Source organism: Streptomyces sp. NBC_00289, assembly GCF_041435115.1.
Classification (GTDB): domain Bacteria; phylum Actinomycetota; class Actinomycetes; order Streptomycetales; family Streptomycetaceae; genus Streptomyces.
The window spans coordinates 4024863-4138041 of record NZ_CP108046.1 but is presented as its reverse complement, the minus strand read 5'-3'; the positions used below and the strand labels follow the sequence as shown (position 1 = coordinate 4138041).

Annotated in this window: 105 protein-coding genes and 1 pseudogene; 64 read left to right on the top strand and 42 right to left on the bottom strand. The window is 70.5% G+C overall.

Annotation, left to right across the window (positions count from 1 at the left end):
* Window positions 1-34 precede the first annotated feature (34 nt).
* A complete protein-coding gene (locus OG985_RS18720) occupies window positions 35-244 on the bottom strand; it encodes an acyl-CoA carboxylase epsilon subunit (protein WP_371669493.1) in 210 nt (69 codons plus the stop codon).
* Window positions 245-269: 25 nt separating this feature from the next.
* Window positions 270-1871: an acyl-CoA carboxylase subunit beta gene (locus OG985_RS18715; protein ID WP_371669492.1), complete on the bottom strand. Its 1602-nt coding sequence runs from the start codon at window positions 1869-1871 to the stop codon at window positions 270-272.
* 110 nt (window positions 1872-1981) lie between these two features.
* Between OG985_RS18715 and OG985_RS18710 the strand changes: the two genes are divergently transcribed.
* Window positions 1982-2848: a biotin--[acetyl-CoA-carboxylase] ligase gene (locus tag OG985_RS18710; RefSeq protein ID WP_371669491.1), complete on the top strand. Its 867-nt coding sequence runs from the start codon at window positions 1982-1984 to the stop codon at window positions 2846-2848.
* Between the two features lie 272 nt (window positions 2849-3120).
* The gene (locus OG985_RS18705) at window positions 3121-4281 is read left to right on the top strand and encodes an adenylate/guanylate cyclase domain-containing protein (RefSeq protein WP_371669490.1); all 1161 of its coding nucleotides are present in this window, start codon (window positions 3121-3123) and stop codon (window positions 4279-4281) included.
* 483 nt (window positions 4282-4764) lie between these two features.
* Here the strand turns inward: OG985_RS18705 and OG985_RS18700 are convergent, their stop codons facing one another.
* Window positions 4765-5448, bottom strand: a complete 684-nt coding sequence (locus OG985_RS18700) for a hypothetical protein (RefSeq protein ID WP_371669489.1) — start codon at window positions 5446-5448, stop codon at window positions 4765-4767.
* 229 nt (window positions 5449-5677) lie between these two features.
* On the opposite strand from OG985_RS18700, the gene OG985_RS18695 reads away from it, so the two are divergent.
* The 3 genes from OG985_RS18695 (at window position 5678) to hutH (ending at window position 9799) form a co-directional block, all read left to right on the top strand.
* A complete protein-coding gene (locus OG985_RS18695; RefSeq protein WP_371669488.1) occupies window positions 5678-6478 on the top strand; it encodes an enoyl-CoA hydratase/isomerase family protein in 801 nt (266 codons plus the stop codon).
* 280 nt (window positions 6479-6758) lie between these two features.
* Complete coding sequence (locus OG985_RS18690; protein ID WP_371669487.1) at window positions 6759-7904, top strand: diguanylate cyclase domain-containing protein; 1146 nt, start codon at window positions 6759-6761, stop codon at window positions 7902-7904.
* 356 nt (window positions 7905-8260) lie between these two features.
* Window positions 8261-9799 carry a histidine ammonia-lyase gene (gene hutH, locus OG985_RS18685; protein ID WP_371674423.1) on the top strand — a complete coding sequence of 513 codons (1539 nt, stop codon included), beginning with the start codon at window positions 8261-8263 and terminating at the stop codon, window positions 9797-9799.
* 42 nt (window positions 9800-9841) lie between these two features.
* Here the strand turns inward: hutH and OG985_RS18680 are convergent, their stop codons facing one another.
* Window positions 9842-10642 (bottom strand): hypothetical protein, encoded by an 801-nt coding sequence (locus OG985_RS18680; protein WP_371669486.1) that lies wholly within the window; start codon window positions 10640-10642, stop codon window positions 9842-9844.
* A 41-nt stretch (window positions 10643-10683) separates the two neighbouring features.
* Window positions 10684-11010 carry a hypothetical protein gene (locus tag OG985_RS18675; RefSeq protein WP_371669485.1) on the bottom strand — a complete coding sequence of 109 codons (327 nt, stop codon included), beginning with the start codon at window positions 11008-11010 and terminating at the stop codon, window positions 10684-10686.
* 109 nt (window positions 11011-11119) lie between these two features.
* Here OG985_RS18675 and OG985_RS18670 point away from each other — a divergent pair, with 109 nt between their 5' ends.
* The 6 genes from OG985_RS18670 to OG985_RS18645 all read left to right on the top strand — a co-directional run bounded on the left by OG985_RS18670 (window position 11120) and on the right by OG985_RS18645 (window position 19769).
* Window positions 11120-11476 carry a hypothetical protein gene (locus OG985_RS18670; RefSeq protein ID WP_371669484.1) on the top strand — a complete coding sequence of 119 codons (357 nt, stop codon included), beginning with the start codon at window positions 11120-11122 and terminating at the stop codon, window positions 11474-11476.
* Between the two features lie 220 nt (window positions 11477-11696).
* On the top strand, window positions 11697-12947 hold the full coding sequence (locus OG985_RS18665) for an Ig-like domain-containing protein (protein ID WP_371669483.1): 1251 nt from the start codon (window positions 11697-11699) through the stop codon (window positions 12945-12947).
* Window positions 12948-13108: 161 nt separating this feature from the next.
* Window positions 13109-14581, top strand: a complete 1473-nt coding sequence (locus OG985_RS18660; protein ID WP_371669482.1) for an ABC transporter permease — start codon at window positions 13109-13111, stop codon at window positions 14579-14581.
* Window positions 14582-14661: 80 nt separating this feature from the next.
* On the top strand, window positions 14662-15348 hold the full coding sequence (locus tag OG985_RS18655; RefSeq protein WP_371669481.1) for an ABC transporter ATP-binding protein: 687 nt from the start codon (window positions 14662-14664) through the stop codon (window positions 15346-15348).
* Window positions 15349-15606: 258 nt separating this feature from the next.
* Window positions 15607-18915: a S8 family serine peptidase gene (locus OG985_RS18650; RefSeq protein WP_371669480.1), complete on the top strand. Its 3309-nt coding sequence runs from the start codon at window positions 15607-15609 to the stop codon at window positions 18913-18915.
* Between the two features lie 83 nt (window positions 18916-18998).
* Complete coding sequence (locus OG985_RS18645) at window positions 18999-19769, top strand: group II truncated hemoglobin (protein ID WP_371669479.1); 771 nt, start codon at window positions 18999-19001, stop codon at window positions 19767-19769.
* A gap of 48 nt (window positions 19770-19817) precedes the next feature.
* Here OG985_RS18645 and OG985_RS18640 read toward each other — a convergent pair whose 3' ends face one another.
* Window positions 19818-20744, bottom strand: coding sequence for a helix-turn-helix domain-containing protein (locus tag OG985_RS18640; protein WP_371669478.1), 927 nt, complete (start codon window positions 20742-20744; stop codon window positions 19818-19820).
* Window positions 20745-20922: 178 nt separating this feature from the next.
* Here OG985_RS18640 and OG985_RS18635 point away from each other — a divergent pair, with 178 nt between their 5' ends.
* Window positions 20923-21963 carry an NAD(P)-dependent alcohol dehydrogenase gene (locus OG985_RS18635; protein WP_371669477.1) on the top strand — a complete coding sequence of 347 codons (1041 nt, stop codon included), beginning with the start codon at window positions 20923-20925 and terminating at the stop codon, window positions 21961-21963.
* 162 nt (window positions 21964-22125) lie between these two features.
* Here OG985_RS18635 and OG985_RS18630 read toward each other — a convergent pair whose 3' ends face one another.
* On the bottom strand, window positions 22126-22896 hold the full coding sequence (locus tag OG985_RS18630; protein WP_371669476.1) for a Type 1 glutamine amidotransferase-like domain-containing protein: 771 nt from the start codon (window positions 22894-22896) through the stop codon (window positions 22126-22128).
* 129 nt (window positions 22897-23025) lie between these two features.
* Between OG985_RS18630 and OG985_RS18625 the strand changes: the two genes are divergently transcribed.
* Window positions 23026-23802, top strand: a complete 777-nt coding sequence (locus OG985_RS18625; protein ID WP_371669475.1) for an SDR family oxidoreductase — start codon at window positions 23026-23028, stop codon at window positions 23800-23802.
* Between the two features lie 67 nt (window positions 23803-23869).
* Here OG985_RS18625 and OG985_RS18620 read toward each other — a convergent pair whose 3' ends face one another.
* Together OG985_RS18620 and OG985_RS18615 are read right to left on the bottom strand one after the other, a co-directional pair.
* A complete protein-coding gene (locus tag OG985_RS18620) occupies window positions 23870-25027 on the bottom strand; it encodes a serine hydrolase domain-containing protein (protein WP_371669474.1) in 1158 nt (385 codons plus the stop codon).
* Window positions 25028-25119: 92 nt separating this feature from the next.
* Window positions 25120-25953: an alpha/beta fold hydrolase gene (locus tag OG985_RS18615; protein ID WP_371669473.1), complete on the bottom strand. Its 834-nt coding sequence runs from the start codon at window positions 25951-25953 to the stop codon at window positions 25120-25122.
* A gap of 728 nt (window positions 25954-26681) precedes the next feature.
* On the opposite strand from OG985_RS18615, the gene OG985_RS18610 reads away from it, so the two are divergent.
* From OG985_RS18610 to msrA, 4 genes are all read left to right on the top strand, one after another.
* Window positions 26682-27233, top strand: coding sequence for a DUF3455 domain-containing protein (locus OG985_RS18610; protein WP_371669472.1), 552 nt, complete (start codon window positions 26682-26684; stop codon window positions 27231-27233).
* Window positions 27234-27480: 247 nt separating this feature from the next.
* Window positions 27481-28173, top strand: a complete 693-nt coding sequence (locus OG985_RS18605; protein ID WP_371669471.1) for a hypothetical protein — start codon at window positions 27481-27483, stop codon at window positions 28171-28173.
* A gap of 180 nt (window positions 28174-28353) precedes the next feature.
* A complete protein-coding gene (locus OG985_RS18600) occupies window positions 28354-29310 on the top strand; it encodes a YihY/virulence factor BrkB family protein (protein ID WP_371669470.1) in 957 nt (318 codons plus the stop codon).
* 218 nt (window positions 29311-29528) lie between these two features.
* Window positions 29529-30041, top strand: coding sequence for a peptide-methionine (S)-S-oxide reductase MsrA (gene msrA, locus OG985_RS18595; protein ID WP_371669469.1), 513 nt, complete (start codon window positions 29529-29531; stop codon window positions 30039-30041).
* A 136-nt stretch (window positions 30042-30177) separates the two neighbouring features.
* Here the strand turns inward: msrA and OG985_RS18590 are convergent.
* From OG985_RS18590 to OG985_RS18575, 4 genes and pseudogenes are all read right to left on the bottom strand, one after another.
* Window positions 30178-30531 (bottom strand): annotated as a pseudogene (locus OG985_RS18590) (DUF4291 family protein); the annotation flags it as partial.
* Between the two features lie 22 nt (window positions 30532-30553).
* Window positions 30554-31837, bottom strand: coding sequence for an ATP-binding protein (locus tag OG985_RS18585; RefSeq protein WP_371669468.1), 1284 nt, complete (start codon window positions 31835-31837; stop codon window positions 30554-30556).
* A gap of 163 nt (window positions 31838-32000) precedes the next feature.
* Window positions 32001-32285 carry a hypothetical protein gene (locus tag OG985_RS18580; RefSeq protein ID WP_371669467.1) on the bottom strand — a complete coding sequence of 95 codons (285 nt, stop codon included), beginning with the start codon at window positions 32283-32285 and terminating at the stop codon, window positions 32001-32003.
* Between the two features lie 280 nt (window positions 32286-32565).
* Window positions 32566-33222: a hypothetical protein gene (locus OG985_RS18575; protein WP_371674422.1), complete on the bottom strand. Its 657-nt coding sequence runs from the start codon at window positions 33220-33222 to the stop codon at window positions 32566-32568.
* Window positions 33223-33595: 373 nt separating this feature from the next.
* Between OG985_RS18575 and OG985_RS18570 the strand changes: the two genes are divergently transcribed.
* Window positions 33596-35656 carry a restriction endonuclease gene (locus OG985_RS18570; RefSeq protein ID WP_371669466.1) on the top strand — a complete coding sequence of 687 codons (2061 nt, stop codon included), beginning with the start codon at window positions 33596-33598 and terminating at the stop codon, window positions 35654-35656.
* 12 nt (window positions 35657-35668) lie between these two features.
* Here OG985_RS18570 and OG985_RS18565 read toward each other — a convergent pair whose 3' ends face one another.
* From OG985_RS18565 to OG985_RS18550, 4 genes are all read right to left on the bottom strand, one after another.
* Complete coding sequence (locus OG985_RS18565; RefSeq protein WP_371669465.1) at window positions 35669-35860, bottom strand: DUF4291 family protein; 192 nt, start codon at window positions 35858-35860, stop codon at window positions 35669-35671.
* Window positions 35861-36011: 151 nt separating this feature from the next.
* Window positions 36012-37115 (bottom strand): AI-2E family transporter, encoded by a 1104-nt coding sequence (locus OG985_RS18560; protein WP_371674421.1) that lies wholly within the window; start codon window positions 37113-37115, stop codon window positions 36012-36014.
* 181 nt (window positions 37116-37296) lie between these two features.
* Complete coding sequence (locus OG985_RS18555) at window positions 37297-38769, bottom strand: M48 family metalloprotease (protein WP_371669464.1); 1473 nt, start codon at window positions 38767-38769, stop codon at window positions 37297-37299.
* 418 nt (window positions 38770-39187) lie between these two features.
* Entirely contained in the window at window positions 39188-40306 is a 1119-nt protein-coding gene (locus OG985_RS18550; RefSeq protein WP_371669463.1) for a hypothetical protein, read from the bottom strand.
* A gap of 165 nt (window positions 40307-40471) precedes the next feature.
* Here OG985_RS18550 and OG985_RS18545 point away from each other — a divergent pair, with 165 nt between their 5' ends.
* Window positions 40472-41629 (top strand): cystathionine gamma-synthase, encoded by a 1158-nt coding sequence (locus OG985_RS18545; RefSeq protein WP_371669462.1) that lies wholly within the window; start codon window positions 40472-40474, stop codon window positions 41627-41629.
* Window positions 41630-41714: 85 nt separating this feature from the next.
* Here the strand turns inward: OG985_RS18545 and OG985_RS18540 are convergent, their stop codons facing one another.
* The 3 genes from OG985_RS18540 to OG985_RS18530 all read right to left on the bottom strand — a co-directional run bounded on the left by OG985_RS18540 (window position 41715) and on the right by OG985_RS18530 (window position 43229).
* The gene (locus OG985_RS18540) at window positions 41715-41963 is read right to left on the bottom strand and encodes a hypothetical protein (RefSeq protein WP_371669461.1); all 249 of its coding nucleotides are present in this window, start codon (window positions 41961-41963) and stop codon (window positions 41715-41717) included.
* Window positions 41960-42463, bottom strand: coding sequence for a sigma factor-like helix-turn-helix DNA-binding protein (locus tag OG985_RS18535; protein ID WP_371669460.1), 504 nt, complete (start codon window positions 42461-42463; stop codon window positions 41960-41962). Before OG985_RS18535 ends, OG985_RS18540 begins: the two co-directional genes overlap by 4 nt.
* A 259-nt stretch (window positions 42464-42722) precedes the next feature.
* Entirely contained in the window at window positions 42723-43229 is a 507-nt protein-coding gene (locus OG985_RS18530) for a MarR family winged helix-turn-helix transcriptional regulator (RefSeq protein WP_371674420.1), read from the bottom strand.
* 163 nt (window positions 43230-43392) lie between these two features.
* Here OG985_RS18530 and ilvA point away from each other — a divergent pair, with 163 nt between their 5' ends.
* The 3 genes from ilvA (at window position 43393) to OG985_RS18515 (ending at window position 46744) form a co-directional block, all read left to right on the top strand.
* Window positions 43393-44622 (top strand): threonine ammonia-lyase, encoded by a 1230-nt coding sequence (gene ilvA, locus OG985_RS18525; protein ID WP_371669459.1) that lies wholly within the window; start codon window positions 43393-43395, stop codon window positions 44620-44622.
* A 257-nt stretch (window positions 44623-44879) separates the two neighbouring features.
* Window positions 44880-45890: an ATP-binding cassette domain-containing protein gene (locus tag OG985_RS18520; protein WP_371669458.1), complete on the top strand. Its 1011-nt coding sequence runs from the start codon at window positions 44880-44882 to the stop codon at window positions 45888-45890.
* Window positions 45887-46744 carry an ABC transporter permease gene (locus tag OG985_RS18515; RefSeq protein WP_371669457.1) on the top strand — a complete coding sequence of 286 codons (858 nt, stop codon included), beginning with the start codon at window positions 45887-45889 and terminating at the stop codon, window positions 46742-46744. Before OG985_RS18520 ends, OG985_RS18515 begins: the two co-directional genes overlap by 4 nt.
* A gap of 57 nt (window positions 46745-46801) precedes the next feature.
* On the opposite strand, the gene greA is transcribed toward OG985_RS18515, so the two are convergent.
* Both greA and OG985_RS18505 read right to left on the bottom strand, forming a co-directional pair.
* Window positions 46802-47302, bottom strand: coding sequence for a transcription elongation factor GreA (gene greA / locus OG985_RS18510; protein WP_371669456.1), 501 nt, complete (start codon window positions 47300-47302; stop codon window positions 46802-46804).
* Window positions 47303-47470: 168 nt separating this feature from the next.
* Window positions 47471-47869 (bottom strand): DUF4307 domain-containing protein, encoded by a 399-nt coding sequence (locus tag OG985_RS18505; protein WP_371669455.1) that lies wholly within the window; start codon window positions 47867-47869, stop codon window positions 47471-47473.
* Window positions 47870-48035: 166 nt separating this feature from the next.
* On the opposite strand from OG985_RS18505, the gene mca reads away from it, so the two are divergent.
* Window positions 48036-48896: a mycothiol conjugate amidase Mca gene (mca, locus tag OG985_RS18500; RefSeq protein WP_371674419.1), complete on the top strand. Its 861-nt coding sequence runs from the start codon at window positions 48036-48038 to the stop codon at window positions 48894-48896.
* Complete coding sequence (locus OG985_RS18495) at window positions 48889-49164, top strand: hypothetical protein (RefSeq protein WP_371669454.1); 276 nt, start codon at window positions 48889-48891, stop codon at window positions 49162-49164. The genes mca and OG985_RS18495 overlap by 8 nt, the downstream gene beginning before the upstream one ends.
* Before the next feature lie 39 nt (window positions 49165-49203).
* Here the strand turns inward: OG985_RS18495 and OG985_RS18490 are convergent, their stop codons facing one another.
* Entirely contained in the window at window positions 49204-52404 is a 3201-nt protein-coding gene (locus OG985_RS18490; RefSeq protein WP_371669453.1) for a tetratricopeptide repeat protein, read from the bottom strand.
* A gap of 169 nt (window positions 52405-52573) precedes the next feature.
* Between OG985_RS18490 and OG985_RS18485 the strand changes: the two genes are divergently transcribed.
* From OG985_RS18485 to OG985_RS18465, 5 genes are all read left to right on the top strand, one after another.
* A complete protein-coding gene (locus OG985_RS18485) occupies window positions 52574-54607 on the top strand; it encodes a thioredoxin domain-containing protein (RefSeq protein ID WP_371669452.1) in 2034 nt (677 codons plus the stop codon).
* Window positions 54608-54818: 211 nt separating this feature from the next.
* Window positions 54819-56096, top strand: a complete 1278-nt coding sequence (locus tag OG985_RS18480; protein WP_371669451.1) for a glycosyltransferase — start codon at window positions 54819-54821, stop codon at window positions 56094-56096.
* Window positions 56093-57745, top strand: coding sequence for an ArnT family glycosyltransferase (locus tag OG985_RS18475; protein WP_371669450.1), 1653 nt, complete (start codon window positions 56093-56095; stop codon window positions 57743-57745). The genes OG985_RS18480 and OG985_RS18475 overlap by 4 nt, the downstream gene beginning before the upstream one ends.
* A complete protein-coding gene (locus OG985_RS18470; RefSeq protein ID WP_371669449.1) occupies window positions 57742-58950 on the top strand; it encodes a glycosyltransferase in 1209 nt (402 codons plus the stop codon). The genes OG985_RS18475 and OG985_RS18470 overlap by 4 nt, the downstream gene beginning before the upstream one ends.
* 23 nt (window positions 58951-58973) lie before the next feature.
* Window positions 58974-61358, top strand: coding sequence for a galactose oxidase-like domain-containing protein (locus OG985_RS18465; protein WP_371674418.1), 2385 nt, complete (start codon window positions 58974-58976; stop codon window positions 61356-61358).
* Here OG985_RS18465 and OG985_RS18460 read toward each other — a convergent pair.
* The 4 genes from OG985_RS18460 to OG985_RS18445 all read right to left on the bottom strand — a co-directional run bounded on the left by OG985_RS18460 (window position 61355) and on the right by OG985_RS18445 (window position 65160).
* Entirely contained in the window at window positions 61355-62086 is a 732-nt protein-coding gene (locus OG985_RS18460; RefSeq protein ID WP_371669448.1) for a Mut7-C RNAse domain-containing protein, read from the bottom strand. The two genes, OG985_RS18465 and OG985_RS18460, sit on opposite strands and share 4 nt — an antisense overlap.
* Window positions 62087-62119: 33 nt before the next feature.
* The gene (locus tag OG985_RS18455; RefSeq protein WP_371669447.1) at window positions 62120-62749 is read right to left on the bottom strand and encodes a TetR/AcrR family transcriptional regulator; all 630 of its coding nucleotides are present in this window, start codon (window positions 62747-62749) and stop codon (window positions 62120-62122) included.
* A 4-nt stretch (window positions 62750-62753) separates the two neighbouring features.
* A complete protein-coding gene (locus OG985_RS18450) occupies window positions 62754-64334 on the bottom strand; it encodes an MFS transporter (protein ID WP_371669446.1) in 1581 nt (526 codons plus the stop codon).
* 112 nt (window positions 64335-64446) lie between these two features.
* On the bottom strand, window positions 64447-65160 hold the full coding sequence (locus OG985_RS18445) for a hemolysin III family protein (RefSeq protein WP_371669445.1): 714 nt from the start codon (window positions 65158-65160) through the stop codon (window positions 64447-64449).
* A gap of 341 nt (window positions 65161-65501) precedes the next feature.
* Between OG985_RS18445 and OG985_RS18440 the strand changes: the two genes are divergently transcribed.
* Window positions 65502-67325: a phosphoenolpyruvate carboxykinase (GTP) gene (locus tag OG985_RS18440; RefSeq protein WP_371669444.1), complete on the top strand. Its 1824-nt coding sequence runs from the start codon at window positions 65502-65504 to the stop codon at window positions 67323-67325.
* Between the two features lie 533 nt (window positions 67326-67858).
* On the opposite strand, the gene OG985_RS18435 is transcribed toward OG985_RS18440, so the two are convergent.
* From OG985_RS18435 to OG985_RS18410, 6 genes are all read right to left on the bottom strand, one after another.
* Window positions 67859-68461, bottom strand: coding sequence for a hypothetical protein (locus OG985_RS18435; RefSeq protein WP_371669443.1), 603 nt, complete (start codon window positions 68459-68461; stop codon window positions 67859-67861).
* Window positions 68448-69989, bottom strand: coding sequence for a substrate-binding domain-containing protein (locus tag OG985_RS18430; RefSeq protein ID WP_371669442.1), 1542 nt, complete (start codon window positions 69987-69989; stop codon window positions 68448-68450). The genes OG985_RS18435 and OG985_RS18430 overlap by 14 nt, the downstream gene beginning before the upstream one ends.
* Entirely contained in the window at window positions 69986-71164 is a 1179-nt protein-coding gene (locus OG985_RS18425; RefSeq protein ID WP_371669441.1) for a toxic anion resistance protein, read from the bottom strand. Before OG985_RS18425 ends, OG985_RS18430 begins: the two co-directional genes overlap by 4 nt.
* Window positions 71161-72255, bottom strand: a complete 1095-nt coding sequence (locus OG985_RS18420; RefSeq protein WP_371669440.1) for a substrate-binding domain-containing protein — start codon at window positions 72253-72255, stop codon at window positions 71161-71163. Before OG985_RS18420 ends, OG985_RS18425 begins: the two co-directional genes overlap by 4 nt.
* A 314-nt stretch (window positions 72256-72569) precedes the next feature.
* The gene (locus OG985_RS18415) at window positions 72570-72992 is read right to left on the bottom strand and encodes a hypothetical protein (RefSeq protein WP_371669439.1); all 423 of its coding nucleotides are present in this window, start codon (window positions 72990-72992) and stop codon (window positions 72570-72572) included.
* Window positions 72993-73092: 100 nt separating this feature from the next.
* Window positions 73093-74304: a pyridoxal phosphate-dependent aminotransferase gene (locus OG985_RS18410; RefSeq protein WP_371669438.1), complete on the bottom strand. Its 1212-nt coding sequence runs from the start codon at window positions 74302-74304 to the stop codon at window positions 73093-73095.
* A gap of 126 nt (window positions 74305-74430) precedes the next feature.
* Between OG985_RS18410 and OG985_RS18405 the strand changes: the two genes are divergently transcribed.
* Both OG985_RS18405 and OG985_RS18400 read left to right on the top strand, forming a co-directional pair.
* Window positions 74431-75168, top strand: a complete 738-nt coding sequence (locus OG985_RS18405) for a hypothetical protein (protein ID WP_371669437.1) — start codon at window positions 74431-74433, stop codon at window positions 75166-75168.
* Between the two features lie 151 nt (window positions 75169-75319).
* Window positions 75320-76186 carry a serine protease gene (locus OG985_RS18400; protein WP_371669436.1) on the top strand — a complete coding sequence of 289 codons (867 nt, stop codon included), beginning with the start codon at window positions 75320-75322 and terminating at the stop codon, window positions 76184-76186.
* 3 nt (window positions 76187-76189) lie between these two features.
* Here the strand turns inward: OG985_RS18400 and OG985_RS18395 are convergent, their stop codons facing one another.
* Complete coding sequence (locus OG985_RS18395; protein ID WP_371669435.1) at window positions 76190-77812, bottom strand: amidohydrolase family protein; 1623 nt, start codon at window positions 77810-77812, stop codon at window positions 76190-76192.
* 10 nt (window positions 77813-77822) lie between these two features.
* A complete protein-coding gene (locus OG985_RS18390; protein WP_371669434.1) occupies window positions 77823-79100 on the bottom strand; it encodes an amino acid deaminase in 1278 nt (425 codons plus the stop codon).
* 137 nt (window positions 79101-79237) lie between these two features.
* Between OG985_RS18390 and OG985_RS18385 the strand changes: the two genes are divergently transcribed.
* From OG985_RS18385 to OG985_RS18365, 5 genes are all read left to right on the top strand, one after another.
* A complete protein-coding gene (locus OG985_RS18385; protein WP_371669433.1) occupies window positions 79238-80281 on the top strand; it encodes a sugar kinase in 1044 nt (347 codons plus the stop codon).
* The gene (locus tag OG985_RS18380; RefSeq protein WP_371669432.1) at window positions 80278-81081 is read left to right on the top strand and encodes an IclR family transcriptional regulator; all 804 of its coding nucleotides are present in this window, start codon (window positions 80278-80280) and stop codon (window positions 81079-81081) included. The genes OG985_RS18385 and OG985_RS18380 overlap by 4 nt, the downstream gene beginning before the upstream one ends.
* Window positions 81078-81488 carry a RidA family protein gene (locus OG985_RS18375; protein ID WP_371669431.1) on the top strand — a complete coding sequence of 137 codons (411 nt, stop codon included), beginning with the start codon at window positions 81078-81080 and terminating at the stop codon, window positions 81486-81488. Before OG985_RS18380 ends, OG985_RS18375 begins: the two co-directional genes overlap by 4 nt.
* 169 nt (window positions 81489-81657) lie before the next feature.
* Entirely contained in the window at window positions 81658-83136 is a 1479-nt protein-coding gene (locus tag OG985_RS18370; protein WP_371669430.1) for a GntP family permease, read from the top strand.
* Between the two features lie 65 nt (window positions 83137-83201).
* On the top strand, window positions 83202-83768 hold the full coding sequence (locus OG985_RS18365; protein WP_371669429.1) for a hypothetical protein: 567 nt from the start codon (window positions 83202-83204) through the stop codon (window positions 83766-83768).
* Between the two features lie 181 nt (window positions 83769-83949).
* Here the strand turns inward: OG985_RS18365 and OG985_RS18360 are convergent, their stop codons facing one another.
* The gene (locus tag OG985_RS18360) at window positions 83950-85308 is read right to left on the bottom strand and encodes a M14 family metallopeptidase (RefSeq protein ID WP_371669428.1); all 1359 of its coding nucleotides are present in this window, start codon (window positions 85306-85308) and stop codon (window positions 83950-83952) included.
* A 303-nt stretch (window positions 85309-85611) separates the two neighbouring features.
* Between OG985_RS18360 and OG985_RS18355 the strand changes: the two genes are divergently transcribed.
* Window positions 85612-86943 (top strand): Nramp family divalent metal transporter, encoded by a 1332-nt coding sequence (locus OG985_RS18355; RefSeq protein WP_371669427.1) that lies wholly within the window; start codon window positions 85612-85614, stop codon window positions 86941-86943.
* A 57-nt stretch (window positions 86944-87000) separates the two neighbouring features.
* Here the strand turns inward: OG985_RS18355 and OG985_RS18350 are convergent, their stop codons facing one another.
* From OG985_RS18350 to OG985_RS18335, 4 genes are all read right to left on the bottom strand, one after another.
* A complete protein-coding gene (locus tag OG985_RS18350) occupies window positions 87001-88242 on the bottom strand; it encodes a hypothetical protein (RefSeq protein ID WP_371669426.1) in 1242 nt (413 codons plus the stop codon).
* Between the two features lie 80 nt (window positions 88243-88322).
* Window positions 88323-88832 carry a SigE family RNA polymerase sigma factor gene (locus OG985_RS18345; RefSeq protein WP_371669425.1) on the bottom strand — a complete coding sequence of 170 codons (510 nt, stop codon included), beginning with the start codon at window positions 88830-88832 and terminating at the stop codon, window positions 88323-88325.
* Between the two features lie 67 nt (window positions 88833-88899).
* Window positions 88900-89091 carry a hypothetical protein gene (locus OG985_RS18340; protein ID WP_371669424.1) on the bottom strand — a complete coding sequence of 64 codons (192 nt, stop codon included), beginning with the start codon at window positions 89089-89091 and terminating at the stop codon, window positions 88900-88902.
* A gap of 10 nt (window positions 89092-89101) precedes the next feature.
* Complete coding sequence (locus OG985_RS18335) at window positions 89102-89953, bottom strand: helix-turn-helix domain-containing protein (protein WP_371669423.1); 852 nt, start codon at window positions 89951-89953, stop codon at window positions 89102-89104.
* A gap of 272 nt (window positions 89954-90225) precedes the next feature.
* On the opposite strand from OG985_RS18335, the gene OG985_RS18330 reads away from it, so the two are divergent.
* The 11 genes from OG985_RS18330 (at window position 90226) to OG985_RS18280 (ending at window position 98471) form a co-directional block, all read left to right on the top strand.
* Window positions 90226-90714, top strand: a complete 489-nt coding sequence (locus OG985_RS18330) for an ATP-binding protein (RefSeq protein ID WP_371669422.1) — start codon at window positions 90226-90228, stop codon at window positions 90712-90714.
* Window positions 90715-90840: 126 nt separating this feature from the next.
* Window positions 90841-91152 (top strand): hypothetical protein, encoded by a 312-nt coding sequence (locus OG985_RS18325; protein WP_371669421.1) that lies wholly within the window; start codon window positions 90841-90843, stop codon window positions 91150-91152.
* 7 nt (window positions 91153-91159) lie between these two features.
* On the top strand, window positions 91160-95602 hold the full coding sequence (locus OG985_RS18320) for a DUF6531 domain-containing protein (protein WP_371669420.1): 4443 nt from the start codon (window positions 91160-91162) through the stop codon (window positions 95600-95602).
* Window positions 95590-96060 carry a hypothetical protein gene (locus OG985_RS18315; protein ID WP_371669419.1) on the top strand — a complete coding sequence of 157 codons (471 nt, stop codon included), beginning with the start codon at window positions 95590-95592 and terminating at the stop codon, window positions 96058-96060. The genes OG985_RS18320 and OG985_RS18315 overlap by 13 nt, the downstream gene beginning before the upstream one ends.
* Before the next feature lie 37 nt (window positions 96061-96097).
* The gene (locus tag OG985_RS18310; protein ID WP_371669418.1) at window positions 96098-96541 is read left to right on the top strand and encodes a hypothetical protein; all 444 of its coding nucleotides are present in this window, start codon (window positions 96098-96100) and stop codon (window positions 96539-96541) included.
* Between the two features lie 88 nt (window positions 96542-96629).
* Window positions 96630-96833: a hypothetical protein gene (locus OG985_RS18305; RefSeq protein ID WP_371669417.1), complete on the top strand. Its 204-nt coding sequence runs from the start codon at window positions 96630-96632 to the stop codon at window positions 96831-96833.
* Window positions 96830-97327, top strand: coding sequence for an Imm50 family immunity protein (locus OG985_RS18300; protein ID WP_371669416.1), 498 nt, complete (start codon window positions 96830-96832; stop codon window positions 97325-97327). The genes OG985_RS18305 and OG985_RS18300 overlap by 4 nt, the downstream gene beginning before the upstream one ends.
* The gene (locus OG985_RS18295) at window positions 97317-97724 is read left to right on the top strand and encodes an Imm50 family immunity protein (protein WP_371669415.1); all 408 of its coding nucleotides are present in this window, start codon (window positions 97317-97319) and stop codon (window positions 97722-97724) included. Before OG985_RS18300 ends, OG985_RS18295 begins: the two co-directional genes overlap by 11 nt.
* Before the next feature lie 112 nt (window positions 97725-97836).
* Entirely contained in the window at window positions 97837-98034 is a 198-nt protein-coding gene (locus tag OG985_RS18290; protein ID WP_371669414.1) for a hypothetical protein, read from the top strand.
* Window positions 98035-98118: 84 nt separating this feature from the next.
* Entirely contained in the window at window positions 98119-98277 is a 159-nt protein-coding gene (locus tag OG985_RS18285) for a hypothetical protein (RefSeq protein ID WP_371669413.1), read from the top strand.
* Between the two features lie 65 nt (window positions 98278-98342).
* Window positions 98343-98471: a hypothetical protein gene (locus tag OG985_RS18280; protein ID WP_371669412.1), complete on the top strand. Its 129-nt coding sequence runs from the start codon at window positions 98343-98345 to the stop codon at window positions 98469-98471.
* A gap of 130 nt (window positions 98472-98601) precedes the next feature.
* Here the strand turns inward: OG985_RS18280 and OG985_RS18275 are convergent, their stop codons facing one another.
* Window positions 98602-100263 carry a chitinase gene (locus OG985_RS18275; RefSeq protein ID WP_371674417.1) on the bottom strand — a complete coding sequence of 554 codons (1662 nt, stop codon included), beginning with the start codon at window positions 100261-100263 and terminating at the stop codon, window positions 98602-98604.
* Window positions 100264-100620: 357 nt separating this feature from the next.
* On the opposite strand from OG985_RS18275, the gene OG985_RS18270 reads away from it, so the two are divergent.
* From OG985_RS18270 to OG985_RS18200, 15 genes are all read left to right on the top strand, one after another.
* A complete protein-coding gene (locus tag OG985_RS18270; RefSeq protein WP_371674416.1) occupies window positions 100621-101574 on the top strand; it encodes a hypothetical protein in 954 nt (317 codons plus the stop codon).
* A gap of 67 nt (window positions 101575-101641) precedes the next feature.
* A complete protein-coding gene (gene cpaB / locus OG985_RS18265; protein ID WP_371669411.1) occupies window positions 101642-102349 on the top strand; it encodes a Flp pilus assembly protein CpaB in 708 nt (235 codons plus the stop codon).
* Window positions 102350-102358: 9 nt separating this feature from the next.
* Window positions 102359-103612 carry a CpaE family protein gene (locus tag OG985_RS18260; protein ID WP_371669410.1) on the top strand — a complete coding sequence of 418 codons (1254 nt, stop codon included), beginning with the start codon at window positions 102359-102361 and terminating at the stop codon, window positions 103610-103612.
* A gap of 2 nt (window positions 103613-103614) precedes the next feature.
* Complete coding sequence (locus tag OG985_RS18255; protein ID WP_371669409.1) at window positions 103615-103995, top strand: TadE/TadG family type IV pilus assembly protein; 381 nt, start codon at window positions 103615-103617, stop codon at window positions 103993-103995.
* Between the two features lie 38 nt (window positions 103996-104033).
* Entirely contained in the window at window positions 104034-104228 is a 195-nt protein-coding gene (locus OG985_RS18250) for a hypothetical protein (protein ID WP_371674721.1), read from the top strand.
* Window positions 104216-104512: a TadE/TadG family type IV pilus assembly protein gene (locus tag OG985_RS18245; protein ID WP_371674414.1), complete on the top strand. Its 297-nt coding sequence runs from the start codon at window positions 104216-104218 to the stop codon at window positions 104510-104512. The genes OG985_RS18250 and OG985_RS18245 overlap by 13 nt, the downstream gene beginning before the upstream one ends.
* A gap of 10 nt (window positions 104513-104522) precedes the next feature.
* Window positions 104523-105860, top strand: a complete 1338-nt coding sequence (locus tag OG985_RS18240) for a CpaF family protein (protein ID WP_371669408.1) — start codon at window positions 104523-104525, stop codon at window positions 105858-105860.
* Between the two features lie 10 nt (window positions 105861-105870).
* The gene (locus OG985_RS18235; protein ID WP_371669407.1) at window positions 105871-106818 is read left to right on the top strand and encodes a type II secretion system F family protein; all 948 of its coding nucleotides are present in this window, start codon (window positions 105871-105873) and stop codon (window positions 106816-106818) included.
* Window positions 106819-106840: 22 nt separating this feature from the next.
* On the top strand, window positions 106841-107728 hold the full coding sequence (locus OG985_RS18230; protein ID WP_371669406.1) for a DUF5936 domain-containing protein: 888 nt from the start codon (window positions 106841-106843) through the stop codon (window positions 107726-107728).
* Window positions 107729-107856: 128 nt separating this feature from the next.
* Window positions 107857-109413, top strand: a complete 1557-nt coding sequence (locus OG985_RS18225; RefSeq protein WP_371674413.1) for a sensor histidine kinase — start codon at window positions 107857-107859, stop codon at window positions 109411-109413.
* A 59-nt stretch (window positions 109414-109472) separates the two neighbouring features.
* A complete protein-coding gene (locus OG985_RS18220) occupies window positions 109473-110393 on the top strand; it encodes a response regulator (protein WP_371669405.1) in 921 nt (306 codons plus the stop codon).
* Between the two features lie 111 nt (window positions 110394-110504).
* Window positions 110505-110699, top strand: coding sequence for a Flp family type IVb pilin (locus OG985_RS18215; RefSeq protein WP_371669404.1), 195 nt, complete (start codon window positions 110505-110507; stop codon window positions 110697-110699).
* Window positions 110696-111295 (top strand): pilus assembly protein TadG-related protein, encoded by a 600-nt coding sequence (locus tag OG985_RS18210; RefSeq protein ID WP_371674412.1) that lies wholly within the window; start codon window positions 110696-110698, stop codon window positions 111293-111295. Before OG985_RS18215 ends, OG985_RS18210 begins: the two co-directional genes overlap by 4 nt.
* Window positions 111296-111329: 34 nt before the next feature.
* The gene (locus OG985_RS18205; protein WP_371669403.1) at window positions 111330-111926 is read left to right on the top strand and encodes a hypothetical protein; all 597 of its coding nucleotides are present in this window, start codon (window positions 111330-111332) and stop codon (window positions 111924-111926) included.
* Window positions 111927-111934: 8 nt separating this feature from the next.
* Window positions 111935-112582 (top strand): OmpA family protein, encoded by a 648-nt coding sequence (locus tag OG985_RS18200; protein WP_371669402.1) that lies wholly within the window; start codon window positions 111935-111937, stop codon window positions 112580-112582.
* 21 nt (window positions 112583-112603) lie between these two features.
* On the opposite strand, the gene OG985_RS18195 is transcribed toward OG985_RS18200, so the two are convergent.
* Window positions 112604-112966 carry a DUF192 domain-containing protein gene (locus OG985_RS18195; RefSeq protein WP_371669401.1) on the bottom strand — a complete coding sequence of 121 codons (363 nt, stop codon included), beginning with the start codon at window positions 112964-112966 and terminating at the stop codon, window positions 112604-112606.
* Window positions 112967-113179 lie beyond the last annotated feature (213 nt).

Sequence of the window (113179 nt, the reverse complement as noted above, 5' to 3'; positions counted from 1 at the left end):
TGACGGCCGAGGTCCTGCGGGCCGGTCAGCCGGCTCAGCCGGGCCAGTAGGTGCGTGACCACGCCGTCCGGCCCGGCTGGGGCAGACGGTGGGCCGCGATGCGGGACGGGTCCGACCACGCGTCACGCGGGGCGGCCACGCCCGCCGGGGTGGCCGCGGCCACCGCGGCGCGGGCACGGACCACCGCCAGGGCGGCGGCCAGCTCCTCCGGGGTGGGGTTGCCCCGGACGACCTTGATCGTCATAACGGCTCCTCGGTGTCGGACCGGCCTACAGGGGGATGTTGCCGTGCTTCTTCGGCGGCAGGGACCCCCGCTTGGTACGGAGTTGCCGCAGACCGCGGACGACGTGACGGCGGGTGTCCGACGGCATGATCACGCCGTCGATGTAGCCGCGCTCGGCCGCGATGTAGGGGTTGAGGAGGGCGTCCTCGTACTCCCGGATCAACCGCGCCCGCGTCGCCTCCAGCTCCCCGGCGGCCTCCGCCTCGGCGATGGTCCTGCGGTGCAGGATGTTGACCGCGCCCTGGGCGCCCATGACGGCGATCTGGGCGGTCGGCCAGGCCAGGTTGAGGTCGGCGCCCAGGTGCTTGGAGCCCATGACGTCGTACGCCCCGCCGAAGGCCTTCCGGGTGATCACCGTGATCAGCGGGACCGTCGCCTCCGCGTAGGCGTAGATCAGCTTGGCACCGCGGCGGATGATGCCGGTGTGCTCCTGGTCGACGCCCGGCAGGAAGCCCGGCACGTCGACGAAGGTGAGGACGGGGACGTTGAAGGCGTCGCAGGTGCGCACGAAGCGCGCGGCCTTCTCGCTCGCGTCGATGTCGAGGCAGCCCGCGAACTGCATCGGCTGGTTGGCGACGATGCCCACCGGACGCCCCTCGACCCGGCCGAAGCCGGTCAGGATGTTCGGCGCGAACAGCGCCTGCGTCTCGAAGAACTCGGCGTCGTCCAGCACGTGTTCGATCACCGTGTGCATGTCGTACGGCTGGTTCGCGCTGTCCGGGACGATCGTGTCCAGCTCGCGGTCCTCGTCGCTGACGGCGAGGTCCGCCTCCTCCGGGTAGACCGGGGGCTCGCTGAGGTTGTTGGACGGCAGGTACGACAGCAACTGCTTGACGTACTCGATGGCGTCCTTCTCGTCCCCGGCCATGTGATGGGCCACGCCGGAGGCGGAGTTGTGGGTGCGGGCGCCGCCCAGTTCCTCGAAGCCGACATCCTCGCCGGTGACCGTCTTGATGACGTCCGGACCGGTGATGAACATGTGCGAGGTCTGGTCGACCATGACGGTGAAGTCGGTGATGGCGGGGGAGTAGACCGCGCCGCCCGCGCACGGCCCGACCACCAGGCTGATCTGCGGGATCACACCCGAGGCATGGGTGTTGCGGCGGAAGATCTCACCGTAGGCACCGAGGGAGGCGACCCCCTCCTGGATGCGGGCGCCGCCGGAGTCGTTGATGCCGATGACCGGACAGCCGGTCTTCAGGGCGAAGTCCATCACCTTGACGATCTTCTGGCCGTAGACCTCGCCGAGGGCGCCGCCGAAGACGGTGAAGTCCTGGGAGAACACGGCGACGGGGCGGCCGTCGACGGTCCCGTAGCCGGTGACGACACCGTCTCCGTAGGGCCGGTTGCTCTCGAGCCCGAAGTTGGTCGAGCGATGGCGGGTGAACTCGTCGAGTTCGACGAAGGAGTCCTCGTCGAGGAGGAGGTCGACCCGCTCCCGGGCCGTCAGTTTGCCCTTGGCGTGCTGCTTCTCGACGGCGCGTTCCGAGCCGGCGTGCGTCGCTTCCTGGATACGCCGCTGCAGGTCCGCCAACTTGCCGGCGGTCGTGTGGATGTCGGTCTGTTGCAGCTCTTCCGGCTCGGACATCGGGATACGGCTCCCTGCCTGCTCAAAAGGGGGGACGGTTACTCATCCGTACAGTAGTGGCGGGCCCACCGATCGGCAGTGCGGCGTTTACCACACCTAGGGTGGCTTGCATGACGCCGCCAGATGCAGCAGACGCGAACGACAGCCGCTGGTCCGATCTCGACCGCCCGCCCCTCAACGTCGCCGCCCTGCGCCGGGCGCTGCTGCGGGAGGGCGGCCTGTGGTCGGGCGTGGAGCTGGTGCAGCGCACCGGCTCCACCAACTCCGACCTGGTGGCGCGGGCCGAGGCGGGCAAGGCCGCCGAGGGCGCGATCCTGGTCGCCGAGGAGCAGACGGCCGGGCGCGGCCGCCTGGACCGCCAGTGGACGGCACCCGCCCGCTCCGGCCTCTTCTTCAGCGTGCTGCTCAACCCGAGCGAGGTCCCGGTGGCCCGCTGGGGCTGGCTGCCGCTGCTCACCGGGGTGGCGGTCGCCACGGGGCTGTCCCGGGCGGCGGGCGTCGACACGGCACTCAAATGGCCCAACGACCTGCTGGTCAACGTCGGCGGCGAGGAGCGCAAGACCGGCGGCATCCTCGCGGAGCGGGCCGGGGACGACGGGGTGGTCGTCGGGGTCGGCATCAACGTCAGCCTCCGCGCGGACGAGTTGCCCGTACCGCAGGCCGGGTCGCTGGCGCTGGCGGAGGCGGTGAGCACGGACCGAGATCCCCTGCTGCGCGGGGTGCTGCGGTCGCTGGAGGAGTGGTACGGACGCTGGCGGTCGGCCGGGGGCGACCCGGCGGTCAGCGGGCTCCAGGAGACGTACGCGGCGGGATGCGCGACGCTGGGTCGGGTGGTCCGGGCCGAGCTGCCCGGGGAGCGGTCGCTCGTCGGGGAGGCGGTGGCGGTCGACGGGGACGGAAGACTCGTGATCGCCACGAAGGAAGGGGTACAGGAGCCGGTGGGAGCGGGCGACATCGTCCACCTGAGGGCAGTCTGAGGGCGGTCGGCGGTCGGCAGTCGGTGGGTTGGCCGAGGGTCGGTTGAGGGTGGCCCGGAAACCGGCTCAGGGCGTCCTGACCGGCGTTCCGGGACCGGTCCGACCGGACTTCGGTCGGCGGACTCGCGGACTCGCGGACACCGGGACCGTACGGCGTCCGCGCCCGCGGGAGGCCTGTACGGGCCGTACGTGAGGGAGTGAGCTGGCGCACACCTGCCGTAGAGTTGAGGCCGGTCGATACCTGACCGTGACAGATCGGAAGGGCAGCAGGCGTGACCGTCGACGACACGGGCTCCGGCACGGACGGGGACGGCCGGATGGACCCTCCCCCGCTCTCGCCTTCCCCCGACCAGGAGGACCCCCTCGCCGCCGACTCCGGCGAGGACCCGCTCGCCCTGCGCCTCGAACAGCTGATCCTCGGTGCCGAGCGGCGCTACACGCCCTTCCAGGCGGCCCGCAGCGCCGGCGTCTCGATGGAGCTGGCCTCCCGGTTCTGGCGGGCCATGGGCTTCGCCGACATCGGGCAGGCCAAGGCGCTCACCGAGGCGGACGTGCTGGCCCTGCGGCGGCTCGCCGGTCTCGTCGAGGCGGGGCTGCTCAGCGAGGCGATGGCCGTGCAGGTGGCGCGGTCCACCGGGCAGACCACCGCCCGGCTGGCCGAGTGGCAGATGGACTCCTTCCTCGAGGGTCTGACCGAGCCGCCCGAGCCGGGGATGACGCGCACCGAGGTGACGTACCCGATCGTCGAGCTGCTCCTGCCCGAGCTGGAGGAGTTCCTCGTCTACGTCTGGCGGCGCCAGCTCGCCGCCTCGGCGGGCCGGGTCATCCAGACCGCCGACGACGAGGAGATGGTGGACCGGCGCCTCGCCGTGGGGTTCGCGGACCTCGTCGGGTTCACCCGGCTGACCCGGCGGATGGAGGAGGAGGAGCTCGGCGAACTCGTCGAGGCCTTCGAGACGACCTGCGCCGACCTCGTGGCCGCCAACGGCGGACGGCTCATCAAGACGCTCGGCGACGAGGTGCTGTACGCCGCCGACGACCCGGGCGTGGCCGCGGAGATCGCGCTGCGACTCATCGAGACGATGGCGAACGACGAGACCATGCCCGAGCTCCGCGTCGGCATCGCGTTCGGCACGGTCACCACCCGAATGGGCGATGTCTTCGGTACGACGGTGAACCTGGCCTCACGGTTGACGTCGATAGCTCCACGCGACGCGGTCCTCGTCGACAGCGCCTTCGCGGAGGACCTGATCCGCAACGGGGAGGCGCCGGCCTCCGAGGCGGAGGCGGCCGAGGCCGCGGCCGCCGCGGAGAAGGAGGGGGAGGATCCCCCCACGTACCGCTTCGCGCTCCAGCCGATGTGGCAGCGCCCGGTCCGCGGCCTCGGCGTGATCGAGCCCTGGCTGCTCACCCGCCGCAGCGGAACACCGTAGAACCAACCTGCCGGACCGCCCGGCGTCGCGTGGAGGCAGCCGCTCTCGCCTCGGGGCAGGCGCTCTCGCCTCGCGGCGGCCACCCTTGCCTCGGGGCAGGCGCTCTCGCCTCGCGGCAGTCACCCTCGCCTCGCGGCAGGCGCTCGGTCGCGGTGGGTGGTGGGGACGCGCATGGCGTCGTGGAAGCTGGCCGGCACATTCCGCCTCGTGGCGCGGCAGCCGCTTCGCCTTGCGGCGCGACACGCTTCGCCTCGCGGCGCGGCAGCCGCTTCGCCTTGCGGCTCGGCACCGGCCCGCCTTGCGACGCGACAGCCGCCGTGTGCCGGTGGGCCGCGCCCGGCTTCGTAGAGGCTGTCCGACATTCCGTCTCGCACGGCGCGGCAGCCGTCCCGCCCGTTGCGCAGCAGCCGCTCAGTTTCGGTGGGTGGTGAGTGGGGACGAGCGCGGCGTCGTAGACGCTGCCCCGCCCCCCGGCAGGCCGGCTCAGTTCCCTGGGGTGGTGAGCTCGTCCACGCACAGGCCGATGATCGGTACGCACAGGCCGGGGGCGCCCGGAGCCGGGGGAGCTGTGGTCCGGCTCGGCGCGGGCGCGGGCGCCGGTGGCCGGGTGGGGCGACCGGCGGGGGCCGTCGCCGTGGGCGGGCGGGGTGTCGCCGTGGGTGCGGGGGCGTAGGTCGTGTCCGGGATCGTCGTGCTGTCGGGCGCCGGGGTCGCCACGGCGGCATCGGCGGGCGCGGACGTGAACGGGGAGGCGGGCGCGCCCGGGGCGGGCAGCAGGCTCGCGTCCGGGGTGGGCGACGGGCCCAGCCCGCCCATCGCCGAGGTCGACGACGGGCTCATCTCGGGCACCTTCCTGATGGTGGCGGCCGCGTTCGTCGACCGGCCCGCGTCGGAGTCGGTGCCCTGGTCGGCGCTGGGTTCGGCCTCCGCGGCGTCGATACCGCCGACGCCCGAGTCCGGAGTCAGCCGTACGAGACTCAGCACACCCGCGGCCAACGCCAGACCCCCGGCGGCCAGCAGCACCTTGCGGGGGCGTGGCCTGCGGTGCCGGCCGCGGACGCGCGGGGCGAAGAGACGGAGCGGCTCGACGGTGATGGCGGCCTTGGTGGCGCCGTCCGCCGCTTCCGCGTCGGTATGCCCTTCCGCCCTGACAGTCGTGTACGTCATCACGATTCCTCCCCGATGCCCTCGGCCCCCGCGCGCCGCGGCGGAGCGCACGTTATGCGCTCCTGTGGGCGTTCGGGAGGGAGTTGGGCGAGATGTCACTCGAAGGAGGTGTCGGTACCGGGCCGGGAACCGGGCGGGTGGTGCCCGGCTTTTCCCTGGCCTTTCCCCGGTCGGCGCAGGCTGCGATGATCGGGGCAGCGTTGTTAACCCGCGTTAACCGGAGGGTGTCATGGGCGAGGAGCGGTTCGGGGAGTTCGTGCTGGTGCGGCGGCACGGGGACGGGCATGTCGCGGAGCTGGCCCTCGACCGGCCCAAGGCGATGAACGCCGTGTCGACGGACATGGCCCGCTCCCTAGCCGCGGCCTGCACCGCGCTGGGCGGGGACCGCGAGGTACGGGTGGTCGTGCTGACCTCGACGCACGAGCGGGCCTTCTGCGTCGGTGCCGACCTCAAGGAGCGCAACTCCTTCAGTGACGCCGATCTGGTGCGACAGCGGCCGGTGACCCGGGGGGCGTACACCGGGGTGCTGGAGCTGCCGGTGCCGGCGATCGCCGCCGTGCACGGCTTCGCGCTCGGCGGCGGCTTCGAGCTGGCGCTGGCCTGCGACCTGATCGTGGCCGACCGGACTGCCGTGGTGGGGCTGCCGGAGGTGTCCGTCGGGGTGATTCCCGGCGGTGGGGGCACGCAACTGTTGCCCCGGCGGGTGGGGGCCGCGCGGGCGGCCGAGCTGATCTTCACGGCCCGGCGGGTGGAGGCCGCGGAGGCGCGGGAGTGGGGGCTGGTGGACCAGCTGGTGGAGGAGGGGCAGGACCGCGCGGAGGCGCTCGCGCTGGCCTCCCGGATCGCGGCGAACTCACCCGTCGGGCTGCGGGCGGCGAAGCAGGCGCTGCGGCTCGGTCACGGCCTCGACCTGCGGGCCGGCCTGGAGGTCGAGGACGCGTCCTGGCGGTCGGTGGCCTTCTCGGGGGACCGGGCGGAGGGCGTGGCGGCCTTCAACGAGAAGCGGAAGCCGGACTGGCCGGGGGAGTGAGCCGGGCCGCGGCACGGCGCGGCGCCGCGTGCAGGGCTGCCGCGCACCGTACGGCTGGGCCGCCGCCCGCCGGGCCGCCGTCCGCCGGGCTACCGCGGGCCGCGCCCGCAACGCATTGCTGCGCCGCCGCGCACCGCACCGCCAAGCCCGCCGCGCACCGCGTCACTTCCGGCCACCCCCGCCGCGCGGCCCACGTGCGTGGGTAAACACCACCCGGGGCCCAACACCTGTTCGGCACATCAATGTCCCCATTCGCCCGGAACCTCCCTAGCCTGGGGTGATGGGTGAGGACGAGCGGCTCGTGGCTGTGGTCGCGCTTGCGCAGGGCATGGCGGCGGCCCACGGTTCACGGGATGCGTGGCGGGCCGCCGCGTCCGGTGCGTGCCGTGCCCTGGGCGGGTCCTTCGCCGCCCTGTCGGTGTGGGAGCGCGAGCTCGGCCGGCTGCGGGTCCTCGTCAACGTCGGGGAGCGTGCCCCGGGGGAGGAGGAGTTCCCCGAGGGGGAGGCCTACCCGGTGCACCAGTTCCCGGAGATCACCGAGTTCCTGCACGAGCGCTGGGCCGGGGGCGGGGAGCCCAACGCCTGGGTCGAGACCGCCGAGGGCCCGGCGGCGGGCCGCCGTCCCGGTTACGTCCATCAGCGCGTCGCCGCGCTGCGCCGCCGGGGTCGCGGCTGCTGTGTCGTCGCGCCGATCGTGCTGAACGGGCGGGCCTGGGGCGAGCTGTACGTCGCCCGTCCGACCGGCGCGCCCCTCTTCGGGCGGGCCGACGCCGACTTCGCCACCGTTCTGGCCGCCGTCGTCGCCGCCGGTATCGCCCAGGCCGAGCGGCTGGAGGAGGTCAGGCGGCTGGCGTTCACCGACGCGCTGACGGGTCTGGCCAATCGCCGGGCCGTCGACGGGCGGCTCGACGAGGCGATCGAACGACATCGGCGGGAGGATGTGGTCGTCAGTCTCGTCGTGTGCGACCTCAACGGGCTCAAGCGGGTCAACGACACCCGTGGCCACGCCGTCGGCGACCGGCTCCTGGAGCGGTTCGGGTCGGTGCTGTCGCTGTGCGGGGCCATGCTGCCGGGCACGCTCGCGGCCCGTCTCGGCGGCGACGAGTTCTGTCTGCTGGCGGTCGGGCCGACCGCCGACGACGTGGTGAAGGCGGCCGACGAACTCTGCCGGCGCGCGGCCGACCTGGAGCAGGGCGACGGCGTCGCCTGCGGGGTCGCCTCCACGGAGGACCCGATCGGGCCCGTCCGCTCGGCCCGCAGGCTGTTCCGGCTGGCCGACGCGGCCCAGTACCAGGCCAAGGCCGAACGGGCGAGCAGGCCGGTCGTCGCCGGCCGCCAGGGCCCCGACGACCCGGTCGTACGGCTGGCCGACGAGCCTTCCGGTGAGGCGAGCGCGGAGCGCCGCCGGTTCAGGGGCCGGCACTGACCTCCGTCCCTCGCCGCAGGCGTCGAGCGAACGACCCGGTCGTACGGCTGGCCGACGAGCCTTCCGGTGAGGCGAGCGCGGAGCGCCGCCGGTTCAGGGGCCGGCACTGACCTCCGTCCCTTGCCGCGAGCGCCGAGCGAACGACCCGGTCGTACGGGCTGGCCGACGAGCCTTCCGGTGAGGCGAGCGCGGGGCGTCGCCGGTTCAGGGGCCGGCACGGACCTTCCTCCCCTCGCGCCGCGGCCGGCACTCCCCTCGCGCCGCAGCCGGCACTCCCGTCGCCCTTCGGTAAGGGGCGAACCCGGCCCCCACTGGTGACATCTTCGAATTCACTGCGTACGCTCCTGAATATGGATATGCACACTGTGGTGGTGGGGACGTCCGGCGTGACCGCGTCCGACGTGCTCGCCGTGGCGCGCGGCGGCGCCCGGGTCGAACTCTCCGAGGAGGCGGTCGCGGCCCTCGCCGCGGCCCGCGGGATCGTGGACCGGCTGGCGGCCAGGCCCGAACCCGTCTACGGCGTGAGCACCGGCTTCGGCGCCCTGGCGACCCGGCACATCAGCCAGGAACTGCGCGCCCAGCTGCAGCGCAACATCGTCCGCTCGCACGCCGCCGGGATGGGACCGCGGGTCGAGCGCGAGGTCGTACGGGCCCTGATGTTCCTGCGGCTGAAGACCGTCTGCTCGGGCCGCACCGGCGTCCGGCCGGAGGTCGCGCAGACCATGGCCGACGTCCTGAACGCCGGTATCACCCCGGTCGTCCACGAGTACGGCTCCCTCGGCTGCTCCGGCGACCTGGCCCCGCTCTCCCACTGCGCCCTCACGCTCATGGGCGAGGGCGACGCCGAGGGCCCGGACGGGCAGGTCCGCCCCGCCGGTGAACTCCTCGCCGCGCACGGCATCACCCCGGTCGAGCTGCGCGAGAAGGAGGGGCTCGCCCTTCTCAACGGCACCGACGGCATGCTCGGCATGCTCGTCATGGCCCTCGCCGACCTGGACACCCTCTACAAGTCGGCGGACATCACCGCTGCGCTCAGCCTCGAGGCCCTCCTCGGCACCGACAAGGTGCTCGCCCCGGAGCTGCACGCCATCCGCCCGCACCCCGGGCAGGGCGACAGCGCCGCCAACATGCTTGCGGTACTGAAGGGTTCGGAGCTCACCGGCCACCACCAGGACGGCGCACCCCGGGTCCAGGACGCCTACTCCGTGCGCTGCGCCCCGCAGGTCGCCGGCGCCGGACGGGACACGCTGGCCCACGCCCGCCTGGTCGCCGAACGCGAGCTGGCCTCCGCGGTGGACAACCCGGTGGTCCTGCCGGACGGACGCGTGGAGTCCAACGGCAACTTCCACGGCGCCCCGGTGGCCTACGTCCTCGACTTCCTCGCCATCGCCGCCGCCGACCTCGCGTCCATCGCCGAGCGCCGCACGGACCGGCTGCTCGACAAGAACCGCAGCCACGGTCTCCCGCCGTTCCTCGCGGACGACGCCGGTGTCGACTCCGGGCTCATGATCGCCCAGTACACGCAGGCCGCTCTGGTCAGCGAGCTCAAGCGGCTCGCTGTACCGGCGTCCGCGGACTCCATCCCGTCCTCCGCGATGCAGGAGGACCACGTCTCCATGGGCTGGTCGGCCGCGCGCAAGCTGCGCACCGCCGTCGGCAACCTGGCGCGGGTGCTCGCGATCGAGCTGTACGCCGCCACGCGCGCCGTGGAGTTGCGCGAGGGGCTCACCCCGGCGCCGGCCTCGCGGGCGGTCGTCGAGGCCGTCCGCAAGGCGGGGGTCCAGGGTCCCGGACCGGACCGCTTCCTCGCACCCGACCTCGCCGCGGCGGACGTCTTCGTGCGTGACGGGCTGCTGGTCGCGGCGGCGGAGACGGTCACCGGACCGCTGCGATAGGGCAGATGGGGGCCCTGTCGTCCGACAGGGCCCCACGGGCGGTTACTTGAGCTTGGCGGCCTGGGCGTCGATGACGGCGGCCGGTATGTCGTAGGCCTTGGCGGACATCATCGCGCCGAGGTTCATCGTGTAGTACGACGCGATGGTGTTGCCGTGCCGCACGACCTCGCCGTGCACCGGAGCGGTGTCGCCGTCCTCCATGTCGCCGGTCGCGACGAAGGCGACCGACTCGTCACCCGTGCCGGAGGCCTTTTCCGTGGCGACCTTGGTGAACTTCTGCTTCTCACCGTCGGCCGTGGCCGTGAAGCCACCCGCGCACGCGGTGACGGCCTCGGAGACGGCCTTCATCGTCTTCTCGGCGCCGTCGCCCTCGTACGAGGACAGGCCGACCATGGTGACGTTCAGGCTGAACGAGTCGGTGAGGGCGTCCTCGACGTCCTCACCGGACAGGTCCTCCACCGACTTCGAGGCGCCGGCGGAGGGCTTCGGCTCCTGGGTGGCGGTCTGGTTGGTCTCCGCCGCCGCGTCACCCGGGGCGAGGCCGCTGAACACGTAGAGAAGCGGCAGGCACTTCTCGTTGTCCGCCTTGATGGCGGCCTTGGACGACGGGGCCCCCTCGACCGCCGCGACCTGGTACCCGTCGACATCGCCCTTGGCGATGATCAGCTTCTTCAACTCGGCGGCGCCCAGCGCCTTCGCGGCGGTGGTCGACTTCCCCGAGTCGGAGTCCTTGGCGTCGCCGTCCGCGCCGTCCGAGTCTCCACCGCAACCTGTGATGAGGGCGAGCGACAGGACGCTCACGGCCGCCGCGGCGCCCACGCGAACCCTCGATGATCTCTTCATGGTCGGACTATGAGGTGCAAGTCAAGGAATCGTCAAGCAACTTAAAAACCAAGGCGTTCCCGACGTACCGAGTACACGACGAACCCGGCGCCGAGCGTCAGGAACAGGGTGCCGCCGACGACGTACGGTGTGGTGTCGAAGCTGCCGGTGTCGGCCAGTCGCGCCCCGCCCACCGCCTCGCCGCCGCTGGTGGAAGCGACCCGGGCCTGGGTCGTGGCCTGCGGTGTGACCTGCGTCGACGGGGTCGCCGAAGGTGCCGTTCTCGCCGGTTGGTCCCCGGTCGCGTTCGCGGACGGGACGAACCACAGGGCACCCAGGAGGGTTGCCGCGGCGGTGGCGGTCAGCAGTGGTCGGCGAGCGGATGACACGGAATATCGATCCCCTTGTGGTGCTGGCGAATTGGCCGTGTGGGGCGATGTTAGTGAAAGGCGCGGGTCACGGGAAAGTCACGGGAGGAATGGGCCTTACGCTCCGGGCATGAGCACTCCAGAGACATCACGTTTTGTACGGCTTCGCGTGGAACTCGTCGTCGAGGTCGACGACGAGGGCGCGCTGACCAAGGGCGCGCTGCGCCGTATCGCGGAAGACACCGATATGCCGGCCGATGAGCGGGTACACGCCGAAAGTGCTGTGACGGAAGACACCGCCGAGGCCCTGGCCTATCTCGTGGACCCGTTCGACCTGGTCAGCGAGGTGCCGGGGATCGAACTCGCGCAGGCCTCCTGGAGCAGCGAGCGGATCGACTACGACCCGGATTCGCCGGACTGGGATCTCGACGAGGATGATGTCGAGGAGGATGAGGAGGACGAGCCCGACGACGGTCGGGCCGGCTGAAGCGGTCTGGGATTTTCGTGACCCCGGGCGGCAACCGTCGGCCGGGGTTTCGTCGTCTCAGGGGGCGCACGGACCGGTATCCGCACCACCTGCCCCGGCGGACGTGGTGTGCCCCACACATCAGGGGAATGTGGAACGGGACGAACCGGTCGTAGCGTTGAAGTCTTGTTAACGGGGACTCGGGCTTTTTGGGGATTCGGCAACGATGGAGAAGCGTGTGATGACGGACAGTAAGCGGCGCAGGGGCCTGACGGTCGCGTCCGCACTGCTCGGGGGTGTCCTGGTGCTCTCGGCGTGTTCCAGTGGCGGCGACGCCTCCGGAAGCGACGGCGGTAACGACACCTCGCAGGCCAAGGCCGACGAGGCGGCCGCCAAGAAGGCGTCGGTGGCCGACATCAGGATCACGCCGAAGGACGGCTCGACCAACGCCTCCATCAACAACTCGGCGGCCGTCACCGTGAGCAAAGGCACGCTCACCAAGGTGGCGATGACGACCGCGGACGGCACCGCCGTCGCGGGCGAGATATCCGCGGACAAGACGAGCTGGAAGCCCAGCACCCAGCTGGAGCGCTCGACCACCTACAAGGTGACCGCGACCGCGAAGGACAGCGACGGCCGCGCCGCCCACGAGAACGGCTCGTTCACCACGGTCTCCCCGAACAACAGCTTCATCGGCAACTTCTCGCCGGAGGACGGCTCCACCGTCGGCGTCGGTTATCCCGTGTCGATCAACTTCGACAAGGCGATCACCAACAAGGCGGCCGTCCAGAAGGGCGTCACCGTCACCTCCAGCAGCGGCCAGGAGGTCGTCTGCCACTGGTTCAGCACTAACCGCATGGACTGCCGGCCCGACGACTACTGGCAGGAGAACTCGACCGTCACGCTGAAGCTCGCGCTCGACGGTGTCGAGGGCGCCTCCGGTGTCTACGGCGTGCAGCAGAAGACGGTCACCTTCAAGGTCGGCCGCAACCAGGTCTCCTACGTCGACGCGAAGACCAAGCAGATGAAGGTCACGCAGAACGGCAAGACCGTCAAGACCATCCCGATCTCCGCCGGTTCGCCGGACAACACGACCTACGAAGGTCAGATGGTGATGTCGGAGAAGTTCAAGGAGACGCGCATGAACGGCGCGACCGTGGGCTTCACCGACGACGACGGCAAGGGCGAGTACGACATCAAGGACGTGCCGCACGCCATCCGCCTGACCAACTCCGGCACCTTCGTGCACGGAAACTACTGGGGAGCCAAGTCCATCTTCGGCAGTGTGAACACCAGCCACGGCTGTGTGGGCCTGTCGGACACCAAGGGTGCCAACGACCCGAACACGGCCGCTTCCTGGTTCTACAACCACTCGATCCTCGGTGACGTGGTGGTCGTCAAGAACACCGGTGACAAGACGGTCGCCCCGGACAACGGCCTCAACGGCTGGAACATGGACTGGGCGCAGTGGAAGGCCGGTTCGGCCGTCTGACGTCCGATCCGAATACGGCCGGTCTGATCCGGTTTGATTTAGGTACCACCGATGCCGCCCTCAGGGGCGGCATCGGTGTTTCCGGGGTTCCCCACAGCCTTCTCATCGTTCTCTTATCTCGGGCTTATCGAAGCATCACGGTACGTCCTTAGCTTTCGGCCATGTTCTTCACCTACCTGAGGCGCGAACTGCGCCGCCGTAGAAAAGCGGCCCTCGTCGTCGCCTCCGGACTCGCGCTGGGTATCGCGCTGGTCATCGTGGTCAGCTCCGTGTCGTCCGGCATGGGCAAGGCCCAGGACAAGGTCCTCCAGTCGCTGTACGGCCTGGGCACCGACATGACGGTCACCAAGGCCGCCCAGCCCCAGGCGAGCAGCTCCGACCGCCCGCGCTTCCAGTTCGACGCGCAGGACAGCGGTTCCGACAAGGAGCAGAGCACCGACCGCGTCATGGTGCAGGGCTTTCAGACGCTGTCCACCTCGACCGTCACCAAGGTCGGCACGCAGTCCGGCGTCTCGGACGCGGTCGGCGGACTGAGCCTCCAGGTCCTCAAGGTCAGCGGCGAGTTCACCCGCGGCCAGTTCCAGCAGAACGGCAACGGCAACAGCGGCGGCCAGCAGGGCGCTCCCGGCGCGGGCGGCGGCACCGGCCAGCCACAGGGCGAAGTACGGGGCGGCGGCGCCAACTTCGACGTCAACAGCTACTCGGTCTTCGGCACCGACGTCACCCAGCTGGCCCTCGGCCCGCTGACCTCGTCGAAGATCACCAGCGGCCGTACGTTCACGGCCGAGGAGACCGACGCCAAGGTCGCCGTCGTCGACTCGGCGTACGCCAAGGAGAAGAAGCTCAAGGTCGGCGGCACCGTCACGGTCAAGAGCGTCAAGTACAAGGTCATCGGGGTCGCGACCGCCGACAGCGGTGACTCGGCCGCCAACGTCTACATCCCGCTCAAGCAGGCGCAGACGCTCAGCGACTCGAAGAACAAGGTCACCACGATCTACGTCAAGGCGGCCGACTCGCAGAAGATCGACGCCGTCAAGTCCACCATCCAGAAGAACATCTCGGGTACGACGGTCACCACCTCCGCCGACCTCGCGGACACCGTCTCCGGCTCCCTGTCCACCGCCTCCAGCCTCGCCACCAACGTCGGCAAGTGGCTGTCCATCGCCGTGCTCGTGGCCGCCTTCCTGGTCGCCGGTCTGCTCACCTCCTCGGCGGTCTCCCGCCGGGTGCGCGAGTTCGGCACCCTCAAGGCGCTGGGCTGGAAGTCGGGCCGGGTCACCCGCCAGGTCGTCGGAGAGGCGATCGTCAACGGTCTGGTCGGCGGCGCCCTCGGTATCGCGCTCGGCCTGGCGGGCGCCTATGTCGTCACCGCCATCAGCCCCACCCTGCAGGCCCAGTTGGGCAGCGGCACGGGCGGCGGCACAGGCGGCCCCGGCGGTGGCGGCGGCTTCGGCGGCCCGGGCCGGCAGGCCGCGGCCAAGACGCTCGACGTCGCGCTCACCGCACCCGTCAGCGTCGGCACCATCGGCGTCGCGGTCGGCCTCGCGGTGGCCGGCGGCCTGATCGCCGGTGCCTTCGGCGGCTGGCGCGCCTCCCGCCTGCGTCCCGCGGACGCCCTGCGCCGCGTCGAGTAGCAGCGGCCCCCGCCCGGCCAGGGGCCCGCCGCGACCTGACGACGGGCCCCGACCCCCTTACGTATCCCAGGAGTTGGACCATGTACGAACTCAGAGGCGTCACCAAGCGCTATGCGCGGGGCAAGGAGACCGTCGACGCGCTCGCCGGTGTCGACCTGACCATCGCGGACGGCGACCGGCTCGTCATCCAGGGCCCCACCGGCGGGGGCAAGTCCACGCTGCTCCAGATGCTCGGCGGGCTCGACCGGCCGACCGCGGGCGAGGTCGTCCTCGACGGCACCGACCTCGCCAGACTGTCCGAGGCCAAGCTCACCAGGGTGCGCAGCGAGAACATCGGCTTCGTCTTCCAGAGCTTCAACCTGATCCCGACACTCACCGCGCAGGAGAACGTCGAGACCGCCCTCGTGCCGCTCGGTGTGAAGGGCAAGGAGCGGCGCGAACGGGCCGCGGAGGCGCTGAGGTCGGTCGGCCTCGGCGAGCGGCTCGGGCATCTGCCGGGCGAGATGTCCGGCGGTCAGCAGCAGCGCGTCGCCATCGCGCGAGCCCTGGTGAAGCAGCCGAAGGTGCTGCTGTGCGACGAGCCCACCGGAAACCTCGACGAGTCGATGCGCGACGAGATCATGGACGTACTCGAGCGTATGTGGAAGGAGTTCGGGCTCACTTTCATCATGGTCACCCACGATTCGGCGATCGCGAGGAAAGCCCCGCGTCTGGCGACGATCCGCAAGGGAAAGATCACGGTGAAGGAGAACGCGGCGAACGCCTGACCGTGAACGCGTAACGCCGAGAACGCCGAGAACGCCGAGAACGCGGCGCACGCGCGACGGCGAACGCGTAACACCGAGAACACGACGAACTCGTAACAAGGTGCCATTGTCAGGCACTTGTCTATTGAGCTCCGTGATCACCCCCCGGCATACTTCGTGTTCCGGGGGGTGCACGCTCATGCGTGCGAGAGCTCCCCCGGCCGGGTGAAAGGGGATATTCGCCCGGTACTTCCACGAGGGGGAGTTTTGCGCAGACAAGTGAAAAAGGCATGCGCGGCCACGATCGCCACGGCGGCAGCCGTGGCTCTGGCGGCGGGCATGACCAGCCCGGCGTCGGCGAAGGCCGAGCAGGCGAGTGCTCCGAAGGCTCAGCTCACATCGAAGCACCGCCTCACCCTGATCACCGGTGACCGCGTCGTGCTCGACAACAAGGGCCGGGTCGTCGGCCTGGAGCCCGCCAAGGGGCGCGAGCACATACCCGTCCAGCTCCGCAAGGCCGACGGCCACACCTATGTGCTGCCGGTCGACGTGGCCCGCCTGGTCGCCAACGGCAAGCTCGACCAGCGTCTCTTCGACGTCACCGAGCTCAACAAGGCCACCACCCGCAAGTCCCAGAAGCAGGGCCTGAAGGTCATCGTCGGCTACAGCGGCTCCGCCTCGGCCACCAAGGCCGACGTGCGGGACGCGGGCAAGCTCCGCACGAACCTCAAGTCCCTGAACGCCGACGCCGTCCAGACGCCGAAGCAGGACGCTCCCGAACTGTGGGACGCGGTCACCAACGGCGACAAGACGGCCTCCGGCATCGCGCACGTGTGGCTCGACGGCGTCCGCAGGGCCAGCCTCGACAAGTCCGTGCCGCAGATCGGCGCCCCCACCGCGTGGGCGGCCGGCTACGACGGCAAGGGCGTCAAGATCGCCGTCCTGGACACCGGCGTCGACGCGACCCACCCGGACCTCAAGGACCAGGTGATCGCGGCCAAGAACTTCTCCACCTCCGCGGACGCGACCGACAAGTTCGGCCACGGCACGCACGTCGCCTCGATCGCCGCCGGTACGGGCGCGAAGTCGGGCGGCAAGTTCAAGGGCGTGGCCCCGGGCGCGAAGCTGCTCAACGGCAAGGTGCTGAGCGACGACGGTTTCGGTGACGACTCGCAGATCCTCGCGGGCATGGAGTGGGCGGCCGAGCAGGGCGCCGACGTCGTCAACCTGAGCCTCGGCGGCGGCGACACCCCGGAGATCGACCCGCTGGAAGCCGAGGTCAACAAGCTCTCGGAGACCAAGGGCATCCTGTTCGCCATCGCCGCCGGCAACGACGGCGACTTCGGTGAGCAGACCGTCGGCTCCCCGGGCAGCGCGGCCGCGGCCCTGACCGTCGGCGCGGTCGACGACAAGGACAAGCTGGCCTCCTTCTCCAGCCGTGGCCCCGGCCTCGACGGGCAGATCAAGCCCGACGTGACCGCGCCCGGCGTGGACATCACCGCGGCGGCGGCCCCGGGCAGCCTCATCGACGAGGAGGTCGGTGAGAACCCGGCCGGCTACCTGACGATCTCCGGAACGTCGATGGCGACCCCGCACGTGGCGGGCGCGGCGGCGATCCTCAAGCAGGAGCACCCGGACTGGACGTACGCCGAGCTGAAGGGCGCGCTGACCGGATCCACGAAGGGCGGCAAGTACACGCCGTTCGAGCAGGGTTCGGGTCGCATCCAGGTCGACAAGGCCATCAAGCAGACGGTGATCGCCGACCCCTCGTCGGTGAGCTTCGGTCTCCAGCAGTGGCCGCACACCGACGACAAGCCGGTCGCCAAGCAGCTGACGTACCGCAACCTCGGTACCACGGACGTGACGCTGAAGCTGGCGGCGACCGCCACCAACCCGAAGGGGGAGGCCGCTCCGGCCGGCTTCTTCAAGCTCGGCGCCACCACGGTGACCGTCCCGGCGGGCGGCAAGGCCTCCGTCGACCTGACGGTCAACACCAAGCTGGGCGGCACGACCGACGGCGCGTACTCCGCGTACGTGACCGCGACGGGCGGCGGCCAGACGGTCCGCACGGCGGCCGCGGTGCAGCGCGAGGTCGAGTCGTACGACGTCACGCTGAAGTTCCTCGACCGTGACGGCAACCCGGCCAAGAACTACAACGCCACCCTGGCCGGCGTCTCCGGCCTGGGCAAGGAGAAGTTCTACTCCCCGTACGACGCGGACGGCACCGTCACCACCCGTGTCCCGCGCGGCGGCTACATCCTCGACGGCGCGCTGTTCGTGGACCCGGAGGACTTCAGCAAGGGCGCCGACTGGCTCGCCCGTCCGAAGCTGAGCGTCACCAAGAACACGACGATCACGCTGGACGCGCGCATCGCGAAGCCGGTCGACATCACCGTGCCGGACGCGGCCGCCAAGTCGGAGTTCGCGTCGCCGATGTACTCGATCGACACGCCGAACTTCGGTTTCAGCTTCGGCTGGTGGCTGGACTCGTACACCAACTTCCGCAGCGCGCACCTCGGCCCGCAGGTCACCGACGGCTCGCTGAGCCAGCAGTGGGACGGCCACTGGAGCAGTGGTGCCGACAAGGAGTACGACACCACGCTCGGTGCCAAGGTCAAGCAGCTCGCCACCGGCTACACCAAGCACTACAAGGCGAGCGAGCTGGCCAAGGTGAAGGTCGCCATGGGCGCCGCGGCGAGCGGCAAGAAGGGCATCGTGCAGGCGACGGGCTGGATGCCCGGAAGCTCCGGCGCGTCCTCCATGGGCGTCCCGCAGACCCTGCCCGGCATCCGGACGCTGTACCTGTCCACGGCCGGCGGCGTGAAGTGGGAACTGGACTTCGAGCAGTCCGGGGGTGTCGACGAGGAGGGCTTCCCGCTCTCCGAGGCGTACTACACGCTCGGCGGCGCGCAGACCTTCAAGGCCGGCCAGAGCTACTCGAAGACCTTCAACACGGCCGTGTTCGGACCGCACCTCAACTCCGACTACGGCCTCTACCGCGACGGCAACAGCATCTCCGGTCTCATCCCGCTGTTCGCCGACGGCAAGACCCACGCGGGCTCCTCGCTCTTCACCTCGGTCACCTCGACCCTCTACCGCAACGGCACCAAGGTCGGCTCCAACGACGACCCGCTGTTCGGTGAGAAGGCGTTCAAGGTTCCGTCCGGTGACGCCGAGTACAAGCTGACGACGTCGGTCAAGCGCAGCGTCAAGGTCGCGGCGGCCTCCACCCGCATCGACACGAGCTTCACCTTCCACTCGAAGAAGACCGCGGACCTGGCGAAGCTGCCCGCGTCCACGGCCCGTTTCGCGGCGACCACCGGCCTGGACAGCAAGGTCGAGGCCGGCAGGACGGTCAAGATCCCGGTGATCGTCGAGGGCTCGGCCAAGGGCAGCAACCTCAAGTCGCTCGCGGTGTACGTCTCCTACGACTACGGCCAGACCTGGAAGAAGGTCGACGTCAAGGACGGCAACATCAAGGTGAAGAACCCGGCGAAGGGGAAGGCCATCTCCTTCCACGCCAAGATCGCCGACAAGAAGGGCAACAAGTCGACGGTCTCGATCTACAACGCGTACTACGGGAAGTAGTCCGTACGGCGCTCGCTAGGCCGTGAGCGAAAGGCCCACCGGAGGTACAGCCTCCGGTGGGCCCTTCGTGTTTCTGTGGGCCCATGACCACACAGACCGTCGAGTACATCCGCTACCGCATCCCGGAAGACCGCTCGGCGGAGTTCCTCGCCGCCTACACCCGCGCCGCCGCGCAGCTCGCCGCGGCGCCGGAATGCCTCGACTACGAACTGGCGCGCAGCGAGGAGGACTTCGAGCACTTCATCCTGCGCATCACCTGGACGTCGAGCGAGGCCCACCTCAAGGGATTCCGCGAGTCGGAGCTGTTCGCCGACTTCCTCGCCGAGATCCGCCCCTACATCGGCAACATCGAGGAGATGCGCCACTACAAGCCGACGGCGGTGCGGGGCACGGGCTCGGCCGTCCCGACCCTCTACGCCTGGGCGGGCGGCGCCGAGGCCTTCGCCCGGCTGACCTCCGTCTTCTACGACAAGGTCCTCCGGGACGACCTGCTGGCCCCGCTGTTCGAGGGCCTGGCCGCCGAACACGCCTCCCATGTCGCGCTCTGGCTGAGCGAGGTCTTCGGCGGCCCGCCCGCCTACTCCGAGACCCAGGGCGGGCACGGCCACATGGTCGCCAAGCACTTCGGCAAGGACATCACCGAGGCGCAGCGCCGCCGTTGGGTCAACCTCGTCCAGGACGCGGCGGACGAGGCGGGCCTGCCGGCCGACGCCGAGTTCCGCTCTGCCTTCCTGGCGTACGTGGAGTGGGGCACCCGGCTCGCGGTCCACTTCTCCGGCCCGGACGCGACCCCGCCGGCGGAACAGCCGGTGCCGAAGTGGACATGGGGGGCCATGCCGCCGTACCAGGGCTGAGGCGGGTCCGGCGGAGGCCGGCCCGGGCGTCACGGCCGCACGGCGCCCTCACGCCGACGGCGCCGGCCTCCCCGTCCCCGACCGGGTGGCGTCCGCTCCCCAGCTCGCCAGCAGGCGCAGGGCGTCCGCCGAGGGGGAAGCGGGCTCAGCGTGGTAGATCACCACGCTCTGCTCACTGTCGTCGGAGAGCCGCAGCGACTCGAACCGCAGGGCCAGTTCACCCACCAGCGGATGGTGCAGCAGCTTGACGCCGTGGTTCTTCTCCTTGACGTCGTGGGTGGCCCACAGCCGCCGGAACTCCTCGCTCTTCACGGAGAGCTCGCCCACCAGCGCGGACAGCCGCGGATCGTCCGGACGACAGCCCGCGTCCATCCGCAGCGCGCACACGATGTCGATCGCCTTCTGCTCCCAGTCCACGAACAGCTCGCGGTAGTCGGGCCGCAGGAACACCAGCCGCGCCCAGTTCCGTTCCGCCTGCGGCAGCTCCGACCAGTCGCCGAAGACCGCGGCCGCCATCCGGTTCCACGCCAGGATCTCCGTGCGCTGCCCCACGACGTACGCCGGAACGCCGTCCATCGTGTCCAGCAGCTGCCCCAGCGACGTCCGCACCTGCTGGGGCCGCGCCGAGGACTTCTTCCGGTGCTGCTTCGGCTTCGCCAGATGCGTGAGGTGCGCGTGCTCGGCGTCGCTCAGCCGGAGAGCGCGGGCGATCGAGTCCAGCACCTCCGCTGACACGTTGCGCCCGTTGCCCTGCTCCAGCCGCGTGTAGTACGCCACCGACACCCCGGCGAGCTGCGCGAGCTCCTCGCGGCGCAGCCCCGGTACCCGGCGGTGCCGTCCGAAGCCCCGCAGTCCCACGTCCTCGGGCTTCAGGCGGGCGCGCCGGGTGCGCAGGAACTCGCTGAGCTCGGCACGCCGGTCCAGGGCCCCGCCGGTCCCCGCGGGCTCGGGCAGGGGCTGGGGCTGTTCGTCCATTCGTCCAGTATTGCCGGTCGTACGCCCACCAGCCTGACCCCGCCAGTGGTAGGCACAGCGAACGTAGGCATGAGCGTGGCCTGGGTGAGCTCCGGTTCTTCGGGCAGGCTGGTCACCGTGCCCGGACAGAAGACAGAAGGCAGCCGGGCGCGGACCCCCCTCTGAGGAGAACCCCGGCATGACCACCGTCGCCGCTTACGCAGCTCCCGCCGCCAAGGCCCCGCTGGAGCGCACCACCATCGAGCGCCGTCCGGTCGGTGAGTTCGACGTCCTGATCGACGTCAAGTTCGCCGGCATCTGCCACTCCGACATCCACCAGGCCCGGGAGGGCTGGGGCGAGGCGATCTTCCCGATGGTCCCCGGCCACGAGATCGCCGGCATAGTCTCCGAGGTCGGCTCCGGTGTCACCAGGTTCCGGGTCGGCGACCGGGTGGGCGTCGGCTGCCTGGTCGACTCCTGCCGTGAGTGCGACAACTGCAAGGCGGGCCTCGAGCAGTACTGCACCGGTGGCAGCGTCGGCACGTACAACGCCGTCGGCAAGGACGGCGAGCCCACCTACGGCGGCTACTCCGAGAAGATCGTCGTCGACGAGAACTACACCCTCCGCATCCCGGAGGGCCTGAAGCTGGACGAGGCCGCGCCGCTGCTGTGCGCCGGGATCACCACGTACTCCCCGCTGAAGCACTGGAACGCCGGCCCCGGCAAGAAGGTCGCCATCCTCGGCATGGGCGGCCTCGGCCACATGGGCGTCAAGATCGCCCACGCGCTGGGCGCCGAGGTCACCGTGCTCTCGCAGTCGCTGCGCAAGAAGGAGGACGGCCTCAAGCTGGGCGCCGACCACTACTACGCCACCAGCGACCCGGAGACCTTCACGGAGCTGCGCGGCACCTTCGACCTGATCCTGTCGACCGTCTCCGCCCCGCTGAACCTCGACCAGTTCCTGTCCCTCCTCAGGACCGACGGCGCCTTCGTGAACGTCGGCGCGCCGGAGGAGCCCGTCGCGCTCAACCTCTTCTCGGTGATCGGCGGCCGCAAGACCCTCGCCGGCTCCGGCATCGGCGGCATCCAGGAGACCCAGGACATGCTGGACTTCTGCGCCGAGCACGGCTTCGGCGCCGAGATCGAGCTGATCAGCGCCTCCGAGATCAACGAGGCCTACGAGCGGGTGCTCGCCAGCGACGTGCGCTACCGCTTCGTGATCGACACGGCGACGATCTGACGGTCCCCTCCCCGAAGCCCGGCCCCGGCAGCGTGTCCGCTGCCGGGGCTCTGGTCTGCGAAGCGGCGGGGCGGCCCGGCCACGCCGAAAGGTGCACCGGCCCGTTGCCGTTGCCGCTGGTGAGGGTTCCGTACACGGGCCTCGGGTCGCTTGTCGCGGCCGTCAGCGAACCGTGAAGGACTCGCCGGCCCGGAAGGACCGTACGAGCACCCCGCCGTCCGCGCCGGGCGCGGGCCGTACGGAGTGCGCGCGCCCGTGCCCGAACACCCGGGCGAGCCCCCCGTCGGCATCCACGTCCAGCACGGTGTTCTCGTCGATGGCGACACCGTGGGGGAGGGCGTCCCGGGCCACCGCGGTGATCAGCCGGGGCAGGGTCCCCCACTGCGCGGCGTGCACGTCCACGGCGAAGGGCACGAGTCCGAGACCGGCCCGTACCTCGACCTCCTCCAGATCCTCGGCGGCGTCCTCCGGGCACACCGCGACACCGTCGGAGAGCCACCCCCCGACCAGGGCCCGTTCGGCGGCGACGGCCGCTCCGGCCGAGAAACCGGCGTACGGGATGCCCCGCGCGGCGAGCAGACGCGGCAGCCCGCCGCGAAGCGCCTCCTGGTAGGCGGGCGTGAGCCCACCGCAGACCAGGACGCCGTCGACGTCGTACGACACGGCCTCGACGTCGTACGACACGGCCTCGACGTCGACCTGCTCGCCGAGCTCCTTGCCGAGAGGCACGAGCAGCGGTACGGCCGCGCAGTCGGCGTCGACGACCCGCAGCACGGCCTCGTACCGGGCGAACTGCTCGGCCCCGTCGCCCTCGTCGACGACAACGCAGCCGATGCGGGGCGCGTCCCCGGCGGCCCGCAGGAAGGGGCCGTAGACCGCCGCGGCGGCCGCGGGATCCCACCCACCGCCGATCAGAAACGTACGGCTGCTCATCGATTCCCCGATTCACTCGTGTCCGTCTGTCACATCACTGCGCCGCGCGGGGTCATACCGGCGAAGGCACACGACGGCAGACGCTACGGAGGGCACACCCCCGGGCGCCACGAGTTTTGGAGTCCAGCCATGACGACACCGACACCCACCCCGATCCTGGTCACCGGCGGCACGGGCACGCTCGGCGGTCACGTGGTGCCGCTGCTGCGCGCGGCGGGCCACGAGGTACGCGTTCTCAGCCGGCAGGCCCGTCCCGCCGCGGACGGCGTCGAGTACGTCACCGGCGACCTGCTGAAGGACGAAGGCATCGAGGCCGCGGTGCGCGGAGCGGAGACGATCCTGCACCTGGCGGGCGGCCCCAAGGGCGACGACGAGGCGGCCCGCACACTGGTACGGGCGGCCCGGGCGGCCGGAGTCCGTCACCTCGTGCACATCTCGGTCGTCGGAGCGGACCGCGTACCGCTGGCCTGGCTGCGCTCCAAGCTGGCGGCGGAACGCGCTATCGCCGACTCGGGCATCGGGTGGACCACGCTGCGGGCGGCCCAGTTCCACGACCTCACGCTGACCATGGTCGAGAAGATGACCCGGCTCCCGCTCCTCCCGGTCCCCGGGGGCCTCCGCCTCCAGCCGGTCGACTCACGCGAAGTGGCGCACCGACTGGTGGAGTTGACACTCGGCGAACCGTCCGGCCTGGTTCCCGACCTGACGGGCCCCAAGCTGTACGACATCGCCGCGCTGGCCCGCCCCTACCTCGACCTCCACGGCAGGCGCCGCCGCCCGGCCCTGCCGGTCCGCATCCCCGGCAAGGCGGGCAAGGCCTACCGGGCGGGCGCGAACCTGACGCTGGAGGGAGCGGACACGGCGAAGCGGACCTGGGAGGAGTTCCTGGCGGAGCGGGTGCGGTGAAGCCGGGCGGCGCGAGCATGGCCGGCCGTAGGCTTGCGGCCGGCCAGGCTCGCGGTCACGCGGCCCCTCAGCCCCGCAGACCCGTGAGTCCGTCGTAGGCGGCCATCACGAGTTCCATTCCCCTGGTGTCGTCCGCGGGTTCGCGCATCTGGTTCGTCACGTACGCCACCGCCATACGGCTGTCGGGTTCGACCATGACCAGGGAGCCGCCCCAACCGCCCCAGCCGTAGGTGCTGCCGAACAGCCCGTAGCCCAGGCCCCACCGGACAGACATGCCCAGCTCGCGGTCCTCGCCCCGGAACTGCTCCTCCCACGCCCGGTCGACGCCCGCTCGCGACAGCAGCCTCACCCCGCGTGCCGCTCCGCCGCAGGCCATCACCGACTGCACGAGGGCGACCGAGCGCGCGTTGCCGAATCCGCTCGCGGCGGGAATCTGGGCCCGACGCCAGGCGGGGGTGTTTCCGTCACGGACTCTGATGGGGGTGGAGGTGCGGGTGCCCGTGCTCGTGCCTGGGTCCGCGCCGGTGGGTGCCGGTGCGCCGCTGCCTGGCGTGCCGGGCGCGCTCGCGCTGTAGTCCTCGGTCCGGGACGGGGGCGGGACCGTGGGTGCCACCCGGGGGTCGTGCTCGGCGGCCAGCCCGATGTGGAAGTCGGCGCCCAGCGGGCCGGCCACCTCGTCGGCGAAGAACTCCCCCACGCTCCGGCCGGTGATCCGGCGCAGGACCTCGCCCACCAGGAACCCCTGGGTGAGCGAGTGGTACCCGGCCGCGCTGCCCGGCTCCCATCGCGGAACCTGAGCGGCCAGCCGTGCCGTGACGGACGGCCAGTCGCAGAGGTCCTCGACCGATGTGGGCGCGTCGAACTCGGGCAGCCCCGAGGTGTGCGCGAGCAGATGGCGTACCAGCACGCCTTCCTTGCCCGCCGTGGCGAACTCGGGCCAGTACCGGGCGACCGGTGCGGCGAGGTCGAGCTCCCCGCGGTCGGCCAGAACGAGCGCGCACAACGCCGTCATGGTCTTCGTGACGGACCAGACGTTGACGATCGTGTCCCGCTGCCACGCGACCGTGCGGTCCGCGTCGGCGAACCCGCCCCAGACGTCCACCACCGGCTCGCCGTCCACGAGGACCGCGACGGAACCGCCCACGTCTCCCTCGTCCAGCAACGCGGCCAGCGCACGCGGCACGGCGGAGAACAGATCATCGTATGAGCCCTGGATGTCGGCCATGGGTGGCATTCAGCCCGCCATGACGTCCGGGGGCAACCGAATTTCCGGGCCCGGCGCGGAAAGCGGCCATGGAGCGGCCGACTGCGCAGGGGCTATCCCCTGACGAAGTCCAGCAGGGCCGGATTGACGACCTCCGGATGCGTCCAGGCGATGTTGTGCGGACCTCCTCGTACGGTGACGAAGGTGAGGTCCTTGATCAGCTCGGGCAGCCGCGCGGCGGTGTTCTCGTAGGGCAGGATGCGGTCGGCGTCCCCGTGGATGAGGAGTGTCGGCACGTCGATCTTGGGGAGGTCTTCGCGGAAGTCGGTCAGCCAGGTGTCCACGCACGCGTAGGCGGCGTGCGCCGAGGCCGCGACGGCCGTGTTGAAGCTGTTGTTCCACGCCTGGTCGCTGATGCGGGTGCCGCGGTAGGTGTCGACGTTGTAGAAGTTGTCGAGGAAGTCCTTGAAGTACGCCGGCCGGTCCTTGACCACGGCTTCCTTGATGCCGTCGAAGACGGACCGGTCGACGCCCTCCGGGTTGTCGTCGGTCTTGAGCAGGAACGGCGGGATCGCCCCCATGAGGACCGCCTTGCTGACCCGCCCCGATCCGTAGGTGCCCAGGTACCGGGTCACCTCGCCGGTGCCCATGGAGAACCCGCACAGGATCACGTCGGGCACGGCGAGCCGGTCGAGGAGCGCGTTGAGGTCGGCGGCGAACGTGTCGTAGTCGTAACCGACCGTCGGCTGGCTCGAGTTGCCGAAGCCCCGGCGGTCGTAGGTGATGACCCGGAAACCGGCGTTCAGCAGGTCACGCTCCTGCTTCTCCCAGGAGTGACCGTTCAGCGGGTATCCGTGGATCAGCACGACGGGCTGCCCACTGCCGTGGTCCTCGTAGTAGATGTCGATCGGTGTGCCGTTCTCCTGGCCCACGTTCACCATGGCCATGGTCCACCTCGCCTCTCGTTCGCTTGCGCCCCACGACTTCGCCGCTTCCGGTCGACGGCCGCACCGCCCACCGGAAGAAGCACATTCATCCATGAATGCACCGAATGGGTGATCCCGCTACTGGGACGTCCAGGATGCCGAGGGCCCCGGCCCCCGAGCGCCCTCGCCGCCGAGCCGCTCCTGAACGCGACCGAGGAAGCGCCCTCGGGCCACCCCGGCGCCTGGCGCGGCGCGTCCCGACGGTCCGTCGAACGCGCCACCCCGGCGCCTGGCGCGGCGCGTCCCGACGGTCCGTCGAACGCCTCACGTGCGCCCCGGTGTGCCCGTTCGCTTGCCCCGTAGGCCCTCGCCAAGCCGAAACCGTCCGGCGATACTCCCTGCTCATGAGGCGCGGTGATCCCCACCGGGAAATCCGGGCCGAACCGGGGCCCGGGCGGCATCGCGGTGTGCGCTCGCCCCGGCGGCCGGACTGCCATCGCGTCGACGACTCCGCCACGGCGGGAGTGCCCCAGGTGATCCCACAAGGACGCCGCGACTGTCACCCGGTCCATCACGACCGGGGAACGGTACGCAGCCGTGCACCCTCACGCCACGGCGCGGGCCGAGTACTCATGATCACTCACCAGGACCGGAAGCACGACGGACCCCGCTGTCCCGGCACCGGGACAGCCACGGTGTCCGCGTCGTCCTCCGCGACCTGATTCGGAAACGTTCTGGAGACACACCCGATGAAGCTCGCCAAGCGTCTCATCCTCACCACGGCAGCCTTCGCCGCCGTAGCAGCCGGCACGCTCTCGAGCGCGTCGGTCGGCCTGGCCGCGTCCTCGCAGCCGGCCGGCGCAGGCGTCGACGCTCCCGCCGCCCTGAAGGTCCCCGACGGCAACCGGCTCACCGGCGTCTTCTCCGCCGCGGGCGTCCAGACCTACACCTGCACCGACGGTGCCTGGAAGCTGCTGGAGCCCGCCGCCACCCTCTGGGCCAAGAAGGACCGTTCCCACCGCCCCGTCGCCCTTCACTCCCGCGGCCCCGTCTGGGTGTCCACGAGAGACGGCAGCGCGGTCAACGCCACCGCCGTCGCCAACTCCCCGAAGGCCGGCACCATCCCCGAGCTCCTCCTGCAGGCCACCGCCACTCGCGGCACCGGGATCTTCGCCGACGTCTCCTACATCCAGCGTCTGAACACCCACGGCGGCGTCGCCCCCACCACCGCGTGCACGGGCACCGACCAGGTCAGCGTCCCCTACTCCGCCACCTACGCCTTCTACAAGCCGGCCAAGTAGTCCGGCAGAGAGCAAGGGCAGAGTCCTCTGGAGTCGCCGGAAACGCCAGAGGGCCCTGCCTCCGGTCCGAAAACCGGTCCCGGCTCACCGATCCGACGGTCTACTCTGCCGGTCAGTGCTGTGAGCCGGGCGGAGGGCTCAGGCGGAGAATCCTTGAGCCGGCGGGAGACAGCGCCCGCTCAGCGATCAATCGGGTGGGGAATCAGTGGATCGTGGAACACGGGTCGGCGCTTCGGTTGCCATGCTCATGACCTTCTTGTCGCTCGTCGCCTGCGGATCGGGGCAGGGCTCCCAAGACGGCGGGGCGTCGGACGAAGGCAAGGCGGCCCACGTCCAGGGCAAGCCGTTGAGCAAGGCGGACCTGGAGCAGGCGGCGATCACGGGCACGGATCTCGACGACTACGAAGTCGAGCGCCAACTGGCCACGTCCCCTGCGTCGACCAGGACGGCGGAACCCGCCGACTGCACGCCGGTCGCTCAGGCGCTCGGCGGAAGCAGCGGCTTCGCGGCCGTCGCACGCACCGGTCGCCTGGTGTCCCCCAAGCGGCACGGCCACGGAGTATCCATGATCCTGTCGTCGTACCGGGCCCAGGACGCCGCGCTGGTGATCCAGGCGTTCCGCACGGCCGCCAAGCGCTGCGAGACCTTCAAGGACGTCCGGGCGGAGTTCCGTTACGACGAGGCCGCACTGCAGCCCGACCCCGGCTACGGCGACGAATCCGTGTCCCTACGGCTCACACAGCTCGCGGCGGACACCGAGAACGAGGAGCCCGTCCGGGTTCCCTACACGGTGATGGCCGTCCGGCGAGGGGCGACGGTCGCCATGTTCACCGAGTTCGAGTCACCTCGGGCGTCAGGGGGCAAGGCCGCGGCTGTCGTACCGGAAGTGATCGTCAAGACGCAGCTGAACAAGCTCGGCGGGCCGACGGCTTCGAAGTGACCGGACCGCGTGATCGGACCGCGTGATCGGACCGTGTGATCGGATCGCGGGGGAGGTGACGACGGTTCGAGCGCCGAGCCGACGCCACGCACCACGGCGCCCTCGCCCCGCCGGCCGACATGCGTGTCGCTCCTGTCCGTCCATGCCGTCCGTTAGGCTCGCCGAGCCACACCGATTCCGATGTGCACGGAGGACAGGACGGCAGGGATCCCACGCGAGCGGCTGGTCAGAACGCTGACGTTCTGGCTGCGTCCCGCCTTTGCCCTGCGAGTCATCAACCGTTTCCAGAAGATCGTGGGTTTCGACCGCTCGATGGCCCTGGCCTCCAGCGCTCTTACCGCACTGGTCCCGCTCGCGATCCTCAGCGGCGCCGTTCTCAGCAACCTCGTCCACTACGACGCCGCGGAACGCATCATCAAGCGTTACGGCCTCACCGGAGCAGGCGCCGAGGCGGTCGACTCGCTCTTCTCCCCGGCCGCGAACGCGAGCGCCGGCGTGGGTGCCTTCGGGTTCGTGTTCCTGACGATCTCGGGCCTGAGCTTCGCACGAGCCTCGCAGAGACTCTTCGAACAGACCTGGGAACTCAAGCCCCTCAGCGTGCGCAACACGCGCAACGGCCTGTACTGGATCCTCACCCTCGTCGGCTACGCCCTGCTCACCGGCTGGCTCTCCGCGGTCTTCAGCGGAGGCGCGCTGCTTCTGGCCGCCGTGGCGTGCGAGGTGCCGTTGACCGCCGCATTCCTCGTCTGGAGCGGCTGGATCCTGTCAGCGAAGCGGATCACCTGGTCTGACCTGGTCCCCTTCGGCGTCATCACGGCCCTTCTGACGGCGGCCTGTTCCGTGGGCGCAAGCATCTATCTGCCACGCCTCTTCAACTCCTCCGTCTCCCGCTACGGCGTCGTCGGTGCGGTCTTCGCCCTGCTCTCGGCACTCTTCGCGACCATGCTCGTCGTCGTCGCATCGGCGGCCCTGGGCCGAGAGGTGGGCGACGAGCTCAGCCGCATCCGCCAGGGCCGGCGCCCTTCCGACAACGAGGTCCGGCAACAGTGGGACAGCGTGGTCGAGCAGACCCGATCCCGTTGGCACACCGCACGGAAACAGGTCTCCCGTCGACGGCGCGGCGACCCGGACCACTGACCCGGAGACTGCTCGTCGTCGGTGTCGGGGAGCGTGTGGCCGGTGGCCGGTGGCCGGTGGCCGGTGACCGGTGGCCGGTGACCGGTGATCGCAAGGCCGGTCGGACGGGCACGGAATCGCTCGGAACCCTCGCGCGTTGAGGGGAGTGGGCAGGGGATGCCGGTGATGTACGACCCGAGTAGCCCGACTGACCGAGCTGACAGAAATGGAGGGCTGCGATGACTGCGCAGACGCAGAGGGCCGTGCTGGCGGGCGGATGCTTCTGGGGGATGGAGGACCTGATCCGCCGACTCCCGGGCGTGACGGCGACCCGGGTCGGATACACGGGCGGTGATGTGCCGAACGCGACGTACCGTAACCACGGCACGCACGCGGAGGCCATCGAGATCCTCTTCGACCCGGCGAAGACCGACTTCCGCGCGATCCTGGAGTTCTTCTTCCAGATCCACGACCCGAGCACCAAGAACCGCCAGGGCAACGACATCGGTCTCAGCTACCGCTCGGCGATCTACTACGTGGATGACGAGCAGAAGCGGATCGCCGAGGACACGATCGCGGATGTGGACGCCTCCGGACTGTGGCCGGGCAAGGTCGTCACCGAGGTGGAGCCGGTCGGCCCCTTCTGGGAGGCCGAACCCGAGCACCAGGACTACCTGCAGCGTTACCCGGACGGCTACACCTGCCACTTCCCGCGCCCGGGATGGCGGCTGCCGACCCGCGCGGAAAGCTGACCGCGAGGCGGCCCGGCGGAAGGCGGAGACGGACTGGTGCACCCGCTCCCCAGCCGGGCCGCGCTGCTCCTGCGTCCCCTCCTGCGTGCCGGAGGGGCCCTACTCCCTCATCGTTCGATGAAGCGGGTATCCGGCCATGCGGTGATCGGCTTGGCAGCAGCCGGGTGGCGGAGTCCAGGTCGCCACCGCTGACGAGGGCGTGGATCTCGTGGGCGAGCGGGGTCACGTCGCGGAGGGCGACCGTCCACTCGTCCGCGTAACGTCGTACGGCCTCACCGCAGAGCCCCAGCTGCAAGGACCGGTACGGCAGGTGCTGGAGGTGCAGATCCCGCTCGGGATCCCACTGCACGCGAGCGGGCGCGGGCTTCAGCTGGCGCTGCCAGGTGGTTCGGTCGGGGTGCACCCCGCGAACGTGGCTCGACGGGCACGCGTGGCGCAGCGCCCACTCGAAGCCGTCACGGCTGATCTCGACAGCGAGGACGGTCTCCTTGGACTGAACGCCGGCACCGGTCTCACAGTCGACTGTACTTCTCGATGTCCTCGGTGAACTCCTTGATCGCCTGTGCTGTGAGCGTCGGCCGGGTGTCGGCGATGGCGGTCATGAAGTCATCGGTGGTGGCCGGTCGGTCCTTACGCTGTGCGACCTCGCGCTCGAACGCCGCCTGCGCGCCCTTGCGGGCAGCGAATTCGATGTCGGCCGGGGTGAACAACTCGCTGGCCTCGACCAGCTGCATGAGGTCCACCGAGTCACCGGCGGCCCTGAGATAGCGGGCCCAGATCGCCGCGCGGGCGGCCGGGTCGGGTGGGCCGACGGGAATGACGTAGTCGAACCGGCCCGGCCTCAGGAAAGCCGGGTCGAGAGAGCGCACGGAGTTGGTGGCACAGGCCAGCAGCCGTGCGTCGTGTTCGCGGAAGACAGGGATCAGTTTGAGCAACTCGTTGGTCACCCCATGTCCCGGATCGACTGCTTTCCCGGACCGGACCCCCGCGATCTCCTCGACCTCGTCGATGAAGAGCAGCACCGAGTCGAGTTCCGCCAGGTCCGCGAAGACCTCCCGCAGCGCCGTGGCCAGCCCCTCGCTCGTGTCGGCCGCGAGCCGGGAGGGGAAGAGCTCCACGAACGGCCAGCCGAGCCGGGAGGCGACCGCCTTGGCGAAGCTGGTCTTCCCGGTGCCGGGAGGACCGAACAGGATGATGGCCTTCGGAGGGACGACCCCGTAACGGTCGGCCAGCGCGGGCTCCGTCAGCGGAAGCACGACCCGGCGCTCGATGACCTGTTTCTCCCGCTCCATGCCGGCCATGGCGTCCCACAGCCCCCCGAGCAGCATCCGGCCGCCCAGAGACGCGAGGACTTCGGCGTTGGGGGCTCCGGGCGGTTCGAGCTTCTCGTAGTAGGTCAGGCCGTCGCGGGACTGGTAGCCGGAGTTCTCCAGAGCCTTCGTGCCGGCGACGTTGGCGGGCAGCAGCGCGCTGATGTGGCGCACGCCCAGGGACCGCAGGCGCCGTTCGAGCTCGGCGAGGAGAGCACTGCCGATCCCGAGCTCGCGCCAGCGGGAGGCGAGTGCCACCAGGAGAATCCACCCTCGCCTGCCATAGGCCTGTGCCACGGCCATGCCCACCAGTTCGTCGCCGACCACCGCGACCACCGCCGTCTGACCGGCCTTGGCCGCGGCCATCACCTCGGAGACTGGAAACACCCGGTCCTCGTCGGCCTGACGGCTCTGGTCCCAGATCTCGATGGCCTGGTCAAGATCGTCATCGTGGTAGTCGCGCAGATGCCAGAGGGGCACCGCCATCACCTCACCTACCGCGGCGAACCCTCATTATCTCCTGCGGGGTGGTGAGTGCCGAGCGCAGCAGGCTCCTCGCAGTCCGAGCGCGGCTTGATCCAGGTCAAGCCGCGTTCACAGCCCTCTTTGCTGCCGATGGGAACTCCTCACGTGGCTGGTCCGAACGCTGTCATGCGGAAGCCACCACGTTGCCGGCCATGACCTCGGGAGGGTTGGGAAGCAGTGACGCCAGGTTGTCCCGCACGAAGTTCGCAGCCCTCGAGATCGATTCTTCGGCACCGGCCTGGTCCTCGAAGATGCTGGTGGAGACCATCACTCCTTCCCCGGTATCGATCCAGTAGTAGGCCACGAAGCCGGAGACTTGGCGCATGAGCGGCACGAACCCCTCGTTCACGAGACGTGCCGCCTCGGCCGAATCTGTTACCCCTTCGTACCGCCGGACTGCTGCGTACATCCCCAAGCTCCTCACGGCATCTGGGTTCGGTCCTCTGCTGAGAGGTCGTACCCCTGCGACGGCTGTCTGGCTCATGGGGTGTCCGCCAATCACCTGAAGGGCCGCCTTGGGTGATCCGAACGGCGGCCGCCGGCAAGGGCCAAGGCCCTGCGCAGGTGCGCCACGAGACACCCTCGACGTGGAGCAGTGCAGCCTGGGTCGGCACCTTCCCCCGCCATTGAGGCCGTGACATGAAGGGCTCTGGGAAGGCGGCGCTCGCGGTGAGTCGAGCCCCGTTCAGTCAGGCTTCAGCACCACTACTGCGGCTGTGGCCGGTCCGGCGAGTCCACAGCGACAGATCGCTGCTCGTCGCTACGGCAAGGGTCTGCCCGGAGGGCGAGAAACCGACAGCTCGGAGCTCGGAGTAGTTGGAGTGGAAGATGTGCCACCATCGCTCACCGTATGGACCGGAGTGGGGCAGTCCGCTGCCACGGGAGAGCAGAACACGCTCGTTGGGCCAGGCCGGGGCGACGACCTCCAGAGCCCAGCCGCCCGCGGTAGTCGTGTGCAGTCCTCCCCCGAAGAGCCCGGCGATGCGCACTCTGCCTCCGGCAACCGGTCCCAAGCCAGGACACGACAGATCGGCGTCTGCGTCAGGGGTGCTGTCCTCGGGGTCGGGGTCGCGGTTCCGGGCGATCTTCTCCCCCGTGACGGCGTCGAAGAGGCCGTGACCATCGTGCGAGACGACCATCACCAAGTCGTCTCGGGTGTCCGGATGCGACGCGAAACCGATCCCGAGTAGTCCGCCGACAGGGACGTAGGCGATGCGCTGCCAGGGCTCGGGCGCTGGCACTACGGGGGCCGCGAGGAGCCTCTTTCGCATCGATTGTTGGTACGCGGAGAGTTCCGGCTCACAATCCGGCTGCTCGACCAGAGCTTCCTTCTTCGGCCACTTCATCACGCGGCCATGATCCATCCCTCGGCGGGCACGCCCAAGGGGGTTGATACAGGCCACCGGTCAGGTACAGGTCCCTGGAGGCTGTGAACGCGGCTTCATGACCCAGGTCAAGCCGCGTTCACAGACCTTTCTGTCGCGGGTGCGCACACCGGGACAAGCGCTGGGAAAAGAGTCAGCTTGGGTACTGCGCCCTTGCGCGGATGCTAGTTACCCTCCAGTCACGTTGACCTGCGGGGATGGCGGGAGCGGGCTACCTTTGACGAGTGGATATGCGAGATGGCGATTGCTGGATAGAGTCGTCTCGTTACAGCTGGTTGCGGGGACAACCAAAGTGCCGTTCGGCTGCCCCCGTTTTGGGGAGGGCCTGCAGGACATGAGTCGTCGCTCTAGTGGTTCTGTCGGCGTCTGGGCTGAGATGCAACGGCAGCAGCAGCGCCAGTTGGAAGCCGAAGCCAGACGGCGGAGACAGCACGAGCAGCAAGCGCGGGCCTACCAACGGCGAGCTGCACAGAGCCATCGTGAGTACCGACAGGCAGAGGCTCTACGGCGCACGGAGGAGTTGGACGCTCAGGTCGCGTCGTTGCAAGGTCTACTTGCCTCGGGTTGCCGGGCTCCAGCTTTCAGGGCTGTCTCTCTCATGCGACCTGAGGACGTCCAACCCTTCGCTCCAGGGCCATTGGCGCAGCCGGTGCCCATGCCGGATTTCAGTCACTACCAAACACAGAGCGGCTGGACGGCGAGTCGCAGGGCCCAGGCGCAGGCCGAAGCACGAGCACGCTTCGAGCGTGACTGGCAGGCTGCCCAGGCGGCGGAGGCTCAGCGGCAGCAACAACTGGCGTCGTACCAGCGGGAGTACCAGCAGTGGGTCGATGCCCAGCTGGCAGATGTACGGCTGCACAACGCCGGCATCGGTGCGATAACCGAAGGCGTGAGGCGCCAGGATCCCGATTCCGTGATCGAGTACTTCACTGCCGCCCTCTACGCCTCGACGGCATGGCCGGAAGGATTCCCGCGGCAGGTGGCAGCTGCCTACGACCCGGCAGCACGGCAGTTGGTGCTGGATTGGGAGTTGCCCGCTTACAGCATCGTGCCGGAGGTCAAGGCCGTTCGGTACATGTCCGGGGTCGACCAGGACAAGGAGACTCCTCGTCCGATGGGCCAGCGCCGGGCTCTGTACGGGGAGGTGTTGGCCCAGTGCATGCTTCTCGTACTGCACGAGCTGTTCGGCGCAGATGAGCTGGGTGCGCTTGAGTCAGTGGCCTTGAACGGGTTCGTCGATGGGCATGACCCTACGACGGGCCGACCGGGGCATATCTTCCTCGCAACCGTCATGGCCGCGCGCTCGTCGTTCCGTGACTTGCACCTGGCGCAGGTCGACGCAGGTAGTTGCCTGGCCGACGCACTGCGCGGGCAGATCTCGGTGCGACCGGACCAACTCACGCCCGTGCGGCCGAGCAGGCGGCCACAAGAGGTCGGGAACCGCGTTGTCTCCCACGGCAGCGATGAGGAGCCAGACCTGTTTGCCATGGACCCGATCGCCTTCGAGAATCTCGTTGCCGATCTTTTCCGTGCCATGGGGATGCAGGCGGTGACCACCCAGCGGTCCAACGACGGCGGTGTGGACGTCGATGCGCTGGATCCGACGCCGATCCGAGGCGGCAAGATTGTGGTGCAGGTGAAGCGATACCGCAGCACGGTGCCGCCCACCGCTGTGCGGGACTTGTACGGAACCGTTCAGGACGCCGGCGCCAACAAGGGTGTCCTCGTGACGACGTCGGGATTCGGGCCCGGCTCACACACCTTCGCCAACGGCAAGCCACTGGAACTCATTGCAGGTTCTGAACTCGTCGATCTGTTGCATCGCCATGGGCTGCGTGGGCGACTGGGGGAGCGTGGTCAGCAGGTCTCAGCACAGGCGACGCCCTCGGGGCCGAACACTCGGCTGCCCGATGATTACAACGTCTTGGGTATGTCGTGGACCGGAAGTGTCGCCTTGGACGTGTGTGCTCTCGTCTGCCGTGGCAACCGGGTCCTCAGCGACGACCACTTCGTCTTCTTCAACAACTCGCGGACGCCGGACGGCTCAGTGCGCGCCCTTCCCGCCACTGCACCTGACAAGGCCGCGATCTGTGTCTCGTTCGACGGGTTGCCCGACGAGGCTGACCGGTTCGTACTCGTGGCCGCCATCGACCCAGAGGTCAACCCGGACGCCGACCTCTCCGGCTTCACGGACGCATGCATCCGCCTACGCGACCCAGGGCTCGCTGAGCTGGGGCAACTTGACGTCTCCGACGGCCAGCCGCGCGAAACCGCCCTGGTACTCGGCTCCTTCCGTCGAAGGTCGAACGGAGACTGGGACTTCGTCCTGGGCGGCAGGGGCTACACGGGTGGCCTGGAGGCACTTGTTCGGGATTTCGGCATCGAAGTGGAGTAGAGCCCATCTGGGTTACAGAGCTTCTGTGCTGGACGAGGGTTGTGAGCGCGGCTTGATGACCCACGTCATCCTGTCCCGCTTCCACCCGCCCGGGAAACGGCCCTCGCGGGCGGTCGGCAGGTCGATCTCCGGCGGGTAGGCCTGGTAGACGATGACAGTGGCCCCCGTGTGGGCCGCACGGATCCCGCGTTGGGGTTCTTCCATGGCGTACGGCGTGGGTTCGGCTCGGTCGGGCGGCCACTGAATTTCGGTGGGCGGTCGCCGCGGCGCAGAACAGCGTCCGGCGCAGCACCGTGCCGGTTGTCGGTGCTCCGCACGCCAACGGAAACGGTGACGAAGGCGCGCATGCGTAGACCTAGGACGGGGCGGCGGCGCCCGCGGTCGAGTCGTCGGGCCCCGGGTGTGACGGCGGTTCTCGGAGCTGCTCTCGCACGTAGGCCCAGACCACCGCGATCAGCGCGGCGATCGGTACGGCGAGCAGACTGCCCACGACGCCGGCCAGACTGCCGCCCAACGTCACCGCCAGCAGGATCACTGCCGCGTGGAGGCCGAGCCCACGGCTTTGGATCATGGGCTGGAAGACGTTGCCCTCGAGCTGCTGCACCCCGACGATGATGGCCAGCACGATCAACGCGTCCGTGAGGCCGTTGGACACCAGCGCGATGAGAACCGCGACGAAACCGGCGAACAGGGCGCCAATGATCGGCACGAACGCGGAGACGAAGGTCAGCACCGCCAGTGGGAGCACCAGCGGTACCCCCACAATCCAGAGGCCCAGGCCGATCAGGACGGCGTCGAGCAGGCCGACGGCCGCCTGGGAGCGCACGAACGCTCCCAGGGTGTCCCAGCTGCGCGCGGCCACGGTCGGGACGTCGGTGGCGAGCCGACCGGGCAGCTGACGGGCAAGCCAGGGCAGGAACCGCGGGCCGTCCTTGAGGAAGAAGAACATCAGGAAGAGGGCCAGGACGGCGGTGACCAAGCCGTTCACCACGGTGCTCACTCCCGTGACGACAGTGCCGACCATGCTGCCGAGGCCGTCCTGGGCGCGGGAGACCGCGGTGTCGAAGGCCTTGTTGATCTGGGCGTCACCGATGTTCAACGGCGGCCCGGCGGCCCACTCGCGCAACTTCTGGATGCCGTCGCTGACGCCGTCGGTCAGCTCGCCGGACTGGGAGGCCACGGGCACCGCGATCAGTGCCACGACGCCCAGGACGACCAGGAGGAACAGCACGGTCACGGCCGAAGCGGCGAGGGCGGGTTTCCAGCCGCGACGGCGCAGGAAACGGGTCGGTGGCCAGGTCAGTGTGGTCAGAAGCAGACCGACCACGAGCGGCCAGACGACCGACCACATCCGGCCCAGGACCCACAAGGTCACCGCGAGCATCAGGAATATGAGCAGCAACTCCGCGGAGGCACGCGCCGACGTGCGGAGCGCGGCGCGTGCTTTCGTGGAACTCAAGGTGGCAGTCACGCAAGCACCCTATGGGTACCTGCGTCACACCGGCATCGCTCGCTGCCCACCGGCTCGGCATTCCGGTTTCCGGCGGGCGGCGGCCGGTCTCGCCACCGTGCTCGCGCCGGCCGGCGGCGGCGCTCAACTCGTTCCGGGTGGCGCCGGTCCGCCGGTCGTGCGGCGGGTTTCAGGCGCCGCCGGCCAGCAGCGCCCGCAGCGGGGCCGTGTCGGGGGCGTCGGCGACGGCCGACACGACCGCCGCGTCGAGGTCGGTCCCGGTGCCGACGGCGGTGGGGCGCAGGTGCGGGACGGCCGCCCGTTCCCAGGAGAACTCCCAGCGCAGCAGCGAACGTGCGCTGAGTTCGGCCAGGGCCATCCTGCTCAGCGACTTGTGCAGGGTGGGGCGGACGAACTCGCGGAAGGCGTGTCCGTGCACGGCCCCCGCGTGGTCGGACAGTGGCAGCCGCTTCGCCAACTGCCACAGCCGGCCGTCCTCGATCACCCGGAGCAGCGCGGGTACCGTCGGCCGGTCCTCTGTGTACAGCGCGAGCGCCTGCTGCAGGGGTGTGCTGCGGGAGGCGAGCGAGGCGGTCATCGAGCGGTCGAGCAGTTCCTGCCAGTCCCGGGTGCGTTCGAAGCGTCGTATGTCGTCGGCCAGGCAGGTGTCCTCCAGGGCGGGCATGATCCGCTCCGGGTCGGACAGGAGGCTGAGGGCCGCGCCCCGGGCCTCGTTCGTGCGCCCGTCCGCGGGCAGTTCCTCGATCCGGCGGACGCGGTCGGCCGCCGGCGGATGGGAGTCGTACGGCGACGAGGGCTCGACGGGGAGTTCCGCGCGCAGCCCGGCCACCTCGAGTTGGCGGGCGGTGAGCATCCGGCCGAAGCCGCCGTACACCTCGCCGCGCGGCGGCAGCAGCCCGGAGCCCGAGCCCAGCGTGGCGTAGTTGTCCATGTAGAACCCGAACGCGGCCTCCAGCACGGGGATCTCACTCAGTGCCGACGCGGTGGCGTCCCGGCCGGCGATCCGGACGGCGGCGTCGTCGGCGGCGTACTCCTGACGGCGGGCGACGGCGAGCGTGGAGCGGAGGTACAGCCTGGCGTAGGCGGTGTGGATCCTGGCCGTCGTGCGGTGGGTGATGCCCGCGTGGACGGTGTCGGCCTCCGCGGTCTTCCTTCCCCCGGCCTTGCCTCCGCTGTTCCTCCTCTCCTGTCGGAGCTGCTCGCGGGCCTTCGCCCTGGCGGCCCGCTGCTCGAAGTGCGCGACGGTGTGCAGGACCTGGGCGCGGCCGCGCACGGCGAGGGTGGCGAGGCGGGTGTCGGCTTCGGCGTGGTGGCCCAGTTCGTGGGCGAGGACGGCCCGCAGCTGCGCCTCCGACAAACCCTGCACCAGGGGTACGCCGAGGTGGAGCCTGCGCGGTCCGGGCAGCAGCCCGAGCAGACGGGCGTCCTCGGTCACGGCGGCGTCGACGTCGGCGGTGAGGAGGATGTGGGAGGGGGCACGGGTGCCGACCCGGTCGGCCAGTTCCCGCACGGTGCGCCACAGTTCCGGCTCGTCGGTCTCCGTGACGGGCAGGCCCGCCCTGGTCTCGCCGCGCGGAGTGCGCAGCATGAACAGGCTGGCGAGCAGCAGGAGAGCGCGAAGCGCGCGCAGAGTCGTGCGCATCGGGCAGAGATTCCCTCACAGGACGGATCCGAGGATCGCAAGAGCATGAGTCCGGCCCGGGTGGTCACGGGAGGCATGGGGTGTGCGTGCTCATGACCAACACAGGCGTGAGGGCGGAGTATGACCGACCGATCCGTCGCGGAGCAAGACGCGCACCGGCGGCCGGGGCCGAGGGCGGACCGTCAGGTTCCGGCGCGCCAGCCCGCCGCTCACCATGGCCATGGCGCGTCAGCCCGCGACCGGCGACGGCCTCGGCGCGTCAGCCCGCCACCGGCCATGGCCTCGGCGCGTCAGCCCGTGGAGTCACGACGACCTCGGCGCGTCAGCCCGTCGAGTCATGGTGGCCTCGCGCGTCGGACAGCCGGGTCACGGGCGGTGGCTCCACGGCGCGTCGGACCACAGCGTCCATTCCGGCGCGTCAGTGCGGCAGCGTGGCCGGGCTGCCCCCGTTCGCCTCGTAGCCCGCCACCGCGAGCGCCCGGTAGACCGCGAACTCCGCCGCCGGGTCGGCGGTCAGGGTCCACGGGAGGGCGCCGACGTGGCCGTCGACGTGTATCAGCTGGTTCATGGCCTCGGCCCAGCGCTCGGAGCGGACCAGGAAGAAGATCAGGAGGTGGCGGACGTGGGCGAGCATGGGATCGTCGGAGCGCGCCGAGTGGACGGCGTGCAGGGCGCTGTGGATCGCCTTGGTCACGACCTCGCTCTGGTAGAAGGTGCTGACCAGGTTCACCTCGGGCAGGTGCTCGAAGACCGAGAACAGCGGCATCGCGGCGAGCAGGGAGCCCTGGGGCGCGCGGGCCGCGGCGGCCTCCGCGAACGAGGTCGCCAGCTCGCGCGAGCCGTGCCACTTCTCGCACCAGTAGTGCAGGGCGGCCAGATGGGCTCCCATATGGGCCGGTGCACGGTCCAGGATCTTCAGCCAGAGCTGCTCGAACTCCGCCTGGGAGTAGGCGAGTCCGCGGGCCACCGACAGTTCGACGATGTACGGGATCGGGTCACCGGGGGCCAGTAGCGCCGCGTCGCCGCACGCCGACCTCGCCTCCTCCATGATGATCCGGAACTCGTCCGTGCCGGGCGTCGAGGTACGCCACGCCTGCTGCACCAGGAACTCCGCGTGCACGGCCGCACCACCCGCGTCCTTGGGCGCCTCGGCCCGCCACACCCTCAGCCACTGACCGCCCGGAGTCTCGCCGACCCCGCCGGGCCGCTGCTGCAGCTCCAGGGACGCTGCGCCCGCGAAGGCCTGCACGCGCTGCCAGAGCAGCTCACCCTGGCTCCCCGTGCCCGCGAGGAGTTGCGCGGCCGCGCGGTAGTCCTGGGTGTGCTGCACCACGTCCAGGACGTCCAGCAGATCCTGGTCGGGGCCGGGCATGCGGATGTCCAGCTCCTCCTGCCGGGCGAAGCCGTAGTCCGCCGGGTCCGCGGCGTCCGGGTGGCCCGGCGACACCTGCTCGATCATGCCGCGCCTGCGCCTCAGGAACGGAAGCAGCACGAAGCCGAGCATGACCAGCGCCATCAGGACCCACAGAATCTCCATGCCACAAGCGAACCAGACGGCGCCGACAATTGGCCAACCTGGCCCCGCGACCTGTGGAAAACCCGCGTCACGGGCCGCCGGCGCGGGCGGGGCGAGCTCGGCCGTCCGGCCTGCCGCGCCCCGCCGTCCGACACCGGTCCCGCGAGCGCACTACCCTCGGTGCTCATGAGCGACAGGCACATCAGTCAGCACTTCGAGACCCTCGCGATCCACGCGGGCAACACCGCCGATCCCCTGACCGGCGCGGTCGTCCCGCCGATCTACCAGGTGTCGACCTACAAGCAGGACGGCGTCGGCGGCCTGCGCGGCGGCTACGAGTACAGCCGCAGCGCCAACCCGACCAGGACCGCACTCGAGGAGAACCTCGCCGCCCTGGAGGGCGGTCGCCGCGGTCTCGCGTTCGCGTCCGGACTGGCGGCCGAGGACTGCCTGCTGCGTACGCTGCTCAGCCCCGGCGACCACGTGGTCATCCCCAACGACGCGTACGGCGGCACGTTCCGGTTGTTCGCGAAGGTCGTCTCCCGTTGGGGCGTGGAGTGGTCGGTCGCCGACACCAGCGACCCCGCCGCCGTACGGGCCGCCGTCACCCCGAAGACCAAGGCCGTGTGGGTGGAGACCCCCTCCAACCCGCTGCTCGGCATCACCGACATCGCGGCCCTTGCCCAGGTCTCCCGGGACGCGGGCGCCCGGCTGGTCGTCGACAACACCTTCGCCACGCCGTACCTTCAGCAGCCGCTGTCGCTCGGCGCGGACGTCGTGGTGCACTCCCTGACCAAGTACATGGGCGGCCACTCGGACGTCGTCGGCGGCGCCCTGGTCGTCAGCGACCCGCAGCTGGGGGAGGAGCTGGCGTACCACCAGAACGCGATGGGCGCGGTCGCCGGGCCCTTCGACTCCTGGCTGGTGCTGCGCGGCACCAAGACCCTCTCGGTGCGCATGGACCGCCACAGCGAGAACGCCACGAAGGTCGCCGACATGCTCACCCGCCACGCGCGCGTGACGAACGTCCTGTACCCGGGGCTGCCGGAGCACCCCGGTCACGAGGTCGCCGCCAAGCAGATGCGGTCCTTCGGCGGCATGGTCTCGTTCCAGGTCGAGGGCGGCGAGGAGGCGGCCGTCGAGGTCTGCAACCGCGCCAAGGTGTTCACGCTCGGGGAGTCCCTGGGCGGCGTCGAGTCCCTGATCGAGCACCCCGGGCGCATGACGCACGCGTCGGCGGCCGGCTCGGCCCTCGAGGTGCCCGCCGATCTCGTACGGCTCTCCGTGGGCATCGAGAACATCGACGACCTCCTGCAGGACCTTCAGCAGGCGCTCGGCCGATAGCGGCCGGCCACTGCGGCGGCCACAACGGCGGCGGGCCGGATCACCGGCCCGCGCGCGGGATCACCGGTCCGCACGTGAACCGGGATCACCAGCCCGTGAGCGGTGGAGTCGTCTCCGACGGCGGCTCCACCCACGGCCGGGCCGTCAGCGCCCAGACGACGAAGGCCACGCTCGCGGCGAACAGCACCAGCCACATCAGCCGGCGTGCGACCGTCCTGCGGCGCACCATGCGGCCGCCCCGGCGTACGACGTCGGTGTAGAGGTCGGGCGGCACCTGGGGCTGTGCGCCGTCCATGATGCCCCGTACGGCGGCCTCCCGCTGGGTCCGGTTCACGAGGCCGCCACCTTCGCCCCGACCACCGAGGGCGCGGGCCTGGGCGGCGGATGCAGCAGGGTGGCCGTCGCCCGGTCGCAGATCGCGTGGACGCGTTCCGAGGGCATTCCGAGCAGGGCCGCGGCCTGTTCCTCGGCGACGCCCTCGTAGAGCCTGAGAACCACGATCAGGCGTTCCTGGGGCGTGAGCACGGCCAGCGGGCTGCCCGGGTGGGGGCGGCCCCGGCCGAGGCCGCCGTACTGGTGCCACGCCCCGCGCGCGAAGCGGGTGGCCAGGTACTGGCGGGCACGGTCGTACGGGTCCTCGCCGCGCAGCCGGTCCCAGCAGGCGTACGTGTGGGCGAGGGACAGCGTCAGCAGGCGCCGGGCACGCGGGTTGTCGCCCGGTGCCTCCGCCGTGAGCAGGGTGGCGGTATGCAGGAGCCGCCCGGCCGCGCCCGCGACGAACGCCTCGCACTCCCGGGCCCGGCGGGCACTTTCGGACGCATGTTGTTGTCGCACGGCGCCTCCCCCTGAGGGCGACCTGACGAAACGGGGCCCGGCCGGCGTGACGAAGCGCTGATCCGCGTACGGCCTCGGATCCACGCGAGACCGGGGCCCCGGTCTCATATGAGGCCAGGGGTGGCCTTTCGGTCAAGAGCCGCGTGAGCACGACCGGTGCTCACGACGACGCCGTCCGCGGACAAGCCGCACGCGCGCGGGCCCGCCGACAGCCGACCCGCCCGAAACCGGGCCCGCACGCGCACGCGCGGGACAGTGCTCAGGACGCCGTCGGCCCCTCCGACCCCGAGAGTCCCGAGGCCGCCATCCGAGTGGACAGGGCGGTGTTGAAGCGGGTGAGGAGCGTGCAGAACGCCTCGCGCTCCCCCGGCTCCCAGTCGTGCGTCAGTTCGGCCATCAACTGACGCCGTGACGAGCGCACTTCCTCCAGGCGCGACTGCCCGCGCGGGGACAGCTGGAGTACCACGGCCCGCCCGTCCTCCGGGTGCGAGGTGCGCTTGACGAGGCCGGTGTCGACCAGCGGCGCCACCTGGCGGGTGACCGTCGACGAGTCGATGCCCATGCTCGCTGCGAGCGCCTTGACGCCCATCGGGCCTTCCTTGTCGAGGCGGTTGAGCAGCAGGTATGCGGCGCGGTCCATGGAGTTGCGCACCTGCCCGACGCCGCCGAGCCGGGTCTGTTCGGCACGGCGGGCGAACACCGCCACCTCGTGCTGCAGCGTGTCGAGGAGACCGGGGTCACCGACGGTCGTCATGTCCATCGACATTTCAGGTGTTGTGGGCATGGCCGGAGGCTCACTTCATGAAAGGGGTGCTGGGTTGGGGGACAGGGTACGCGGCCGGGAGGCGGGCCGTACCGACGCTGGGGAAACCAGTCTCGGGGGTTGGTCACAGCAGCGGTTCCCGCCTGTGAACTGCGAGACTCGAGTCATGAACCACCGTACGGCCGACCCCTTGCCGCCGGTCACACTCGATGACGTACGCGGCGCCCAGAAGATGCTGGCGGGCGTGGCGCGGACGACCGCGATGGAGGGCAGCCGGCACCTGTCCCAGCTGGTGGGCGGGCCGGTGCACCTCAAGTGCGAGAACCTCCAGCGGACGGGATCGTTCAAGCTGCGCGGCGCGTACGTCCGGATCGCCGGGCTGCTGCCCGAGGAGCGGGCCGCCGGTGTCGTCGCGGCGAGCGCGGGCAACCACGCGCAGGGTGTGGCGCTGGCGTCCGCGCTGCTCGGCGTGCGGTCCACGGTGTTCATGCCCCGGGGCGCCCCGCTGCCGAAGATCAGCGCCACGCAGGAGTACGGCGCCGAGGTGCGCCTGCACGGCCAGGTGGTGGACGAGACCCTGGCCGCGGCGCAGGAGTACGCGGCCGAGACGGGCGCGGTGTTCATCCACCCCTTCGACCACGCCGACATCATCGCGGGTCAGGGCACGGTCGGTCTGGAGATCCTGGAGCAGTGCCCGGAGGTGCGCACGGTCGTCGTGGGCATCGGCGGGGGCGGGCTCGCGGCGGGTCTCGCGGTCGCGGTGAAGTCGCTGCGGCCGGACGTGCGGATCGTGGGCGTGCAGGCGGCGGGCGCGGCCGCCTACCCGCCCTCGCTGGCGGCCGGGCGCCCGGTGTCGATCGAGAACCCGGCGACGATGGCCGACGGCATCAAGGTCGGGCGGCCGGGTGACGTGCCGTTCGGGATCATCGGCGAACTGGTGGACGAGGTCCGCACGGTCACCGAGGACGAGCTGTCCGCCGCCTTGCTGCTGTGCCTGGAGCGGGCCAAGCAGGTCGTCGAGCCGGCCGGGGCGAGCCCGGTCGCCGCGCTGCTGAGCGACCCGCGTTCGTTCGAGGGGCCGGTGGTGGCGGTCCTGTCCGGCGGCAACGTCGATCCGCTGCTGCTCCAGCGCATCCTGACCCACGGCATGGCCGCGCAGGGCCGCTACCTGGCCGTACGACTGCGGGTGACGGACCGGCCGGGTGCGCTCGCGACACTTCTGGGGGTGTTGTCAGTGGTGGACGCTAACGTCCTGGACGTGAGCCACGTACGCACCGATCCGCGGCTCGGGCTCACGGAGGCGGAGGTGGAGCTGCACCTGGAGACGAAGGGGCCGGCGCACTGCGTCGAGGTCGGCCGGGCTCTGCGCGAGGCGGGCTACACGGTCATCGGCTGAGGTCGGGGACCCGGTTGTCACTCGTTCGGAAAACTCCATTGAGAGACGCGATACATCGCGTTATGGTGTGTCTCGTGGAGTCCACCGTCCCGCCCGGCGGCCCGCACCAGCCCGTGTTCCCAGCGCCGACCCAACCCATTTCCCGGCGTCAACCGTGTACCTGGCGCCCCCGTGTTCTTAGCGTCAGTCGTGTCCCTGGCGCCAACCGTTTTCCGGAAAACCGTGACGACAGAATCCCCAACGACGTGGAGTACCACATGCCAGGCGCCATCTATGCCGAAGGCCTGGTCAAGACCTTCGGCGACGTAAAGGCTCTGGACGGCGTCGACCTCGACGTCCCCGAGGGCACCGTGCTGGGCCTGCTCGGGCCGAACGGCGCGGGCAAGACGACGACGGTCCGCTGTCTGACCACGCTCCTGCGCCCCGACAGCGGCAGGGCGGTCGTGGCCGGCCTCGACGTGCTCAAGCAGCCCAACGAGGTACGGCGGTCCATCGGCCTGTCCGGCCAGTTCGCCGCCGTCGACGAGTACCTGACCGGCCGCGAGAACATCCAGATGGTCGGCCGGCTCTACCAGATGAAGGCCAAGGCCGCGAAGGCCCGGGCCGAGGAGCTGCTCGAGCAGTTCCACCTCACCGACGCCGCCGACCGCCCCGCGAAGACCTACTCCGGAGGCATGCGCCGCCGGCTCGACCTGGCCGCGGCCCTGGTCGTCTCCCCGCCCGTGATGTTCATGGACGAACCGACGACCGGCCTGGACCCCCGCAACCGCCAGCAGCTGTGGGAGGTCATCAAGCAACTCGTCTCCGGCGGCACGACCCTCCTGCTGACCACGCAGTACCTGGAGGAGGCCGACCACCTCGCCCACGACATCGCGGTGGTCGACCAGGGCAAGGTCATCGCCCGCGGCACCTCCGACCAGCTCAAGGCCCGCACCGGCGGCGAGCGCGTCGAGGTCGTCGTCCACGAGCGCGACCACATCGCGACCGCCGCCGAGGTGCTGGCCGGCTTCGGCAAGGGGGAGACCTCCATCGAGGACCACACCCGCAAGCTCACCGTCCCCGTCACCGGCGGCGCCAAGCTCCTCGCCGAGGTCATCCGGGAACTCGACGCCCGCGGTATCGAGATCGACGACATCGGCCTGCGCCGCCCCACCCTGGACGACGTCTTCCTCTCCCTCACCGGTCACCTGGCCGAGACGGCGGACGAGGCGAACGGCGGGCCGGCGGACGCCAAGGCCCCCCAGCAGAAGAAGGAGGCCACCCAGTGAGCGCCAGTACCGAGGCCGCGCGCGTCGCGGCGCCCGCCAACGCCCTGAGCCAGTCCGTGCGTGACTCGCTGGTGCTCGCCCAGCGCAACCTGATCCGGATGTCCCGCATCCCGGAGATGGTGATCTTCGGGCTGATCCAGCCGATCATGTTCGTGGTGCTGTTCAGCTACGTCTTCGGCGGATCCATGCAGATCGGCGGCAGCAGCAGCGCCACCGCCTACAAGAACTTCCTGATGGCGGGCATCTTCGCGCAGACCGTCACGTTCGCCACCGCGAGTTCGGGCGCGGGCATCGCCGACGACATGCACAAGGGCCTCATCGACCGCTTCCGCTCACTTCCCATGGCACGCGGCGCGGTGCTGACCGGGCGCACGCTCGCCGACCTCGTGCAGACCGCGCTGACCCTGCTCGTGCTCGCGGTGGTCGCCCTCCTGGTCGGCTGGCGCGTCGGGTCCGACGGCAACACCAACGCCGGCCGGGTCCTCGGCGCCTTCGGCCTGCTGCTCCTGCTCGGATACGCGTTCACCTGGATCGGCGCCCTGATCGGCCTGTCCGTCCGCACACCCGAGGCGGCCACCTCCGGCGGACTGATCTGGCTCTTCCCGGTGACCTTCATCTCCAACGCGTTCGTGGACACCAGTCACATGACCCCGTGGCTGCGCCATGTCGCCGAGTGGAACCCCTTCAGCGCCACCGTCCAGGCATGCCGGGTGCTCTTCGCCAACCCGGGCCAGTCCACGTCGGACGCCTGGCCCATGGTGCATCCGGTGTGGGCCTCGCTGATCTACTCCGTCCTGATCATCCTCATCTTCAGAACGCTGTCGGTCCGCAAGTACCGGTCCGCGACCGCATGACGAAGCCCCCGGCGTCACGCGGACGCCGGGGGCCTGTCAAGGGCGTGCGGGGCGGGATCAGGCGCTGTAGGGCTTGGCCTTGAGGATCTTCACGGAGGCGCGCTTGCCGTTGGGCAACTCGTACTCCGCGTCCTCGCCGACCTTGTGGCCCATCACGCCGGTGCCCAGCGGGGACTGCGGCGAGTAGGTCTCGATGTCGGCGCTGGCGTACTCGCGGGAGGCGAGCAGGAACGACAGGGTGTCGTCCTCGTCGCCGTCGAAGGCGATCGTCACGACCATGCCGGGCGCGACCGTGCCGTCCGTCGAGCTCGGTGCCTCACCGACCTGGGCGTTCTCCAGAAGCTGGGTCAGCTGGCGCACACGGAGCTCCTGCTTGCCCTGCTCCTCCTTGGCCGCGTGGTACCCGCCGTTCTCACGCAGATCGCCCTCCTCGCGCGCGGCCGCGATCTTGGCGGCGATCTCCGTGCGCGCAGGACCAGTAAGGTACTCAAGCTCGTCCTTGAGCTTGTTGTACGCCTCCTGGGTCAGCCAGGTGACGTTCTCGCTGGTCTGGGTCACAGGTGCTCCTCGTAGGTACTGGGGATACAAAGCATCGCCCTACCCAGAAGAATGTTCTTTCACGGAAGGGCGAAACCACGAGCCTAACAATTCAGCGGCGTAAGGGGGAGGACATAAGCCCCCAGAACTACGTCAGCGCAGGTCAGCGTCTACGTATTCGGGCTGAGGTCAGTCGGAGTGGCAGCCCAGGAGCTCGGCCGTCGTGCCCGGCGAGGTGGTACGCAGCGTGACGACCCGGTCGATGCGGGTGTCGCTCCCGTCGAAGTGGAAGTCGGCCCGGCCCACCTCGGCGCCGTTGGCCGCCTGGGACCGCAGGGTGCAGTAACCACTGGCACCGGAGTCCTTGCGGACCTCCAGATGCACCTTCACCGCGTCCTTCGAGGGATCGAAGGTGATCACCTGCGCGCTGATCTCGTTCTCACCGACGTAGTGGTAGGCGAAGTAGCCGACCAGAGTGAGAAGCGCCACCGCGAGGACGGCACCGACGGTCTTGAGCCTGCGGTCCGAACGCTCGTCCGAGGAGCGGCCGTACCGGCCCTCGGGCAGCCGCGTGCTCGCCGTACTCATGATCGTCCTCTCGGCAGGGCGGGACCGAGGCCCCGAAGGGGCTCCGAGAACCCGGCCCCGGAATTATTCGCCCCCCGATTCGGTCACTATAGAAGCCGCCGATCGCACCCGTTCACACCGGGCGCCGACTTACGAGGATTGAGTCTTGACTGACCAGCTGCGACTGATGGCCGTGCACGCCCACCCCGACGACGAGTCGAGCAAGGGCGCGGCCACCATGGCGAAGTACGTGTCCGAGGGGGTGGACGTACTGGTCGTGACCTGCACCGGTGGGGAGCGCGGCTCCATCCTCAACCCGAAGCTGCAGGGCGACAAGTACATCGAGGAGCACATCCACGAGGTACGCAAGAAGGAGATGGACGAGGCCCGCGAGATCCTCGGCGTCAAGCAGGAGTGGCTCGGCTTCGTCGACTCCGGCCTGCCCGAGGGCGACCCGCTGCCGCCGCTCCCCGAGGGCTGCTTCGCCCTGGAGGACGTCGACAAGGCGGCCGGTGAGCTGGTGAAGCAGATCCGCTCGTTCCGTCCCCAGGTGATCACGACCTACGACGAGAACGGCGGCTACCCGCACCCCGACCACATCATGACCCACAAGATCTCGATGGTGGCCTTCGAGGGCGCGGCGGACACCGAGAAGTACCCCGAGGCCGAGTTCGGCCCGGCGTACCAGTCGCTGAAGCTGTACTACAACCAGGGCTTCAACCGCCCGCGCACCGAGGCGCTGCACAACGCGCTGCTGGACCGCGGCCTCGAGTCGCCGTACGGGGACTGGCTCAAGCGGTGGTCGGAGTTCGAGCGCACCGAGCGCACGCTGACCACGCACATCCCGTGCGCCGAGTTCTTCGAGATCCGCGACAAGGCACTGATCGCGCACGCCACGCAGATCGACCCCGACGGCGGCTGGTTCCGCGTCCCGATGGACCTCCAGAGGGAGGTCTGGCCGACCGAGGAGTACGAGCTCGCGAAGTCCCTCGTGGACAGCTCCCTCCCCGAGGACGACCTCTTTGCGGGCATCCGCGACAATGCCTGACATGAGTGCAAGCGCAAGCCTGGCAATGACGCATCTCGTCCCCCTCGCCAAGGAGGTGGACGAGAACAAGGTCACCCCCGGCGTCCTCGGCTTCATCGTCTTCGCGGCGATGGCCCTGGCGGTGTGGGCCCTGATGAAGTCGATGAGCAAGCACATGGGCAAGGTCGACTTCAAGCAGCCCGCCGACTCCGACCCGGAGGCCGCAGCCGCGGCCGAGGGCGCCTCGGCCGACGGCAAGGCGGCTGACAGCAAGGCCCCGCGGGGCTGACCCGCGCGGAGGCGGAGGGCGCCGGTCCGCCGCCGGGCGTCAGCGCTCGGCCGGCACCGCCACCCCCATCACCTCCCGCGCGTGGCGGTTCGGCACCATGCCGAGCCGCCATGCCTGCCATCCCGCGTCCAGGTCGACCCCCCGCTCCAGCAGTAGCTGGTACGCCTCGAGACAGTCCTCCAGCTTCCCGTCCCGGGACGGATGCCCCGCGCGGGACAGCTCCGCCAGCTCCTGCTGGGCCACCGCCGTGCCGACCTCCACACCGCCGGGAGCCGCGTACGGCAACAGGGTGCAGCGCAGGAAGCGGGCCCAGTCCTCACCGCGGCGGTCGCCGTACGACGCGAACAGGGCCGCCGCCTCGTCGCACAGCTCCAGCGCCTGCCCCGTACGGCCGTTGCCCGCGTCGACGACCACCAGCTCCAGGCACGTCCAGGCCTCGCCGTGGGCGACCCCGATGCGCTGGAAGTCGGCGCGGGCGTCGACCAGGAGCTGCCGGGCGAAGCCGGAGTTGCGCAACGAGCCCGTCTGGGCGGCGCGCTGGTCACGCGTGACCCGGGCCGAATGATGCCGGGCGCAGGCGAGGCCGTACACGTCCCGCATCCGCGAGAACATCGTGCGCGAGCGTTCCAGTTCACGGACCGCGTGCTCCAGGTCGCCCGTCTCCTCCAGGGCCTGTCCCAGGTAGTACACCGTCCAGCCCTCGCCGCGGGCGTCCTCGTTGTCGCGGTGGCGCGCGGCCGCCTGCCGCAGGCCGTCCACCGCCGTGACGGGATCGCCGTCCACCAGACGGGCCCGCGCCAGCTGGGTCAGCGCCCAGGCCTCGCCGCGGGCGTCGCGGGTGCGGCCGTACAGGTCCAGGGCGGTCCGCAGCTCCGACTCCGCGCGCGGCACGTCACCCATGCGCAGGCCCAGCTGGCCGAGCTGGAAGTGGGCCCACGCCTCACCGTGCACCGACTCGCCCGCCCGGTGCAGGACCAGCGAGCGGGTCAGCAGGTCCAGCGACTCGGAGACGTGGGCGCGGTCGCGCTCCACCGCCGCCAGCGCGTGCATCGTCCAGGCACGGTCCGTGTCCAGCTCGGGTGCCGCCTGTAGTTCCAGCGCCTCCCGGAGTCTCTCCGCCGCCTCGGCGAGGTTGCCCTGGTGATGCAGCGTGATGCCGAGCGAACACAGCGCGCGGGCCGCGCCCGCGTCGTGATGCGCCTCCATGTACAGGTCGACCACCGAGGTCAGCGTCGTCCGCGCCTTGTCCAGCTCGCCCAGCTGACGGGCCGCGATACCCGTACGCCACTGCACCGAGCGCACCAGCAGCCCCTGGTCGACGGCCTGCGCCAGCTCGCTGATCTCACCCAGCCGGTAGAGGTCGCCGCGCAGCAGGCAGTAGTCGCACAGGGCGCCGAGCAGGTTCAGCACGGCACCCTGGTCGACGCCCTCCGCGTGCCGGAGCGTCGCCGTGATGAAGCTCGACTCGTCGTCCAGCCAGCGCAACGCCTCGTCGAGAGAGGTGAAGCCGTGCGGGCTGAACCGGTCCGAGCGGGTCGACATGTTGCCGTCGACCAGTCGCAGCACCGAGTCCGCCAGCTCGGCGTAGTTCACGATCAGCCGCTCCTGCGCCGCCGTACGCTCGGCCGGCTCCTCCTCGTCGGCCAGCCGCGCCTGGGCGAAGGCGCGGACCGAGTCGTGCAGGCGGTAACGGTCACCGCGGACATGGTCGATCAGTCCTGCCCGGGCCAGGGCCTCCAACCGGCTTCCCGCCTCCGTCCGGTCCGTGGCCAGCAGCGCGGCGGCCGCCGCGGCGCCCAGCGAGGCCCGGCCGGCGAGCGCCAGCCGGCGCAACAACCGGCGTGCCGCGTCCGCCTGGTCGGTGTAGCGCAGCCACAGCACCCGCTCGACGGGCTCCACCGGCCCGTACGCCTCCAGATCGGTGGCCAGCCGGCGGGGCGAGCGCGGGCCCAGGGACGAGCCCGCGATCCGCAGCGCCAGCGGCAGCCCGCCGCACAGCAGGCCGATCCGGTCGGTGGCCTCGGCGTCGTAGGGACCGGAACCGTCCTGCGCCGCCGCGCCCAGCAGCTCCTCGGCGCCCGCCCCGTCCAGCGACTCGACCGGCAGTTGGTGCACCCAGGCCGAGAGCCCGGCGGGCAGCTCGAGCGGCTTGCGGGCGGTCACCAGGACCAGGCTGTCGGAGCGCTCGGGGACGAGGGCGCGGACCTGCTCGGGATCCGGGGCGTCGTCCAGGATGATCGTCACCGGTACCCCGGTCAGATGCTGCTGGTAGAGCTCACCCAGGCGCTTGACCTGCTGGTCGGGGGAGGAGCGCTCCCGGAACAGCAGTTGCTCGCGCGGGGCGCCGAGACGGTTGAGCAGGTGCAGCAGCGCGTCGCGGGTCGGCAGCGGAGGCTCCTCCGGACTGTCACCGCGCAGATCGACGAGGCAGGCACCGCGGAACTGGTCCCGGAGGTCGTGGGCGGCCCGGACCGCGAGCGCGGAACGACCGCTGCCGGGGGCACCGTGCAGCACCACGACCGTCGGCCGAGTCTCGGTGCTCGCGCGGGCCGCCTGTACCCACTGCCGGATCCGCCCCAGCTCCTGCCGACGCCCCGCGAACGGATCCGCCGGCTCGGGCAGCTGACCGAACGACTGCTGCAGCACACTGCGCCCGCGGGCCGCCGCGCTCTTGTCGGTGCCGCGCAGCCGCGGCCCCGTCCTCTTCGGTCCGGTGGAGGCGTTCCGTACCCGCTGCTGGTCGAGGAACGGACGGATGCCCCGCACCTCCAGCGCCGTCAGCCACTGCAGACGCAACTGCTCGGGGCCGCCGGGCTGACCGATGGCGCCCGCCCGGTGATGGGCGGCCGGCACGTGCGAGCCCGCCACCTTCACCACCGTCGCCGCCGCACCCACCACACCCACGGTCACTCCCGCGCCCAGCGCCGTGCCCGCACCGGTACCGAGCGCCAGATCGGCGACCGCGGCGGCCACCGCCGCGACACCGGCCACCAGCAGGGGGGTGCCGGCGCCCTCGCGCGCGTACCGCTGTCCGAACGTGAGCTGCCCGGCCCGCGCCGCGTCCTGCGCGCGCGTGTACGCCTCGTACTCCTCGGCGGCCGTCTGGGCCATGGCGTCCAGTGAGCCGCGCGCCCGTGACAACAGCACGCTCCCGTCGGTGCGCCCGCCGGACCGGCGCACCTCCTCCTCGACGGCCCGGGCCAACAACCGTTCGGCCTCGGCCCGATGACTGTCCCGCATGTCATTCCCCCTCCGGCGGCAACGGGTTGCACGGTCAAGTGTGCTGCCGATGTTGGTCGGAGGGGAGAGGGCGGGATCATCGGGACGCGTGCGGGCCCGCCCCGCGCACCGGCCGCGCCGTACCCGGTGCTGTCCGGTGTTTCCGGGGTACTGCGGCAGGATGGACCGTATGCCGAACCGACTGGCCCACGAGACGTCCCCCTATCTTCTCCAGCACGCCGACAACCCCGTCGACTGGTGGCCCTGGTCGGCCGAGGCGTTCGAGGAGGCCCGGCGGCGCGGTGTGCCGGTGCTGCTGAGCGTCGGGTACAGCAGCTGCCACTGGTGTCATGTCATGGCTCACGAGTCCTTCGAGGACCCGGAGACCGCCGACCGGCTCAACGCGCAGTTCGTCCCGGTCAAGGTCGACCGTGAGGAGCGCCCCGACGTCGACGCCGTCTATATGGAGGCCGTCCAGGCGGCCACCGGCCAGGGCGGCTGGCCGATGACCGTGTTCCTGACACCGGAGGCCGAGCCGTTCTACTTCGGGACGTATTTCCCGCCGGAGCCCCGGCACGGCATGCCGTCGTTCCGGCAGGTGCTCGACGGGGTCGGGCAGGCCTGGACCGAGCGGCGCGAAGAGGTTGCCGAGGTCGCGGGGAAGATCGTGCGGGATCTGGCGGGGCGGGAGATCTCCTACGGCGACAGCAGGGCACCCGGTGAGGAGGAGCTCGCGCAGGCGCTGCTCGGGCTGACCCGGGAGTACGACCCGCAGCGCGGCGGATTCGGCGGGGCGCCGAAGTTCCCGCCGTCCATGGTGATCGAGTTCCTGCTGCGGCATCACGCGCGGACCGGCGCCGAGGGCGCGCTCCAGATGGCGCGGGACACCTGTGAGCGCATGGCCCGGGGCGGGATCTACGACCAGCTCGGCGGCGGCTTCGCGCGCTACTCGGTGGACCGGGACTGGGTCGTGCCCCACTTCGAGAAGATGCTCTACGACAACGCCCTGCTCTGCCGGGTCTACGCCCACCTCTGGCGGGCCACCGGATCGGAGCTGGCCCGGCGGGTCGCGCTGGAGACCGCCGACTTCATGGTGCGGGAACTGCGGACGAGCGAGGGCGGGTTCGCCTCGGCGCTCGACGCCGACAGCGACGACGGGACGGGGCGGCACGTCGAGGGCGTGTACTACGTGTGGACGCCCGGGCAGCTGGCCGAGGTGCTCGGCGAGGAGGACGCGCGTCTGGCCGCCGAGCACTTCGGGGTGAGCGAGGAGGGCACTTTCGAGCACGGCTCCTCCGTCCTGCAACTCCCGCAGCGGGAGGGCGGGCACGACGCCGAGAGGATCGAGTCCGTCCGGGAGCGGCTGCTGCGGAGCCGGGCGCAGCGGCCTGCCCCCGGCCGTGACGACAAGGTCGTCGCCGCCTGGAACGGGCTCGCGGTCGCGGCGCTGGCCGAGACCGGCGCCTACTTCGACCGCCCCGACCTGGTCGAGGCGGCGGTCGGGGCCGCCGATCTCCTCGTACGGCTGCATCTCGACGATCACGCGCGGCTCGCCCGCACCAGCAAGGACGGTCGGGCCGGGGCCAACGCGGGGGTGCTGGAGGACTACGCCGACGTGGCGGAGGGTTTCCTCGCGCTGGCCTCCGTCACCGGGGAGGGCGTGTGGCTGGAGTTCGCCGGGTTCCTCCTGGACCACGTCCTGGCCCGGTTCGCGGACCCGGAGTCGGGCGCCCTGTTCGACACGGCGGCCGACGCCGAGCGGCTGATCCGGCGGCCGCAGGACCCGACCGACAACGCGACGCCGTCCGGCTGGACCGCGGCGGCGGGCGCGCTGCTGGGTTACGCGGCCCAGACCGGATCGGAGGCCCATCGCACCGCGGCGGAGCGGGCGCTGGGTGTGGTCAAGGCGCTCGGGCCGCGTGTGCCCCGGTTCGTCGGCTGGGGGCTGGCCGTCGCGGAGGCGTTGCTCGACGGGCCGCGTGAGGTCGCGGTGGTCGGTCCGGCAATCGACGATCCGGCCACAAAAGCCTTGCACCGTACGGCACTTCTGGGTGCGGCTCCGGGGTCGGTGGTGGCGGTCGGTACTCCGGAGAGTGACGAGTTCCCGCTGCTCGGCGACCGGCCCCTGGTCGGCGGTGAACCAACGGCGTACGTCTGCCGTAACTTCACGTGTGACGCCCCGACGACCGACCCGGAGCGGCTGCGTGCCGCGCTGGGCGGCTGAAGCGCGGGACATACCGGTACGGCGGGGTGTATTTCGCGCGTCCGATTAAGGCACGTGTTCGGAAAGATCCCGCCTAGTCCCCACCATTCCGAAACACGCTATTTATCGGAGCAGCGTCCCCTTTTCACAGTCCCCACCTAATCTCTGCACAGTGACGCGACAGGTGTAACGCACCGTCGCGACAGGGGGCTTTGGGATCTGGGGGGATCTGTTGCTTACGTCCGTCTTCATCGCTGCCGTTTCGCTTGCCTTGTTCTGGATGGCGGCCTTCACCCTGTGGTGGCAGATGCACGCGTGGCGCACGCCCGAAGTGCTCGCCTCCACCCGATTCAGCAGCCCGGACGGGGACGAACACGTCTCCTTCTCGCTGCTTCTTCCGGCACGCCATGAACAGGCCGTGCTGGACCACACCATCCAGCGCCTGCTGGAGTCCACGCACACCGACTTCGAGATCATCGTCATCGTGGGTCACGACGACCCGGAGACGACGGCGGTGGCCGAGCGGGCCGCCGAACGCGACCCGCGGGTCCGTGTCGTCGTCGACACGCACGAGAAGAAGAACAAGCCGAAGGCCATGAACACGGCGCTGCCGCACTGCCGGGGCGATGTGGTCGGGGTCTTCGACGCCGAGGACCAGGTCCATCCGGAGCTGCTGGCCCACGTCGACCACGCGTTCCGCACCACGGGCGCCGACGTCGTTCAGGGCGGGGTCCAGCTGATCAACTTCCACTCGAGCTGGTACAGCCTGCGCAACTGCCTCGAGTACTTCTTCTGGTTCCGCTCCCGGCTTCACCTGCACGCGCAGAAAGGTTTCATTCCGCTCGGCGGAAACACCGTCTTCGTGCGCACCGAGGTGCTGCGGGAGGCCGACGGCTGGGACTCCAACTGCCTGGCCGAGGACTGCGACCTGGGCGTGCGGCTGTCCAGCGTGGGCAAGAAGGTCGTCGTCGCCTACGACTCGGACATGGTGACCCGGGAGGAGACCCCCGGTTCCCTGATGTCGCTGCTCAAGCAGCGCACCCGCTGGAACCAGGGCTTCCTTCAGGTCTACCGCAAGAAGGACTGGAAGCAACTGCCCGGGTTCGGCCAGCGGTTGCTCGCCCGGTACACGCTGATGACACCGTTCCTGCAGGCCTTCTCCGGCGTCATCATCCCGCTCAACTTCGCGGTCGCGCTCTTCCTCGACGTGCCCGTCGGCATCGCGTTCATCACCTTCCTGCCGGCCGTCACAGCGGCCGTCACCTTCGTCTTCGAGCTTGTCGGGCTGCACGACTTCGGCAAGCAGTACGGGCTGCGCGTGAGCTTCGTCCACTACCTCAAGCTCATCGCGGGCGGCCCCTTCTACCAGGTCCTCCTCGCCGGGGCCGCCATCCGCGCCGTCTGGCGTGAGCAGCGCGGCCGCAACGACTGGGAGTTGACCACTCATGTCGGCGCCCACCTGACCGAAGCCGGCGTGTTCCGCGAGTCCCGAGAGGACGTCCCTGCGTGACCTCCACCCTTCCCGCGGTGACCACCGTCAAGGTCACCGCGCAGCGGCAGCCTGCGCCTGACGTCCGTTCGACCAGTCGAACAGGACCGCCGAAGCGGTTGCGCACCTCCCGACCCGACCTCCTGCTGTGCGGGGCGCTCCTCGTGGCGATCCTCGTCGTGCAGGGCTGGAACATCGCCGACTACCCGACCCTCAGCGACGACGAGGGCACCTACCTCGCCCAGGCCTGGGCCGTCCAGCAGGGCAAGGGCCTAGCCCACTACACGTACTGGTACGACCACCCGCCGCTCGGCTGGATCCAGATAGCCGTGCTGACCTGGATACCCTCGCTGTTCAGCCCGGACTCGATGACCGTCGGCTCGATGCGCGTCATGATGCTGGTGGTCAGCGCGGCCAGCGCGGTCCTCGTCTACGTGCTCGGGCGCCGGCTGTCCCTGCCGCGCTGGGCCGCCGGCCTCGGCATGGCGCTCTTCGGCCTGTCGCCGCTGTCGGTGGTGCTCCAGCGCGAGATCTTCCTCGACAACCTCGCGGTGATGTGGACGCTGCTGGCGTTCGCCCTCGCCGCCTCACCCAGCCGCCATCTCTGGCATCACTTCGGCGCGGGCATCGCGGCCGCCACGGCCGTGCTCACCAAGGAGACGATGCTCGTCATCCTGCCCGCCCTGCTGCTGACCATGTGGCGGCACGGGCACCGAGACACCCGGAAGTTCGCGCTCACCGGCGCCATCACGGCCTGCGTGATGATCGGCCTCTCGTATCCCCTGTTCGCCCTCCTCAAGGGCGAGTTGCTGCCCGGCAGCGGCCATGTGTCCCTCTGGGACGGGCTCCAGTACCAGATGACCAGGCCCGGCTCGGGCTTCGTCCTCGACCGGGTCTCCGGTTCCTACGGCGTGCTCCAGTCGTGGCTCTACTACGACCGGGTCCTGATCGTCGGCGGCCTCGCGGGCGCCCTGCTGCTCCTGGCGACCTGGCGCTGGTCGGTCACCGCCCGCGCGCTGGCCGGACCGTCCCTGGCGGTGGCGATCCTCGCGGTGGTCGCGATGCGTCCCAACGGCTACCTGCCCGCGATGTACGTCATCCAGGCGCTGCCCTTCCTCGCGCTCGTCCTCGCCGGAGGAACCGCCTCGGTCGCCCACGGGGTGCTGCGCAGATGGCGGGCCGGGAGCGAGAGCCGGTACGTCACGGGCGGCCGGTACGCACTCGCCGGTGTCCTCGCGCTCGCCGCCGGCGCCTACGTCGTACCGCACTGGTACGACGGTGACCGGACCGCCCTCACCACCGACGCCAACGCCCCCTACCGGGCCGCCTCCCAGTGGCTCGCCACCGAGGTGGACGACCCGGAGGACACCCGGGTTCTCGTCGACGACGCGCTCTGGCTGGACCTGGTGCACGCCGGGTACCGGCCCGGGCTCGGGGTCATCTGGTTCTACAAGGCCGACCTCGACCCCGCGGTGACGAAGACGATGCCGCACGGCTGGAAGGACATCGACTACGTGGTCGCCTCCCCGACGGTGCGGCGCGACGCGGTCGACCTGCCCAACGTCAAGGCGGCCATCAAGCACTCGACGCCCGTCGCCGTCTTCGGCACCGGAGCGGACCGGATCGAGATCCGGCAGATCCAGACCAGCGCCGCGGGAGGCGAACGATGAGCCAGGACTACACCGTTCCGGGACAGCTGAACGATCCGGTCGCCCGGGCGAGCCTGGAAGAGGTGCCCGAGCCGGGCGCCGTCACCATCGTCGTCCCGACCTTCAACGAGTCGGCGAACGTACGGCAGTTGCTGCGCCAGATCACCGAGTCGGTGCCGGCCCGGCTGCCCTGCGAGGTCGTCTTCGTGGACGACTCCACCGACGACACGCCGGAGGTCATCCGTGCGGCGGCGAAGGACTGCCCCTTTCCCGTGACGGTGCTGCACCGCGAGGAGCCGGTGGGCGGACTCGGTGGCGCGGTCGTCGAGGGCATGAAGGCGGCCGGGTCCGACTGGATCGTCGTCATGGACGGCGACTGCCAGCACCCGCCCTCACTGGTGCCGGAGCTGGTGGCCACCGGCGAGCGGGCGAACGCCGGGCTCGTCGTCGCCTCCCGCTACATCAAGGGCGGCAGCCGTGCCGGGCTCGCGGGCAGCTACCGGGTGGCCGTCTCGCGCGGGGCGACCTGGCTGACCAAGTCCCTCTTCCCGCGCAAGCTGCACGGCATCAGCGACCCGATGAGCGGCTTCTTCGCGATCCGCCGCAGCAACATCACCGCCGACGCGCTCAAGCCGCTCGGCTACAAGATCCTCCTCGAACTCGCCGTGCGCAGCCGCCCGCGCCAGGTCACCGAGGTGCCGTTCGTCTTCCAGGACCGGTTCGCGGGGGAGTCCAAGTCGAGTGCGCAGGAAGGCTTCCGCTTCCTGCGCCACCTGGTCGGCCTGCGGACGGCCTCGCCCGTCGCGCGGATGGTGGGCTTCGGGCTGATCGGCGCGACCGGTTTCGTCCCCAACCTGCTCGGCCTGTGGGCCCTCACGCTCGTCGGCCTGCACTACGTGCCCGCCGAGATCCTCGCCAACCAGCTCGGTGTGGCCTGGAACTTCGTGCTCATCGAGCACCTCCTGTTCCGGGACCGCCGCGGGCACCGGCGCTGGTGGGACAGGGTCGGCCGGTTCGCGCTGCTCGCCAACGCCGACCTGGTCCTGCGCATCCCGCTGATCGCCCTGTTCGTGCACCGGTTCGGGATGGGCGCGCTGACCGCCACCGCGCTCGCGCTGGTCACGACGTTCGTCCTGCGCTTCGCCGGGACCGAGGCGCTGGTCTATCTCCCGCGGCGGGGCCGTACCGCCTCCGCCGGGAGCGGCACAGCAAGGAGAGCCGTGTGAACAAGCACCGAAGAAGAACCGCGATGCTGGGGGTGGCCGCGCTGACCGCCGGCCTGCTGCTGGTCTCGCCACAACCCGCCTCGGCCGCCAACCTCGTCAAGAACCCCGGGTTCGAGACCGCGGGCTCGGACCCGATGCCGTACTGCTGGGAGAAGTCCGGCTGGGGCGACAACGACTTCACCTTCACCACCACCTCCGACGCCCACTCCGGCACCAAGGCCATGAAGGTCGCGCTGACCCGCCGGGTCGACGGTGACCGCAAGGCGCTGATCACCGAGTCGACGGAGTGCGCGCCGGTGGTCACGGTGGGCAAGCAGTACGACCTGGGGCTCTGGTACAAGACGTCCACGCCCGACGCGGCCGTCACCCTCTTCCGGCACGACACCACGGCGGGCTGGCAGTACTGGACCGACCTCAAGACCCTGGACATGCAGAGCGGCTGGACCAGGGCGACGGTCCGCACCCCTCCGGTCCCGGCGGGCACCGACCGCATCACCTGGGGCGCGTCCGTGTACGGCACGGGCTCGGCGACCACCGACGACTACACGATGGACCAGGTCCCCGACGTCGTCCCGCCCGCGGCCTGCACGGGCACGGCCGACCAGTGCGCGAACGGCAGGTGGGACGTGCTGCCCACGCAGAACCCGGTCCGCTCGATGCACTCCGTCGTCCTCAACAACGGCAAGGTGCTGCTGATCGCGGGCTCCGGCAACAGTGAGGAGCAGTTCAACGCGGGCACCTTCACCTCGGCGGTGTACGACCCGGTCGCGGGCACGTACAAGGTCATCCCCACGCCGAAGGACATGTTCTGCTCCGGCCACGTCCAGCTCCAGGACGGGCGGGTGCTGGTGATGAGCGGCAACAAGGCGTACCCGATGGCGGGCGGACACGGCTACGAGGGCTTCAAGGACTCGTACGTCTTCGACCCGGTCACCGAGACGTACAGCAAGACCAACGACATGAACGACGGTCACTGGTACCCGTCGGCGACCGAGCTCGGCAACGGTGACGTCATCTCCTTCGGCGGACTGAAGGAGGACTCGACCGGCTCGGTGACCGCCGAGTACTGGTCGGACGCCGAGCAGCAGTGGCAGCCGCTGTGGAAGGTCAACCAGACCTGGTCGTACTGGGGTCTGTACCCGTCGATGATCCTGATGCAGGACGGCCGCCTCTTCTACTCGGGCAGCCATGTCTTCGGCAACAACATCCCCGGCACGGGTTCGGCGATCTACGACTACAACGCCAACACGGTCACGTCCGTGTCCGGCCTGCAGAACAAGGACCAGCGCGACCAGTCGGCGAGCGTCCTGCTGCCCCCGGCGCAGGACCAGAAGGTCCTGACCCTCGGCGGCGGCAACATCGACTCCAACCCGGACGGCAACCGGCTGACGGACGTCATCGACCTGAAGGCCGCGAACCCCGCGTACGTGGCCGGGCCCCCGCTGCCGCAGGGCACGGTCGACCTCGGCGCGGGCAAGGTCGCCGAGACCGGCGCCCAGGGCAAGATGTACGTCTCCGCCGTACTGCTGCCGGACGGCAAGGTGCTGGAGACCGGCGGCGCGCTGCACAACCGGGCCGACCCGGTCTTCGAGTCGTCGCTCTACGACCCGGCGACCAACACCTTCGACCCGGTGACCGCCGATCCCCAGGCCCGCGGCTACCACTCGTCCTCGTTCCTGCTGCCCGACGGCCGCGTGATGTCGACCGGCGACAACCCGGGCAACGGCACCTGGAACCACAACGTGTCGATCTACACCCCGCCCTACCTGCTCAAGGGCACGCGTCCGACGATCACCTCGGTGATCGACACCGAGTGGAACTACGGCGACACCCAGCGGATCACGGTCGACCGCCCCGTCGCCAAGGCCGAGTTGATCCGACCGGCCGCCGTCACGCACTCCTCGGACCCCAACCAGCGGTTCGTGGACCTGCCCCTGTCGGTGACCGGCAACAACGTCGACCTGAACGTGACGAGCAACCCCAACATGGCGCCGCCCGGCTGGTACATGCTCTTCGCGGTCGATGCCAACGGGGTCCCGTCGGTGGCGAAGTGGGTGCACCTCCAGGGTCCGGCGGCGCTGAGCGCCACCGACGCCTCCGCGCATGTCCACTCCTTCGCGGACTCCCTCCAGGGGACCGTGCAGAAGCCCGGCAAGAAGCGCGCCTCGCAGAAGGTCAGCACCACGATCTCCGGCTGCGACCGGCACTACGGCTCGATCAACGTCTGCGTGCCCACGGCCTTCCCGGCCACGGTCAGGAAGACGACGGCCGCGCGGTGTGCCTGGCTGAAGGCGAACGACTACGGCCGCCTGAAGATCAACGGCGGGGACGACCCGCTGGGCCTGGACCGCGACAAGGACGGCGTCGCCTGCGGAAAGGGTGACGTGAAGAAGGTCAGGAAGAGCTAGCGGTCACCCGCGAACTCCTGAAGGGCGCGCTCCACGATGGCCACCAGCTGCTCGTGGTGCGCGCCCTTCCAGTACGCCCGCCCGCACTGCCGGCACTGCGCGAAGACGTCGTACGACCGCTGCGTCCCGCCGTGCAACTGGTCGGCCACCTCCTCCAGGGTGGCCTCCTTCAGCAGGCCGTTGCAGGCGGTGCACCTGGTCCAGGGCCGCAGCTCGGGCCGGAACCGCTCCAGAACGTCGCGGAGTTGCTCCTCGGGGCTGGTGCTGTAGACGAAGGCTCCCGCCCACAGTTCACGGCGGCGCAGCAGACCCCGGTCGCGGCTGAGCATGACCCGTTTCTCCGCGGCCGAGCGGGCGGCGAGGGCGGGGTCGCCGATGTCCGTGGACTCGTAGGCGGTGTCCACGCCGAGCAGGCGCAGCCGGCGGGCGAGGGTGCCGAGATGGACGTCGAGCAGGAAGCGCAGCGGGGCGCCGGGCACCTGCTGGGGCCGCCGGACCGCCCCCACCTCGACCGATTCGCCGGTCGCCGGGACGTGCGAGGTGGGCACCTCGCGGCCGTCCACGAGAAGGGTCCCGACCTCGGTCAGCGGAACGCCGGTCGACTCGACGACGTGGCCGAGGGACGAGACACCGTCGGTGGTGAGCGCGCTGGTGCCCGCGCGCCGTTCGTGCGGGAGGAACACGGCCAGTTCGGGGGCGTACGCGACGTGAATCTCCGGTGCGGTCACCGGCTCAGGATGCCACGGGAGCGAGGCGGCGGCTCAGCCGTTTTCCCTGAGCAGGCCGTGTTGCAGGACCTCCAGGGTGCGGTCGACGAGGGCGCTGAAGTCGTCCCGGTGGCCGTTGGCGGCCCAATAGAGAGAGGTCTCCATCAGGCCGCCTATGAGGGACATGGCGTAGACCCGTACCTCCAGGCTGTCCGGGTCCCGGCCGGTGCGCTCGCCTATGGCGGTGCAGAGCATGTGGCCGCTGACCGACATGCTCTCCATCATGCGCGACCGCACCGCGGGGACCTCGACCATCAGCCGGGTGCGCAGCCGCGCCACCTCCGCGTCCTCCTCGACCCCCGTGCGGATGGCCTCCCGCATCACGTGACGGATGGAGTCCGGCCACGGTTCACCCGCGGGCCGGGCCCGCAGTTCGTCCAGCAGGATCGGGTCGTACTCGTCCGTGAGGACGATGTCCTCCTTGGTGGGGAAGTAGCGGAAGACGGTCGACGGCGACACCTCGGCGCGGTCGGCGATCTGCTCGATCGTCGTGGCCTCGTACCCCTGCTCCCTGACCAGTTGGTACGTCGCGGTGCGGATCGCCTCGCGGGTCTTGATCTTCTTCCGCTCACGCAGGCCCAGCTGGGGGCGGTCGGCGGGGGCGGTGGTGCGTGGAGCCGTCATGGGCTCATTGTCGGGCATCGGCGTGCGGGGCGGCCATGGCCGGGTCCTTGGCCGGGGTCTCGGCCCGGGCGGTGCGCCGGGCCGCCGGACTGCCCGGCAGCAAGGCGGCGGCCAGCAGCGCGGCGGCCAGTGCCGCCACCCCGCACACCAGCAGCGCCAGACCCATGCCGTGGACGTACGCGCTGTTCGCGGCGGTCGCCAGCTGCGCCGAGCCCGCCTTCTCGGCGACGAGATGGGCGGCGACCACGGACTCCCCGGCGGTGTGGGCCGCCTCGGCGGGAAGACCGGTGACGTCGAGCCGGTCGCGGTAGGCGCTCGCGAGCAGGCTGCCGAGCAGCGCGATGCCGATCGCGCCGCCGACCTGGCGCAGGGTCATCAGCAGTCCCGAGCCGCTGCCGGCGCGGTCGGTGGGCAGGGTGCCGAGGGCGCCGGCCATCGCGGGGACGACGGCGAAACCGAAGCCGACGCCGGCGACCGACAGCCACAGCGCGGTGAAGCCGTACCCCGAGTCGACCGTCGTACGGCTGCCGAGCAGCGCGGCGAAGGCGAGGGCCACCAGACCGGCGCTCACCACCGCCCGGGCCCCGAACCGGTTGACGACCGGCTGTGCCGCCCTCGCCGCGACGATCAGGCCGCCCATCATGGGCAGCAGCCGGACCCCGGTGCCGAGGGCGTCGTTGCCGAGGACGGCCTGGAGGTACGGCGGCAGGACGAACATCAGGCCGGACAGGACGAACATCACCAGGGTCGCCGCGAGCGTGTTGAACAGGAAGCCGCGGCGGGCGAGGAGCGCCATGTCGAGCATGGGGCGGACGGCCCGGCGCTCCCGCCGCACCAGCGCGGCGATCAGGACCGCGGCCGCGCCGAACATGCCGAGGACCAGCGGGTCGGTCCAGCCGCGGCCTGGTGCTTCGATGATCGCGTAGATGAGGGCGCCGAGCCCGGTCGCGGTGAGTGCGGTGGAGACGGCGTCGACCCTGGGGGAGGCCGGGTCGCTGGTCTCGGGCAGCAGGAAGACGCAGGCGGCGATGCCGATCGCGGCCATCGGGATGTTGATCAGGAAGACCGAGCCCCACCAGAAGTGGTTGAGCAGCCAGCCTCCGACGATCGGGCCGAGCGGCAGGCCGAGCGTGGAGCCGGCGGACACGATACCGACGGCCTTGGTGCGCTCCTCGGGTGCGAAGAGCGAGGGCAGCACGGACAGCGCCAGCGGCGTGACGAGGGCCGCGCCGACGCCCATCACCGCGCGCGCCGCGACGACCCAGTTCACGTCGCCGGCCAGGGAGCCCAGCACCGAGCCCGCGAGGAAGATCGCGAGCCCGGTGATCAGCATGGCGCGCCGCCCGAACCGGTCGCCGAGCAGTCCGGCCGGGAGCATCAGGGCCGCGAAGACGACGACGTACGCGTCGGCCATCCACTGCTGTTCGCCGGTGCTCGCGCCGAGCTGCTCCGCCATCGTCGGCAGCGCCACGTTGAGGATCGTCATGTCGAAGCCGAGCACCAGCATGCTCGCGACCAGGGCCCCGAGGGCCCACCAACGGCGTGGTTCGGGACGCACGCCTTCGCCTTGAGTGACAGTAGCCATGAAATGAGAGTAGCTCTCAAAATCAAGTCACTGTCAATGGGCAGTACCTCCGAGCACAGAAAAATGGCCACGGCTCGAAAGCCGTGGCCGTACGGAGGGATCGTCGCGGGTGTCAGGTGCGCTGGTAGGCCACCAGGGAGATTCCGACGTAGTGCACGACGAACGCGGCGACGGTGAGGGAGTGGAACACCTCGTGGAAGCCGAACCACCGCGGGGACGGGTTGGGTCGCTTGAGCCCGTAGATGACGCCGCCGGCGCTGTAGAGCAGCCCGCCCACGATCACCAGGACCAGCACGGCGATGCCGCCCGTGCGCATGAAGTCCGGCAGGAAGAAGACGGCCGCCCAGCCCATGGCGATGTAGCAGGGCGTGTAGAGCCAGCGCGGGGCGCCGACCCAGAAGACGCGGAAGGCGATGCCCGCGAGGGCCGCGGCCCACACGCTCCACAGCAGCCACTGCCCTTTGGCGCCCGGCAACAGGAGCATCGTGAGCGGGGTGTAGGTGCCCGCGATGATCAGGAAGATGTTGGCGTGATCGAGTCTGCGCAGGACGCCGTCCATGCGCGGACTCCAGTCGCCCCGGTGGTACAGGGCGCTGATGCCGAACAGCAGGCAGGCGGTCAGGGCGTAGATTCCGCAGGCGACCCGGGCGCGGGGTGTGCCGGCGAGGGCGGTCAGTACCAGGCCCGCGACGAGGGCGGCCGGGAACATGCCGAGATGCAGCCAGCCGCGGAGCTTGGGTTTGACCGGGTGCGGCAGGGAGAGCGCGACGGGGCCGCGGCCGGTGACCGGCGGGTCCAGGGGCGCGTCGGGGACGGGCGCAGTCATGCGGACCATCGTACCTACGCAACCGTAGGTTACGGATGAGCGAGGCCCGAGAAGTGGCGAAGAGTGGCCATCGTCTCACGGCAGTTGGCGCGCGGCACCTTGTGCAAAAGAACCTTCAGCCGAACTCAACGTGTACGCAAAGACACGTCTGGAAACACCGTGGGGCGTGGCGATCCTCACGTCGCTCACCTGTGAGGCCCCCTGGACATATGGGCACTCGCGTCGCATGATCATATGAGTGCGGTCGGCACCGGATGAGCGCCAAGGTTTCCTCGAGAAGCATCCGGGCCGCAGCCCCCACGGGGCCTCCAACACAAAAAACCCCTCATTTAGGAGCAATCGTGGCGCGCGACATCGCGGCTCCCTCCACCGTTCCCACCCAGCACAAGGACCTGATCTCGTGGGTGAACGAGATCGCCGAACTGACGCAGCCGGACAGCGTGGTCTGGTGTGACGGATCCGAGGCGGAATACGAGCGACTCAGCGAGGAGCTCGTCCGCAAGGGCACCTTCAGGAAGCTCGACCCGATCAAGCGCCCCAACTCCTACTACGCCGCCTCCGACCCGACCGATGTCGCGCGGGTCGAGGACCGGACGTTCATCTGCTCCGAGAAGGAGGAGGACGCCGGCCCCACCAACCACTGGAAGGCCCCCGCCGAGATGCGGGAGATCTTCACCGGTGACCAGGGCGTCTTCCGCGGCTCGATGCGCGGCCGGACGATGTACGTCGTCCCGTTCTGCATGGGCCCGCTCGGCTCGGACCTCTCCGCGATCGGCGTCGAGATCACCGACTCCGCCTACGTCGCCGTGTCCATGCGCACCATGACCCGCATGGGACAGCCCGTCCTGGACGAACTCGGCGACGACGGCTTCTTCGTGCGTGCTGTGCACACGCTCGGAGCGCCGCTGGCCGAGGGCGAGGAGGACGTGCCGTGGCCGTGCAACTCCACGAAGTACATCTCCCACTTCCCGGAGTCGCGCGAGATCTGGTCCTACGGCTCCGGCTACGGCGGCAACGCCCTGCTCGGCAAGAAGTGCTACGCCCTGCGCATCGCGTCCGTCATGGCGCGGGACGAGGGCTGGCTCGCCGAGCACATGCTCATCCTCAAACTGACCCCGCCGCAGGGCGAGTCCAAGTACGTCGCCGCCGCCTTCCCGAGCGCCTGCGGCAAGACCAACCTCGCCATGCTGGAGCCCACCGTCTCCGGCTGGACGGTCGAGACGATCGGCGACGACATCGCCTGGATGCGGTTCGACGAGGACGGTCAGCTGTACGCGATCAACCCCGAGGCCGGCTTCTTCGGCGTCGCGCCGGGCACCGGTGAGCACACCAACGCCAACGCGATGAAGACGCTCTGGGGCAACTCCGTCTTCACCAACGTCGCGCTGACCGACGACAACGACATCTGGTGGGAGGGCATGACGGAGGAGACCCCGGCCCACCTGACGGACTGGAAGGGCAACGACTGGACGCCGGAGTCGGGAACCCCCGCCGCCCACCCGAACGCCCGCTTCACCACTCCCGCCGCCCAGTGCCCGATCATCGCGCCCGAGTGGGAGGACCCGAAGGGCGTGCCCATCTCGGCGATCCTCTTCGGCGGCCGCCGCGCCAGCGCGGTCCCGCTGGTGACGGAGTCCTTCGACTGGAACCACGGAGTCTTCCTCGGCGCCAACGTGGCCTCGGAGAAGACCGCCGCCGCCGAGGGCAAGGTCGGCGAGCTGCGCCGCGACCCCTTCGCCATGCTGCCGTTCTGCGGCTACAACATGGGCGACTACATGGGGCACTGGGTCGACGTCGCCAAGGACAAGGACCCGGCGAAGCTCCCGAAGATCTACTACGTCAACTGGTTCCGCAAGAGCGACGAGGGCAAGTTCGTCTGGCCCGGGTTCGGCGAGAACAGCCGCGTCCTGAAGTGGATCGTCGAACGCCTCGAAGGAAAGGCCGAGGGCGTCGAGACCCCCATCGGCATCCTGCCGACCAAGGAGGCCCTGGACACCAAGGGCCTGGATCTGGCCGAGTCGGACCTCGAGTTCCTCCTCACCGTGGACAAGGAGGTCTGGCGCGAGGAGGCCGCCCTGGTCCCCGAGCACCTCAACACCTTCGGTGACCACACCCCCAAGGAGCTGTGGGACCAGTACCGCGCGCTCGTGGAGCGCCTGGGCTGAGCCCTCCTCCCGTCAAGACTCCGCGGCCGGTCGCCGAGTGCGCCCTGACCAGCATCATCGTCACGGCCGGCCGCGGTGGCCACACCCCTGTACCGGCGAGGCTCCGTACAACGGCGTGCGGGGTCCCGGGCCCGCCGTCACCTGTGTCTCCGCCCCGAGACGCGAGGTGACGGCGGGCCCTCGCCTGTGAGACCCACGCTCAACGGAAGCGGTTCGCCGCGGCACTCGCTCAACGGGAGCGGTTCGCCGCGGCGCGCGCTGGCCGGGGGCGGTCCGCCGTGGCGCGCGCTGGCCGGGGGCGGTCCGTCGTGGCATGCGCTGGCCGGGGGCGGTCCGCCGTGGCACGCGCTCACCGGCAGCGGTCCGCCGTGGCACGCGTCGCCCGAAGCGGCCCGCCGCGGCACGCGCTGGCCGGGGGCGGGTCGGCCGTGGCACGCGCTCACCGGCAGCGGTCCGCCGTGGCGCGCATTCGCCCGAAGCAGCCCGCCGCGGCACCGCTCACCCGCTCACCCCGGAGCGTCCCCCTGCATCGCTCACTTCGAGCGGTCCTCCAGATATCGCGTGTGCGACTCCTGTCGTCGGGCCTCCGTCTCGCGAAGGTCGGCGGCCAGCCGTTTCGCGTCCGCGTGCAGCAGGCCGAGCTGGCGTTCCAGATGCCGTTCCGGCGGCTCCTGGCCCGGCGTGAGCCGTGACCACCACCGGGTGCGTACGAAGGTGTCGACCGCCTCCGGAACGTCCTGCCGGACGGTCCGGGCGAGGGTGTGCACGCCGTCGGGGTCCTGGGCCAGCACCTCCGCGACCCAGCCGGGGTCGAGCAACGCGGTCAGCAGCCCGGTCAGTTCGGTGAGCCGGCCGGCGGCGGCGGGCGGCAGCTCCACGTCCGCCAGATAGACGCCCAGCTTCTCGAAGTCGTCCCGCACCGCCTCCAGCTGGGCCGACGCGTCGGGGAAGGCGGGCAGTGGCGGCCGCTCCGGCGGGGCGACCAGCGCGCCCGCGCCGTACAGGCCGGCGACGACGACGGGCCAGTACGGGCCCGCCGCGCCCGTGAACGTCAGCACCAGACCGGCCAGCCCGCACACGCCCCCGGCGATGTTCTTGCGGGACTCCAGGTACGCGAGCGCCCTACTGGTAGCCACGGATCTCCTCGAAGGCGCCGTCGAGCGAGCCCTTCCGGGCGTCGAAGAGGCGGCCGCCGGTCAGCTCGGCGATGTGCTCCAGTTCCGTACGGTCGGAGTCGCCGAAGAGGATGGGGAACACCGGGATCTCCCGCTGCCGCGCGCTCAGTCCGCGGTAGAAGCTGTCGAAGTCCGCCGCCCTCGCGCCCGCCGTGTTCTCGCCGTCCGTCATCAGCACGATCGACGTGAACGTGTCGCGGCCGGCGCCGAGATGGTCGTAGGCCTTCTCCAGCGAGGTGTAGATCGCGGTGTCGCCGTCGGCGGTGAGGGCCCGGGTGTCCGCGCGGACCGCGTCCAGCCCCCGCTGCGGGTCGGACGGCTCGACGACATGCGTCCGCACGCTCTTCACCTCCGATCCGAACGGCATCAGCGTCACCTCCTCCCGCTCGCGGAAGTCGCCGGTGAGCCCGGTGAGCGCGCTCTTGAGCCGGGCCAGCCGGTCGCCCTCCATCGAGCCGGAGGTGTCGAGCACGTAGACGGTGCGGGACGGGCGGCGCAGCTCGTTCTCGTACGAATCGAGCAGGCCGTCGGCGACGGAACGCCTGCCCGGGAAGGGCAGTTCACGCCGCCGGCCGGTGTCGAGGCCGGACGCCGGCGGCACGGAGGCGACGACCGGACGGCGGTGCGTGCGGGTGGTGATCAGCCGCTGGACGGCGTCCGTGCGCAGGGCGTCGGTGAGGCGGCGGACGTCCGCGCGGGTGGTCGTGTCGGTCGAGGCGAGGGAGGACAGCGGGTAGTCCGCGGTGACGACACCGTCGCGGGGGCGGATCACGGTGAGCCCCGGGATGCCCTTGAGCACGGACTCGTAGTTGAGCAGCGCGTCGACGTTCCCGCGCCGCTCGTACGCGGTGGCCAGCCAGCCCGAGGACCCCGAGGTCAGCTTCTGCCCCGCGAAGAACTCCTTCAGCCGGGGCCTGGCCCTGGCGACGTCCGCGTCCGTGAGCGCGGACTGGGCGCCGGAGAGGGCCGAAGCGACCGAGACGAGCGTGGAGAAACCGGAGTTGGAGCGGGCGGGGTCGGTCATGCCGTAGGTGAGCCTGCCGTCCTGGACCGCCCGCTCGACCTGCGACCAGGTGACCTGCTCCGGTTTCCAGCCGAGGGCCCGCACGGTGGCCCGCCGGACACCGATGGCGACCGGGCTCGACATGACGGGCGTCTCCGACACCACCTCCCGCGCCGCGTCGGGACGCAGCCGGAGATAGTCGTTCGACGACAGCCACACGGCGTCGTACCGCCCGTCGGCCTTGCCCTCGGCCAGCAGTTCCACGGCGTCCAGGGTGCCCATATAGGTGGGGCGGACCGTGATGCCGGTGTCCTTCCGGACCCGGTCGAGGACCGGCGTCATGTCGCTGAGCTCGCTGGAGGCGAGGACGCGCAGGGTGCCGGGCTCCGGAGCGCCGGCCTTGTCCGAGGAATCCGGCCCGTGCGTCGCCGTGCAGGCGCTCAGCAGGGCGGCGACCGCGGCCAGAACGGCCAGTCGGCGTCTCACGCGAGCCCCCCTTCGAGCGCGCCCTGCGACCGGCTGCGCTCCAGGTACGTGCTCGCGTGCCGGAGTTCGGACGTCAGGGACTCCACGGTCACCGCCATCGCCTCCGTCGCCTGGACCTTGTAGGTGTCGATGGCGTCGAGGGTGCGGTAGATCTGCTGGAAGGCGCTCCGCAGGGTCTCGGCCCCGATGGCCGGGTCGGCGGCGATGCGCTGGATCTCGCCGCTCTGCGTGGCGAGCATCTCCGCGTTGCCGCGGATGAGGTCCTCGGTCGTCCCGCGCAGGGCGTTGACCTGGTCGACGACCTTGCGCTGGTTGTCCAGCGCGGAGGCCAGCATCACGGAGACGCGCAGGGCCGACACCGTGGTCGTGGCGGCCCGGTCGACGCCCTTGATCAGCTCGTCGTTGTTACGGCGTACGACGTCCATGGCCAGGTAGCCCTGGGCGCACACCGCGAGCTGGGTGAGCAGGTCCTGGTGCTTCTGCCGGACGGGGAAGAGGACGTCCGCGCGCAGGGTGTCGGCCTGCGCCGGGTCGGCCGCCCCGACGCCGGTGAGGTGCTGCTCGACGGCCGTGTCCAGGGCCTCGGTCAGCACGACGTACTCCTGGAGCTTGCCCATGGTCTCCCACAGGTGGACCCGTTCGGTCTGCAGGGCGGCGTTGTCCCGGCGCAGTTCGTCCTGCCCGCCGCGCAGCGAGCCCACGATCGTGTTGAGCGTTCCCTGCGAGGAGGCGTACCTGGCGACGTGATCGCGCAGCTTGTTGCCGCCGGGCAGCCGGGAGAGGAACCGGCGGCCCCTGGCGGCCGGGAGGTCACGCGGGTCCAGGTCCTCGACCACCCGCCGCAGCTCGACGAGCGAGCCCGCGACCTGCGCCTGGGCGTCGCCGCCCGTGGCCGGCAGACTGCGTACGGCCCGCTCCAGCATGCGGTTGGACTGCGCGGTGGCGGTGCGCAGCTCGCCGGCGCCCAGGCCGGTGATCTCCCCGACCTTCCCGGCGAACTCGGGGGAGCGGGCGTCGAGGGCGGCGAGCGAGTTCACGTACGCGGCGGCCTTGTCCGCCATGTCACGCCGGACGCCGTCGGCGACGGGGACGAGCCCGCCGGCCTTCTCCCGGGGCACGGGCGTGACCGCCTCGGGCGGGGTGAGGGTGAAGTCGTCGTTGTCGGTGCTGCTCATGCGGTGTTTCCCCCTTGTCCGCGCGCCCGTCGCGCCAGCTCGTGCAGCACCTTGGAGGTGGGCACGGGCGCCTGGCGGACGCCGGTCAGTTCCTGCTTGAGATAGCCGGTCCGGCTCGCGTTGGCCGCGGCGAACTCGGCGACGTCGTCCTGCGGCCGGAAGCCGTGCCGGACCGCCAGCTCGCGCAACGCCGGGTCCGTGCCGAGGAGTTCGGCCAGTGCGCGGCCGTTGTCGGTGAGCGGGACGACGGTGTGGTCGCTGTTGACCGTGGTGTCCGGGTAGAGGACCACCAGGTCGCCGGGGTTGTGCTGCTCCCGGAGCAGGGTGGTCACCTGCGACTCGTAGACGAGGACGAGCGGGTTGCCGGCGCCGCTGACGAAGTCCCGGAAGGCCGCGTCCGTGCTGGACTGCTGGGCCCCCTGGACGCTGACCAGCTTGCGCATCAGGGGCGCGGCGCGGTCGACGTCGGCCTCGCTCGCGACCACCCGGCCGGCGCCCGCCACGTAGGAGGCGGCGGCGAGGTAGAGGGCACCGGAGTTGGAGGTCTCCGGGTCGGTGCTGGAGATGTAGAGGGTGCCGGTCAACTCCCCGTACTTTTCTGCCCCCTTGAGCTGCTGCCAGGTCCGGTCGTGGCGGGCCGCGTCGAGGTGGGCGGACATCCTGAGCGTGCCGCGGTGGGCGGCGTCGAGCGTGGCCAGGCCGTTGCCCGCGAGCACTTCGGCGGCCCCGCGCCGGGCGACGACGACGAGCGGCGAGTAGAAGGGGCGGGGCAGGGCGCCTCGGACCTTGTACCGCGCGGCGAGTTCGGCGGCGGGCGCCTGGCTCGACGGGAAGGCGAGGTCGTATCCCTCGAGGTCCAGCCCCTCCATGGCCCAGGACCCGGAGGTCTCGGCCTTGACGGTGTAGCCCTTGGCGGCGAGGGCCTTCACCACGTCGGGGTCGGCGAAGAAATCCGCCTTCTCCGATCCGATCACCATGTGCACGGTCTTCGTTGCCGTGCCCTTGTCCTCGTTGCTGCGGCCCGCGACGACGGCGGCCACCACGCCACCGACCAGCAGTACCGCGAGGACGATTCCTGCGATTCGTCTCACGTCGGGAGCGTGCTCGCGGAACCTCACGTTCCTGGGTGGCTCGGGTGAACGGGGGGTGAAGGGGGCGACCCGGTATGCAACGGGAATGCGGGGTTCCCCATGGGGCGGTGGTTCGTCGCGGCCCGTTTCCACGGCGCCGGTCAGCGTGTCCTGATCCACGGCTCCGCGCGGCTTCATGCCGCCGGTCAGCGTGTCTTCACGCCACCGGTCCGTGCGGCTGCACGGCGCCGACCCGCGTGTCTTCGTGGCGCCCGGTCCGCGCGTCGCTGCGGGTGCACGCGGACCGGGGCCGTCGAGGGGAGCCTCTTATGGGCTCAGTGGGACGCGACCTCGCGCGGCTCCAGGGCCGCCGTGTGCGCGTCCATCATTTCGGCGGCCAGGATCGCGGCCGCCGTGTCCGCCCGGGAGGCCGCGACGACCAGCGCGCGGCCCGCGAGCGTGTGCGCCCGCCGGTGCAGGGCGGCCAGGTGCGGCAGCGGAGCGATGGCGTTCACCGAGGCACGGGCCGGCGTGCGGCCCTTGCGCAGCCGGGTGACCTGGGCGGCGAGTCGCTCGGCCGCGGTGTCCAGCTCGGCCGAGGGGGCCAGGGCGCGCAGCTCGTCCGTGACGGCGAGCAGGGCCGCGAGATGACCGGCGAGCTGGATGTCCAGCTCTTCCTCACGGGTGCGGTGCGGGAAGTCGGAGGTGGGGCCGGCCATCGTGCTGTGGACCGACTTGGCGCGGATCGGCTCGTACATGGGATGGCCTCCTGTGCTGTCAGGAAGCCATCCTAGCTTAGATTTCGTCTAAAGTTGAGTTGTTCGCAATTCGGGACCGAGTGCACACGCGGCGTGAGCGTCAGGGCTGGGCGTAGCCGTCCAGGAAGTTCCCGATCCGGGTCACCGCGTCCCGCAGGTCCCCGACCGTCGGCAGGGTCACCACCCGGAAGTGGTCGGGTTCCGGCCAGTTGAAGCCGGTGCCCTGGACCACCATGATCTTCTCCTGCCGCAGCAGGTCAAGGACCATCCGGCGGTCGTCCTTGACCTTGAAGACCTGGGGGTCCAGGCGCGGGAAGAGGTACAGCGCCCCCTTCGGCTTCACGCAGGTCACCCCGGGGATCTGGGTCAGCAGTTCGTGTGCCACGTCCCGCTGCTCCCGCAGCCGTCCGCCCGGCAGGACCAGGTCCTGGATGGTCTGCCGGCCGCTCAGCGCGGCGACGACCCCGTGCTGTCCCGGCATGTTCGCGCACAGGCGCATGTTCGCCAGGATCGTCAGACCCTCGATGTAGGAGTCGGCGTGCGCGCGCGGTCCGGAGATCGCCATCCAGCCCACCCGGTAGCCGGCCACCCGGTACGCCTTCGACATGCCGTTGAAGGTGAGGGTGAGCAGGTCCGGGGCGACCTTGGCGGTCGGGGTGTGCGTGGCGTCGTCGTACAGGATCTTGTCGTAGATCTCGTCCGAGCAGACCAGCAGGTTGTGCCGGCGCGCGATGTCGGTCAGACCCCGGAGCATCGCCTCGTCGTACACCGCGCCCGTCGGGTTGTTGGGGTTGATGATGACGATCGCCTTGGTGCGGTCGGTGACCTTCCGCTCGACGTCGGCGAGGTCGGGCATCCAGTCGGACTGCTCGTCGCAGCGGTAGTGGACGGCCGTACCGCCGGACAGGGACACGGCGGCGGTCCACAGCGGGTAGTCGGGCGCCGGTACGAGGACCTCGTCGCCGTCGTCCAGCAGGCCCTGCATCGCCATCACGATCAGCTCAGAGACGCCGTTGCCGACGAAGACGTGCTCGACGTCCGTCTCGATGCCGAGGGTCTGGTTGTGCATCACCACGGCCCGGCGTGCCGCCAGCAGGCCCTTCGCGTCGCCGTAGCCGTGCGCCGACGACACGTTGCGGAGGATGTCCTCCAGGATCTCGGGCGGGCACTCGAAGCCGAACGCCGCCGGGTTGCCGGTGTTCAGCTTGAGGATCCGATGCCCGGCCGCCTCGAGCCGCATCGCCTCCTCGAGCACCGGGCCCCGGATCTCGTAACAGACGTTGGCGAGCTTGGTCGACTGGATCACCTGCATGTCTGGGAGCTTACGGCCCGGTTACGCCCCTTGGGTCGTGTCTTCCGCCACGTGAGACGCGGCCTTTTGGGTGGTTATCGCCGACGACTGTCCCTGGGGCCCCTCCCGTCTCTAGAATGCGCGGCCATGTCCAGGCCACATCACGAAGACGAGGCGTACGGCGCCGCCGGTGCGACCGGCGCCCACGGCATGGGCGCGGGCGGCGAGTCGCACGAGGTGCCGAAGGTGTACCACCCGCGGGTCGAGGTGACGCCCCGGTACGAGGCGTACGTCGACCCGGCCGCCGCGCACGGCTGGCAGAACGCCTATGACGAGACGGCCGAGCTGCCGCCGGTGGCCGAGGACGGGCCGGTGGCGGTCGGCGGGCCGGCGGGCGGGGCCGAGCCCGTGTCGCACCCTGGCGTCGGCCATGGGGGGCGGCGGTCGCGGCGGAAGCCGAGCCGGTGGCGGTCGCGCCGCCTGGTGGTCGCCGCCGGGGCGGCCGGAGCGGTGTCCGCGGCGGCGCTGATCGCCGGGTTCTCGCTCTCGGGGTCCTCCCCGGACGGACGGCAGGGCACGGAGGGCACGAAGTCGGCCCCGGACGAGTCCAGCCGTCCGGCGGACCCGTCCTCCTCGGACGGCTCGGCGTCTCCCGGTTCCGCGGACACCGCGGGGCCGGACGGTACGGCGTCCGCCGGGGCGGCTGCCTCGAAGGGTGCCTCGCCGGACGCCTCGCCGGACGAGGAGCAGGACGTCGAGCCCTCGGCCTCCTCGTCCCCGGATCCGGCCACCACCCCCACGGCCACCGCCTCCTCGGCCGGCTCGGCTCCGGGCAACTCCGACGGCAAGGGGCACGGAGCGGGTAACACGAAAAGGCCCAAGTAGCCGTCAGGTCGGGGTGGTGTTTTCGGCCCCGTCGCCAGGCCGAAAACCCCTCCTTGTCCCCACGCACCCCTCCATTGACAATGCGCATGACAAAAATTGCGGGTGGCCGGAAGATCTCCGGTCACCCTCGTCATGCAGAGGGGACCCCCACATGAGAAAGCCTCTCGTCGCCGCACTCTTCGCCCTGGTGATCGCCGGGGCGGGCGCGGCACCCGCGGTCGCGGCACCCGCGCCCACCGCGCCCGCGGCCCAGGCGGACACCAAGGCCGCGTCGCCGACGCTCCAGGCCGTCAACTTCGCCGGCACCGTCTCGCTCAGCAACTGCTCGGGCTCCGTCATCCGCTTCCCCAACTCCGCGGACACCGCCCCGGCGCTCGTCCTCAGCAACGGCCACTGCCTGGAGACGGGCTTCCCCGAGCCCGGCGAGGTGATCGTCGGCCAGTCCTCCACCCGTACCTTCGGCCTGCTGAACTCCGCGGCCACCCGGGTCGGCACGCTGCGCGCCAACAAGGTCGTCTACTCGACGATGACCGACACGGACGTGACGATCTACCAGCTCAACACCACCTACGCGGCGATCAGAAGCACGTACGGCATCAGCGCGCTCACCGTGCAGGACACGCACCCGACCGCCGGCACCGCCATCACCGTCGCCTCCGGCTACTGGAAGCGGCTCTACAGCTGCAACGTCGACGGGTTCGCGTACCGCCTCAAGGAGGGCGACTGGACCTGGAAGGACTCCCTCCGCTACACCTCCGCCTGCCAGACCATCGGCGGCACCTCCGGCTCGCCGGTCATCGACAACGCCACCGGCAAGGTCGTCGCCGTCAACAACACGGGCAACGAGGACGGCGAGACCTGCACCGAGAACAACCCCTGCGAGGTCGACGCCGGCGGCAACGTGACCGTCCGCGAGGGCATCAACTACGCCCAGGAGACCTACCAGATCCCGGCCTGCTTCACGACCGCCAACGTCCTCAACCTGAACGCGGCCGGCTGCGTCCTGCCCAAGCCGTGAGGGTCACGGAGTCCTCCGCACCGCGCGTCCCGCCAGTACGTCCGTCCGACGGCCGTCCTCGATGACGAAACGGCCGTCGACCAGGACGTGCGGGATGCCCGTGGGCGGCACCCGTGGGTTCTCGAAGGTCGAGCCCGCCGCCACCGTGGCCGGGTCGAACAGCACGAGGTCCGCCTTGTAGCCCTCGCGGACCAGCCCGCGGTCCGGCAGTCGCAGCCGGGCCGCGGGGCGCGAGGTGAGGTGGGCGACGCACTCCTCCAGGGAGAGCAGGCCCAACTCCCGCACGTAGTGGCCGAGGTAGCGCGGGAAGGTCCCGTACGCGCGCGGGTGCGGCTTGGCGCCCTGGAGGATGCCGTCGGAGCCGCCGGTGTGGACGGGGTGCCGCATGATCGCCCGCACGTTCTCCTCGTGGCCCACGTGCTGGAGGATCGTCGGACCGAGCCGGTCCTCGACCAGCAGGTGACGGGCGGTCTGCCAGGGGGCCTCGCCGCGCAGCCGGGCCGACTCCAGGACCGTACGGCCGACGAACTCCCCGAGGGCGGGGTCCGTCACACCCGAGATCTCGATCGTGTCCCACTCGACGGGCACACCGTGACAGCCGTCGGCGCCGACGACCTCCAGGTCGTGCCGGACGCGCTCGGCGCTCTCCTCGTCGGCGAGCCGGCGCAGGATCTCCGCGGGGCCGCCCTCGCTCGCCCAGCTCGGCAGCAGGGCCACCAGCGTGGTGCAGCCGGGGGTGTAGGGGTAGGTGTCGAGGCTGATGTCGGCCCCGGCCGCCAGTGCCCGGTCCAGCAGCGACAGCAGCTCGGGTGCCCGGCCCTTGTTCACGCCGAAGTTCATGGTGGCGTGGGCGAGGTGCAGCGGGCAGCCGGCCGCCCGGGCCAGGTCCACCATCTCCTCGTACGCCTCCAGCGCCCCGGCACCGTAGGAGCGGTGGTGGGGGCAGTAGTAGCCGCCGTACCGCGCGACAACCCGGCACAGCTCGGTGAGTTCGGCGTCCTCGGCGTACATGCCGGGTGTGTAGGTCAGCCCCGAGGACAGGCCCACCGCGCCCTGCTCCAGCCCCTCGGCGACCAGCTGCCGCATCCGGTCCAGTTCCCGGGGCGTGGCCGGGCGGTCCTCCCAGCCGAGGGCGAGCGCGCGGACCGTGCCCTGGGGGACGAGGTAGGCGGCGTTCACCGCGATGCCCCGGCCCTCGAAACCGGAGTCCAGCCGGTCCAGGTACTCGCCCACCGAACGCCAGTCGAAGTCGATGTCGTCGCCGTACCCGTTCCAGCCGGTGATCGCCCGGCGCACCTCGGCGAGCGTACGGTCGTCGACCGGGGCGTACGACAGCCCGTCCTGGCCGAGCACCTCGAGCGTGACGCCCTGTGCCGCCTTCGCGCTGTGGTCCGGGTCGCGCAGCAGGGCCAGGTCGCTGTGGGCGTGCATGTCGACGAAGCCGGGGGCCAGGACGAGGCCCTCCGCGTCCAGCTCCCGGCGCGCTGTGGGGCGCTGGCAGCCGGCCGCCGCGGCCTCCTGGACGATGCCGACGATCCGGCCGCCGTCGACGACCACGTCGGCGCGGTAGGACGGGGCTCCGGAGCCGTCCACGACGTCCGCGTCCCGGATGACGAGCTCTTCCACGTCGGGCCTCCTAGAAGAACGTGCGGACGTAGTCGACGACCGTGCCGTCCGCCTCGGCCACCGGGATCAGCTGCCACTTGTCGAAGGACGTGCAGGGATGGGACAGGCCCATGCCGAGCCAGTCGCCGACCTCGAGGTCTGCCTCGGGGCCCGTTCGCAGCCAGGCGTGCTGGTCGGACAGACCGGTCACCGAGATGCCGGTGGCCGGGCGCTCGGTGCCGTCCCGGCGGACCGCCTGGGCGAAGGGCAGGTCCAGGTCGTGGGCCGCGTCCCGCTTGCCCGCGTTCACGAAGGCCTGGTCGGCGGACGGCCGGGACACCACCTGCGCCCAGAGCCGGAAGGCCGGCTCCAGGGCGCCCTCCTCGGGGACGCGGGTGAAGGGGGTGAGCCTGCGGTAGTGGCCGTCGTCGTGCGAGACGTAGGCGCCCGAACGCAGCAACTTCAGTACGGGCACGGAGAGTTCGGGAATCTCGGCGAACACGTCGGCCACCGCGTCGAACCAGGCGCTGCCGCCCGCGCTCACCACGATCTCCTCCAGGCCCGTGAAGCGCCCCGCCTTGTCGAACTCGGCGGCCAGCGCGACGAGCCGCCGCAGCCAGGTGTGCACGCGCTCCGGGTCCGCCTGCGGGACCTCGCCCTCGTAGCCCGCCACGCCGACCAGGCGCAGGGTGCCGGTGGCGGCGACCGCGTCCGCGACCGCCGCGCACTCCGCCTCGCTGCGGACCCCGGTGCGGGCGCCCTCCCCGGCGGCGAGCTCGACCACCACGTCCAGCGGGCGCGTGGCGCCGCGCAGGACCGCGTCCATCAGCTCCACCCCGCGCGCCGAGTCGACGTAGCAGACGAACCGGAAGCCGGGGTCGGCGTCGAGCTCGGCGGAGATCCAGCGCAGGGCCGCCGGGTCCACGAGTTCGTTGGCCAGGAACACGCGCCGGACGCCGAACGCCCGTGCCACCCGGACCTGGTGCGGCACCGCGAGCGTGATGCCCCAGGCGCCCCGCTCGATCTGGCGCCGGAACAGCTGCGGGGCCATGGAGGTTTTGCCGTGCGGCGCGAAGGCGAGGCCGTGCCGGGCCGCGTACGTCTCCATCAGCGCCAGGTTGTGCTCCAGGCGCTCGGCGGACAACGCGAGGACGGGGGTCGTGAAACCGCCGGTGAACAGGTTGCGCCGCTGGGCGGCCAGCTCGCCGACGGTCAGGCCGTCGGCGTCCGGCGGGAGACCCTTGAAACGGTGGTCGACGCGTTCATCGGCGAGACGCGCGAGGGCTTCGGTGCCGGTGTCGCGGGCCATGGAGCCTCCCTGATCTGGCGCGTTGCGTTCCCTGCAACGTCCATTGCGTATATCGCTTACAGCTGTCTAACATCTCGGCCAGCACGGGGTCAACGAAGCCGCCGCGACCCGTACCGAGCCGAGGAGACCCGACAAGCGTGACCGCCGACGGACCCCGCAACGCCCCCGACGTCGTGGACGTCGTCGCGCTCGGCGAGTCCATGGTCACCTTCCTGCCCTCCCGCCCGGGCCGCCTCGCCGACGTCCCCTCCTTCGAGCGTGCCATCGGCGGCGCCGAGTCCAACGTGGCCTGCGTACTGGCCGCGGCGGGACACTCGGCGCGCTGGGTGAGCCGGGTGGGCGCCGACGGGTTCGGCGACCACCTGGTCGAGACGATCGGGGCGTACGGCGTCGACGTCGCCTCCGTGCCGCGCGACGCGTCGCGCCCGACCGGCGTCTACTTCCGTACCGCGGGGGACCGGGCCACCGACGCCCACGAGGTGGCCTACTACCGGGCCGGGTCGGCGGCCTCCGCGATGACGGTCGGGAACGTCGACATGGCGGCGGCGCGGGCCGGACGGGTGCTGCACCTGTCGGGCATCACGGCGGCGCTCTCCGCGGACTGCGCCGACCTCATGCGCGAACTGACCGCACCCCGCCCCGGCCGCCCGCTCGTCTCCTTCGACGTCAACCACCGGCCCGGACTGTGGCAGGACGGGAGCGGGCCGCAGCTGCTGCTGGACCTGGCGCGCGGCGCCGACCTGGTGTTCGTGGGGGAGGACGAGGCACGGGACGTGTGGGCGCTGGAGGGCGCCGACGCCGTCCGGGCCGCGTTCCCCGACCCCGAGGTGCTCGTTGTCAAGCAGGGCGGACGCGGCGCGACCGTCTTCGACCGGGGCGACGTCATCCACGTTCCCGCTCCGCACGTCGACGTCGTCGCCGCCGTCGGCGCCGGTGACGCCTTCGCGGCCGGTTTCCTCTCCGCCACCCTGCGCGGACTGCCCGCCCGCGACCGCCTCCGGCACGGCCACCTCACGGCCGCGGCCGCCCTCACCGTCCCCGGTGACCTCGCCGCACCCCCCGCCCGCGACCACGCCGACCGCCTGGTCGCCCTGGACGACACCGCGTGGGGGAGACTTCGACTCGGTCCCGGCTGGACACAGGCACCGGGCCGGGCCGATCAGGAGGTACGCACGCCATGAGTCAGACCGTCGACCGCGCGCTCAGCATCCTGCCGCTGCTCGCCGAGGGTCCCGCCGATCTCGGGCAGGTCGCCGACCGCCTCGGCGTCCACAAGTCCACGGCCCTGCGCCTGCTGCGCACGCTCCACGAGCACGGCCTCGTCTACCGCCAGTCCGACCAGCGCTACCGCCTCGGCGCCCGCCTCATCGCGCTCGCCCAGGAGGCGATGGAGAACCTCGACATCCGCGAGATCGCCCACCCGCACCTCGTCCGCGTCAACGAGCAGTGCGGCCACACCGTGCACCTCGCCGTCCTGGAGGAGAACGAGGTCCTCTACATCGACAAGGTCGAGAGCCGCTATCCCGTGCGCATGTACTCGCGGATCGGGAAGCCGGTGGCGATCACCGTCGCGGCCGTCGCGAAGCTGCTCCTCGCGGACCTGCCCGAAGCCGAGCGCCGCCTCCGCACGGAGAAGCTCGAATACCCGCTGTACACGGCCCGTTCGACACCCAACGCCCCCGCTTTTCTGCGGGAGTTGGAGAAGGTGCGCGAACAGGGCTGGGCCACCGACCTCGGCGGCCACGAGGAGTCCATCAACTGTGTCGCGGCGCCGATCCGCGGCGCCGACGGCCGGGTCACCGCCGCGATGTCGGTCTCGGCGCCCAACGTCGTCGTCACCGCCGACGAACTCCTCACCCTGCTCCCGCTGGTGCGCCGGACCGCCGACGCCATCAGCGGCGAGTACTCCGGCAGGACCCCCGTATCAGCCCCGGACCGCGACACCCCCGACAGAAACCCCCCAGACAGGGACACCGTATGACCGAGAAGACCGCCCTCACCCCCAGCACCCACACCACCCCGCCCGCGAAGTTCTCGCACGGCGTGAGGAAGGGCAACATCCTCCAGGTCGCCGGTCAGGTCGGCTTCCTCCCCGCCGAGGCGGGCAGGCCGCCGACGCCCGCAGGCCCGGCCCTGCGCGAGCAGACCCTCCAGACCCTCGCCAACGTCAAGGCGATCCTCGAAGAGGGCGGCGCGAGCTGGGACGACGTGATGATGATCCGCGTCTACCTGACCGACGTGGACCACTTCGCCGAGATGAACGACCTCTACAACACGTACTTCGAGGAGCAGGGCCTCACCCAGCCGCCCGCCGCGCGCACGACGGTCTACGTCGGCCTGCCCGCGGGGCTCCTCATCGAGATCGACGCGCTCGCCGTCCTCGGCTGACCGCCCGCCCGTGAGCCGACGCCCGTGAGCTGACGCCCCGGCGACTCCCGCCCCGCGACTCCCCAACTCCCGCACACCGTACGGCCCGGCGCGCCCTCTTCTCCCCGGCGCGCCGGGCCGCGATCCGCCCTGCCCGAAAGCTCGATGCACCCCAGCAGAGGACCCCCGCATGTCCCTTCCACTCGCCGCGGCCGCCCCCGCGCAAACGCCACCCCACACCGGAGGACTGCTCCTCCTGCTCGACGGTACGGCCGGACTGCTGACCGTCGCCGCGATAGGCATAGCGCTCCTCCTCTTCCTGATCATCAAGGTGAGACTCCAGCCGTTCGTCGCGCTGCTCGCGGTCTCCATAGCCGTCGGCCTGATGGCCGGACTGTCCGTCACCGAACTCTTCGGCACGGTCCAGCGCTCGGACGCCGTCTCCACCATCGAGACCGGCATGGGCGGCATCCTCGGCCATGTCGCGATCATCATCGGCCTGGGCACCATGCTCGGCGCGATCCTCGAAGTCAGCGGCGGCGCCGAGGTGTTGGCGTCCCGGCTGCTCAACCTCTTCGGCGAGAAGCGCGCCCCGCTCGCCATGGGCCTCACCGGCCTCATCTTCGGCATCCCGGTCTTCTTCGACGTCGGCATCTTCGTCCTCGCGCCGATCGTGTACGCGGCCGCCAAGCGCTCCGGCAAGTCGATCCTGCTGTACTGCCTGCCGCTGCTCGCCGGCCTGTCGATGACCCACGCCTTCCTGCCGCCGCACCCCGGCCCGGTGGCAGCCGCCGGACTCCTGCACGTCGAACTCGGCTGGGTCATCCTCATGGGCGTCGTCTGCGGCATCCCAGCGGTGCTGGCCGCCTGGGTGTACGCGGCCTGGATCGGCCGGCGCCTCTTCGTCGCCGTACCGCAGGACATGGTCGAGGCGGCCGCCGAGGCCAAGCAGGCCGTCATCGACGAGCAGCGCGCCTCGGGCGTCGAGCCCCGGGAGAAGCCGGTACCGCTCGGCATGGTGCTCGGCATCATCGGTACGCCGCTGGTCCTGATCCTCGCGGCCACCTTCTCCTCGATCGCCCTCGACCCCTCCACCGGCCGCTCGGTGATCGAGTTCTTCGGCCACCCGTTCGTGGCCCTGACCATCGCCCTGGTGCTCGCCTACTACCTGCTGGGCATCCGCCGCGGCTGGTCGCGCAGGTCGCTGGAGACCGTCTCGACCGCCTCCCTCAAGCCGGTCGGCAACATCCTGCTGGTGGTCGGCGCGGGCGGGATCTTCGGCGCCGTCCTCAAGGCGAGCGGGGTCGCCCAGGCACTGTCCGACACCTTCAACGACGTCGGTCTGCCGGTGATCGTCCTGTCCTACCTGATCTCCCTGGTGCTGCGGGTCGCCCAGGGCTCGGCGACCGTCGCGATCGTCACGACGGCCGGCATCGTGGCGCCCCTGCTCGCCGAGGGAGACCACTCCCAGGCCTTCGTGGCCCTCGTCATCATGGCCATCTCGGCCGGCTCGATCTTCGCCTCGCACGTCAACGACGGCGGCTTCTGGATGGTCGCCAAGTACTTCGGCATCAGCGAGCGGGACACCCTCAAGACGTGGACCGTGCTGGAGAGCGTGCTGTCGGTCGGGGGGTTCGTGATGGCGGCCGTGTTGAGCCTGTTCGTGTAGGCGTCTGATAACGAAGTTGGGGGCTGGCTGTGCCCGGCACAGGATCGTCGACCATACTGCCCGCTGTGGAGCAGCGCATAGGTTCGAGCAGCCAGCCCCTGGAGGGCGCCGGATTCGACCCGGCATTCATCCCCGGGCTCACCTCCCCCGCGTCCGCCCAGCCGGACAAGGCCGAGCCGGAGGACGCCGAGGACGAGGACTCCGGGAAGACGTCCTTGTCGAAGGAGGCGGCCGAAAAGCCCGACGGGACCGGGGAGTCCGAGGAGCCGGAGGACTCCGGGGCCGAGGAGGGCACCGAGGGCCCCGTCTTCGAGGCCTCCGACCGCCGGGCGAAGATCGTCGCCGACGCCAGAGGCGTCCGCCTCAGCCTGGACGAGGAGCGGTGCGAGTTCCGCTGGGACGAGATCGGCGCCGTCGAGACGGAGTCCCCCCGCTTCGGCAAGCGGTTCACCATCACGGTCCACACCCCCGACCGCCGCTGGTACCCGATCGAGATCGAGGCGACGGCCAGAAGCCGCTTCGGCGAGTGGGAAGCCCAGTTGGACGAGGTATTGGACACCTACTTCGAGGACGACGCCGAGGAAACCCGGGCGGACGACGCCGAGGAAACCCCGGCGGAGGACGCCGACTAGGGACACGAGGAACGGCGCGCCCAGCGACAGCGAACCCGCACTCGAAGAGGCGCGGGGAACTGCGCGACCAGCCACGACGGTGTCGCGGTTGCCTGGCAACCTGTCGCCCCGCGGTTTGAGGGGCGCGGGGAACTGCGCGACCAGCCACCACCGGCCCGCAGCTCCCCACACGCCGCCACGCCTACGCGCAGTACTGGGCGGCCTTCCCGATGGACCGGTACATGCAGTCCGCGTTCTCCAGCAACTGCAGCACCGCATCCCGGTTCCGGGAGGTCTCCCGCTCGATGACCTCGTCGGGCGGGTAGAACCCACCCCCCGAACTGGACGACGGATACATCTCGAAGGTGTAGTCGAAGATCTTCTGCGTGCCCCACAGATAGTCGTCGATCGACCCGTCGGTGATGTACAGGTCGCTCGACTGCTCGGCCGTGTACCCGTTGCTCGCGGCCATCTTCTGCCCGACGGTCTTGAAGGCGTTGTAGTCGTCCGCCGTCATCCCCGTGGCCGTGTCGGAGTAGGTGTACCCGAACGGCCACAACACCAGTTCGCTGTAGGTGTGGAAGTCGATGCCCGCGGTGATCTGCTGCTTCCCGCCGACGACCCGGCCGCGCACGAAGTCGGAGACCACCTTCACCTCGGGCGCGGACTCGGCGGAGGTGCCCCGGTAGGTCTCGGAGGACGTCGAGCCCGAGGACCCGCCGCAGCAGCCCCACTTGTAGTTCCAGTTCCGGTTGAGGTCCGTACCGACGTACGAGGAACCGGAGTTGGGCTGGCGGTTCTTGCGCCACGAGCGGTACGAGCCGCTCGCGATGTCGTACTCGCCGCCGTCCGGGTTGAGGTCGGGGACGATCCAGATCTCGCGGCTGTTGACCATGCTGGTGACGCGTGAGTCGCTGCCGTAGCCCGCGCCCAGCTCCCGCAGCAGGTACAGGGCCATCTCCACCGTCATGTGCTCGCGCGCGTGCTGGTGGAAGGTGAGGAGGACCTCCGGCTCGCTCTCGTCGGTGGCGACGTTGTCGCTGACCTTGATGGCGACGATGTCCCGGCCCTGGTACGACGTGCCGATCACCCGCCGGCTCATGATGTTCGGGTAGGCCGCGAGCCGCGTGCTGATCTCGGAGGTCATCTCCGCGTAGTTGTGGTACTTGGAGTCGGCCGACGGGAAGTCGAAGAGACGCAGGTCGTCCGCCGCCGTGGAGCGGTCCGGGGCGGCGCCGAGCGGCGCGACCTCGTAGCCCTGTCGGCGGAGTTCGTCGATCTGCGCCGCGCGGCCGGAGACGACCACCGTCTCCTCGTCGGCCTCGTCCACGCTCACGCCGGTCCGCGCGATGGCGGTGCGGGTGGCCCGGGAGTTGTGGTCGACGTGGATCTCGTACTGGTGGATGCCGTCGGAGCCCGGGGCCGTGGCGCGGGCGCTGTCGGCGGTGGCGCTGGTGGCCGTGGCCGAGACGGGGGCGGCGAGGGCGAGGGCCATCAGGGCGGCGAAGGCGGCGGTGCGTCTGCCGCCGCGGACGCCTGATCCTCGTATCCGAAGTCGCATGCGAACTCCTTGTTTCTCCAGGGATTCCGGGGTCTCCGGAAGTGGGGAGTGGAGCGGGGGGTGGTTCGGCGACGTGCTGGTGCGGGTGTGCCGCACATGGTCTGCTTATGGCATGAGCAGGTCAAGGTATGGCGATGCGCCACTGGCGTGTTTCGGCCTCTCGGGCACACACCGGCCTCTCGGGCACACGCCGGCCTCTCGGGTGCGTCGGCCTCCGGGGTGCGTCGGCCGCTTGGGCACATCGGGTGGAGATCGCCGCAGGCCCTCTTGTGCGTCCGGCCCCTTTGCGCTTTCTTGACCTGCATGGCGGACACCACGGGAAACACCGGACCCAGCACGGAGACCGAGGCGACGCACGACCCGAACCCCACACACCGCAAGTCCAGTTGGCGGCACATCGGCCCCGGGATCGTCGTGGCCGCGACCGGCGTCGGGGCGGGCGACCTGGTCGCCACCCTCATCGCGGGCAGCAACTTCGGCTACACCCTCCTGTGGGCGGCCGTCCTCGGCTGCCTGGTCAAGATCTCCCTCGCCGAGGCGGCCGGCCGCTGGCACCTCTCCACCGGCCGGACCCTCTTCGACGGCTGGGCGAGCCTGGGCCGCTGGACGACGTGGTTCTTCGTCGTCTACGTCGTGATCTGGGGCTTCGTCTACGGCGCCGCCGCGATGTCGTCGAGCGCCCTGCCCCTCCAGGCGCTGTTCCCGGACGTGATGGACCTCAAGGCGTGGGCCGTCGCCTGCGGTCTGGTCGGCCTGGTCTTCGTCTGGTTCAACAAGTACGCGGTCTTCGAGAAGGTCATGACGGTCCTGGTGGGCGTCATGTTCGTGGTGACGGTGTACCTCGCGATCAGGGTCACCCCGAACCTGGGCGACGCCTTCGCGGGCCTCCTGCCGGTCCTGCCCGACGAGAAGGACTCCGTCCTCAACACCCTCGGCCTGATCGGCGGCGTCGGCGGCACCATCACGCTCGCCGCGTACGGCTACTGGGTCAACGCGAAGGGCTGGACGGACACGGGCTGGATGAAGGTCATGCGCCTCGACAACCGCGTCGCCTACGCCACCACCGGCATCTTCGTGGTGGCGATGCTCTTCGTCGGCGCGGAACTCCTGCACTCCGCGAACGTGGCCATCGCGAGCGGCGACAAGGGCCTGATCCAGCTCGGCGACATCCTGGCCGACAAGTACGGCACGGCGACGGCCAAGTTCTTCCTGATCGGCTTCTTCGCCACCTCCTTCACCTCCCTGATCGGCGTCTGGCACGGCGTGAGCCTGATGTTCGCCGACTTCGTGTCCCGCTACCGCGACCGCGAGCAGGCGAGCGGCGAGGCGGTCGCGTCGGGCGAGCGCGAACGGAGCTGGCCCTTCCGGGCGTATCTCCTCTGGCTGACCTTCCCGCCCATCGTCCTGCTCTTCCAGGGCCAGCCCTTCCGACTGATCATCCTGTACGGCGTGCTGGGCGCGGCCTTCCTGCCCTTCCTGGCCGGCACCCTGATGTGGCTCCTCAACTCCTCCCGCACGCCCAGGGAATGGCGCAACGGAGCGCTGAGCAACGCGATGCTGGTACTCGCCGGGCTGCTGTTCCTGGTCCTGTGCGTGAAGCAGATCTGGGACCAGCCCTGGTCGGAGTTCTTCTGAGCCGTCGGCCTCTCCGCGCCTTCCCAGGCTCCCTGCGCCTTCTCCGCCCCCCTGCGCCTACGACAGCACGAGCCAGTCGGAGCTGAGGGCGATCCCGCGCAGCTGCTTCATCGTCAGCGCGGGCGTCTCGCGGGTCGGGGCCTCGTGCTGCGTACCGGCGTTGAAGGCGCTGACGACGACCCGGAAACCGTCCTCGCGCAGGCTGTCGACGGTCCACATGACGGCTCCCGCGACGCCCTTGTCGCCGGGCCCCTTCCGCGCCGCGACGAGCGTGCCGTCGTCGAGCGTCTCGGCCCCGGCGCCGGAGAGCTCGCCCGCCACGTCCGACATGCCTTTCTGCACGTTGATCTGCACGAGGCTCCGGCCCTTGCCGTCGTCGACGACGACATAGGCGTAGTCGCCGTCGCCGCCCTTGGAGACCACCGTGACGCCCTCCGGGAGAAGCGTGGTCAGCACGGCCCGGACACGCGCACCGCGGAGGGCGCCCTGCTCGTCGACGCCGGCCGTCGGGGTCCTGGGCACCGCGGGGATGGTGTCGACAGCCCGACGCCACTCCGCCGCGACGGCGACCTTCTTCAACTGAGCCGTGTTCAGCGGAGGTTCGGGCCGGGAGACGGGTGCGTCCTTCTCGGCCGCGGCGTTCCACTCGCTCACGGAGACGTGCTGCCCGGTGGGCGTGACCAGTTGTGCGCTCCACAGCTTCGTGTCCACGCGCCGGTCGGGGTACTCGTAGCCCTTGAGGATCACGAGCACCGACCCGTCGGACAGCTTGCTGCGCTCGCACCCGTCGTACGGGACGAGTGTCTTGTCCGGGCACGTGCCCCACTGGCGGGCCTGTTCGCCGCCCGGCTCGACCCGGTCCAGACTGACGGAGACGGCCGCCTTGCCCTTGCCGTCGTCGAACACGGCGCTCGCGTACGCCTGTCCCGTCTCGGTGCCGTGGGCCGCCGGGTGCTCGATCGCCCCCTTGGGGAGCAGCCGGGTGAGTGTGTCGATCATCTCCTGGCCGGTGAAGGGAACGGTGGGCGAACCCGACGTGGCGCTCGGACCTCCGCCCACCGAACTCTGCTCGCCCGCCTGCCCTCCCCAGGGCACGAGCAGCACCCCGCCGACCCCGGCGAGGGCGACGCCGGCCGCGCCGCCCACGACGGCGGCCCGGCGCCGGTAGAGCAACCGGCGGCCGCGTACGGCCCCGGCGGCGACCAGGGCGTGCTGATCGGTGTCGAAGGTGCCGCCGGTCTGGCGCAGGGCGTGGCTGAGCTGCCCCTCGAAGGGGTCGCGCGGGTGCTGAACGGGCATGGCGAACCACCGTTTCTACGGTCGCTACAGCGGGGTCGGGACAGGATCGGGGCCCGGAGGATTTCGGGGCCGGGACGGGCTCAGGGGCTGGCGTACTCGCCGAGGTCGTTGCCGAGCAGCTCCCGCAACCGGCCGAGAGCCCGGGTGCAACGCGTCCGCACGGCGGCCGAGCTGGCGTTCATGACGTCGGCGGTCTCCTCGACCGAGCGGTCCTCCCAGTACCGCAGGACGACCACCGCCCGGTCCTTGGCGGGCAGCCGGGCGAGCGCCTCGAGCAGCGTCAGCCGCAGGGACGCGTCACCGTCACCGGCGTCGGCAAGGTCGGGGAACACGTCCGTGCTCCGTTCCGTGCTGCTGCGACGCCGCTGATGGGCGAGGAAGGTACGGGTGAGGACGGTCTGCGCGTACCCGGCGGGGTTGCCGACCCTGGCCATGCGGTGCCAGCCGATGTAGAGCCGGCCGAGCGTCTCCTGCACCAGATCCTCGGCGAGATGCGTGTCCCCGGCGGTGAGCAGACACGCGGACCGGTAAAGATGCCCGGCACGCGCCGCCGCGAACTCCGCGTACTCGTCCGCTCGCGCCTGTCTCATCAGTTGCCCTCCGGATCCGCCAACACCGTTCCTCACCTCACTGATGCGGTGGCACCCCGGAAATGTTTCAGATCAGGTGATCGGCCTTGCCCGCCTTGATGTCGAGGATCATCGTCCGAAGCGCGTCACGACTGTCGGTGAGATGGACGTCCTCGGCACCGGCTATGGCGATGTAGGCGTTGCCCTGGGGATCGGTGCCGAGGCGGAAGCAGGAGTTTCCCTCACCGCAGAAGGGCTCTTCCCAGGCGATGTCAGTCATGGCCCACTCCTCAGAGGTCGTTGGCGATCTCGCGGATGAAGTCGCGTGACGCCGAGGGAGACAGGGCGATGCGTTCCATCCACTCCAGATGCGCACGGTACTTGGCCAACTGCGTGTCCGCGTAAAGGAAATCAGGCCCATGAGAGTTGTCGACCTGGACGGTGTCGAGCTGCGGCACGGGCCCCTCCGCGTACAGGACCGTCTGCCCGGCGCCGGGAAAGGCCCCCGCCTCGAACGGGATGACCAGGAGCGTCACGTTGTCCTGCTCGGATCTCTTCAGCAGATGGCCGAGCTGCGCACGAGCCACCTCCCGACCGCCGAACCGCATCCGCAGCGCCGCCTCGTGCACGATGGCCACGAACGCCGGCGGGCTGCCGCCGTCCAGGACGTTCTGACGCTCCACGCGATGGGCCAGGCGCAGGGCGACCTCGTGATCGGGCAACTGCGGGACGACGACCCGGAAGACGGCGAGCGCGTGATCGGAGGTCTGGAGAAGTCCCGGGATGTGCACGGAGTACGCGGCCCGCATGCCGACGGCGTGGGCCTCCAACTCGGCGATGTCCTGAAGCCCTTGGGGAAGCGAGCCGCGATACCTGTCCCACCAGCCGCGCTGCCCTGGCCCGGCCATGTCCACCAGCGCTTCGACGTAGCGCTCGTCCTGGCAGTCGCAGTTGCATGCAAGGGTGCGCACTCGTTCCGGACTGATGGCGCGCACACCGGATTCGATGTGGGAGATCTTCCCCCGGTCCACGCCCAGAAGCCCTGCGGCGTACTCGGCGGACACGCCTGCTGACGTGCGCATCCTGCGAATCTCGGCTCCCAGCCGCTTCTGACGTTCTGTGGGCGACGTCCTCGCTGCCATGCCGTTCCTTCCCCGCGCGCGGTCGTGTGCAGTCTGCCGCTTGAGCGTGCGACCGAGCCACGAACGGGCGTAAATTTCACCGCCCGAGGCCAAATTAGCCCCCAAGCCCGGTACGTTACGTGATGCAAGAGCTACCAACTGTGCCGGAAGTGCATCACGCGCGCCTGCCCGCGACCTCCTTCCCTGGGAGGGGTGGGCCCGCGTCAGGGAGACATGCCACCGGCCGCCGTAGGAAACGCAGTTCACCCTTGTACGTCAGTGAAGGAGCAGTCATGCCCGCGTCCCGCTGCCCACTCGCCCCGGCCTTCTCGGCCGACCCGACGGCGCCCACCCCGGAGACCCTCTCCTACAGCTTCACGCTCCCTGCGGCGCTGGCGAGTTCCGCCCTGGCCCGCGCGACGACACGCGAGGTACTGAAGGCGCACGGCCTGAACGAGATCCTGGACCCGGCGTTGCAGGCGGTCGCTGAACTGGCGGCGACGGCGGCGCAGTTCACGGAGTCCCGGAACTTCTACCTCTCGCTCCGCTACCGTGCGGACACCCTCAAGGTCATCGTCTACGACAGCCACCCGCGTCACACGCAACCGCAGCTCGCCACGGCCTGTGACACCCGCCGCCGCGCGGCCCTGCGCGTCCTGGCCTGCGTCTGCCGGGCCTGCGACGGCACATGGGGCTTCGGAGAGTCCCGGGAGCCGTCGGGCGGCACGAGGATGTGGGCAACGCTGCCGAGGGCGGGCGCGGCGGCGTACGGGGCGCCTTGAACTCGGCGCCGCGCTGGGTGGTGATCTTTACTCCGGCTTGATCCCGCCCATACCTCCCGCATAACCGCTCTCCATAGTGTCGTGGGGTTGGCATGTGCACAGAGTGAAGTACGGGGGCTGGACCGCATGTCGGATCTGAGCAAGGAAGCGGCGTCGCTGCACAAGGCGGCTTCGGGGCTGCGTGGGGTGGGGCATCACACGGCGAAGCCGTTGCAGGAGTTCAAGGCGGAGTCGCACGACCTGTCGGCGCTGGGTGCGCTGGGTTCGCTGCTGAGTGCCACGGAGGAGATCCGCGAGGGGATGACCACTCTGGCGAAGCTCACCGGCCAGTTGGAGGAGGAGTGGGAGGCGGAGGCGACGCTGATCGGGGAGATCTCCGACGCCTTCGACCTGCTGGACGTGCTGCTGGCGGCGGCGGCCCGGGCGAAGAAGGGCTGAGGCGGCCGTGGTCGACCTGAACCCGTTTCACTACATCAACAAGTTCAACCACATGTTCGGCGACTCGGTCGCCAGCGGTCTGGAGTTCCTGGGGATCACCGATCCGGCGGTGGACCCGGACGGCGTGCGGGAGATCGCGAAGAAGTGGCGGCATCTGGCCACGGGCCTGGACGACGCGGCCGGCGCCGCGGAGCGGTCGCTGTCGGACGTGGAGTGGGAGGGCAAGGCCGCCAAGGCCTTCCACAAGCGTTCCAAGGCAGCCCGCAAGAACGCCACGGACATGGCGGACGCGCTGCGGGACGGTGCGAAGGCACTGGACGACTTCGCGGACCAGGCGCACGAGTTGCTGTCCGAGATCGGCGTGATGCTGGCGGAGATCGTCGAGTTCGAGATCGCGGGTCTTGCGCTGGACATCCTCACGGCGGGGGCGTCGTCGGTGGCGGCCACGTTGGTGGCGGGTGAGCGGGCGCTGAAGGTGGTGGCGCTGATCGCCCGGATCGAGGAGGAGGGCACCGCACTCGCCTCGGTGATCCGCGGGGTGATGGAGATCATCCGGGGAGTGGAGCGGGCGCTGAAGGCGCTGAAGGAGATCCGGGGCGTCGCCTCGGTCGCCAAGATGGCGAAGGAGGGCGCGAAGTTCTCGGCGTTCGCGACGCTGCTGGAGGACCCGGGAGCGTTCAAGGACCCGGAGAAACTGGCCGGGATCCTGGCCGAGGGCGCGGTGATGGGCGTCGGCCTCGGCGTGCTGGGCAAGGCGCTCGGCAAGGGGCTGAAGGCGCTCAAGCCGGCCGAACTGGCGAAGCTGAGCGAGGCGTTCAAGCTGAACTGTGCCGCCTTCGAGCGGCTGAAGCTGAACCCGGGCTTCGAGAAACTGCCGGCCTCGGTCCGCAACATGATCAAGACGTTCGTGCGGGACCCGATCGACGTGGCCACCGGCGACATGGCCCTGCCCCGTACGGATGTGTCCCTGCCGGGTGTGCTTCCACTGGTCCTGGAACGCACCCATCTCTCCTCCTACCGCTCCGGCGGCTGGTTCGGCCCGACCTGGGCCTCCACGCTCGACCAGCGCGTCCAGGCCGACGAGGACGGCTTCGTGTACGCGGCGGCGGACGGGGCGCGCCTGTGCTTCCCACGCCTGGACCCGGAGACGAACGAGCCGGTCCGCCCGGACACCCCCGGTTCCCGCCTGACCCTGTGCTGGGACGCCGAGACCGACGGCGCGATCCGCCTCACCGACCCTGACACGGGCCTGATCCACGTCTTCCACAGCCCGGTCTCCGCGGCCGGCGGCACGGCGGTGGACCTCCCCCTCCAGCACATCCAGGACCGCAACGGCAACCGGATCACGGTCGAGTACGCCGAGGGCGACCTCCCCGTGGCCGTCGTCCACTCGGGCGGCTACCACATAGCCATCGACCGCGATCCGTCCGACTCCCGCGTCACGGGCCTGCGCCTGCTCGATCTCACCCGCCCCTGCGACCCCGGCACCACCCTGCTGACCTTCGCCTACGACGAGCGGGGCCACCTTGCCGAGGAGACCAACTCCTCCGGCCTGCCGCTTCGCTACACCTACGACGCCGAGGGCCGGATCACCTCCTGGACGGACCGGAACACCACGACGTACCGGTACACCTACGACGAGCACGGCCGCGTGATCGCGACCGGCGGCACCGGCAACGCCCTGGCCTCCACCCTCACCTACGACACCCCCACCCGCACCACCCACGTCACCGACTCCCTCGGCCACACACGGACCTACGAACACAACGAGAACCTCCGCCTGATCCGCGAGACGGACCCACTGGGCAACGTCACGACACAGGAATGGGACGCCGACCAGCGCCTCCGCGCGGTAACCGACCCACTGGGGAACACCACCCGCTACGGGTACGACGAGCAGGGACGAGTCGTATCGGTCACGCGTCCTGACGCCCGGGAGACCCGCGTCGCGTACAACGCGCTCGGCCTGCCGACCTCGATCATCCAGCCGAGCGGGTCCGAGTGGCGGCGGGAGTTCGACGAACGCGGCAACCTCGTCTCTGTCACGAACCCGGCCGGGGCTCTGACCAGGTACGTATACGACATGGCCGGACGCCTCACGGGAGTCGTGGACGCGCTCGGCCACACCACACGGGTCCACTCCGACGCCGCCGGACTCGCCGAGCGCATCACCGACCCGCTCGGCGCGACGACCCTCTACGAACGGGACGCCTTCGGGCGACCCGTCGCCTGCACTGATCCACTCGGCCATGTGACCCGCCTGACGTGGACCGTCGAGGGCAGACCCGCGCTCCGTACCGCGCCGGACGGCAGCACCGAGTCGTGGACCTACGACGGCGAGGGCAACCAGCTCACCCACACCGACGCGACGGGCGCCACCTCGTCCTTCGAGTACACCCACTTCGACCTGCTCAGGGCCCGCACAGGGCCGGACGGGGTTCGCCACGAATTCGAGCACGACACCGAACTGCGCACCACGAGGGTCACCAACCCACAGGGCTTGTCGTGGAGCTACGAGTACGACGCTGCCGGGCGTCTCCTCGCGGAGACGGACTTCGACGACCGTTCCCTCACGTACACGCACGACCCGGCAGGGCGTCTGGCCACGCGAACGAACGCGCTGGGACAGACGGTGACGTACGAGCGCAACGAGATGGGCCAGGTGGTGCGCAAGAACGCGGCCGGCCAGGCCACGGAGTACGCCTACGACCTGACGGACCGGCTCGCGCAGGCGACGGGTCCCGACCGTACGACGGTGACTGTGCTGCGGGACCGTTTCGGACGGGTGCGCTCGGAGGCGGTCGACGGCCGGGAACTGACGTACACCTATGACGATGTGGGACGGCGCACCGGTCGCACCACTCCGACCGGTGCGACGACGACATGGGCGTACGACGCCGCCGGGCGGCGCACCGGGATGACAGTGGAGGGCCATGCCATCGACTTCACGTACGACGTGGCGGGCCGCGAACTGGAACGTCGGGTCGGCGATGCGGTGACTTTGGCGCATACCTTCGACCCGCTCGGCCGCCTGACGAGCCAGTCCGTCGCCGGAGCGTCCGGCATCCCGGTCCAGCACCGCACGTACACCTATCGTGCCGACGGCAATGTGACCGGCGTCGACGACCGTCTCTCCGGTCCGCGCCGTTTCGAGCTGGACACGGTGGGCCGGGTGACGGCGGTGCGGGCCGCGGACTGGACCGAGCGGTACGCCTACGACGAGGCGGGCAACCAGACGGAGGCCCGCTGGCCGGAGGGCCACCCCGGTCAAGAGGCGACGGGCCCGCGTGCGTACGCGGGCACTCGCCTCACCAGGGCGGGCGACGTCCGCTACGAACACGACGCCCTCGGCCGCACAGTCCTGCGCCGGAAGACACGTCTGTCCCGCAGACCGGACACCTGGCGCTATGAGTGGGATGCCGAGGATCGCCTGACGTCGGTGACGACTCCCGACGGCACCCGCTGGATCTACGCCTACGATCCCCTGGGCCGCCGTACGGCCAAGCTCCGCCTGGCCGATGACGGCGAAACCGTCGTCGAACGCGTGGTGTTCACCTGGGACGGCACAACGCTCTGCGAACAGACCACGGAGTCGGCCGATCTGCCCAGCCCCGTCACCCTCACCTGGGACCACCTGGGCCTCCACCCCATCAGCCAGACGGAGCGCTTCACCGCGGACGGCGCTTCGCAGGAAGAGACCGACTCCCGCTTCTTCGCCATCGTCACCGACCTCGTCGGCACACCGAGCGAACTCGTGGACGAACAGGGCCGGGTCGCCTGGCGCACGCGCAGCACCTTGTGGGGGACGACCACGTGGGCCTCGAACAGCAGCACCTACACCCCACTCCGCTTCCCCGGCCAGTACTACGACCCCGAAACCGGCCTTCACTACAACTACTTCCGCCACTACGACCCGGAGACCGCGCGCTATCTCACCTGCGACCCCCTCGGGCTGACACCGGCGCCCAACCCCACGACGTACGTCCACAACCCGCACGCTCGGGCCGACCCGCTGGGGCTCGCGCCCTGCGACGAGCCTGTCGCGGTCTACCGGGGTACAGACCGAATGGCCGAGACCAGCATCGCGGACGAGACCGGCCTGCTGATGAGCGAGGCGGCCCAGCGTGCCTTCTATGAGGGCGGCTCGGTCGAGGACGCGCTCCGGGTGTCGCAGGAGGCACACGCCTCCGCCCTCGCGGAGTGGGGCGGTCCCGACGCACTCGCTCACGCGCACTCCGAATTCGGTACGGACATGCAGCAGGCGTACGGGCCGAGGTCGGTGATGTCGTTCACGACGGACCCGGAAGTCGCGAAGTACTTCGCCAGGGGCGGGCCTGTCTACCGTGCCATGATCGATCCGAGTGAGGGGATCTGGCAGAGCCTGCCCGGAGCAGGAGAGAGCGAGGTCCTCATCCCCAACATGATCAAGGTGGAACCGTGGGCGGGCTGACCATGACCTTCCGGAAATGGGAGACGCGATACTTTCCCGCCGGCGAGCTCGTCGAGGCGGACGAGCCGATCGCCGGGTTCGACGAGCTGGAGGACCGTCTGCTCGCCGACCACCCGCGGATGCGCCGCATCCTGGTGCGCGGACGCCCGGGTTGGCCACTGCACCGCTACTACCTGCACTGGAGCGACGGGACGGACCTGGAGTCCCTCGACAGGCGCGTGGCTTCCGGGACGGCGACCGAGGCGGACTTCGCCGGCGCCGTCATCGGGGAACCGCTCGACATCACGCATCCGCCCTGCGGCGCCGACCTCCGCGTGGTCGCTCTGGATGTCGTGCTGCCGCTGTTCCCCGACAGCACCGACCGCGCGCGCGTCCACTCGTACCGAACGGAGTGCCCGGTGTGCGGAAACCCCCTTACCGGCAACGTACTCGAGTTCATCACGCCCTCACTTCCGTGAAGAGAGGCGACGACGAACGGTGAGGACAAACGCCAGGATGGACCGGCTGCTCGGACCGGTGGCACCGCACGCCTCGGAGGAGGACGTGCCCGACGCGTTCCGCGCCGTCGTCCGTGCGGGCTGGACCATGGACGGTGACGCGCAGCTGCTGACAGCGTTGCGTTCCGGCTACTCGGGCGGCGGTCGCGCGGAGTTCCACGACGTGATCCACCACGAGGCCACAGTGAACGGTCGAGGCATGATGGACCACGACCTCCCGGCCTCGGGCCCGGCAAGGCTCGAAACGCTGCTGCGCCGCTCCCTCGGCTACGCCTGCACGGGTCTGCTGGCTGTGCCACCGAAGATGTCGTGGCCGATGCTCCCAGGAAGAAGCAGCAACCCTTCTCGGGAACGGGAGATGACCGTTCGTACGAACTGCCCGCTTGGTTCGTCGCCGCTGGCGGGGGCCGTCGTACGTGAGGAGGCACACGAACGTGCCTGAGAGTTCTGCGCTGAGTGTCCTGGAAGTCTTCCCAGTACGTGACCCGCGCACCCGCGTATGTGTGGTGCGCTGCATCGAGGGAACGGCCGTGCTGGGTATGGAATTCCTGGTCGAGTTCCCAGGGGAGGAAAAAATGGAGAACCCGACTCGGCTGAGGTTGGAGAAGATCGAGTGGTACGGAAAATCTGTGGAGCAGTTGGACACGGTGCACTCCGGGAAGGTCACTCTCCTCGGTGACTCGACAGAACTGCTGACCCCCGGAAGCGTGCTGAGACATCCACCCCTGCCATGACCATTGAGGATCACCTCGTCAATCCGGACATGCTCCGGTCGCTCTACGGACACCCCTTGGACTGGAGCCGCGTCAGAATCCGCTCGATCAATCTGGACTGGCGCGGACCGACGGTTGCCCTGCGTGTCGACCTGCCCGCATTTCCGGACGTCCCGCCGACCGAGTGGATCGAGGCGGGTGCGGACACCGTGCAGTGCCAGCTCCAGTTCCTCGCGGTGGAGGACATCCGTCTGACCGAGTGGACGCCGCCGGCTGTCGGCAGCCTGGACGTGGCACCGCGGGGTGCGGAGCGACGAATGCGGGTGACTTTTCGAGGCGGCGGGGTGAAGGTGGAATTCGAATCCAACGAATCGGTCCGCATCGGCCATGTGAGCGCCTTCGCCTCCCACCCCGACGGATCGGACGACGGCCCTCACCTGTTTCTGAGCAAGGTCGACGCCCGACGCTTCTCAGCCCTGCCCGCGACTCATGAGAAGACTTTCTATGCCCGCTGACTGGACGCGACTCCTCGCGTCGGAGGAATTCCTCGGACCGCAGTACGCGGGTTCTCTGCCGCCGCCGGAGGCCTGTGATCTCTTCTACGTGCACATCGACGAACGCGAAAACTCCGTGACGCTGGGCTTCGATACGCGGAATTTCCCTTCGAGTCCTGCTCCGGAGTGGGAGGAGAAGGGTCTCAACGCCTTCGAGTTCTACCTCGTTTTCGCCGGAGTCGAGAGACTCCGAGTGACAGGGTGGGGCGCCGGTGAGGCGAGAGCGATCGATCTCGCCTCCGTTGAGGGAGGAGGTTTCAGGGTGCTCCTAGGCACGGAGAGCTCAGGAATCGCGTTCCGAGCCGAGACGCTGCGTCTGGCGAAGACGCGCGCCTACCTGGCCTCCGACAGCCCCTGAAGCCGGACGACGGTGAAACGAGGTCCTCACCCAGCTCGAAACGCTGCTGCGCCGTTCCCTCGGCTACGTCTGCACGGATCTCCTGGCTGTGCCGCCGACGCTGTCGTGGCCGATGCTCGGATACGTGTCCCTGGCCGCGGGCGGACTGGCGGACGACGTACTCACCGCGAACGTCACCTTCTGCTCCCGTCGGCCGAACCGGCCTGCCTATGTGGACGACATCGAGGCGTACACGCGGGAGGCGCTGATGGAGGTCTCCCAGCAAGAAGCGGCAACCCTGTTCGGCAAGGGGGTCGTCGTGAAGTGGTGACGCGGTGCAGCGGCCCGGCGTCATCCGTCGCGACCTCCGGCCACCACCGTCCCGCAACCACCAGCCACACCCTTCGGAGAAGTCATGTACCGAGAGTTCGTCGTGCCGGGCGATCAGGAGATCCTCGAAGCGATCGGCGAGTGGCCCGAGGCCGAGGAGGGCAGCGAGGCGCGCCTGCTCACACTGCGGGGCGAGGGCGTCGAGCGGTCCTCCTCTCTTACGACGCTCTCGCCAGATCAGTGAGGGTTCGCTGGAGGAACGGTGGTGGCGACGAAATCCTCGACCTGTTCCGTGAAGGCGCGACTCGTATGACGGTGCACGCGGAGTCGGGCGCCACCTACGTCTCACTGGAGTTCGAGTCGGACGAGCACTCCGGCAGGCTGGTCATCCGAGCGTTCCCGAGCCCGACCGTCACCGATCGGCTCCTCTTCGTCTGACCGCGGGTTCCGGGGCAGCCGTACGCCGGTGTCCTGGCCGGCAGCGGGCGGTGCGGCGAGGCGGCCCCGCCAGGGTGACCGCCCCCGCCCACACACCGTGGGCAGAGGCGGTCAGGTCATCGGGGCGCCGTTACGGCAGCGCGTGCACGTGTGGACCCACCGCGTTGGACCACGCGTTGCCCGCCGTCGCGTCCCAGTTCGTCGACCAGGTCATCGCCCCCCGCAGGCCGGGGTACGTCTTCGACGGCTTGAATGTGCCGCAGCCCGTGCCCTTGGTCAGGCAGTCCAGGGCGTTGTTCACCACGGTCGGGGAGACGTAGCCGCTGCCCGCGCCGCTCGTCGAGGCCGGCAGGCCGAGGCCCACCTGGGACGGGGCGAGGCCTCCCTCCAGCTGGATGCAGGCGAGGGCGGTCAGGAAGTCCACCGAGCCCTGGCTGTACACCTTGCCGTCGCAGCCCAGCATGGAACCGCTGTTGTAGTACTGCATGTTGACGACCGTGAGGATGTCCTTCACGTTCAGCGCCGTCTGGAAGTAGCCGTTGGACGTCGACTGCATGTCGATCGTCTGCGGCGCCATCGTGAGGACGAGGGAGGACCCGGCCTTGGCGGCGAGGGAACGGAGCGCCTGCGTCATGTACGTCGGGTTGAGCCCGTTCTCCAGGTCGATGTCGACGCCGTCGAAGCCGTACGTCTGCATCAGGGAGTACACCGAGTTCGCGAAGTTCGTCGCCGACGTCGTGTCGTTGATGGACACCGTGCCGTTCTGGCCGCCGACCGAGACGATGACCTTCTTCCCGGCCGCCTGCTTCGCCTTGATGTCCGCCTTGAACTGGTCGACGGTGTAGCCGCCCAGCCCGGCCGAGTCCAGGTTGAAGGTCACGGCCCCCGGCGTCGTCGTGGCGTCCGCGAACGCCACCGCGATGATGTCGTACTGGGAGGACACGGCAGAGATCTTCTGGACCGTCGCCCCGTTGTTGAAGTTCTGCCAGTAGCCGGTCACCGCGTGCTGGGGAACCGTGCCGCCGCCGGTGCCGGTCGCCGTCGTCGTCCCCGTCACCGCGGCCGACTTCGCCGACTCACCGGCCGCGTTGGTCGCGGTGACCTGGAACGAGTACGACGTGGAGGCGGCGAGGCCGGTCACCGTCGCCGAGGTGCCCGACACGGCCGTCACCTTCGTGCCGTTGCGGTAGACGTTGTAGCCGGTGGCGCCCGAGACGGTGTTCCAGGCCAGGGAGACGGAGGAGGAGCTGGTGCCCGAGACGTTCAGGCCGGCCGGGGCCCCGGGGATCGTCGGCGCGGGGTCTCCGCCACCGCCGCCGTCGGGGCCGTACACCGACAGGTCGTCCGCGTAGTAGGCGGCCTGGCCGTACCAGCCGTGCGTGTAGACCGTCACGGACGTGGTCGAGGCGCCCGTGCTGAAGGTCGTCGTGAGCTGCTTCCAGGAGGCGGAGTCCGGGGTCCACGTCGAGACGTCCGTCGTGCCGGTTCCGGTCGCGCCCAGGTAGGCGTACCCGCCCTGCACCCACGCGCTCAGCGTGTACGTCGAGTTGGGCTTGACGGCCACCGTCTGGGTGCACCTGGCGTTGTCCTGCCCGGCCGGTGTCGCCCGCAGCGCGGCCGAGCCGCCGTGCACCGGTGAGGAGACGGCCGTACCGCTGCCCGCGGAGCAGGTCCAGTTGTTCAGGCCGGACTCGAAGCCGGCGTTCTTCGCGTTGTTGACGTCCGCGGCGGACGCCTGGCCCGTGCCGGCCACGGACAGGGCGAGGGCGGCGGTGACCGCCCCTGCCCACATACGGGCGCGTCTGGGTATGCCTGGTGCGCGGTCCACAAGGGCCTCCGGAGGTGGGGGAGCGAACGAGGACGGTGGCCACCGCTGGCGACATAGTTGGTCCAGACCAATTCCCTTGTCAAGAGGGTCAGTTCACCTCACTTGTCACCCCATCTGGGGTGGAATCCGCCTCTTTCGAATTTCCAAGAGGCGCAGGAAGTCAAACAAACGCTGTTCTCCGGTCACAGGGGCGTGGTTACAGTGCTGAGGTAGTCACGCAGTGAAGTCATCGGAGTGTGCCGGAGTAACACCGGCGCGGACCGTCGGGCATGGAACGGGGAGCTGCGCGTGCCAACTGCCATTGCCGTGACCAGTGCCGACATGGCACTGCCACCGCAGGACGAGCGAACGCTGCCCGCCGTCGTCCTGCGGGACCTCGACACGCAACCGCTCGAACAGTCGCTGGCGGCCGTCCAGTCGCTGATCGACCAGTACGGCTACGTGGTCGTCGTCTGCTCCCGTGCCGCCCCGGAGGGGGTGGCGCGACGGCTGCACACCGTCCGCTCCCTTCTGGAGAGCGACCGGATCGCCCTGTTCCGTCCGGACCTGCCGCCACTTGGACTGGCCGTCCTGGCCCGCCAGTTGCGGCAGCTCGCCTCCTGCGACCTGAGCCCGGGCGTCCTCGCCTCGGCCGGACGGCTGCTCACCCACTACCTCCATGCCGGGGCACTGCTGGGCTCCGTCACCAAGCTCGACCGCGTCCCCGTCAACCTGAAGTCGCACGCCAGGTCCTGGGTTCCCGGCACCCAGTTCGGCGTACTCGCTCACCCCGAACCGCAGTTGACGCGCATCGGCCCCGGAGCCACCCTCGCCGGGCCCGAATTCGGCACGTCCATGCTGGTCGCGAAGGGGCAGCTGCAGTCCGACTGGATCACCGCGACCCTGGCCAAGGCCTGGAACGTCCAGGGGCTGCGCGAGGCCCCGCTGCCGGCCGAGTCCGCCCTGTGGTGGGGGACCGGCAGGTTGATCGAGTTCTGCGCCTTCCTGCCCGACCTCCCGGTCCTCTACCAACTGGTCGCCTCCGTAAGGCAGTCCGTATGCCACTGGTGCGGCATCGACGTCATCGGCGACCGCTGCGTCTTCTGCTCCGCGACCGCACCCGCACCACTCGCGCTGCCCGCGTCCTCCGGATCGAACGGATCCCGCGGATCGCACGGATCCTCCGGATCGCACGGTTCCGCCGGGTCGCACGGATCCTCCGCGTCCTCCCGGTCATCCGCGTCCTCCCGATCGCCCGTGTCCTCCGTGCACGAGAACCAGTTGCCCGCCGGCTGAGCCGTCCCCGGCCCACCTCGCGACCCCGACTCGCTCGACCGAAACCCCCAATGAGGTTGTACGGTTCATGAACTCCCGTCAGCGCCGCGGCGTGATACTCCTGCTCCTGTCGGTCCTGTGCGCCCTCGGTGCGTTCGCCGGCGTGCTGTCCGTCATCGACGACGTGAAGTCCAAGGTCGGCCCCGAGGTCACCGCGTACCGGATGAAGGCCGACGTGACGCCGTACACCGCTCTCGACGCCGGCCAGTTCGAGAAGACCAGCATGCCGAAGCGGTGGCTGTCGGCCACCGCGGTCACCGACCTCGCCGAGGTCCGGGGCAAGATCGCCGTGACCACGCTGCGGAAGGGCTCCCTGCTGCAGAGCGACATGATCGTCGACCAGCCCGCGCTGCAGCCGGGGCAGCAGGAGGTCGCCATCATGATCGACGCGGCGACCGGCGTCGCGGGCAAGATCACGCCGGGCTCCACGGTCAACGTGTACGCCACCTTCGAGGGCGCCCGCGAGGGCGACCCCGCACAGTCCAAGATCATCGTGACGAACGCCAAAGTCCTCGACGTCGGCAAGCTGACCGCGCTCCAGCCCGACGCGGACAACCGCACCCGGCAGGCCACCGAGGCCGTCCCGATCACCTTCGCGCTCGCCACCATCGACGCCCAGCGCATCACGTACGCCGAGTCCTTCGCCAAGCGGGTCCGCCTCGCGCTGGTGGCTCCCGGCGGCAACACCACGGTGCCGGACAAGGACCGCACCTACGAACTCGTGACGGACAAGTGAGAGGCCGCCATGCCCACGAGGATCCTCCCGGCAGTCGGCGACGCGGACGCGGTCCGCTCTCTCATGACGCTGCTCAGCCAGCTCCCGGACGCCGAACCGGTGTCGCCGGTGACCGACTCGACCCAGCTCATCGACACGCTCGGCCGGCTCGCCGCCGAGTCCATCGACGAACTGCCCGAGGTGGTGGTCGTCCATGAGCGCATCGGCCCGGTCCCGGCGCTGGAGCTCATCCGCGAAGTCGCCCTGCGCTTCCCCGCGGTGGGCGTCATCCTCGTCACCTCGGACGTCAGCGCGGGCCTCTTCCAGGCCGCCATGGACTACGGCGCCCGCGGCCTGATCGCCCTCCCGCTCGGCTACGAGGAACTGGCCAGCCGGGTCCAGGCGGTCGCCCAGTGGTCGGCGGGCGTACGACGTCATCTGGGCCACGGCGGCGACGTGTTCACCGGCGTCGGCGGCACCGTGGTCACGGTGAGCGGCGCGAAGGGAGGCGTCGGCACCACCCTGACGGCCATCCAGCTCGCCCTCGCGGCCCAGGCCTCGGGCCGCGCCACCGCCCTGGTCGACATGGACCTCCAGACCGGGGACATCGCCTCCTACCTGGACGTGCAGTTCCGCCGCTCCGTCGTGGACCTGGCGGCCATCACCGACATCTCCCCGCGCGTCCTCGCCGACGCCGTCTTCCGCCACGACACCGGGCTCGCGCTGCTGCTCGCCCCCGGCGAGGGCGAACGCGGCGAGGAGGTCACCGACCGGGCCGCCCGCCAGATCGTCAGCGCCCTGCGTTCCCGCTACGAGGTCGTCGTCGTCGACTGCGGCGCCCAGCTCGGCGGCGCCGGCGCGGCCGCCGTGGAGATGGCCGACAGGGCCCTGCTCGTCACCACCCCCGACGTCCTCGCCGTCCGGGGCGCCAAACGCACGGTACGGATGTGGGACCGGCTGCAGATCCGCAAGGCGGAGGAGACCACGGTCGTCGTCAACCGCCACACCCGCGGTACGGAGATCCAGCCCGCGCTGATCCAGAAGATCACCGGCACCGCCGTCGCGGGCATCGCGATCCCGGCCAACTTCAAGGAGCTGGCGGGCACGGTGGACGCGGGCCGGATCCACGAACTGGACAGCAGGAGCACGGTGAAACAGGCCCTCTGGGGCCTGGCGGGCGAACTGGGACTGGTCAACGCCCCCGAGGGCGACCGCAGAAGCGGCAGGTTCCGTGGTGATCGCGGCCCGACGGGTTCGCGGCGCCGCCGGGAGGGAGGGGGATAGGCATGCGTACGGCTTCGAGGGGACGGGACCGCGGCCAGGTCACCATCGAGTTCCTCGGCATGACACCGCTGATCCTGCTGACACTGGTGCTGATGTGGCAGTTCGTCCTGCTGGGATACACCTTCACGCTCGCGGGGAATGCTGCGGACGAAGCGGTGCGGGCGGGAACGGCCGCGGAGCCGGGAGCCAGACAGGCCGCCTGCCAGGAGGCGGGCCTGGACAAGCTGCCGGGGGCGTGGAGCGGCACGGTGGAGTGCGGTACCGGCGGCGGCTACGTCACCGCCGACGTCCGGCTCGAGGTCCCCGTCCTCTTCCCGGGCTCGATCGGCTTCCCCTTCGAGGTCGAGGGCCACGCGGGCGCCGTAGAGGAGGCGAAGGACTGAGATGTCGTACGACGGGAAAGGGCGCGACGGCGGCACGGGTGACCGTGGCGCGCGCGGGCGCCGAGCGCGTGATGCCGCCCACCCTGGCGCCCGCCACCGCCGTGCCGGCGTCCGTGGCGCCCGCCACCGCGGTGCCGGCGTCCGTGGCACCCGCGATCGTGGTGCCGGCGTCCGTGGCACTCGCGATCGTGGGCAAGTCGCGCTCGAATACCTCGGGTTCATCCCGATCCTGATCCTCGTCGCGATGGCGGGCGTACAGATCGGGCTGATCGCCTACACCGCCCAGCAGGCCGGCACGGCGGCCCGGGCGGGAGCGCGCAGCGCCTCGCTCCAGCAGAGTGCCGCGCAGGGCTGCCAGGAGGCGGTCAGTAGCTGGCTCGCGGACGGAACCAGCTGCCCGGCGGCGTACGGCGCCGACGAGGTGACGGTCACGGCCACCCTGGCCATCCCGTCCATCGTCCCCGGCTGGGACTTCGGCGACGCCCACAAGACCGCCACCATGCCGCTCGACCACTGAGGAACGCACCATGAGCCTGCGAGCACGCATCAACTCCCCCGAGGAGAACGGCAGCCGGGGCGAGGACGGCCACCTGGTCGCCTCCTACCGGGCCAAGCTCCTCGAGGAGATCGACCTCGCGGAGATGAGCGCGCTCGCGGCGGCCGAACGCCGGGCCCGGCTGGAGCGGGTGCTCGGACACATCATCAGCCGCGAAGGCCCGGTGCTGTCCACGGCCGAGCGCTCCCAGCTGATCCGCAGGGTCGTCGACGAGGCACTCGGTCTGGGCATCCTGGAACCACTGCTCGAAGACGCGTCGATCACGGAGATCATGGTGAACGGCCCGGACGCCATCTTCGTCGAACGTGGCGGCCGCGTCGAGCAGTTGCCGCTCCGCTTCCCCTCGCACGACCAGCTGATGCAGACGATCGAACGGATCGTCTCGACGGTCAACCGCCGGGTCGACGAATCCAACCCGATGGTCGACGCCCGGCTCCCGTCCGGCGAGCGGGTGAACGTCATCATCCCGCCCCTGTCGCTCACCGGCGCCACGCTCACGATCCGCCGCTTCCCGCGCTCCTTCACGCTCAGCGAGCTGGTCGGCTTCGGCTCGCTCGACGAGCACATGCTGTACCTGCTGGCGGGCCTGGTGCAGGCGAAGTTCAACATCATCGTCTCCGGCGCGACGGGCACCGGGAAGACGACCCTCCTCAACGCCCTCTCCGGACTGATCCCCGAACACGAGCGCATCATCACCATCGAGGACTCCGCCGAACTCCAGCTCCAGCAGGGGCACGTGATCCGCCTGGAGTCGCGTCCGCCGAACGTGGAGGGCAAGGGCCGGGTCACCATCCGCGACCTGGTCCGCAACTCGCTGCGCATGCGCCCCGACCGCATCGTCGTCGGCGAGGTCCGCGGCGGCGAGTCGCTGGACATGCTCCAGGCGATGTCGACCGGCCACGACGGCTCGCTCGCCACCGTCCACGCCAACAACGCCGAGGACGCCCTGATGCGCCTCAAGACCCTGGCCTCGATGTCCGAGGTGGAGATCCCCTTCGAGGCGCTGCACGACCAGATCAACAGCGCGATCGACGTCATCATCCAGCTCACCCGCTTCCCCGACGGCGCCCGCCGCATCACCGAGATCGCGGTACTCGACAGCCACGGCGGCGAGCCCTACCGCCTCGCCACCGTCGCCCGCTTCGAGGCCCGGCCCATGGCCGCGGACGGCCTGATCCACGGCACCTTCCAGTACCACCCGCTCCCGCGCCGCACCGCCGACCGCCTCTACATGGCCAGCCAGCCCATACCCCAGGCCTTCGGCGTGGCCCATTCCGAGGAACAGCTAGCCACCCGAGAAGCCAGGTAGGACCGCCCCCATGGAACTCGAGACCATCGTCACGCTCACCACCGGCGTCACCCTGCTGACCTGCGTCCTGGCCGTCGTGGGCGTGCACGTCTACGCCAAGGGCAGGGCCCAGCGGGCGGCACTGATCGACCGGCTCTCGGCCGCCGGCCAGCTCCCTCCCGGCGGCGGCCGCCGACGCCGCTTCCGCAACCTGGACCGCCGGCTGCGCCGTACGGACCTCGGCCGGAAGCTGGAACTGCGCCTGGCCGCCACGGGACTGGACGTGACACCGGGGGAGTTCTTCGCCGCGATGCTCGCCGTGGTCGCCGGCCTGTGGCTGATCGGCCAGGCGACCCTGGCGCCCTTCTTCGGCCCGATCGCCGGACTGCTGGGCATCTGGGCGGCCCTGCAGTTCCTCGCCTGGCAGCGGCAGAAACGCATCGAGCGGTTCATCAACCAGCTCCCCGAGCTGGCCCGCATCCTGGCCAACGCGACCCAGGCGGGACTGGCGCTGCGTACGGCCGTCGGCATGGCCGCGGAGGAGCTGGAGGCGCCCGCGGGCGAGGAACTGGCCAAGGTCGCCAACCAGTTGGCGGTCGGCGCGTCCATGGACGACGCCCTCGGTGAACTCGCGGAGCGCCTGCCCTCGCGCGAGCTGGTGGTCCTCGTGACGACCCTGGTGCTGTCGGCCCGGGCCGGCGGTCAGGTGGTCAGCGCGCTGCGGAACCTCACGGAGACGCTGGAGGAGCGCAAGGAGACCCGACGGGAGGTGCGCACGCAGCTGTCGCAGGTGAGCATGACCTCGTACGCCGTGCCCGCCCTCGGCATCGGTTCGTTGTTCCTCATGAACGGTGTGAAGGACGGCGCCCTGGACCGAATGACGGGCTCCCCGCTCGGGCAGGGCGCCGTGATCGTCGCGTTCTCGCTGTACGCGGTCGGCTTCCTCCTCATCCGCCGCCTGTCCCGCATCGACGTCTGAGAAGCCGAGGAGGATCGAGACGATGGCACTTCTGCTGGCAGCCGCGATGGCCCTCAGCGTGTGGGGCGTCTTCGCCGGCATCCGCATGTACCGGGCCGACGCCAAGCTCCCCGGTGACCTGGTGCTGGCCCTGGAGGTCGGCGCGACCCGCACCGGCGCGGTCGACTCCCTGATCGACCGCATGGGCATGCGGTACGCGCCCGCGGTGCTGCGCCTGATGGGCCCGCGGCGGGTGGCGCGCTACCGCCGCAAGATCGACCTGGCGGGCAACCCGGGCGGCCTGACGATCGACCGCTACGCGGCCCGCCGGGCGGTCTACGGCTTCCTCGGCGGCGTCGGCGGCCTGGTCTTCCTCTTCAAGGGCAACGTACTGCTGGCCCTCGTCCTCTTCGCGTTCGGCGCGTTCTGGACGGAGGTCGGCATCTGGTCGGCGATCCGCATCCGCAAGGACGTCATCGAGCGGACGCTGCCGGACTTCCTGGACGTCCTCGCGGTGGTGGTCAGCGCGGGACTGGGCTTCCGCCAGGCCCTGGACCGCGTGGCCCTGAAGTACGAGGGACCCTGGGCGGACGAACTCCGCATCACCCTGCGTCAGATGGACCTCGGCATGAGCCGCCGCCATGCCTTCGCGGAACTGCGCCGCCGCAACGACTCCGAGCAGGTCGCGATGTTCGTGACGGCGCTGCAGCAGGGGGAGGAACTGGGCGCGCCGATCGTGGACACGCTGGTGGCCCTGGCGAAGGACATGCGCCGCACCGACGCCCAGAACGCCCGCCGCAAGGCGGCCCGCGCGGTCCCCAAGGCCACGATGATGATCACCACGTTCATGGTCCCGGCGACGATGATCCTGCTCGGCGCGGGACTCCTCCTGGGCTCCGGCACGGACTTCGGCTCCATCACGGGCAAGTAGGGGGCGGGGGAGGGCTCATGCCGACGACAGGAATCCCGAGATCACGGAGGCCCCGGCTGCTGCACCGCGGCCGGAACACGCCGAAGCCGCCGCACGGCAGGGGGGCGGGGCTCGTAGGGGGAGCGGTGGTGCCGTCGTACGGGTCGTCGGCCGCCGAGGGCGCCGAGCCCCCACAGGGGCCACCGGCACCGGACGACGAAGGCCGCAGGGGTGGTGCGGCCGGGAACCAGCCCCCGGCCGAAGACCGGCCCAACCCCCCACAACAACCCGCACCCGCCCAAGGCCCCGCTCCCGCCCAAGGCCCCGCACCCGCCCAAGGCCCCGCTCCTGCCACACGCCCCGCACCGGTCGCGATCCCCGCCCCGACCACGAACCCCATCCCGACCACAAACCCCATCCCGACCACAAACCCCATCCCGATCACAGAGCCCGCCCTCACCACAGACCCGCCCTCGCCCCCCATCCCGATCCAGATCAACGCCCTACAGGCGATGTGCCGTCAGGTCTTCGGCTTCCGCCTGGCCATGATCGCCGTAGCCGCCCCCGCCGCCCTCCTCAACGCCGCCCCCGGCCTGGGAACCCGCCTGGTCAGCGCGGCGGTGATCGTCACCTTCATGGCCTCCTACGCGCTCTTCAGGGACTGGGAACGCTTCGGCCCCCTCCTCCTGCGCCACCCCACGCTCCTCGCCGTGGACACGCTGTTCGGCTCCCTGCTCCTCGTCTCCGCGGGCCCGGACACCACCCTCGCCTACGTCAGCGTCTGCACCCCGCTGCTGGCCGGCATCGTCTACGGCTGGCGAGGCGCCGCCGTCTTCGCCTCGCTCCAGTCGCTGATCCTCCTGCTCGTCTACGCGACCCTCCAGGACCCGCACGCCGGCCCCGCCGAGTCCCTGCTCCTGCCCGGCCTCTGCGTGATCACCGGGGCGATCGGCTCGACCCTGCGCAACCTGATGCTCCGCTTCGGCGCGGCCACCCAGGCCCTGACGGCCGTACAGGCGCGTCTGGCGGTCACGGAGGCGGTGGCCGCCGAACGGGCCCGTCTGGCACGCGAGATGCACGACTCGGTGGCGAAGACCCTGCACGGGGTGGCTCTGGCGGCGGACGGCCTGGCGGCCTCCGCGGGCGCCGACGACCTGGATCCGGCCGTGGTGAAGGAACAGTCCGCACTGGTGGCCCGAGCGGCCCGCCGAGCCGCCGCGGAATCCCGTGAGCTCCTGACCGACCTGCGTCGCGAGTCGGACCCGGCCCACGACACGGACGTACTCACAGAACTGCGCGCCCACACACGGAACTTCGGCACCCGCACAGGCATGCCGACGACCTACACCCCGACGGGCCGACGCGGCGCGTTCCCGGTCCCACCCGCAGTGGCCCGCCAGCTCCTCACCATCACCACCGAGGCCCTGGAAAACGCCCACCGTCACGCGCGGGCCACCCGCGTCGACGTCAGGGCGGGCGTCCACGGCGAACTGCTCAGCATCAGCGTGTACGACGACGGATGCGGCCTGCCCCCCGACACCAGCCTGGAACGGCTCAGCAGAACGGGCCACTTCGGCCTGGTCGGCATGGTCGAGCGGGCCGCCTCGGTGGGAGCCCGCATCCGCATCGGCCGCGGCGCCCACCCCCGGGGCACGGAAATCCGCCTGGACCTCCCGTTGGCAGCCCTGAGGACAGCGCATCCATGAACCGTCGAACACGTGGGCCCGTGACCGGTGAACGCCACGACCCGAGAGGAGACCGCCCCATGCGCTACGACCCGACTCCGCACCCAGGTCTCTCGCAGCCGTCCTCCCGGCCGCCGTCCGAGGCGTTTCCGCCGACGGTTCCCGCCGCCCCGGTGCGTGTCGTGGTGGCCGACGACAACCCGGTGGTCCGCGCGGGCCTCACGGCACTTCTGTCCGGCCGAGCGGACACCACCGTCGTGGCTGAGGCGGCCGACGGCCGCGAGGCCTGCGAGGCGGCCCAACGGCACCGCCCCGACGTCGTCCTCCTGGACGTCCGCATGCCGGGAGTGGACGGCATCTCGGCCCTCCCCGACCTGGTGCGGATCGCCCCCGTCGTGATGCTCACGTACAGCCGCGAACCGGAGATCGTCGAGGAGGCCCTGCGCAGAGGAGCCGGCGGCTACCTGGTCCACGGGGAGTTCACCGTCGACCAGTTGGTGGCCGCGGTGAAGGACATCAGGCAAGGCCGGGCCCACTTCACCCCGACGGCCGCGGAGGCCCTGCCGGCCCGACTCCGCCGGACCGCGAGCGGGACCGCGCACGAGGCGGAAGCGGCATCAGCTGCTTCGCAACCGCAACCTTGGATCCCGGATGAGTCAGTGCGTAGGAGCCTCTCGTACATACCGACTCCAGCGACTTCGCGAGAATCGCTTTCGCATGTGCAACCAAGTATGGGACAGTCTTCGTCTGGGTGGGTGAGCGGCCGCCCGGTCGCTCCCGACCGGTCGCTGTTCCAACTGAGTACGAGGGAGGCGGAGATCATGGACCACATCGCGTCGGGGATGACCAACCAGCAGATCGCCGCCCTCTGCTTCATCAGCGAGAAGACGGTCAAGAACCACATCAACCGAATCTTCGCCAAGCTGCACAGCACCAGCCGCACCGAGGCCGCCGCCAAGTGGCTCGGCACCGCCTCGATGACACCCCGAGGTGTGCTGTGAACCGTGAGCGGGCCCGGATTTGGGCCCAGGGACCCTCCTCCGCACCCGGTGTTCCGGCGTACGGTGCGGAGGGCACCACAGGGACTTGTCGGCCACCCGGAGGGGAACACCATGAGCAACTGGATCAACACCACAGTCGCGTACCTTCAGGCCCGGGCCACCCGCGACGACAAGGGCCAGACCGCGGTGGAGTACCTGGGCATCATCGCGGTGGTGGTGGCGATCGTGCTGGCGATCACGGGGACGAGCATCGGGCAGACGATTTACGACGCGATCACCGCGCAGATCGCGAAGGTGACCGGCTGACGCGTCTTCGTAGGCACAGCGACGCGGGGCAGGCTTTCCCCATCTACATCATGGTGGTGGCGGGCCTGCTCTTTCTCGCGTTCGCCTACCTGGCGGTCGGCCAGGCCGCGGCGAATCGGAACGGAGCCCAGACGGCAGCCGACGCGGCGGCCCTCGCGGCGGCCCTGGACACACGGGACGCGCTCTGGGACGAGTGGGTCGACAAGATCGCCGACCCGGCCGACTGGCAGGCCGTCTTCGACGGCGGCGGAGTCGAGTTCCTCGGATGCGAGCGTGCCGCGCAGTTGGCCTCCCAGAACGACGCCACCGCTCAGTGCGTGCGGACGTACGGGCTGCTACCGGGCTACACGGTCGACGTCACGACGAACAAGTCCGTCGGCGACTCGATAGTCCCCGGCACCGAGAGCGTGCACTCCAAGGCCACCGCAACCGCCGTGATCGAGCCGCTCTGCACGTTCCCGCCTCCCGGAGACGACACCGACGAGGACACGCTGCCGACGCTCACGTGCCAAGGCGTGGAGTGGATCCTGAAGCCGGACGATCTCACCGATCTCCCGGAACCCGAGGACCTCTTCGACGTCCATCTGGCCGACTGACTGGCGAACGACGAGTGATGAAGGAGGCGGAGCGATGAGCATTCGGTTCGCGGCGGAGGCCCGCAGGGGGATGGTCGCGTTGGCCGTTGCGGCCGGTCTGGCGCTCGGCGCGACCGGCTGCGGCGGTGACGGCGGTGACGACAAGAAGCCCGAACCGGCTGCTTCCGCGTCCAGGAGCGGTGGATCCGGCGACAGCGGATCCGATCCGAGCGCACAGGAAGGGCAGTCGGAGGAACCCCTGGCCGAGCTGAAGGGCTCGGGCGGGCTGCTTCTGCAGATCACCTCCGCCGAGCGTGATTCCGGTGGGTTCGTCACCGTGAACGGCAGTCTGAAGAACGACGGCGCACAGAGCGCGGTGGTTCCGGCGGCCCTGAGCGGCAACGAGACGGAGATCATCAGGAACGGCAGGTCGCTCGGCGGCGCCACGCTCGTCGACTCGAAGGGCAAGAAGCGCTACTACGTGCTGCGCGACACGGACGGCCGTCCGCTGACGACGACAGGCTTCTCCACGATCAGGCCGGGCGAAAGCGTGACCGTCTTCATGCAGTTCCCCTCCCCGCCGACCGACACGGGCGAAGTCAGCTTCCAGCTGCCGACGTTCGCCTCCGCCACCATCCAGATCTCCGGGTGAGGCGCCCCATGACCCGCACCTCTCCTCGGCCCGCGGCCCCTCGCCTCGCGCTGGTCCTCGTGGCGACTTCGGTCATGGTCGCCGGCAACATCGTCGGCGCCGTGTCGGCCCGCGCCGACGACACCCCCAGTGTCCCCCCGGGCACCGAACCCACCGCAGCCGCCCCCGTGAAGGTCGACGCGAACGACCCGGACCTGAAGCTCCCCGAGGGCGCCACCCTGGCCGGCGCCAAGGTTCTCGACATCAAGCAGGTCGTGGAGGACCAGAGCGGCGACGAACGCCGTGAGGACACCAACGCGGACGTGAAGTTCGCCCTCCAGGCGGAGGTGCTGTTCGGCAAGGACAGCGCCAGGCTGGGGGCGGAGGCCAAGGCCCGCATCGGGGGAATCGCCGACGAGATCAAGAACCAGCACGCGACACAGATCCGCGTCTTCGGCTTCACGGACGACCTCGGTTCCTCGGCCCACGGCGACGTCCTGTCCAAGCAGCGCGCCAACGCCGTACAGGACGTCCTGGACCAGGAACTCAACGACTCCGGAATCACCTTCGAGGTACGCGGCTACGGCGAGCAGTACCCGATCTCGTCCAACGCGACGGAGGAGGGCCGCAAGAAGAACCGAAGGGTGGAGGTCTCCTTCCCCCGCACAGGAGGCTGACGCCGACCGGAGGCGCCGCCCCTACTCCACCACCACGTCCACCCGCGCCCCGGCCCGCACTCCCCACCGGGCCATCGCCCCCGCCTCGGCCTCCAGCACATGCCGGGACCGCAGGCGGGGCAGCCCCAGCCGACCCGGCTTCATGGTGCGCACGGCGATGACCTCGAGGTGACGGTCGAGGTAGGCGACGTCGATGGGCATACGCATGCGAAAGGTGTGCACACTGCCGGCAGGCGACAACAGAATCGCCCCGTCGACGGAACTCCGCCCCAACAGCCCCTTGGTGCGTGCCCGATACGAACCGGCGATTTCCAACGGCACGGTGACGTCGACTTCCTCTCCACACACGACCAACGACCCCCACCCATCCCGCCACCGCCGCACAACAGGCCCCTCCTTTGCTTGTTCATAAGTGGAACCGCCTACTCACCGAAACATCTGATGCATGTCGCGCCGAGTTACGCAACTGTTACGGGCCAACGAGGCTCCCGAATGGTTGATTTGGTCCCATACACCCCTGGGTTGACGTGGATCACCCTGGTGCCGTCCCGTGTCGCTGGATAGCGTTGCTTCGCTCAAGAGAAGCCTCGCCGACCG

Excerpts from the sequence above, each read along its gene's own strand:
- OG985_RS18720 (WP_371669493.1), bottom strand. The coding sequence starts at position 244 with ATGACGATCAAGGTCGTCCGGGGCAACCCCACCCCGGAGGAGCTGGCC.
- OG985_RS18715 (WP_371669492.1), bottom strand. The coding sequence starts at position 1,871 with ATGTCCGAGCCGGAAGAGCTGCAACAGACCGACATCCACACGACCGCC.
- OG985_RS18710 (WP_371669491.1), top strand. The coding sequence starts at position 1,982 with ATGACGCCGCCAGATGCAGCAGACGCGAACGACAGCCGCTGGTCCGAT.
- OG985_RS18700 (WP_371669489.1), bottom strand. The coding sequence starts at position 5,448 with ATGACGTACACGACTGTCAGGGCGGAAGGGCATACCGACGCGGAAGCG.
- OG985_RS18695 (WP_371669488.1), top strand. The coding sequence starts at position 5,678 with ATGGGCGAGGAGCGGTTCGGGGAGTTCGTGCTGGTGCGGCGGCACGGG.
- OG985_RS18690 (WP_371669487.1), top strand. The coding sequence starts at position 6,759 with ATGGGTGAGGACGAGCGGCTCGTGGCTGTGGTCGCGCTTGCGCAGGGC.
- hutH (WP_371674423.1), top strand. The coding sequence starts at position 8,261 with ATGCACACTGTGGTGGTGGGGACGTCCGGCGTGACCGCGTCCGACGTG.
- OG985_RS18680 (WP_371669486.1), bottom strand. The coding sequence starts at position 10,642 with ATGAAGAGATCATCGAGGGTTCGCGTGGGCGCCGCGGCGGCCGTGAGC.
- OG985_RS18670 (WP_371669484.1), top strand. The coding sequence starts at position 11,120 with ATGAGCACTCCAGAGACATCACGTTTTGTACGGCTTCGCGTGGAACTC.
- OG985_RS18665 (WP_371669483.1), top strand. The coding sequence starts at position 11,697 with ATGACGGACAGTAAGCGGCGCAGGGGCCTGACGGTCGCGTCCGCACTG.
- OG985_RS18660 (WP_371669482.1), top strand. The coding sequence starts at position 13,109 with ATGTTCTTCACCTACCTGAGGCGCGAACTGCGCCGCCGTAGAAAAGCG.
- OG985_RS18655 (WP_371669481.1), top strand. The coding sequence starts at position 14,662 with ATGTACGAACTCAGAGGCGTCACCAAGCGCTATGCGCGGGGCAAGGAG.
- OG985_RS18645 (WP_371669479.1), top strand. The coding sequence starts at position 18,999 with ATGACCACACAGACCGTCGAGTACATCCGCTACCGCATCCCGGAAGAC.
- OG985_RS18640 (WP_371669478.1), bottom strand. The coding sequence starts at position 20,744 with ATGGACGAACAGCCCCAGCCCCTGCCCGAGCCCGCGGGGACCGGCGGG.
- OG985_RS18635 (WP_371669477.1), top strand. The coding sequence starts at position 20,923 with ATGACCACCGTCGCCGCTTACGCAGCTCCCGCCGCCAAGGCCCCGCTG.
- OG985_RS18630 (WP_371669476.1), bottom strand. The coding sequence starts at position 22,896 with ATGAGCAGCCGTACGTTTCTGATCGGCGGTGGGTGGGATCCCGCGGCC.
- OG985_RS18625 (WP_371669475.1), top strand. The coding sequence starts at position 23,026 with ATGACGACACCGACACCCACCCCGATCCTGGTCACCGGCGGCACGGGC.
- OG985_RS18620 (WP_371669474.1), bottom strand. The coding sequence starts at position 25,027 with ATGGCCGACATCCAGGGCTCATACGATGATCTGTTCTCCGCCGTGCCG.
- OG985_RS18615 (WP_371669473.1), bottom strand. The coding sequence starts at position 25,953 with ATGGCCATGGTGAACGTGGGCCAGGAGAACGGCACACCGATCGACATC.
- OG985_RS18610 (WP_371669472.1), top strand. The coding sequence starts at position 26,682 with ATGAAGCTCGCCAAGCGTCTCATCCTCACCACGGCAGCCTTCGCCGCC.
- OG985_RS18605 (WP_371669471.1), top strand. The coding sequence starts at position 27,481 with ATGACCTTCTTGTCGCTCGTCGCCTGCGGATCGGGGCAGGGCTCCCAA.
- OG985_RS18600 (WP_371669470.1), top strand. The coding sequence starts at position 28,354 with ATGTGCACGGAGGACAGGACGGCAGGGATCCCACGCGAGCGGCTGGTC.
- msrA (WP_371669469.1), top strand. The coding sequence starts at position 29,529 with ATGACTGCGCAGACGCAGAGGGCCGTGCTGGCGGGCGGATGCTTCTGG.
- OG985_RS18585 (WP_371669468.1), bottom strand. The coding sequence starts at position 31,837 with ATGGCGGTGCCCCTCTGGCATCTGCGCGACTACCACGATGACGATCTT.
- OG985_RS18580 (WP_371669467.1), bottom strand. The coding sequence starts at position 32,285 with ATGTACGCAGCAGTCCGGCGGTACGAAGGGGTAACAGATTCGGCCGAG.
- OG985_RS18575 (WP_371674422.1), bottom strand. The coding sequence starts at position 33,222 with ATGAAGTGGCCGAAGAAGGAAGCTCTGGTCGAGCAGCCGGATTGTGAG.
- OG985_RS18570 (WP_371669466.1), top strand. The coding sequence starts at position 33,596 with ATGAGTCGTCGCTCTAGTGGTTCTGTCGGCGTCTGGGCTGAGATGCAA.
- OG985_RS18565 (WP_371669465.1), bottom strand. The coding sequence starts at position 35,860 with ATGGAAGAACCCCAACGCGGGATCCGTGCGGCCCACACGGGGGCCACT.
- OG985_RS18555 (WP_371669464.1), bottom strand. The coding sequence starts at position 38,769 with ATGCGCACGACTCTGCGCGCGCTTCGCGCTCTCCTGCTGCTCGCCAGC.
- OG985_RS18550 (WP_371669463.1), bottom strand. The coding sequence starts at position 40,306 with ATGGAGATTCTGTGGGTCCTGATGGCGCTGGTCATGCTCGGCTTCGTG.
- OG985_RS18545 (WP_371669462.1), top strand. The coding sequence starts at position 40,472 with ATGAGCGACAGGCACATCAGTCAGCACTTCGAGACCCTCGCGATCCAC.
- OG985_RS18530 (WP_371674420.1), bottom strand. The coding sequence starts at position 43,229 with ATGTCGATGGACATGACGACCGTCGGTGACCCCGGTCTCCTCGACACG.
- ilvA (WP_371669459.1), top strand. The coding sequence starts at position 43,393 with ATGAACCACCGTACGGCCGACCCCTTGCCGCCGGTCACACTCGATGAC.
- OG985_RS18520 (WP_371669458.1), top strand. The coding sequence starts at position 44,880 with ATGCCAGGCGCCATCTATGCCGAAGGCCTGGTCAAGACCTTCGGCGAC.
- OG985_RS18505 (WP_371669455.1), bottom strand. The coding sequence starts at position 47,869 with ATGAGTACGGCGAGCACGCGGCTGCCCGAGGGCCGGTACGGCCGCTCC.
- mca (WP_371674419.1), top strand. The coding sequence starts at position 48,036 with ATGGCCGTGCACGCCCACCCCGACGACGAGTCGAGCAAGGGCGCGGCC.
- OG985_RS18495 (WP_371669454.1), top strand. The coding sequence starts at position 48,889 with ATGCCTGACATGAGTGCAAGCGCAAGCCTGGCAATGACGCATCTCGTC.
- OG985_RS18490 (WP_371669453.1), bottom strand. The coding sequence starts at position 52,404 with ATGCGGGACAGTCATCGGGCCGAGGCCGAACGGTTGTTGGCCCGGGCC.
- OG985_RS18485 (WP_371669452.1), top strand. The coding sequence starts at position 52,574 with ATGCCGAACCGACTGGCCCACGAGACGTCCCCCTATCTTCTCCAGCAC.
- OG985_RS18470 (WP_371669449.1), top strand. The coding sequence starts at position 57,742 with ATGAGCCAGGACTACACCGTTCCGGGACAGCTGAACGATCCGGTCGCC.
- OG985_RS18465 (WP_371674418.1), top strand. The coding sequence starts at position 58,974 with ATGCTGGGGGTGGCCGCGCTGACCGCCGGCCTGCTGCTGGTCTCGCCA.
- OG985_RS18455 (WP_371669447.1), bottom strand. The coding sequence starts at position 62,749 with ATGACGGCTCCACGCACCACCGCCCCCGCCGACCGCCCCCAGCTGGGC.
- OG985_RS18450 (WP_371669446.1), bottom strand. The coding sequence starts at position 64,334 with ATGGCTACTGTCACTCAAGGCGAAGGCGTGCGTCCCGAACCACGCCGT.
- OG985_RS18445 (WP_371669445.1), bottom strand. The coding sequence starts at position 65,160 with ATGACTGCGCCCGTCCCCGACGCGCCCCTGGACCCGCCGGTCACCGGC.
- OG985_RS18425 (WP_371669441.1), bottom strand. The coding sequence starts at position 71,164 with ATGAGCAGCACCGACAACGACGACTTCACCCTCACCCCGCCCGAGGCG.
- OG985_RS18415 (WP_371669439.1), bottom strand. The coding sequence starts at position 72,992 with ATGTACGAGCCGATCCGCGCCAAGTCGGTCCACAGCACGATGGCCGGC.
- OG985_RS18410 (WP_371669438.1), bottom strand. The coding sequence starts at position 74,304 with ATGCAGGTGATCCAGTCGACCAAGCTCGCCAACGTCTGTTACGAGATC.
- OG985_RS18405 (WP_371669437.1), top strand. The coding sequence starts at position 74,431 with ATGTCCAGGCCACATCACGAAGACGAGGCGTACGGCGCCGCCGGTGCG.
- OG985_RS18400 (WP_371669436.1), top strand. The coding sequence starts at position 75,320 with ATGAGAAAGCCTCTCGTCGCCGCACTCTTCGCCCTGGTGATCGCCGGG.
- OG985_RS18390 (WP_371669434.1), bottom strand. The coding sequence starts at position 79,100 with ATGGCCCGCGACACCGGCACCGAAGCCCTCGCGCGTCTCGCCGATGAA.
- OG985_RS18380 (WP_371669432.1), top strand. The coding sequence starts at position 80,278 with ATGAGTCAGACCGTCGACCGCGCGCTCAGCATCCTGCCGCTGCTCGCC.
- OG985_RS18375 (WP_371669431.1), top strand. The coding sequence starts at position 81,078 with ATGACCGAGAAGACCGCCCTCACCCCCAGCACCCACACCACCCCGCCC.
- OG985_RS18370 (WP_371669430.1), top strand. The coding sequence starts at position 81,658 with ATGTCCCTTCCACTCGCCGCGGCCGCCCCCGCGCAAACGCCACCCCAC.
- OG985_RS18360 (WP_371669428.1), bottom strand. The coding sequence starts at position 85,308 with ATGCGACTTCGGATACGAGGATCAGGCGTCCGCGGCGGCAGACGCACC.
- OG985_RS18355 (WP_371669427.1), top strand. The coding sequence starts at position 85,612 with ATGGCGGACACCACGGGAAACACCGGACCCAGCACGGAGACCGAGGCG.
- OG985_RS18350 (WP_371669426.1), bottom strand. The coding sequence starts at position 88,242 with ATGCCCGTTCAGCACCCGCGCGACCCCTTCGAGGGGCAGCTCAGCCAC.
- OG985_RS18345 (WP_371669425.1), bottom strand. The coding sequence starts at position 88,832 with ATGAGACAGGCGCGAGCGGACGAGTACGCGGAGTTCGCGGCGGCGCGT.
- OG985_RS18340 (WP_371669424.1), bottom strand. The coding sequence starts at position 89,091 with ATGACTGACATCGCCTGGGAAGAGCCCTTCTGCGGTGAGGGAAACTCC.
- OG985_RS18335 (WP_371669423.1), bottom strand. The coding sequence starts at position 89,953 with ATGGCAGCGAGGACGTCGCCCACAGAACGTCAGAAGCGGCTGGGAGCC.
- OG985_RS18330 (WP_371669422.1), top strand. The coding sequence starts at position 90,226 with ATGCCCGCGTCCCGCTGCCCACTCGCCCCGGCCTTCTCGGCCGACCCG.
- OG985_RS18325 (WP_371669421.1), top strand. The coding sequence starts at position 90,841 with ATGTCGGATCTGAGCAAGGAAGCGGCGTCGCTGCACAAGGCGGCTTCG.
- OG985_RS18310 (WP_371669418.1), top strand. The coding sequence starts at position 96,098 with ATGGACCGGCTGCTCGGACCGGTGGCACCGCACGCCTCGGAGGAGGAC.
- OG985_RS18300 (WP_371669416.1), top strand. The coding sequence starts at position 96,830 with ATGACCATTGAGGATCACCTCGTCAATCCGGACATGCTCCGGTCGCTC.
- OG985_RS18295 (WP_371669415.1), top strand. The coding sequence starts at position 97,317 with ATGCCCGCTGACTGGACGCGACTCCTCGCGTCGGAGGAATTCCTCGGA.
- OG985_RS18290 (WP_371669414.1), top strand. The coding sequence starts at position 97,837 with ATGCTCGGATACGTGTCCCTGGCCGCGGGCGGACTGGCGGACGACGTA.
- OG985_RS18285 (WP_371669413.1), top strand. The coding sequence starts at position 98,119 with ATGTACCGAGAGTTCGTCGTGCCGGGCGATCAGGAGATCCTCGAAGCG.
- OG985_RS18280 (WP_371669412.1), top strand. The coding sequence starts at position 98,343 with ATGACGGTGCACGCGGAGTCGGGCGCCACCTACGTCTCACTGGAGTTC.
- OG985_RS18275 (WP_371674417.1), bottom strand. The coding sequence starts at position 100,263 with ATGTGGGCAGGGGCGGTCACCGCCGCCCTCGCCCTGTCCGTGGCCGGC.
- OG985_RS18270 (WP_371674416.1), top strand. The coding sequence starts at position 100,621 with ATGGCACTGCCACCGCAGGACGAGCGAACGCTGCCCGCCGTCGTCCTG.
- cpaB (WP_371669411.1), top strand. The coding sequence starts at position 101,642 with ATGAACTCCCGTCAGCGCCGCGGCGTGATACTCCTGCTCCTGTCGGTC.
- OG985_RS18260 (WP_371669410.1), top strand. The coding sequence starts at position 102,359 with ATGCCCACGAGGATCCTCCCGGCAGTCGGCGACGCGGACGCGGTCCGC.
- OG985_RS18255 (WP_371669409.1), top strand. The coding sequence starts at position 103,615 with ATGCGTACGGCTTCGAGGGGACGGGACCGCGGCCAGGTCACCATCGAG.
- OG985_RS18240 (WP_371669408.1), top strand. The coding sequence starts at position 104,523 with ATGAGCCTGCGAGCACGCATCAACTCCCCCGAGGAGAACGGCAGCCGG.
- OG985_RS18235 (WP_371669407.1), top strand. The coding sequence starts at position 105,871 with ATGGAACTCGAGACCATCGTCACGCTCACCACCGGCGTCACCCTGCTG.
- OG985_RS18230 (WP_371669406.1), top strand. The coding sequence starts at position 106,841 with ATGGCACTTCTGCTGGCAGCCGCGATGGCCCTCAGCGTGTGGGGCGTC.
- OG985_RS18220 (WP_371669405.1), top strand. The coding sequence starts at position 109,473 with ATGCGCTACGACCCGACTCCGCACCCAGGTCTCTCGCAGCCGTCCTCC.
- OG985_RS18215 (WP_371669404.1), top strand. The coding sequence starts at position 110,505 with ATGAGCAACTGGATCAACACCACAGTCGCGTACCTTCAGGCCCGGGCC.
- OG985_RS18205 (WP_371669403.1), top strand. The coding sequence starts at position 111,330 with ATGAGCATTCGGTTCGCGGCGGAGGCCCGCAGGGGGATGGTCGCGTTG.
- OG985_RS18200 (WP_371669402.1), top strand. The coding sequence starts at position 111,935 with ATGACCCGCACCTCTCCTCGGCCCGCGGCCCCTCGCCTCGCGCTGGTC.